The 114816-nt window shown below is 69.5% G+C and carries 97 protein-coding genes and 11 pseudogenes (1 of these 108 only partly in view); 54 read left to right on the forward strand and 54 right to left on the reverse strand.

The window, feature by feature from the left end:
• The 3 genes from ACIOKD_RS34890 to ACIOKD_RS34900 all read right to left on the reverse strand — a co-directional run.
• On the reverse strand, positions 1-1688 hold a 1688-nt coding region (locus tag ACIOKD_RS34890), incomplete at its 3' end, for a type I polyketide synthase (RefSeq protein ID WP_402091934.1).
• Between the two features lie 48 nt (positions 1689-1736).
• Positions 1737-16337: a type I polyketide synthase gene (locus tag ACIOKD_RS34895; protein ID WP_402091935.1), complete on the reverse strand. Its 14601-nt coding sequence runs from the start codon at positions 16335-16337 to the stop codon at positions 1737-1739.
• A complete protein-coding gene (locus ACIOKD_RS34900; RefSeq protein ID WP_402091937.1) occupies positions 16327-16899 on the reverse strand; it encodes a hypothetical protein in 573 nt (190 codons plus the stop codon). The genes ACIOKD_RS34895 and ACIOKD_RS34900 overlap by 11 nt, the downstream gene beginning before the upstream one ends.
• A gap of 506 nt (positions 16900-17405) precedes the next feature.
• Between ACIOKD_RS34900 and ACIOKD_RS34905 the strand changes: the two genes are divergently transcribed.
• Genes ACIOKD_RS34905 through ACIOKD_RS34920 form a run of 4 tightly spaced genes read left to right on the forward strand, consistent with a single transcriptional unit; the run spans position 17406 to position 22016 of the window.
• Positions 17406-18320, forward strand: coding sequence for a putative sugar O-methyltransferase (locus ACIOKD_RS34905; RefSeq protein WP_402091938.1), 915 nt, complete (start codon positions 17406-17408; stop codon positions 18318-18320).
• A complete protein-coding gene (locus tag ACIOKD_RS34910) occupies positions 18317-19321 on the forward strand; it encodes an NAD-dependent epimerase/dehydratase family protein (RefSeq protein WP_402091940.1) in 1005 nt (334 codons plus the stop codon). Before ACIOKD_RS34905 ends, ACIOKD_RS34910 begins: the two co-directional genes overlap by 4 nt.
• Positions 19318-20622: a lipopolysaccharide biosynthesis protein RfbH gene (gene rfbH, locus ACIOKD_RS34915; protein ID WP_402091941.1), complete on the forward strand. Its 1305-nt coding sequence runs from the start codon at positions 19318-19320 to the stop codon at positions 20620-20622. Before ACIOKD_RS34910 ends, rfbH begins: the two co-directional genes overlap by 4 nt.
• Positions 20619-22016, forward strand: coding sequence for an NDP-hexose 2,3-dehydratase family protein (locus ACIOKD_RS34920; RefSeq protein WP_402091943.1), 1398 nt, complete (start codon positions 20619-20621; stop codon positions 22014-22016). The genes rfbH and ACIOKD_RS34920 overlap by 4 nt, the downstream gene beginning before the upstream one ends.
• Before the next feature lie 119 nt (positions 22017-22135).
• Here the strand turns inward: ACIOKD_RS34920 and rfbB are convergent, their stop codons facing one another.
• From rfbB to ACIOKD_RS34935, 3 genes are read right to left on the reverse strand one after another with little or no spacing between them, the layout of a single operon-like run.
• Positions 22136-23113 (reverse strand): dTDP-glucose 4,6-dehydratase, encoded by a 978-nt coding sequence (gene rfbB, locus ACIOKD_RS34925; RefSeq protein ID WP_402091944.1) that lies wholly within the window; start codon positions 23111-23113, stop codon positions 22136-22138.
• Positions 23110-24018: a glucose-1-phosphate thymidylyltransferase RfbA gene (gene rfbA / locus ACIOKD_RS34930; RefSeq protein WP_402091946.1), complete on the reverse strand. Its 909-nt coding sequence runs from the start codon at positions 24016-24018 to the stop codon at positions 23110-23112. The genes rfbB and rfbA overlap by 4 nt, the downstream gene beginning before the upstream one ends.
• Positions 24019-24028: 10 nt before the next feature.
• Positions 24029-24889 (reverse strand): SAM-dependent methyltransferase, encoded by an 861-nt coding sequence (locus ACIOKD_RS34935; RefSeq protein WP_402091948.1) that lies wholly within the window; start codon positions 24887-24889, stop codon positions 24029-24031.
• A 267-nt stretch (positions 24890-25156) separates the two neighbouring features.
• On the opposite strand from ACIOKD_RS34935, the gene ACIOKD_RS34940 reads away from it, so the two are divergent.
• The 4 genes from ACIOKD_RS34940 to ACIOKD_RS34955 all read left to right on the forward strand — a co-directional run bounded on the left by ACIOKD_RS34940 (position 25157) and on the right by ACIOKD_RS34955 (position 29823).
• Positions 25157-25891, forward strand: coding sequence for a TetR/AcrR family transcriptional regulator (locus tag ACIOKD_RS34940; protein WP_402091949.1), 735 nt, complete (start codon positions 25157-25159; stop codon positions 25889-25891).
• Positions 25884-26810 carry an ATP-binding cassette domain-containing protein gene (locus ACIOKD_RS34945; protein ID WP_402091951.1) on the forward strand — a complete coding sequence of 309 codons (927 nt, stop codon included), beginning with the start codon at positions 25884-25886 and terminating at the stop codon, positions 26808-26810. The genes ACIOKD_RS34940 and ACIOKD_RS34945 overlap by 8 nt, the downstream gene beginning before the upstream one ends.
• Positions 26807-28405 (forward strand): ABC transporter permease, encoded by a 1599-nt coding sequence (locus ACIOKD_RS34950; protein ID WP_402091952.1) that lies wholly within the window; start codon positions 26807-26809, stop codon positions 28403-28405. Before ACIOKD_RS34945 ends, ACIOKD_RS34950 begins: the two co-directional genes overlap by 4 nt.
• 410 nt (positions 28406-28815) lie before the next feature.
• A complete protein-coding gene (locus tag ACIOKD_RS34955) occupies positions 28816-29823 on the forward strand; it encodes a Gfo/Idh/MocA family protein (RefSeq protein ID WP_402091954.1) in 1008 nt (335 codons plus the stop codon).
• Positions 29824-30011: 188 nt separating this feature from the next.
• Here ACIOKD_RS34955 and ACIOKD_RS34960 read toward each other — a convergent pair whose 3' ends face one another.
• From ACIOKD_RS34960 to ACIOKD_RS34970, 3 genes are all read right to left on the reverse strand, one after another.
• Positions 30012-30809, reverse strand: a complete 798-nt coding sequence (locus ACIOKD_RS34960) for a BTAD domain-containing putative transcriptional regulator (protein WP_402091956.1) — start codon at positions 30807-30809, stop codon at positions 30012-30014.
• The gene (locus tag ACIOKD_RS34965; protein ID WP_402091957.1) at positions 30806-31702 is read right to left on the reverse strand and encodes a thioesterase II family protein; all 897 of its coding nucleotides are present in this window, start codon (positions 31700-31702) and stop codon (positions 30806-30808) included. Before ACIOKD_RS34965 ends, ACIOKD_RS34960 begins: the two co-directional genes overlap by 4 nt.
• A gap of 520 nt (positions 31703-32222) precedes the next feature.
• A complete protein-coding gene (locus ACIOKD_RS34970; RefSeq protein ID WP_402091959.1) occupies positions 32223-32567 on the reverse strand; it encodes a hypothetical protein in 345 nt (114 codons plus the stop codon).
• 313 nt (positions 32568-32880) lie between these two features.
• On the opposite strand from ACIOKD_RS34970, the pseudogene ACIOKD_RS34975 reads away from it, so the two are divergent.
• Positions 32881-33209 (forward strand): annotated as a pseudogene (locus ACIOKD_RS34975) (ATP-binding protein); the annotation flags it as partial.
• A 45-nt stretch (positions 33210-33254) separates the two neighbouring features.
• On the opposite strand, the gene ACIOKD_RS34980 reads toward ACIOKD_RS34975, so the two are convergent.
• The 3 genes from ACIOKD_RS34980 to ACIOKD_RS34990 form a co-directional block, all read right to left on the reverse strand.
• A complete protein-coding gene (locus tag ACIOKD_RS34980) occupies positions 33255-34526 on the reverse strand; it encodes an MFS transporter (RefSeq protein ID WP_402091961.1) in 1272 nt (423 codons plus the stop codon).
• A 445-nt stretch (positions 34527-34971) separates the two neighbouring features.
• Positions 34972-35697, reverse strand: a complete 726-nt coding sequence (locus ACIOKD_RS34985; RefSeq protein ID WP_402091963.1) for a VOC family protein — start codon at positions 35695-35697, stop codon at positions 34972-34974.
• Between the two features lie 47 nt (positions 35698-35744).
• On the reverse strand, positions 35745-36347 hold the full coding sequence (locus ACIOKD_RS34990; protein WP_402091964.1) for a PadR family transcriptional regulator: 603 nt from the start codon (positions 36345-36347) through the stop codon (positions 35745-35747).
• Positions 36348-36466: 119 nt separating this feature from the next.
• Between ACIOKD_RS34990 and ACIOKD_RS34995 the strand changes: the two genes are divergently transcribed.
• The 6 genes and pseudogenes from ACIOKD_RS34995 to ACIOKD_RS35020 form a co-directional block, all read left to right on the forward strand.
• A complete protein-coding gene (locus tag ACIOKD_RS34995) occupies positions 36467-36940 on the forward strand; it encodes a sensor histidine kinase (RefSeq protein ID WP_402091966.1) in 474 nt (157 codons plus the stop codon).
• Positions 36937-37395, forward strand: a complete 459-nt coding sequence (locus ACIOKD_RS35000; RefSeq protein ID WP_402091967.1) for a response regulator transcription factor — start codon at positions 36937-36939, stop codon at positions 37393-37395. The genes ACIOKD_RS34995 and ACIOKD_RS35000 overlap by 4 nt, the downstream gene beginning before the upstream one ends.
• Positions 37396-37407: 12 nt before the next feature.
• Positions 37408-37596, forward strand: a complete 189-nt coding sequence (locus ACIOKD_RS35005) for a response regulator transcription factor (RefSeq protein ID WP_402092094.1) — start codon at positions 37408-37410, stop codon at positions 37594-37596.
• Between the two features lie 192 nt (positions 37597-37788).
• Positions 37789-38376 (forward strand): helix-turn-helix domain-containing protein, encoded by a 588-nt coding sequence (locus ACIOKD_RS35010; protein ID WP_402091968.1) that lies wholly within the window; start codon positions 37789-37791, stop codon positions 38374-38376.
• A 67-nt stretch (positions 38377-38443) separates the two neighbouring features.
• Positions 38444-38779, forward strand: a complete 336-nt coding sequence (locus ACIOKD_RS35015; RefSeq protein WP_402092095.1) for a transposase — start codon at positions 38444-38446, stop codon at positions 38777-38779.
• Between the two features lie 288 nt (positions 38780-39067).
• Positions 39068-39466: pseudogene (locus ACIOKD_RS35020) on the forward strand (TetR family transcriptional regulator); the annotation flags it as partial.
• A gap of 300 nt (positions 39467-39766) precedes the next feature.
• Here ACIOKD_RS35020 and ACIOKD_RS35025 read toward each other — a convergent pair.
• From ACIOKD_RS35025 to ACIOKD_RS35040, 4 genes are read right to left on the reverse strand one after another with little or no spacing between them, the layout of a single operon-like run.
• On the reverse strand, positions 39767-43135 hold the full coding sequence (locus ACIOKD_RS35025; protein WP_402091969.1) for an SAV_2336 N-terminal domain-related protein: 3369 nt from the start codon (positions 43133-43135) through the stop codon (positions 39767-39769).
• Between the two features lie 15 nt (positions 43136-43150).
• Complete coding sequence (locus tag ACIOKD_RS35030) at positions 43151-44101, reverse strand: AAA family ATPase (RefSeq protein ID WP_402091970.1); 951 nt, start codon at positions 44099-44101, stop codon at positions 43151-43153.
• Positions 44098-46245 (reverse strand): trypsin-like peptidase domain-containing protein, encoded by a 2148-nt coding sequence (locus tag ACIOKD_RS35035; protein ID WP_402091971.1) that lies wholly within the window; start codon positions 46243-46245, stop codon positions 44098-44100. The genes ACIOKD_RS35030 and ACIOKD_RS35035 overlap by 4 nt, the downstream gene beginning before the upstream one ends.
• Before the next feature lie 3 nt (positions 46246-46248).
• On the reverse strand, positions 46249-46665 hold the full coding sequence (locus tag ACIOKD_RS35040; RefSeq protein WP_402091973.1) for a CU044_2847 family protein: 417 nt from the start codon (positions 46663-46665) through the stop codon (positions 46249-46251).
• A gap of 713 nt (positions 46666-47378) precedes the next feature.
• On the opposite strand from ACIOKD_RS35040, the gene ACIOKD_RS35045 reads away from it, so the two are divergent.
• Together ACIOKD_RS35045 and ACIOKD_RS35050 are read left to right on the forward strand one after the other, a co-directional pair.
• Entirely contained in the window at positions 47379-47672 is a 294-nt protein-coding gene (locus ACIOKD_RS35045) for a DUF1778 domain-containing protein (protein WP_402091975.1), read from the forward strand.
• Positions 47669-48055 carry a fic family toxin-antitoxin system, toxin component gene (locus tag ACIOKD_RS35050; protein ID WP_402091977.1) on the forward strand — a complete coding sequence of 129 codons (387 nt, stop codon included), beginning with the start codon at positions 47669-47671 and terminating at the stop codon, positions 48053-48055. The genes ACIOKD_RS35045 and ACIOKD_RS35050 overlap by 4 nt, the downstream gene beginning before the upstream one ends.
• A 203-nt stretch (positions 48056-48258) precedes the next feature.
• On the opposite strand, the pseudogene ACIOKD_RS35055 reads toward ACIOKD_RS35050, so the two are convergent.
• Positions 48259-48828, reverse strand: a pseudogene (locus ACIOKD_RS35055) (GTP-binding protein); the annotation flags it as partial.
• A 29-nt stretch (positions 48829-48857) separates the two neighbouring features.
• Positions 48858-49628 (reverse strand): zinc ABC transporter ATP-binding protein AztA, encoded by a 771-nt coding sequence (aztA, locus tag ACIOKD_RS35060; RefSeq protein ID WP_402091979.1) that lies wholly within the window; start codon positions 49626-49628, stop codon positions 48858-48860.
• Between the two features lie 15 nt (positions 49629-49643).
• Here aztA and aztB point away from each other — a divergent pair, with 15 nt between their 5' ends.
• The 4 genes from aztB (at position 49644) to aztD (ending at position 54018) form a co-directional block, all read left to right on the forward strand.
• The gene (aztB, locus tag ACIOKD_RS35065) at positions 49644-50498 is read left to right on the forward strand and encodes a zinc ABC transporter permease AztB (protein WP_402091980.1); all 855 of its coding nucleotides are present in this window, start codon (positions 49644-49646) and stop codon (positions 50496-50498) included.
• Between the two features lie 21 nt (positions 50499-50519).
• On the forward strand, positions 50520-51755 hold the full coding sequence (locus tag ACIOKD_RS35070; protein ID WP_402091982.1) for a hypothetical protein: 1236 nt from the start codon (positions 50520-50522) through the stop codon (positions 51753-51755).
• Positions 51752-52729: a zinc ABC transporter substrate-binding protein AztC gene (aztC, locus tag ACIOKD_RS35075; protein ID WP_402091984.1), complete on the forward strand. Its 978-nt coding sequence runs from the start codon at positions 51752-51754 to the stop codon at positions 52727-52729. The genes ACIOKD_RS35070 and aztC overlap by 4 nt, the downstream gene beginning before the upstream one ends.
• Positions 52730-52818: 89 nt before the next feature.
• Complete coding sequence (aztD, locus tag ACIOKD_RS35080) at positions 52819-54018, forward strand: zinc metallochaperone AztD (protein ID WP_402091986.1); 1200 nt, start codon at positions 52819-52821, stop codon at positions 54016-54018.
• Positions 54019-54116: 98 nt separating this feature from the next.
• Here aztD and ACIOKD_RS35085 read toward each other — a convergent pair whose 3' ends face one another.
• From ACIOKD_RS35085 to ACIOKD_RS35110, 6 genes are read right to left on the reverse strand one after another with little or no spacing between them, the layout of a single operon-like run.
• A complete protein-coding gene (locus tag ACIOKD_RS35085) occupies positions 54117-54575 on the reverse strand; it encodes a metal ABC transporter permease (RefSeq protein WP_402091987.1) in 459 nt (152 codons plus the stop codon).
• Positions 54515-55003 carry a metal ABC transporter permease gene (locus ACIOKD_RS35090; RefSeq protein ID WP_402091989.1) on the reverse strand — a complete coding sequence of 163 codons (489 nt, stop codon included), beginning with the start codon at positions 55001-55003 and terminating at the stop codon, positions 54515-54517. Before ACIOKD_RS35090 ends, ACIOKD_RS35085 begins: the two co-directional genes overlap by 61 nt.
• Entirely contained in the window at positions 55000-55212 is a 213-nt protein-coding gene (locus ACIOKD_RS35095) for a hypothetical protein (protein WP_402091990.1), read from the reverse strand. Before ACIOKD_RS35095 ends, ACIOKD_RS35090 begins: the two co-directional genes overlap by 4 nt.
• A complete protein-coding gene (locus tag ACIOKD_RS35100) occupies positions 55209-55742 on the reverse strand; it encodes a metal ABC transporter ATP-binding protein (protein ID WP_402091992.1) in 534 nt (177 codons plus the stop codon). The genes ACIOKD_RS35095 and ACIOKD_RS35100 overlap by 4 nt, the downstream gene beginning before the upstream one ends.
• A complete protein-coding gene (locus ACIOKD_RS35105; protein WP_402091993.1) occupies positions 55735-56043 on the reverse strand; it encodes a hypothetical protein in 309 nt (102 codons plus the stop codon). The genes ACIOKD_RS35100 and ACIOKD_RS35105 overlap by 8 nt, the downstream gene beginning before the upstream one ends.
• Positions 56006-56365, reverse strand: a complete 360-nt coding sequence (locus tag ACIOKD_RS35110) for a hypothetical protein (protein ID WP_402091994.1) — start codon at positions 56363-56365, stop codon at positions 56006-56008. The genes ACIOKD_RS35105 and ACIOKD_RS35110 overlap by 38 nt, the downstream gene beginning before the upstream one ends.
• Positions 56366-56683: 318 nt before the next feature.
• On the opposite strand from ACIOKD_RS35110, the gene ACIOKD_RS35115 reads away from it, so the two are divergent.
• The 3 genes and pseudogenes from ACIOKD_RS35115 (at position 56684) to ACIOKD_RS35125 (ending at position 58923) form a co-directional block, all read left to right on the forward strand.
• Positions 56684-57763 (forward strand): Kelch repeat-containing protein, encoded by a 1080-nt coding sequence (locus ACIOKD_RS35115; protein WP_402091996.1) that lies wholly within the window; start codon positions 56684-56686, stop codon positions 57761-57763.
• A gap of 328 nt (positions 57764-58091) precedes the next feature.
• A pseudogene (locus tag ACIOKD_RS35120) lies at positions 58092-58397 on the forward strand (prolipoprotein diacylglyceryl transferase family protein); the annotation flags it as partial.
• A gap of 148 nt (positions 58398-58545) precedes the next feature.
• Positions 58546-58923, forward strand: coding sequence for a DUF6069 family protein (locus ACIOKD_RS35125; RefSeq protein WP_402091997.1), 378 nt, complete (start codon positions 58546-58548; stop codon positions 58921-58923).
• 597 nt (positions 58924-59520) lie between these two features.
• Here ACIOKD_RS35125 and ACIOKD_RS35130 read toward each other — a convergent pair.
• Positions 59521-59907 (reverse strand): annotated as a pseudogene (locus ACIOKD_RS35130) (MMPL family transporter); the annotation flags it as partial.
• Between ACIOKD_RS35130 and ACIOKD_RS35135 the strand changes: the two are divergent.
• Positions 59907-60300, forward strand: a pseudogene (locus tag ACIOKD_RS35135) (LuxR C-terminal-related transcriptional regulator); the annotation flags it as partial. The pseudogenes ACIOKD_RS35130 and ACIOKD_RS35135 sit on opposite strands and share 1 nt — an antisense overlap.
• 125 nt (positions 60301-60425) lie before the next feature.
• Here ACIOKD_RS35135 and ACIOKD_RS35140 read toward each other — a convergent pair.
• From ACIOKD_RS35140 to ACIOKD_RS35150, 3 genes are all read right to left on the reverse strand, one after another.
• Positions 60426-61073 (reverse strand): DUF4232 domain-containing protein, encoded by a 648-nt coding sequence (locus tag ACIOKD_RS35140; RefSeq protein WP_402091999.1) that lies wholly within the window; start codon positions 61071-61073, stop codon positions 60426-60428.
• A gap of 397 nt (positions 61074-61470) precedes the next feature.
• Positions 61471-61683: a hypothetical protein gene (locus ACIOKD_RS35145; RefSeq protein ID WP_402092001.1), complete on the reverse strand. Its 213-nt coding sequence runs from the start codon at positions 61681-61683 to the stop codon at positions 61471-61473.
• Between the two features lie 427 nt (positions 61684-62110).
• Complete coding sequence (locus ACIOKD_RS35150; protein WP_402092097.1) at positions 62111-62839, reverse strand: IclR family transcriptional regulator; 729 nt, start codon at positions 62837-62839, stop codon at positions 62111-62113.
• Between the two features lie 182 nt (positions 62840-63021).
• Here ACIOKD_RS35150 and mhpD point away from each other — a divergent pair, with 182 nt between their 5' ends.
• The 3 genes from mhpD to dmpG are packed head-to-tail and all read left to right on the forward strand — an operon-like array spanning position 63022 to position 65785.
• Complete coding sequence (mhpD, locus tag ACIOKD_RS35155; RefSeq protein WP_402092003.1) at positions 63022-63837, forward strand: 2-keto-4-pentenoate hydratase; 816 nt, start codon at positions 63022-63024, stop codon at positions 63835-63837.
• Positions 63834-64772, forward strand: a complete 939-nt coding sequence (locus ACIOKD_RS35160; protein WP_402092005.1) for an acetaldehyde dehydrogenase (acetylating) — start codon at positions 63834-63836, stop codon at positions 64770-64772. Before mhpD ends, ACIOKD_RS35160 begins: the two co-directional genes overlap by 4 nt.
• The gene (gene dmpG / locus ACIOKD_RS35165; RefSeq protein ID WP_402092006.1) at positions 64769-65785 is read left to right on the forward strand and encodes a 4-hydroxy-2-oxovalerate aldolase; all 1017 of its coding nucleotides are present in this window, start codon (positions 64769-64771) and stop codon (positions 65783-65785) included. The genes ACIOKD_RS35160 and dmpG overlap by 4 nt, the downstream gene beginning before the upstream one ends.
• 679 nt (positions 65786-66464) lie before the next feature.
• Here dmpG and ACIOKD_RS35170 read toward each other — a convergent pair.
• The 5 genes from ACIOKD_RS35170 to ACIOKD_RS35190 all read right to left on the reverse strand — a co-directional run bounded on the left by ACIOKD_RS35170 (position 66465) and on the right by ACIOKD_RS35190 (position 70478).
• Positions 66465-66860, reverse strand: a complete 396-nt coding sequence (locus ACIOKD_RS35170; protein WP_402092008.1) for a hypothetical protein — start codon at positions 66858-66860, stop codon at positions 66465-66467.
• A gap of 219 nt (positions 66861-67079) precedes the next feature.
• Positions 67080-68015, reverse strand: a complete 936-nt coding sequence (locus ACIOKD_RS35175) for a 2,3-dihydroxyphenylpropionate 1,2-dioxygenase (RefSeq protein WP_402092009.1) — start codon at positions 68013-68015, stop codon at positions 67080-67082.
• On the reverse strand, positions 68015-69007 hold the full coding sequence (locus ACIOKD_RS35180) for an alpha/beta fold hydrolase (RefSeq protein WP_402092011.1): 993 nt from the start codon (positions 69005-69007) through the stop codon (positions 68015-68017). Before ACIOKD_RS35180 ends, ACIOKD_RS35175 begins: the two co-directional genes overlap by 1 nt.
• Before the next feature lie 44 nt (positions 69008-69051).
• A complete protein-coding gene (locus ACIOKD_RS35185; RefSeq protein WP_402092012.1) occupies positions 69052-69612 on the reverse strand; it encodes a cupin domain-containing protein in 561 nt (186 codons plus the stop codon).
• 47 nt (positions 69613-69659) lie between these two features.
• A complete protein-coding gene (locus ACIOKD_RS35190) occupies positions 69660-70478 on the reverse strand; it encodes an SDR family oxidoreductase (RefSeq protein WP_402092013.1) in 819 nt (272 codons plus the stop codon).
• Between the two features lie 41 nt (positions 70479-70519).
• Here ACIOKD_RS35190 and ACIOKD_RS35195 point away from each other — a divergent pair.
• The 10 genes and pseudogenes from ACIOKD_RS35195 to ACIOKD_RS35240 form a co-directional block, all read left to right on the forward strand.
• Positions 70520-70660 (forward strand): annotated as a pseudogene (locus ACIOKD_RS35195) (helix-turn-helix domain-containing protein); the annotation flags it as partial.
• Between the two features lie 251 nt (positions 70661-70911).
• Complete coding sequence (locus ACIOKD_RS35200) at positions 70912-71328, forward strand: IclR family transcriptional regulator (RefSeq protein ID WP_402092014.1); 417 nt, start codon at positions 70912-70914, stop codon at positions 71326-71328.
• Between the two features lie 101 nt (positions 71329-71429).
• Positions 71430-73004, forward strand: a complete 1575-nt coding sequence (locus tag ACIOKD_RS35205; RefSeq protein WP_402092015.1) for a flavin-containing monooxygenase — start codon at positions 71430-71432, stop codon at positions 73002-73004.
• A gap of 20 nt (positions 73005-73024) precedes the next feature.
• The gene (locus tag ACIOKD_RS35210; RefSeq protein ID WP_402092016.1) at positions 73025-73489 is read left to right on the forward strand and encodes a cupin domain-containing protein; all 465 of its coding nucleotides are present in this window, start codon (positions 73025-73027) and stop codon (positions 73487-73489) included.
• A gap of 7 nt (positions 73490-73496) precedes the next feature.
• Complete coding sequence (locus tag ACIOKD_RS35215) at positions 73497-73883, forward strand: nuclear transport factor 2 family protein (protein ID WP_402092017.1); 387 nt, start codon at positions 73497-73499, stop codon at positions 73881-73883.
• Between the two features lie 546 nt (positions 73884-74429).
• Positions 74430-75272 (forward strand): MerR family transcriptional regulator, encoded by an 843-nt coding sequence (locus ACIOKD_RS35220; protein WP_402092018.1) that lies wholly within the window; start codon positions 74430-74432, stop codon positions 75270-75272.
• A 1375-nt stretch (positions 75273-76647) separates the two neighbouring features.
• Positions 76648-76926 carry a DUF6158 family protein gene (locus ACIOKD_RS35225; protein WP_402092019.1) on the forward strand — a complete coding sequence of 93 codons (279 nt, stop codon included), beginning with the start codon at positions 76648-76650 and terminating at the stop codon, positions 76924-76926.
• A 928-nt stretch (positions 76927-77854) separates the two neighbouring features.
• Positions 77855-78661: an alpha/beta hydrolase gene (locus ACIOKD_RS35230; RefSeq protein WP_402092020.1), complete on the forward strand. Its 807-nt coding sequence runs from the start codon at positions 77855-77857 to the stop codon at positions 78659-78661.
• A 257-nt stretch (positions 78662-78918) separates the two neighbouring features.
• A complete protein-coding gene (locus tag ACIOKD_RS35235) occupies positions 78919-79251 on the forward strand; it encodes a hypothetical protein (protein ID WP_402092021.1) in 333 nt (110 codons plus the stop codon).
• Between the two features lie 256 nt (positions 79252-79507).
• On the forward strand, positions 79508-79777 hold the full coding sequence (locus tag ACIOKD_RS35240; RefSeq protein ID WP_402092022.1) for a hypothetical protein: 270 nt from the start codon (positions 79508-79510) through the stop codon (positions 79775-79777).
• A gap of 246 nt (positions 79778-80023) precedes the next feature.
• On the opposite strand, the pseudogene ACIOKD_RS35245 reads toward ACIOKD_RS35240, so the two are convergent.
• Positions 80024-80296 (reverse strand): annotated as a pseudogene (locus ACIOKD_RS35245) (IS5/IS1182 family transposase); the annotation flags it as partial.
• Between the two features lie 154 nt (positions 80297-80450).
• Between ACIOKD_RS35245 and ACIOKD_RS35250 the strand changes: the two are divergent.
• Complete coding sequence (locus ACIOKD_RS35250) at positions 80451-81056, forward strand: lytic polysaccharide monooxygenase (RefSeq protein WP_402092098.1); 606 nt, start codon at positions 80451-80453, stop codon at positions 81054-81056.
• 454 nt (positions 81057-81510) lie between these two features.
• Here the strand turns inward: ACIOKD_RS35250 and ACIOKD_RS35255 are convergent, their stop codons facing one another.
• From ACIOKD_RS35255 to ACIOKD_RS35265, 3 genes are all read right to left on the reverse strand, one after another.
• Complete coding sequence (locus ACIOKD_RS35255) at positions 81511-81756, reverse strand: hypothetical protein (RefSeq protein WP_402092023.1); 246 nt, start codon at positions 81754-81756, stop codon at positions 81511-81513.
• Positions 81757-81839: 83 nt separating this feature from the next.
• Positions 81840-82181 (reverse strand): hypothetical protein, encoded by a 342-nt coding sequence (locus tag ACIOKD_RS35260; protein ID WP_402092025.1) that lies wholly within the window; start codon positions 82179-82181, stop codon positions 81840-81842.
• A gap of 77 nt (positions 82182-82258) precedes the next feature.
• Positions 82259-82645 carry a hypothetical protein gene (locus ACIOKD_RS35265; protein ID WP_402092027.1) on the reverse strand — a complete coding sequence of 129 codons (387 nt, stop codon included), beginning with the start codon at positions 82643-82645 and terminating at the stop codon, positions 82259-82261.
• A 401-nt stretch (positions 82646-83046) separates the two neighbouring features.
• Here ACIOKD_RS35265 and ACIOKD_RS35270 point away from each other — a divergent pair.
• Positions 83047-83319, forward strand: a pseudogene (locus tag ACIOKD_RS35270) (response regulator); the annotation flags it as partial.
• Positions 83320-83492: 173 nt separating this feature from the next.
• On the opposite strand, the gene ACIOKD_RS35275 reads toward ACIOKD_RS35270, so the two are convergent.
• Both ACIOKD_RS35275 and ACIOKD_RS35280 read right to left on the reverse strand, forming a co-directional pair.
• A complete protein-coding gene (locus ACIOKD_RS35275; protein WP_402092029.1) occupies positions 83493-86369 on the reverse strand; it encodes an ABC transporter substrate-binding protein in 2877 nt (958 codons plus the stop codon).
• 1158 nt (positions 86370-87527) lie between these two features.
• A complete protein-coding gene (locus ACIOKD_RS35280) occupies positions 87528-87770 on the reverse strand; it encodes a hypothetical protein (protein ID WP_402092030.1) in 243 nt (80 codons plus the stop codon).
• A 655-nt stretch (positions 87771-88425) separates the two neighbouring features.
• On the opposite strand from ACIOKD_RS35280, the gene ACIOKD_RS35285 reads away from it, so the two are divergent.
• The gene (locus ACIOKD_RS35285) at positions 88426-88857 is read left to right on the forward strand and encodes a hypothetical protein (protein WP_402092031.1); all 432 of its coding nucleotides are present in this window, start codon (positions 88426-88428) and stop codon (positions 88855-88857) included.
• Positions 88858-88920: 63 nt separating this feature from the next.
• Here the strand turns inward: ACIOKD_RS35285 and ACIOKD_RS35290 are convergent, their stop codons facing one another.
• The 3 genes from ACIOKD_RS35290 to ACIOKD_RS35300 form a co-directional block, all read right to left on the reverse strand.
• Positions 88921-89847, reverse strand: coding sequence for a Ku protein (locus ACIOKD_RS35290; protein ID WP_402092032.1), 927 nt, complete (start codon positions 89845-89847; stop codon positions 88921-88923).
• 109 nt (positions 89848-89956) lie between these two features.
• Positions 89957-90169, reverse strand: coding sequence for a hypothetical protein (locus tag ACIOKD_RS35295; RefSeq protein ID WP_402092033.1), 213 nt, complete (start codon positions 90167-90169; stop codon positions 89957-89959).
• 79 nt (positions 90170-90248) lie between these two features.
• Positions 90249-90620 (reverse strand): DUF6233 domain-containing protein, encoded by a 372-nt coding sequence (locus tag ACIOKD_RS35300; RefSeq protein WP_402092034.1) that lies wholly within the window; start codon positions 90618-90620, stop codon positions 90249-90251.
• 91 nt (positions 90621-90711) lie between these two features.
• Here ACIOKD_RS35300 and ACIOKD_RS35305 point away from each other — a divergent pair, with 91 nt between their 5' ends.
• Complete coding sequence (locus tag ACIOKD_RS35305; protein WP_402092035.1) at positions 90712-91719, forward strand: hypothetical protein; 1008 nt, start codon at positions 90712-90714, stop codon at positions 91717-91719.
• Positions 91720-91805: 86 nt separating this feature from the next.
• Here the strand turns inward: ACIOKD_RS35305 and ACIOKD_RS35310 are convergent, their stop codons facing one another.
• Both ACIOKD_RS35310 and ACIOKD_RS35315 read right to left on the reverse strand, forming a co-directional pair.
• Complete coding sequence (locus ACIOKD_RS35310) at positions 91806-92009, reverse strand: hypothetical protein (protein ID WP_402092036.1); 204 nt, start codon at positions 92007-92009, stop codon at positions 91806-91808.
• Between the two features lie 232 nt (positions 92010-92241).
• Positions 92242-92637 carry a peptidase inhibitor family I36 protein gene (locus tag ACIOKD_RS35315; RefSeq protein ID WP_402092037.1) on the reverse strand — a complete coding sequence of 132 codons (396 nt, stop codon included), beginning with the start codon at positions 92635-92637 and terminating at the stop codon, positions 92242-92244.
• Between the two features lie 258 nt (positions 92638-92895).
• On the opposite strand from ACIOKD_RS35315, the gene ACIOKD_RS35320 reads away from it, so the two are divergent.
• Complete coding sequence (locus tag ACIOKD_RS35320) at positions 92896-93339, forward strand: hypothetical protein (RefSeq protein WP_402092038.1); 444 nt, start codon at positions 92896-92898, stop codon at positions 93337-93339.
• Positions 93340-93352: 13 nt separating this feature from the next.
• Positions 93353-93886 carry an AAA family ATPase gene (locus ACIOKD_RS35325; protein ID WP_402092100.1) on the forward strand — a complete coding sequence of 178 codons (534 nt, stop codon included), beginning with the start codon at positions 93353-93355 and terminating at the stop codon, positions 93884-93886.
• Positions 93887-94060: 174 nt separating this feature from the next.
• Here ACIOKD_RS35325 and ACIOKD_RS35330 read toward each other — a convergent pair whose 3' ends face one another.
• Positions 94061-94294 carry a hypothetical protein gene (locus ACIOKD_RS35330; protein ID WP_402092039.1) on the reverse strand — a complete coding sequence of 78 codons (234 nt, stop codon included), beginning with the start codon at positions 94292-94294 and terminating at the stop codon, positions 94061-94063.
• A gap of 324 nt (positions 94295-94618) precedes the next feature.
• On the opposite strand from ACIOKD_RS35330, the gene ACIOKD_RS35335 reads away from it, so the two are divergent.
• From ACIOKD_RS35335 to ACIOKD_RS35350, 4 genes and pseudogenes are all read left to right on the forward strand, one after another.
• Positions 94619-96064, forward strand: a complete 1446-nt coding sequence (locus ACIOKD_RS35335; protein WP_402092101.1) for an NF041680 family putative transposase — start codon at positions 94619-94621, stop codon at positions 96062-96064.
• A 36-nt stretch (positions 96065-96100) separates the two neighbouring features.
• The gene (locus ACIOKD_RS35340) at positions 96101-96640 is read left to right on the forward strand and encodes a hypothetical protein (RefSeq protein WP_402092040.1); all 540 of its coding nucleotides are present in this window, start codon (positions 96101-96103) and stop codon (positions 96638-96640) included.
• A 410-nt stretch (positions 96641-97050) separates the two neighbouring features.
• Positions 97051-97214 (forward strand): annotated as a pseudogene (locus ACIOKD_RS35345) (transposase family protein); the annotation flags it as partial.
• A gap of 354 nt (positions 97215-97568) precedes the next feature.
• The gene (locus ACIOKD_RS35350; protein WP_402092041.1) at positions 97569-97997 is read left to right on the forward strand and encodes a peptidoglycan-binding protein; all 429 of its coding nucleotides are present in this window, start codon (positions 97569-97571) and stop codon (positions 97995-97997) included.
• Between the two features lie 571 nt (positions 97998-98568).
• Here ACIOKD_RS35350 and ACIOKD_RS35355 read toward each other — a convergent pair.
• The 8 genes and pseudogenes from ACIOKD_RS35355 to ACIOKD_RS35390 all read right to left on the reverse strand — a co-directional run bounded on the left by ACIOKD_RS35355 (position 98569) and on the right by ACIOKD_RS35390 (position 104286).
• Positions 98569-99045, reverse strand: a complete 477-nt coding sequence (locus ACIOKD_RS35355; protein WP_402092043.1) for a hypothetical protein — start codon at positions 99043-99045, stop codon at positions 98569-98571.
• Between the two features lie 25 nt (positions 99046-99070).
• On the reverse strand, positions 99071-99997 hold the full coding sequence (locus ACIOKD_RS35360; RefSeq protein ID WP_402092044.1) for a hypothetical protein: 927 nt from the start codon (positions 99995-99997) through the stop codon (positions 99071-99073).
• A gap of 737 nt (positions 99998-100734) precedes the next feature.
• On the reverse strand, positions 100735-101343 hold the full coding sequence (locus tag ACIOKD_RS35365) for a hypothetical protein (RefSeq protein WP_402092045.1): 609 nt from the start codon (positions 101341-101343) through the stop codon (positions 100735-100737).
• Entirely contained in the window at positions 101340-101894 is a 555-nt protein-coding gene (locus ACIOKD_RS35370) for an RNA polymerase sigma factor (RefSeq protein ID WP_402092047.1), read from the reverse strand. The genes ACIOKD_RS35365 and ACIOKD_RS35370 overlap by 4 nt, the downstream gene beginning before the upstream one ends.
• Before the next feature lie 547 nt (positions 101895-102441).
• A complete protein-coding gene (locus ACIOKD_RS35375) occupies positions 102442-102642 on the reverse strand; it encodes a hypothetical protein (protein ID WP_402092049.1) in 201 nt (66 codons plus the stop codon).
• 457 nt (positions 102643-103099) lie between these two features.
• Positions 103100-103588 carry a DDE-type integrase/transposase/recombinase gene (locus ACIOKD_RS35380; protein ID WP_402092102.1) on the reverse strand — a complete coding sequence of 163 codons (489 nt, stop codon included), beginning with the start codon at positions 103586-103588 and terminating at the stop codon, positions 103100-103102.
• 100 nt (positions 103589-103688) lie between these two features.
• Positions 103689-103913, reverse strand: a pseudogene (locus ACIOKD_RS35385) (IS3 family transposase); the annotation flags it as partial.
• Between the two features lie 73 nt (positions 103914-103986).
• Positions 103987-104286, reverse strand: a complete 300-nt coding sequence (locus tag ACIOKD_RS35390; protein WP_402092051.1) for a transposase — start codon at positions 104284-104286, stop codon at positions 103987-103989.
• A gap of 544 nt (positions 104287-104830) precedes the next feature.
• Here ACIOKD_RS35390 and ACIOKD_RS35395 point away from each other — a divergent pair.
• The 5 genes from ACIOKD_RS35395 (at position 104831) to ACIOKD_RS35415 (ending at position 112782) form a co-directional block, all read left to right on the forward strand.
• Positions 104831-105376 carry a hypothetical protein gene (locus ACIOKD_RS35395; protein WP_402092053.1) on the forward strand — a complete coding sequence of 182 codons (546 nt, stop codon included), beginning with the start codon at positions 104831-104833 and terminating at the stop codon, positions 105374-105376.
• Between the two features lie 230 nt (positions 105377-105606).
• Positions 105607-107118, forward strand: a complete 1512-nt coding sequence (locus tag ACIOKD_RS35400; RefSeq protein ID WP_402092054.1) for a Rieske 2Fe-2S domain-containing protein — start codon at positions 105607-105609, stop codon at positions 107116-107118.
• The gene (locus ACIOKD_RS35405; RefSeq protein WP_402092056.1) at positions 107105-108649 is read left to right on the forward strand and encodes a glutamine synthetase family protein; all 1545 of its coding nucleotides are present in this window, start codon (positions 107105-107107) and stop codon (positions 108647-108649) included. Before ACIOKD_RS35400 ends, ACIOKD_RS35405 begins: the two co-directional genes overlap by 14 nt.
• A 72-nt stretch (positions 108650-108721) precedes the next feature.
• Positions 108722-110173 carry an aldehyde dehydrogenase family protein gene (locus tag ACIOKD_RS35410; RefSeq protein ID WP_402092057.1) on the forward strand — a complete coding sequence of 484 codons (1452 nt, stop codon included), beginning with the start codon at positions 108722-108724 and terminating at the stop codon, positions 110171-110173.
• Positions 110170-112782, forward strand: a complete 2613-nt coding sequence (locus tag ACIOKD_RS35415; RefSeq protein WP_402092058.1) for an FAD-dependent oxidoreductase — start codon at positions 110170-110172, stop codon at positions 112780-112782. Before ACIOKD_RS35410 ends, ACIOKD_RS35415 begins: the two co-directional genes overlap by 4 nt.
• Positions 112783-112823: 41 nt before the next feature.
• Here the strand turns inward: ACIOKD_RS35415 and ACIOKD_RS35420 are convergent, their stop codons facing one another.
• Positions 112824-113588: a GntR family transcriptional regulator gene (locus ACIOKD_RS35420; RefSeq protein WP_402092060.1), complete on the reverse strand. Its 765-nt coding sequence runs from the start codon at positions 113586-113588 to the stop codon at positions 112824-112826.
• Between the two features lie 135 nt (positions 113589-113723).
• Between ACIOKD_RS35420 and ACIOKD_RS35425 the strand changes: the two genes are divergently transcribed.
• Positions 113724-114816, forward strand: the 5' portion of a protein-coding gene (locus tag ACIOKD_RS35425) for a primary-amine oxidase (protein ID WP_402092062.1). 851 nt of this gene lie beyond the right edge of the window; only the first 1093 of its 1944 coding nucleotides appear in the window; its start codon is at positions 113724-113726; its stop codon lies beyond the right edge, outside the window.

The raw sequence follows: 114816 nt of genomic DNA on the forward strand, positions 1-114816 counted from the left end.
ACGGCCGTGCCCTGCACCACGCCCGGATGCGGCTCACCCGCCGCCAAAGCCTCCAGACCGGCCAGCAACTCCGTACGGCCATCGCCGATCACCACGGCACGGTGCTCGAACACCGACCGCGTCGTGGCCAGCGACCACCCCACCACCACGGGATCGATCGCCGGAGCACCGGCCACTCGCGCCACCAGCGCCGCAGCCTGCCCCCGCAACGCCTCGTCACCACGCCCCGACACCACCCACGGCACCACCCCGGCCACACGACCACCCTCGTCGGCCTCGGGCGGTACCGGCTCGCCCGGCGCCTCCTCCAAAATCACATGCGCGTTCGTCCCACTGATCCCGAAGGCCGACACCCCCGCGCGACGTGGCCACTCCGCGTCCGGCTGGTGCCGCCAGCCGACGGGGTCGGTCAGCAGGCGTACGGCGCCCGAGTCCCAGTCGACGTGCGGGGTGGGCTCGTCGATGTGGAGGGACGCGGGCAGTACTCCGTGCCGCAGCGCCATCACCATCTTGATCACACCCGCCACACCCGCCGCCGCCTGGGTATGCCCGATGTTCGACTTCACCGACCCCAGCCACAGCGGCCGGCCCTCCGGCCGGTCCCGTCCGTACGTGGCCAGCAGCGCCCCCGCCTCGATCGGGTCACCCAGCGTCGTACCCGTGCCATGCGCCTCCACCACATCGACCTGATCAGGAGTCAACCGAGCGTTGGCCAGCGCCTGGCGGATCACTCTCTCCTGGGCGGGGCCGTTGGGCGCGGTCAGGCCGTTGCTCGCACCGTCCTGGTTGATCGCCGAGCCACGCACCACCCCCAGCACCCGATGACCGTTGCGCCGCGCCTCCGACAACCGCTCCAGCACCAGCAGGCCGACGCCCTCGGACCAGCCGGTGCCGTCCGCGCCCGCGGCGAAGGACTTGCAGCGGCCGTCCGGGGCCAACCCCCGCTGCCGGGAGAACTCGATGAAAGCACCGGCCGTGGCCATCACCGACACCCCGCCCGCCAGCGCCAGATCGCACTCGCTCTCCCGTAACGACCGGCAGGCCAGGTGCATCGCCGTCAGGGACGAGGAGCACGCGGTGTCGACCGTCACCGCCGGGCCCTCCAGCCCGAGCGTGTACGAGACCCGGCCCGACACCACGCTGCCGAGGTTTCCGGTGCCGACGTAACCCTCGACATCGCTGGTCAGATCCCCGATGAAGGAGAGATAGTCGTGCGAGCTCACCCCGGCGAACACACCGGTCTCGCTGCGCCGCAGGGCCTCACGGGGCAGCCCGGCCCGTTCGAACGCCTCCCACGCGCACTCCAGCAGCAGTCGCTGCTGCGGGTCCATCGCCACGGCCTCGCGCGGGCTGATGTCGAAGAACGCCGCGTCGAAGTCGACGGCGCCCTCGCAGAAACCGCCTTCGGTCACATACGTGGTCCCGGGGTGGTCGGGATCCGGGTCGTAGAGCACCTGGGCGTCCCAGCCCCGGTCGGTGGGGAAGTCCGAGACGGCGTCACCGCCCTCGGCCACCAGCCGCCACAGATCCTCGGGGGACCGTACGCCCCCCGGATAGCGGCAGGCCATGCCGATGATCGCGACGGGTTCCGGCTCCCGTGACTCGGCCTCGCGCAGGTGTCGGCGGGTCTGGCGCAGCTCGGCGGTGACCCACTTGAGGTGGTCGAGGAGTTGTTCCTCATTCGGCATGGAAGTCCACGCTCCTAGTCGCGACGCGGAGTATCGGGATCACCGGGCTCATGACTTTCCGAACTCGTCGGAGATGAGGTCGAAGATGTCCTCCGCCGTGGCCGCCTCCAGATCGCGGTGGGCGGCGGAATGCCCGACGTCGGCTGTCGTCCCGCCCCCGCTCCACTTGGCGAGCAGCAGTTCCAGCCGCTGGGTGATCCGGCGTCTGGCGGCGGCGTCGAGCGCGGTGGGTTCGACGGTCGCGTCCCACCGGTCGAGGCCGGAGAGCACCTGCCCTTCGGACGCCGTCCCCTCCTCGACGAGGTGTTCGCGGAGCAGGTCGGCCAGGGCGCTGGGCGAAGGGTGGTCGAACACGAGGGTCGGCGGGAGGCCGAGCCCGGTCGTGGCGTTGAGACGGTTGCGGAGTTCGACCGCGGTGAGAGAGTCGAAGCCCAGCTCCTTGAGCGGCTGGCCCGGCGGTACGGCGTCCGGGCCGGGATAGCCCAGCACCGCGGCCACGGTGGCCTGGACATGCCGGAGCAGGAGATGACGCTGCTGCTCCGCGGTGGCGGCGACGAGCTGCCGCAGCAGCGCGTGCCCGCCGGGCTCGTCCCCGTCTCCTTCGGCGGACTCCTGCTCGCCGGGCCCGGCCAGGTCGGAGAGGAGGGGGCTGGGGCGGCGCGTGGTAAGGGCGGCGGCGAACTTCCGCCAGTCGATGTCGGCCACGGCGACGGTCGTGTCGCCCTGGGTGAGTGCCTGCTGGAGGGACTTGAGGGCCAGGTCCGGGTCGAGCGGCGAGAGCCCCCGGCGGCCGAAGTAATTGACGGCCGTCCGGTCGGACGCCATGCCCGAGTCGCCCCAGGGACCCCAGGCCACACTGGTGGCGGGCAGCCCGATCGCTCTGCGGTGTTCGGCGAGCGCGTCGAGGTAGGCGTTCGCCGCGGCGTACGCGCCCTGGAGGCCGCTTCCCCAGGCAGCGGCGCCGGAGGAGAACAGTACGAAGTCGCTCAGCTCCAGATGCCGGGTCAGCTCGTGCAGATGCCGGGCGGCCTCGGCCTTGGGCCGCAGGATGTCGTCGATGTGCGGCAGGTCCAGCTCCGCGAAGGGGGCGTTCTCCGGGATGCCCGACGCGTGGAACACGGCGGTGAGCGGATGTTCGGTGGGGATCTCGGCCAGCAGCTCCCGCAACGCCTCGCGGTCGGATGCGTCGCAGGAGACGACGGTGACCTTCGTGCCCAGCGCCTCCAGCTCCGTCACGAGTTCGTCGGCGCCGGGCGCCTGTGGACCGCTGCGGCTGGCCAGGAGCAGATGCGGCGCGCCCCGCTCCGCCAGCCAGCGCGCGATCCGCCCGCCGATGCCGCCGGTGCCGCCCGTGATGAGCGCGGTGCCTGCGGGGCGCACGTCGCCGGTGCCGTTGACGTCGGCGCCGTTCGCCCTGGTGCCGTTGGCGCCGCTGCCGTTCGTACCGGTGGCCGGCGCGTCGGCGGTGGGTGCGGCGGTCGTGGACACGTCGACGATGGGTGCGCGGTGCAGTCGGCGGGCGAAGGCGCCCGTGGGCCGTACGGCGAGTTGGTCCTCGGGCTGGTCATGGGCGAGGAGGGCCGCCAACCGGTCGGACGCGGCGTCGTCGAGGGTACCGGGCAGGTCGATCAACCCGCCCCAGAGCTGCGGTTCCTCCAACGCGGCGACCCGGCCGAGTCCCCACACCTGTGCCTGTACGGGGCTGGGCAGGGGATCGCCGGGCGAGACGGCGACCGCGCCCTGGGTAAGGCACCACACGGGCGTCTCGATGTCCGCGTCCCTCAGTGCCTGGACGAGCGCTGTGGTGGCGGCCAGTCCGACCGGAACGCGGGAGGGGGCGGTATGGGGAGCCTCGTCGAGAGCCAGCAGGCTGACGATGCCCTCCGGGGGGATCTCCGCGTTCCACTCCTCCAGGAGCGCCGTCAGCCTCGCGCGGTCCGTATCCACGGCCGCCAGGACGCGGACCTCGGCGGTGGCGCCGTGGCCGCGCAGTGCCCCGGCCGCCACGGGCACCGCGGGGTGCTCCTCGTACCCGGCGGGTACGAGGAGCAGCCACGCCCCGGACAACGGCGTAGGGGCCGCCGGTTCGGGCACCGGCGTCCAGACGGCGCGGTACCTCCACGAGTCGAGCAGGGTCCGCTCCCGGTGCCGGCGGCGCCAGTCGGAGAGGATCGGCAGAGCGGGCAGCAGGCTGTTCATGGCGTCGCTGTCGGCGCCGAGGCGCAGCGTGCCGGCCAGCGCGTCGGCGTCCAGTTCCTCGATGGCGTGCCACAGGCGGGCCTCCTCGGGGTCCCGCGCCTCTCCGGTCCGGCCGGTTCCGGCGGCGGGCGGCTCCACCCAGTACCGCCGGCGCCGGAACGCGTACGTCGGTAGCGGGACCACGCGCGGGGCGGGCTCCGCGGGGAAGACGGTGGACCAGTCGATCCCGGCCCCCGCGGCGAAGGCCAGCGCCAGGGCCCGCAGCACCTGGGTGAGGCCCCCTCGGTCCCGCTGGAGGGTGGGCACCGCAGCCGCCGAGACACCGGCCTGTTCGAAGCACTCCTGCATGCCGACGGTCAGCACGGGATGGGCACTGGCCTCGACGAAGATCCGGTGCCCGTCGTCAAGCAACGCCTGGATGGTCTCGGCGAACCGTACGGGCTCGCGCAGATTGGTCACCCAGTAGTCGGTGTCCAGCTCGGAGGTGTCGAGGGGACCCGCGGTGACCGTCGAGTAGAACGCGACCTCCCCCTCGGTCGGCAGAACACCCGCCAGCGTCCCGGTCAGCTCGTCCTTGAGCCGGTCGATCTGTGCGCTGTGCGAGGCGTAGTCGACGTCGATCAGTCGGGCCCGGAGCCCTTCGGCCTCGGCGCGGGCCACCACGGCGGCGACCGCCTCGGGCGGGCCCGACACGACGGTGGAGGACGGCCCGTTGACCGCGGCGATCCCCACCTGCCCGTCGACCAGGGCCAACAGGTCGGCCGCCCGCTCCCGGTCCATCGCCAGGGAGGCCATGGCGCCACCGCCCGCGAGCTGCCGCAGCGCCTGGCTGCGCAGCGCGACGATCCTCGCGCCGTCCTCCAGCGACAGAGCGCCTGCGACGCACGCGGCGGCGATCTCACCCTGGCTGTGACCGACGACCGCGCTGGGTGCCACACCGTGGTCGGCCCAGACGGCGGCGAGGGAGACCATCGTGGCCCACAGCACGGGCTGCACCACATCGACCCGGTCGAGACCGGCCTCCGCCCCGTTGCCGCGGAGCACGTCGCCGAGCGACCAGTCCACGTACGGCGCGAGCGCCCACTCGCACTCGGCGATCCGCTCCGCGAACACCGTCGAGCACTCCAGCAGTTCGGCACCCATTCCGACCCACTGCGCCCCCTGCCCCGGGAAGACCAGCACCGGGCCCGCGCCCACCGCCACCGCCGCCTCGCCGCGGGTGACCACTGCGGAGTGCGGCTCACCGGCGGCCAGCGCCCGTATCCCCGCCATCAGCTCGTCGCTGTCCTCGCCGACCACCACGGCCCGGTGTTCGAACGCGGACCGGCTGGTGGCCAGGGACCATCCGACCTTCAGGGGGGAGAGCCCCGGGGCGGCGGCCACATGATCGGCCAGCGCCGCGGCCTGACCGGACAGCGCCTCGCCACTGCGCGCGGACAACGCCCACGGCGTCGCGCCCAGCGGTGGCTCGGTGCTCTCCCCGGCCAGGGATCCAGCGGGCTCCGGCTCGCTCGCGGAGGCCCCGGGTGCCTCGCTGCCGGACGCCTCGATCCCGTACGGCCCGGTCGTGGAGGCGTCGCCCGGATGCGGCGTCGCCTCGGCGGGCCGGGGAGCCTCCTCCAGGAGCAGATGCGCGTTGGTGCCGCTGATGCCGAACGCCGACACGCCCGCGCGGCGCGGTCGTTCCCCGCGCGGCCATGCGGTCCGCTCGGTGAGCAGGTGCACGGCGCCGGACCTCCAGTCGACGTTCGGGGTGGGCTCGTCGATGTGGAGGGAGGCGGGCAGCACCTCGTGCCGCATCGCCATCACCGTCTTGATGACACCGGCCACTCCGGCGGCGGCCTGGGTGTGCCCGATGTTGGACTTCACCGAGCCGAGCCACAAGGGATGGCCGTCGGGGCGCTCCTGTCCGTACGTGGCCAGCAGGGCCTGCGCCTCGATCGGGTCGCCCAGGGCCGTGCCGGTGCCGTGTGCCTCCACCACGTCCACTTCGGACGCCGACAACCGCGCGTTGGCCAGTGCCTGGCGGATCACCCGCTGCTGCGAGGGGCCGTTGGGCGCGGTGAGGCCGTTGCTCGCGCCGTCCTGGTTGGTGGCGGATCCGCGGATCACGGCCAGCACCTGGTGGCCGTTGCGCTCAGCGTCCGAGAGGCGTTCGAGGAGCAGCAGACCGGCACCCTCGCCCCAGACGAGGCCGTCGGCTCCCGCGGCGAACGCCTTGCAGCGCGCGTCGGCGGACATTCCGCGCTGGCGGGAGAACTCGACGAACGCGCCGGGCGTCGCCATGACCGTCACCCCGCCGGCCAGAGCCAGGGAGCACTCGCCCTGTCGCAGGGCCTGCCCCGCGAGATGGGTTGCCACGAGGGACGACGAACAGGCGGTGTCCACCGTCACGGCCGGGCCCTCCAGCCCGAAGGTGTACGCGACCCGGCCGGACACGACACTGCCGATGTTGCCGGTGGCGACATAGCCCTCCACGTCGCTGGGGGTGATGTTGGTGAGCGACAGATAGTCCTGCGAGGTGACACCGGTGAACACACCCGTGCTGCTGCCGCGCAGCACCTCACGGCTGATCCCGGCACTCTCGAACGTCTCCCAGGCCGTCTCCAGCAGCAGCCGCTGCTGCGGGTCCATGGCCAGCGCCTCGCGCGGACTGATACCGAAGAACTCCGCGTCGAACCCGGTGGCGTCATGGACGAAACCGCCCTCGCGCACATAGCTGGTGCCGGGGTGGTCGGGGTCCGGGTCGTAGAGGAGGTCCAGGTCCCAGTTGCGGTCGGTGGGCATCGCGGTGATGGCGTCCCGGCCGGCGTCGACCAGCTCCCACAGCGCCTGCGGATTCCGCGCGTCGCCGGGGAACCGGCAGGCCATGCCCACGATGGCGATCTGCTCGTCATGCGCGGCGACGGTCGCGGTCCGCTCGGCGGTGACCGCGGCCCCGCCCGTGAGCGTCTCGCGGAGGAGGACGGCGACCGCTTCGGGCGTCGGGTGGTCGAAGACGAGCGAGGGCGGCAGGTCCAGCCCGGTCGCCTCACCGAGCCGGTTGCGCAGCTCCACCGCTGTGAGGGAGTCGAATCCCAGCTCCTGGAACGGCTGCCCGGACGGTACGGCATCGGCGCCGGAGTGGCCGAGCACCGCTGCCGCCTGCGTCTGCACGAGACGCAGCACGGTGTGATGCCGCTGGGCAGGTGAAGCCTCGGCGAGCCGGCGCCGCAGCGCGCTCTCCGCACCGCCGCCCGTACGGTCCTGGTCCGTTCCCGTCGCGTCGTCGCGCCCGCCGGACACCGGCGAGGACTCGGCCGCTTGGTCACTGAGGAGCGGACTGGGTCGCTGGGTGGCGAAGGCGGCGGGGAACCTCTCCCAGTCGATGTCGGCGACGGTGAGCGTGGTCTCCCCGTGATCGAGGGTGTACTGCAGGGCGGCGATGGCCCGCTCGGGGGGCAGCGGGGTGAGGCCCAGATGGGCGAAGTAGGAGACGGCAGTGTCGTCGGCGGCCATGCCGATCTCGCCCCAGGGGCCCCAGGCGATGCTGGTGGCGGGGAGGCCGAGGGCGCGTCGGTGTTCGGCGAGTGCGTCGAGGTAGGTGTTCGCCGCCGCGTACGCGCCCTGCTGACCGCTGCCCCACGCGGCGGCACCCGAGGAGAACAGCACGAACGCGCTCAGCGGCAGATGCCGCGTCAGCTCGTGCAGATGGGTCGCGGCCAGCGCCTTGGGCGACAGCACCTCGCCCAGGTCGGAGATCTCGGTGGCGTCGATGGCGGCGATATCGGCGGTGCCTGCTGTGTGGAAGACGGCGGTGAGGGGGTGGGTGGTGGGGATGGTGTCGAGGAGGGTTTGGAGGGCGGTGCGGTCGGAGGTGTCGCAGGAGGTGATGGTGACGGTGGTGCCGAGGGCGCGGAGTTCTGCGGTGAGGGTGTCGGCGTTCGGTGCGTCGGGTCCTCTGCGGCTGGCGAGGAGGAGGTGCGGTGCGCCGTTGTGTGCCAGCCATCGGGCGAGGTGTGTTCCCAGGCCGCCGGTGCCGCCTGTGATCAGGGTGGTGCCTTGGGGGGTCCATTGGGTGTGGGGGGAGGTTGGTGCGGGGGCTTTGCGCAGGCGGCGGGCGTAGGTGCCGGAGAGGCGTAGGGCGGTCTGGTCTTCGGGGTGGTGTGGGGTGAGCAGTGCGGCGAGGTGTGTGGGGGTATGGGTGTCGATGGTGTCGGGCAGGTCGATGAGGCCGCCCCAGCGTTGTGGGTGTTCGAGTGCTGCGACGCGTCCGAGGCCCCATATGTGGGCTTGTTGGGGGTGGGGGAGGGGGTCGGTCGGGGAGACGGCGACCGCGCCCTGGGTCAGGCACCACAGTGGTGCTTCGACCTGGGTGTCGCCCAGGGCTTGGATCAGCGCGGTCGTGGCGGCCAGCCCAGCCGGCACGGCGGGATGGCCGGGGTGCGCCGCTTGCTCCAGGGCGAGCAGGCTGAGCACGCCCACCGGTGTCACGACCGCGGTCAACTCCGATATGAGCCGGACCAGGCCCTGGCGGTCGGCCTTGGCAGGGACGACGGCCCGGGTGACGGCAGAGGCCCCATGCGCGTCGAGCGCCCTGACGGCGGCGTCGACGACGGGATCCGAGTCACGCCCCGAGGGGACGAGCACCAGCCAGGTCCCGCTCAGGGCGGGAGCCGAGGTCTTGGAGAGACGCTTCCAGTCGATGCGATGGCGCCACGCGTCCACGGCGGCGCGCTCGCGACGCTGCCGCCGCCAGGCCGACAGCGTGGGCAACAACTCACTGAGCATGGGCTGCTGTTCGTCGGAAGAACCGAGAGTACGGGTGAGGGCCTCAAGGTCACCCTGCTCCACCGCGTCCCATAACGGGGAGTCGTCCAGCCCTTCGGAGGCGACCGACACCGCGTCCGGGCCGGCAGGCAGCCAGTAGTGCTCGCGTTGGAAGGCGTATGTCGGGAGTTGGACCGTGTGCGGTGCCGGGTCGGTGGGGAACCAGCCTGCCCAGTCGATGTCGGTTCCGTGGGTGTGCAACTGGGCGAGGGCACGGGTGAAGGCGTGGACTTCGGGCTGCCTGTGGGTGAGGGCCGAAAGCACCAGCGGTGCGGGACGCTCGTCAGTGGCCCTCTGTGTGTGGTGCAGGGTGTGGTGGTGCTGGAGGGTGTGTTGGGTGGCGGTGGTCAGGACGGGGTCGGGTCCCAGTTCCAGGAAGGTGCCGGTGTCGGGGGCGAGGTGGATGACCGCGGGAGCGAACAGGACCGGCCGGCGGATGTGGCGGGCCCAGTAGGCGGGGGTGGTGATCTCCTCGCCGGCGGGCAGGCCGGTCAGGTTGCTGATCAGCGGCAGCACCGGCCGGTGACAGTCCAGGTCCGTTATCGCCTCGGTGAACTCCTGCAGCATGGGTTCCATCAGCATGGAGTGGAAGGCGTGACTGACCGTCAGCGCCTTGGTCCGGCGGCCCCGCCCGGCCCACAGCGCACCGAGACGTGCCACGTCCTCCGTCGGCCCCGAAATCACCGTACTGGTCGGGGTGTTGACGGCGGCGACGCTCACCCGCCCCCCGCACCCGGCAAGATCCTCCTCAAGTTCCGCGGCGCTCGCCTCGATCGCGGTCATCGCCCCGCCCCGCGGCAGCGCGCCCATCAACGTGGCGCGCGCGGCGACGAGTCGGCAAGCGTCGCGCAGGTCGAAGACCCCGGCGACATACGCGGCGGCGATCTCCCCGACCGAGTGGCCCACCACCGCGTCGGGGCGTACTCCTGCCGATTCCAGCAGCCGTGCCAACGCCACCTGCAAGGCGAACAGTCCCGCCTGGGCGTAGGTGGTGTGGTCCAGCAGTCCTTCATGGCCCGGTACGCCGGTGAAGACGACCTGGCGCAGCGGATGCTCCAGCTCCCCGTCCAGATAGCCGCACACCTCGTCGAACGCGGCAGCAAAGACCGGGAAGCGCCCATACAGCCCCGCACCCATCCCCACCCGCTGACTGCCCTGACCACTGAACAGGAAAACCGTCCCACCCCCCTGCACCACCGCACCAGGCACGGTCACCACATCGGGGTGGGCGTCACCGGCCGCCAACGCCCGCACACCCGCGACCAGCCCCTCACGACGGTCACCCAGAACCACCGCCCGCCGCTCGAACACCGACCGCGCCGTGGCCAGCGACCACCCCACCCCGACAGGCGTCAGCCCCGAATCGGCATCCACCCACTCGGCCAACGCCCCAGCCTGACCACGCACCGCCTCGTCACTGCGCGCCGACACCACCCACGGCACGACATCTTGGGCGGGCTCGTTCTGCGGCTGTTCGGGCTCGCCGGCCCCGGCGGGCTCCCGCGGCGGCTGCTCCAGTATCACGTGGGCGTTGGTCCCGGAGATTCCGAAGGAGGAGACTCCCGCCCTGCGCGGGCGGTCGTCGTTCTCCGGCCACTCCACCGGTTCGGTCAGCAGGGACACCGCCCCCGACTCCCAGTCGACGTGCGGGGTGGGCTCGTCGACGTGGAGGGACGCGGGCAGTACTCCGTGCCGCATCGCCATCACCATCTTGATCACACCCGCCACACCCGCCGCCGCCTGGGTATGCCCGATGTTCGACTTCACCGAGCCCAGCCACAGCGGGCGGTCCGCGGGCCGATCCTGGCCGTACGCGGCCAGCAGCGCCCCCGCCTCGATCGGATCACCCAGCGTCGTCCCCGTACCATGCGCCTCCACCACATCGACGTCCGACGCCGACAGCCCGGCCCGCACCAGCGCCTGTCCGATCACACGCTCCTGTGACGGACCGTTCGGGGCGGTCAGACCGTTACTGGTGCCGTCCTGGTTGACGGCGGAGCCCCGGATGATGCCCAGCACGCGATGTCCGTTGCGCTCAGCGTCCGAGAGGCGTTCGAGGAGCAGCAGGCCGGCGCCCTCGCTCCAGCCGGTACCGTCGGCGGCGGAGGCGAAGGACTTGCACCGGCCGTCGGTCGCCAGTCCGCGCTGACGGGAGAATTCCACGAAGGTGGCGGGCGTCGCCATCACGGCCACCCCACCGGCCAGCGCCAGCGAACACTCGCCCTGGCGCAGCGCCTGGCCCGCCAGGTGCATGGCCACCAGCGCCGAGGAACAGGCGGTGTCCACGGTCACGGCCGGGCCTTCGAGCCCGAAGGTGTACGCGAGACGGCCCGACATGACGCTGGGGGTGCCGCCCGCGAGCAGATAGCCCTCCACGTCTGGCGCCGAGGAACTTCCGCCCGCGCCGTAGCCCTGGAAGGTGCCGCCGGTGAAAACACCGGTGCTGCTGCCGCTCAGCGCCGTGCGGTCGAGACCGGCGTTCTCGAACGTCTCCCAGGCTGTCTCCAGCAGCAGCCGCTGCTGCGGGTCCATGGCCAGCGCCTCACGCGGGCTGATGCCGAAGAATCCGGCGTCGAAGCCTGCGGCGTCGTAGAGGAAGCCACCTTCGCGTACGTAACTCGTGCCGTGGTGGTCAGGGTCCGGGTGGTAGAGCGCGTCCAGGTCCCAGTGCCGGTCGGTCGGTAGCTCCGCGATGGCGTCCCTACCCTGGGCGACCAGGTCCCACAGCTCCTCGGGGGACCGTACGCCGCCTGGGAAGCGGCAGGCCATGCCGACGATCGCGATGGGCTCGTCGTCGGCGGCGAGGGCCGGTGCGCGTGTGGTGGCGGTCGTACGGACACCGGCCAGTTCCGAGCGCAGATACGCGGCGAGCGCCTTGGGAGTGGGGTGGTCGAAGACGACTGCGGGCGGGAGGCTCCGACCGGTGAGTGTCGTGAGCCGGTTGCGCAGCTCGACGGCGGTGAGGGAGTCGAAGCCCAGTTCCTGGAATGGCCGGCCGGGCAGGATCGCCGAGTGCTCGGGGTGGCCCAGCACATTCGCGGCATGGCTCTGGATGTGGCGCAGCAAGGTGTGGAGCTGCTGCGCCGGAGTGCTGTCCGCCAGCTCCTGGTGCAGCGGGCTCGTGAGCGCCGCGGAAGGCTTTGAGCTGGTGTCGGTCGCGTCGTTCGCCGTACGGGCGAGTTCACTCAGCAGCGGACTGGGGCGCTGAGCGGTGAAGGGGACAGGGAACCGCTCCCAGTCCACGTCGGCGACCGTGAGGGTCGTGTCACCGTCACTGAGCGCCCTGTGCAGACACACGGTGGCCGGCGCCGTGGCTAGCGGGGACAGGCCGCGCTTCCTGAGGTACGCGAGGGTGCTGTCGTCGGCGGCCATGCCGATCTCGCCCCAGGGGCCCCAGGCGATGCTGGTGGCGGGGAGGCCGAGGGCGCGTCGGTGTTCGGCGAGTGCGTCGAGGTAGGTGTTCGCCGCCGCGTACGCGCCCTGCTGACCGCTGCCCCAGGTGGCGGCGTTCGAGGAGAACAGCACGAAGGCGCTCAGTGGCAGATGCCGCGTCAGCTCGTGCAGGTGGGTCGCGCCCTGCGTTTTGGAACGGAGCTGACGGTCGAGGCTCTCCGCGTCGAGTCCGGCGACCGGGCCGGTCTCGGCGGTGCCTGCTGTGTGGAAGACGGCGGTGAGGGGGTGGGTGGTGGGGATGGTGTCGAGGAGGGTTTGGAGGGCGGTGCGGTCGGAGGTGTCGCAGGAGGTGATGGTGACGGTGGTGCCGAGGGCGCGGAGTTCTGCGGTGAGGGTGTCGGCGTTCGGTGCGTCGGGTCCTCTGCGGCTGGCGAGGAGGAGGTGTGGTGCGCCGTTGTGTGCCAGCCATCGGGCGAGGTGTGTTCCCAGGCCGCCGGTGCCGCCTGTGATCAGGGTGGTGCCTTGGGGGGTCCATTGGGTGTGGGGGGAGGTTGGTGCGGGGGCTTTGCGCAGGCGGCGGGCGTAGGTGCCGGAGAGGCGTAGGGCGGTCTGGTCTTCGGGGTGGTGTGGGGTGAGCAGTGCGGCGAGGTGTGCGGGGGTATGGGTGTCGATGGTGTCGGGCAGGTCGATGAGGCCGCCCCAGCGTTGTGGGTGTTCGAGTGCTGCGACGCGTCCGAGGCCCCATATGTGGGCTTGTTGGGGGTGGGGGAGGGGGTCGGTCGGGGAGACGGCGACCGCGCCCTGGGTCAGGCACCACAGTGGTGCTTCGACCTGGGTGTCGCCCAGGGCCTGGATCAGCGCGGTCGTGGCGGCCAGCCCAGCCGGCACGGCCGGGCACGAGGGGAGTGTCCGTTCGTCCAGAGCGAGCAGGCTCACGACTCCGGCGTGCGGCGCCGTTCCGTCGTCGCCATGGTCGGCGCAGAGTTCCCCGAGGGCGGAACGGTCGGCCTCGATGGCGTCCACGGAGCGGACCCGGGCTTCGGCGCCGTGCTCGCGCAAAGCTTGGAGGACCGTCAGGACAGCAGGATCCTCCTCCTGCCCTTCGGGTACGAGGACGAGCCATGGCCCGGTCAGCGTCGGCGTCCCGGTCGCGGACAGTGGGGTCCACGCGATCCGGTAGCGCCACGATTCCAGCGCCGCGTCCTCCCGGCGCCGACGCCGCCAGGCCGACAGGATCGGCAGCGCGGGACGGAGCGTGTCGAACTCGGCTCCGTCGTCGCCCAGCCGCAGGGTGGCGGCCAGAGCCTCGGCGTCGCCCTCCTCGATGGCCCGCCACAGCCGGGTTTCGTCGGCGTCGCGCTCTCCGCCGCCCGCACCTGAGCGGTCGGGCGCGGCCGGCCAGAAACGCTCGTGCTGGAACGCGTACGTGGGCAGCGCCACGATGCGCGGACGGCGGGCCTCACAGTCGATGAGGGGCGCCCAGTTCACATCGGCGCCGGAGAGATGGACCCTGGCCAGCGCTTGGAGCAGACCGGTCACCTCGGGCCGCTTACGGCTCAGCGCCGCCACGGTCGGCGGCTCGATCCCGTCGTCCCGGGTATCGGCGATGTGGTGGTGCTGAAGGGTGTGTTGGGTGGCGGTGGTCAGGACGGGGTCGGGTCCCAGTTCCAGGAAGGTGCCCGTGTCGGGGGCGAGGTGGGCGATCGCGGGAGCGAAGAGAACGGGCTGACGGATGTGGCGTGCCCAGTAGGCGGGGGTGGCGATCTCCTCACCGGCGGGCAGGCCGGTCAGGTTGCTGATCAGCGGCAGCACCGGCCGGTGACAGTCCAGGTCCGCGACCGCCGCGGTGAAATCCTCCAGCATCGGCTCCATCAGCACGGAATGGAAGGCATGACTGACCGTCAGCTCCTTCGTCCTGCGCCCCCGCCCGGCCCACAGCGCACCGATCCGCGCCACCTCCCGCGCCGGACCGGAAATCACCGTACTGCTCGGGGTGTTGACGGCGGCGACACTCACCCGCCCCCCGCACCCGGCAAGATCTTCCTCAAGCTCCGCGGCGCTCGCCTCGATCGCGGTCATCGCCCCGCCCCGCGGCAGTGCGCCCATCAACGTGGCACGCGCCGAAACCAGACGACAGGCATCCCGCAGACCGAACACCCCCGCCACATGCGCCGCAGCGACCTCCCCCACCGAATGCCCCACCACCGCATCGGGCCGCACCCCCGCCGACTCCAGCAGCCGCACCAGCGCCACCTGCAACGCGAACAGCCCCGCCTGCGCATAAGTGGTGTGGTCCAACAACCCCTCCCGGCCCGGCACCCCGGCGAAGACCACCTCCCGCAGCGGATACTCCAACTCCCCGTCGAGATACCCGCACACCTCGTCGAACGCGGAAGCAAACACCGGGAAACGCCCGTACAGACCCGCCCCCATCCCCACCCGCTGACTGCCCTGACCACTGAACAGGAAAACCGTCCCACCCCCCTGCACCACCGCACCAGGCACGGTCACCACATCCGGGTGCGGACGGCCCTCCGCCAGTTCGCCCAGACCGGTCAGCAACCCGGCCCGGTCCTCACCCGTCACCACCGCGCGATGCTCGAACACCGGCCGCGCCGACACCAGTGACCACGCCACATCGCGTATGTCCACGCTCTGCCCGGAGTCGGACTCGGACCCGGGCTCGGACCCGGGCTCCGCCCTCGCCGACAGATGCTCGCCGAGCCGCCGAGCCTGGTCACGCAGCGCCTTCGCCGTACGTCCGTACAGCACCCAGGGCACCGCCGTGCCCGCGCCGACCGGACCCGAGTCCTCCTCCGGCGCTCCACCGGTGGCCTCGGAGGGTTCCGGCTGCGATCGTTCCGGTGCCTCCTCCAGGATGGTGTGCGCGTTGGTGCCGGAGATGCCGAACGACGACACCCCCGCCCGGCGCGGGTGTTCCGCGCGCGGCCAAGCGGTGTTCTCCCGCAGCAGTTCGACGGCGCCTGTGCTCCAGTCCACCTCGTGGCTCGGCTCGGTGATGTGCAGCGAGGCGGGCAGCAGCCCGTGCCGCATCGCCATCACCATCTTGATGACACCGGCCGCTCCGGCGGCCATCTGCGTATGACCGATGTTCGACTTGACCGAGCCGAGCAGCAGCGGCCGTCCGTCGGGCCGGTCCTGGCCGTACGCCATCAGCAGCGCCTGCGCCTCGATCGGGTCGCCCAGCGACGTACCGGTGCCGTGCGCCTCGACCGCGTCGACCTCGGACGCCGACAGCCGCGCGTCGGCCAGCGCGTCGGCGATCACCCGCCGCTGCGCCGGGCCGTTCGGGGCCGTCAGCCCGTTGCTGGTGCCGTCCTGGTTGATCGCGGAGCCGCGGATGACGGCGAGCACCCGGTGGCCGTTGCGCTCGGCGTCGGAGAGGCGCTCCAGCAACAGGATGCCGACTCCTTCGGACATCGTCATGCCGTCGGCGTCCGCAGAGAACGCCTTGGACCTGCCGTCCGGCGCGAGTACGCCGAGGTCGGCGAAGCCGACGAACGGCGCCGACGACGACATCACCGCGACACCGCCGGCCAGGGCCATGGAGCACTCGGACCGGCGCAGGGACTGGCACGCCAGGTGCATGGCGACCGAGGCGGAGGAACAGGCGGTGTCCACCGTCACCGCGGCCCCCTCCAGGCCGAGGAGGTACGCCACGCGACCGGACACGACGCTCGCCGTGTTGCCGATGGTGAAGTATCCCGCGGAGCCGTCGGGCACCTGGGAGGGGTCGGAGTAGTAGTCGAGGTGGTCACAGCCGATGAAGGTGCCGGTGCGGCTGCCGCGGAGCGCGTGCGGGTCGATACCCGCGTGCTCGATGGCCTCCCAGGACACCTCCAGCGCCAACCGCTGTTGCGGCGCCATGCCGAGGGCCTCGCGGGGCGCGATGCCGAAGAACGCGGCGTCGAACGCCGTGACATCGTCGACGAAGCCGCCCTGGCTGGTGTACGTCGTGCCGGGTTGCCCGGGGGCGCCCTGCCGGAGCGAGTCCAGGTCCCAGTTGCGGTCGGTGGGGAAGCCGCCGACTCCGTCGCGGCCCCGGGCCACGAAGTCCCACAGCTCCTCCGGCGATGTCACCCCGCCGGGGAAACGGCAGGCCATCCCCACGATCGCGACGGGCTCCCGGCCGGCCGCCTCGACATCCCGCAGCCGCCGCTGTGTGGAACGCAGATCCGCGGTGGCCCGTTTGAGGTAGTCGAGGAGTTTCTTTTCGTCACTCGCCATGGCCGGCCTTGCTGCGTCGGCACAGGTAGGTGAGCTGGAAGGTGAATCCATTGCTGAAGGTCAGCGTCTGGACGTCCCGGTATCGGTCGCCGTCCAACGGGGTGATCTCGTCGTCCACCGTCGCCCGGTTGCCCTTGGCCGTGCCGTCGGCGCTGGGCGCCTCGATCAGCAGATAGGAGCCCGAGAACTTCAGCGCACCGTCCTGCGGGGTGGGTGACTCGGCGGTCCCCGAGCTTCCCCAGTCGTCATGGAACTGCATGACGTACTTCCCGTCCGCCGGGTTCCAGCCGAAGATCTGACGGCTGTGCAGGTTGTCGGCGGGGATCGTGGTCAGGGAGTCGTAGTAATGGCCGCTCAGCGCGCGCTTGGTGCTCGTGAGGACGACCTTCTCCTCCTGCTGGCCCGGCGGGGTGTAGACACATGTGAAGGAGCCCAGCAGGAAGTCCAGATCGCGCATCCGGGGTGGCGGGGGAAAGGGCTTGTCCGGGCGTGCCGCCGTGCCCTTGCCGCCGCCTGCGCTGTCCCGGGCGGTGGGCTCCGTGTGTCCGACCGGTGCGATCACCGCCAGAATCAACGCGGCGCTGATGAGAACCAGGGGAGCGTTCCGGATCCATGTCCGCCATGGCGCGTGCGGCTGAGTCCGGCCTGCTTGCCCATGGCGCGATTCCAGAATGTTCACTCTCGACTCCACAGATCGCCGCTGACGGTGCGTCCGCCACTGTCGGGGCGGCCTCTAAAGAGCGCCTAAGGCAGTGCCGTGACTCCGCTGGTGATCTCGGGTGGTCAGGTGATGGCGATCCCGCTGTGGTGCGGGGGGTTGGAAAGCGGGGTGCCCGGCGGGCCGATGGGGCGGTGTCGTACCAGTTGGCGAGACGGCTGGGTTGCAGGTCATGGGGGTCAGGACGTGCTGCACATGGGTGCGGGCCGGGCCCCGGTGGCGGGTTCCGCCCATCGGAGGACTCCGCAGCCGGCGCCGTGTCGTCGAGCGTTAGGCCAGCTTTAGAGGCGTCGCCGACGCTGCACCGGCCGGGATGTGAGACCCATCAAGAGTGTGATCGGGAGAGTGGGATGACACAGAGTTTTCAGGCGAGCAGGCAGTGGGAGCGCATCAGCGAGCTCTGGGTCACCGAAGAGGCTTCCGTGGATCTGACGGACTTCAAGTCGGACCGGGTCAACTACAAGATCTCACTCTGGGACCCCCGGACGAACGGCATCAGGTATCTGAAGGCCCTGGTGTACGAGCTGGCCACACGGCTGGAGCCGGAGGACTGGGAAAGGATCCAGAAGGTCCCGAACCGCGAGGTGGGAAATCCCGTCACGGTGCGTGTCGACGGCAAGAGCGTGTGTATGGACTATCTGCAGGCGTCGCTGGAGATCGGCTTCATCGAGAAGGAGGTCGAACTGCGGGGCGCCAGGGTCATGGAGATCGGCGCCGGATACGCGCGTACCTGCCATGCGATGCTGTCCAACTACGACCTCGACGAATACTGCATCGTCGACCTGAAGAACACCATGATGCTCAGTCGGCGCTATCTTCGAGAGGTCCTGGACGACGAGCAGTTCGCCAAGGTGCGTTTCGTTGAGGTCGGAGACATCGGGGCCGAGTTGGAGTCATCCCGTTTCGATCTGTGCATCAATGTGCATTCCTTCACGGAGATGACCCCCGCCACCGTCGACGCGTATCTCGCGCTGATCGATGAGAAATGCTCCGCCTTCTTCGTGAAGAATCCCGTCGGCAAGTACATCGACAAGAGCATGGACGGCTATCTGGAAGGCGACGAAGCCGTGCAGATGGCGCTGGAGAACGGCCCTCTGAGGAAAGTGCTGGACATCCACGACAGTGAGGCCGTGGAGGCGGCGGTGCCGGAGTTCATCTCCGCCTACCGGCCCGCCGACGGTTGGACCTGTGCCGCGGACGGGCGGGGAGTTCCGTGGAGTTACTTCTGGCAGGCCCTCTACCGGAAGAGCGGCAGCCATTCGTGACCGGCGGAGACCTCACCGGCCTCCCGGTCCTCGTGCTCGGCGGCTCCGGATTTTTGGGGCGGCACATCTGCGCGGCGTTCACCGCCGCGGGCGCCCGGGTCGTGCGTGTCCGCCGCACCGCGCACGAGGAAGCGGACAGTGGGTGCCGCACCGTGGCCCTGGACCTCATCGAGGCGCCCACTCGGCAACTCGCCCAGCTCTGCGCCCGTACGCAGGCCCGTGTGCTGGTGAACGCGGCGGGCGCCGTATGGGAGGGCACCGAGCAGCGGATGACCCAGCTCAACACCGATCTGGTGGGCCGGCTCACGGAGGCTGTCGCCGCCCTGCCCGAGCGGCCCAGGCTCATCCAGCTCGGCAGCGCCTACGAGTACGGCCCGGCCGCTCCCGGCGTGGTGATCGACGAGACCTGGCCGCCCGCGCCCGCGACCGTCTACGGCCGCACCAAGCTGGACGGTTCGCAGACCGTCGTACGAGCCGCCGACGCGAGCCGCGTGGAGGCCGTGGTGCTGCGGGTCTCCGTGGCCTGCGGCCCCGGGGCGCCCCCCACCAGCCTGCCCGGGATCGTCGCGGCCCATCTGGCGGCGGGACGCGGTGAACTGCGGCTCTCGCCGCTGCGCGCCCATCGGGATCTGGTCGACGTCCGGGATGTCGCCGAGGCGGTGCTCGCGGCGGCCAGGGCACCGGCTGCCGTCCTCGGTGGCGTCGTCAACGTCGGCAGCGGCGAGGCCGTGCCCGTACACCGGGTGGTCGAACTGATGATCTCGCTGAGCGGGCGCCGGCTCAGCGTCGTGGAGGAGCCGACGGGCCGGGAGAAGCGGGGGGACGCGCAGTGGCAGTGCCTCGACATCTCGCGGGCCAGGCGGCTGCTCGGCTGGGCACCCCGCCGCACTTTGGAGGACTCGCTGGGCGATCTGCTCGCCGCAGTGGGCGTCCCGGCCGTCCGCCTCGCCGGACGGCAGTCGGAAGAAGCCCCGGAGGGCCGAGAGAAGGACGGCAGATGAGCGAGCGGACCGCACACATACTCGACGAGGTGCGCAAGCACCACCAGGACAGCCAGGACGGGCGGGGCTTCGTCCCCGGAGTCACCGAGATCTGGCCGTCCGGCGCCGTACTCGACGAAGAGGACCGGGTGGCGCTGGTCGAGGCCGCCCTGGAGATGAGGATCGCGGCGGGCCGGACCTCCCGCAAGTTCGAATCGGACTTCGCGCGCTGGATGAAGCGGCGCAAGGCGCATCTGACCAACTCCGGGTCCTCGGCCAACCTCCTCGCCGTCGCGTCACTCACCTCGCATCTGCTCGGCGACCGCCGCCTCCGCCCCGGCGACGAGGTGATCACGGTGGCGGCAGGCTTCCCCACCACCGTCAACCCCATCCTTCAGAACGGACTCGTCCCGGTCTTCGTCGACGTCGAACTGCGGACGTACAACACGACCGTTGAACGGGTGGAGCGGGCCATCGGGCCGCGCACCCGGGCGATCATCATGGCGCACACGCTGGGCAACCCCTTCGAGGCGGCGGAGGTGGCGCGGCTCGCCGAGGAGCACGACCTCGTGCTGATCGAGGACACCTGCGACGCGGTGGGCTCCACCTACGACGGACAGCTCGCCGGGACCTTCGGCGAGCTGGCGACCGTCAGCTTCTACCCCGCCCACCACCTCACCACGGGGGAAGGCGGCTGTGTGCTCACCTCGAACCTCGCGCTGGCCCGGATCGTGGAGTCCCTCCGGGACTGGGGGCGCGACTGCTGGTGCGAACCGGGGGAGAGCGACACCTGCCGCAAGCGCTTCGGCTACCAGATGGGCACGCTCCCGGCCGGGTACGACCACAAGTACATCTTCTCCCACGTCGGCTACAACCTGAAGTCGACCGACCTCCAGGCGGCGCTCGGGCTGAGCCAGCTCGGCAGGCTGGACATGTTCTGCTCCACTCGGCGGCACAACTGGCGGCGGCTGCGCGAGGGGCTGGACGGCGTGCCCTGGCTGGTGCTGCCCGAGGCGACCCCCCGCAGCGATCCGAGCTGGTTCGGATTCGTGCTGACCGTCGACCCGAAGGCCCCGTTCAGCAGGGCGGAACTGGTCGGCTTCCTGGAGAACCGGAAGATCGGCACCCGGCGGCTGTTCGCGGGGAACCTGACCCGCCACCCCGCCTACCTGGACCGCCCGCACCGCGTCGTCGGCGATCTGGCCAACAGCGACCTCATCACCGACCAGACGTTCTGGATCGGCGTCTACCCGGGACTCACGGACGACATGATCGACTATGTGATCTCCTCCGTCACCGACTTCGTAGAGGCCCGGCGGTGACCAGTACCGCGGCCGTGCGGGCGCTGACCCGGCAGCGGGAGGAGACACGTCTGCCCGGGCGGCTCGCCCGGTCGGCGGCGACGTCCCGTGGGCGTACGGCCCGTACCGACGAGATCCTGGAGTGGGTCGAGCGGCGCCGCCGGGAGATCCCGTTCTCCGTGGACCGCATCCCCTTCGGAGAGCTGGACGGCTGGTCCTTCGAGAAGCACACCGGCAATCTCGTCCACCGCACCGGCCGGTTCTTCACCGTGGAGGGGCTGCGGGCCTCCGTGGGCGACCCGCCGGACGCCGCGTGGCGCCAGCCGATCCTGTGCCAGCCGGAGATCGGCATCCTCGGCATCCTCGGCAAGGAGTTCGACGGCGTCCTGCACTTCCTGATGCAGGCCAAGATGGAGCCCGGGAACCCGAATCTGCTCCAGCTCTCCCCGACCGTGCAGGCCACCCGCAGCAACTACACCAAGGTGCACCGGGGCGCGGCCGTACGCTATGTCGACTACTTCACGGACCCCGGGCGGGGCCGAGTGCTGTCGGACGTGCTCCAGTCCGAGCACGGCTCGTGGTTCTACCGCAAACGCAACCGGAACATGATCGTCGAAGTGAGCGAGGCCGTACCGGAGCACGAGGACTTCCGGTGGCTGACCCTCGGCCAGATCGCTGAGCTGCTCCACCGGGACCTCGCCGTCAACATGGACGCGCGCTCGGTCCTGGCGGGCCTGGCCGGCCGGTACCCGTCCCGGGCGCGGCACTCCGACACGGAGCTGCTGTCGTGGATCGCCGCCGAACGCGCGGCCTTCCCCGTACGTGCAGAACGCGTCCCCCTCGCCCAAGTACCCGGCTGGACACGGGGCGTCTCCCGCGTCGAGGAGGAGCACGGACGCTACTTCACGGTCGTCGCGGTATCGGTGCGGGCGGGCAGCCGCGAGGTCGGCCAGTGGACACAGCCCCTCATCGAGCCGTGCGGCGAGGGGGTCGTCGCCTTTGTGACCCGCGAGATCGAGGGTGTGCCGCACGTACTGGTCAGCGCCCGCGCGGAGGGCGGCTTCCGGGACGTCGAGCTGGGCCCCACCGTCCAGTGCACCCCCGGCAACCACGGACGTCTCCCCGCCGCCGGACGGCCGCCCTTCCTGGACCTGGTGTCGGACCCCGACCCGTCCCGCGTGCGCTACTCGGCGTTGCACTCGGAGGAGGGCGGCCGGTTCCTCAACGCGGTCAGCCGCTATCTGGTGCTGGAGGCCGATGAGAGCCAGGCGCCGCTGCTGCCGCCGCCGGGGTTCCGCTGGGTGGCCCTCGGCCAGCTCGCGGAACTGGCCCGGCACAGCCACTACGTCAACGTGCAGGCGCGCTCCCTGCTGAGCTGCCTCCACGCCATGTTCCTGCGCGGCGGCGCCCGCTGAGGGACGAGGGGGACGAGGGGAGCGTCCGGACGCGGACTGCCAGGACCGTCAGGACCTCGACGGACAGGACAGGGCGCCTGGCCTCTCACACCAGGTCAGGCGCCCTGTGACCGCTCGGCTCAGGCGCTCAACCGGCGCTGGAGCGGCTCCCACCAGGAGCGGTTGTGCCGGTACCAGTCGACGGTCTCGGTGAGCCCGGTCTCGAAGGAGCGCCGGGGCCGGTAGCCCAGCTCGGTGCGCGCCTTGTCGTCACAGATCGAGTAGCGCCTGTCGTGGCCCTTGCGGTCGGGCACGTGCCGCACCCGGCCCCAGTCCTCACCGCAGGCTGCCAGCAGGCGTTCGGTGAGCGTGCGGTTGCTCAGCTCGGTGCCACCGCTGATGTTGTAGATCTCACCGGCCCGCCCGAGACCGCGCACCAGCTCCACGCCACGGCAGTGGTCCTCGACGTGCAGCCAGTCGCGCACGTGCAGACCGTCGCCGTACAGAGGCACGTCCCCGCCGTCCAGCAGCCGGGTGATGAACAGCGGGACGACCTTCTCGGGGAACTGGCGGGGACCGTAGTTGTTGCAGCAGCGGGTGACCCGTACGTCCATGCCGTAGGTGCGGTGGTAGGAGAGTGCGACCAGGTCGGACGCCGCCTTGGACGCCGCGTAGGGCGAGTTGGGGGACAGGGGGTCGTCCTCGGTGTTGGAACCGACCTCGGTGGAGCCGTAGACCTCGTCGGTGGACACATGGACGAAGCGCTCGACACCGTGCCGGAGCGCCGCGTCGAGCAGGGTCTGGGTGCCGGTCACATTGGTGTGGACGAACGTGTCGGCGGAGGCGATCGAGCGGTCCACATGGGACTCCGCGGCGAAGTGCACCACCTGGTCGGCCCCGGCCATCAGCGTGCCCACCACGGCGGTGTCGCAGATGTCCCCCTGGACGAACGTCAGCCGAGGGTCGGTGAGGTCGAGGTTGTCGAGCGTACCCGCGTAGGTGAGCTTGTCCAGCACCGTGACGCGGGCGATCCTGTCGGGCCCGGCAGGCTCCGCGAGCAGCATCCGCACGTAGGCCGAACCGATGAACCCGGCGGCGCCGGTGACGAGGAGATTCATACGCCCTCCAGGAATTCGGCGGGCGGCATGCCCAGCCCGTAGGAGCGGGCGCGGTCCATGACGTACTGGCCGTAGGGTGAGTTGCCCATGTCGGATCCCAGTTCGTAACAGTCCTCGGATCCGATCAGGCCCATGTACATGGCGATCTCCTCGACGCAGCCGAGGCGGGTGCCCTGACGGTGCTGTACGTCCCGCACGAAGCGTCCCGCGTCCAGCAGCGTCTCGTGGGTGCCGGTGTCCAGCCAGGTGATGCCCCGGCCCAGCCACACGAGGTCGGCGGCGCCGTCCTCCAGATAGGCGCGCAGGACATCGGTGATCTCCAGCTCGCCCCGGGCCGAGGGTTCCAGGCCCTTGGCGATGTCCACGACACCGCCGTCGAAGAAGTACAGCCCGGGGATCGCCAGGTTGGAGCGGGGCTTGACCGGCTTCTCCTCGATGGAGACGAGCCTGCCCCGTCTGTCGATCTCGGCGACGCCGAACTGCTGAGGGTCGGCGACCTCATGGCCGAAGAGCACGCACCCGCGCAGCTTCTCCGCGCTGCGGCGCAGCAGGGAAGGCAGGTTCGCGCCGTGAAAGAGGTTGTCGCCCAGGATCAGCGCGCAGTCCTCGCCGCCGATGTGGCCGGCGCCGACGCGGAAGGCGTCGGCGATACCCCGCGGTTCCGCCTGCGCGGCGTAGTCGATGGCCAGCCCCAGCCCGCTGCCGTCCCCGAAGAGCTTGCGGAACACCGGGAGATCGTCGGGGCGGGTGATGATGAGGATGTCCCGGATCCCCGCGAGCATGAGGATGGAGAGCGGGTAGTAGATCATGGGCTTGTCGTAGACCGGCACCAGTTGCTTGGAAGCCGCCGAGGTCAGCGGCTGGAGTCGGGTGCCGTTTCCGCCCGCGAGGATGATGCCCTTCATGGCCTGTCACCTAGCGCGCGCTGGATGCGGCTTCGGCGGCGGACGGTTTGTGCGCGACCGCCACCAGACAGCCGACCTGCGGGGCGCCGCCGAGGGCCGACACCTGGGGATGCGCCGGCTTGAGCGTGTCGAGCACCTCTTCCACGCTGATCCCGTGCTCCCGCTCGAAGTCTCGGCGGCAGCGCAGAATGCCGTCGATCACGCGGGTGAAGGTGAACTTGGTGTGGTCGGTGACGTCGGTCAGTTCGTCGAGCGCCAGCCCGGCACCCGCGATCAGGTCCGGGTACTCCTCCAGCCGTGCCATCGAGGCGACGTCGCCGGACAAATCCCTCTCCTGGGAGCCGCCGTCCGGCGGGAACGTGTCGGTGAGGACGAGGCGTCCGCCGGGCTTGAGGACACGGGCCATCTCCCGCAGCGCGGTGGGACGCTCCATGTGCACGATCGACTCGAAGGCCAGCACCGCGTCGAAGGACTCCGCCTCGAACGGCGTGTCCATCGCATCCGCGTACCGGAACTCCACCCGCTCCGCCATCCCCGCCTCCCGCGCCAACTCCCGCGCCTGCTCCACCTGCTGGGGGCTGATCGTGATCCCCACCACCCGCGCCCCCGTCAAGGACGCCAACCGCAACGCCGGACTCCCGATCCCGCACCCCGCGTCCAACACCACATCACCCGCCCCCACCCCCAACCGCGACACCAACAGATCCGTGAACCGATCCGTCGCCTCCTGCGGCGAACTCCCGTCCCCCGGCCCCTCCCAATAGCCGAAGTGCAGGTTGTCGCCCCAGGCCATTCGCAGGAGCGGGCCCAGCGCGCTGTAGTAGTCCGTCACCTGGTCGCTCGTCGGGGGCGGAGCTGAGGGGGTCGTCATGGCGGTCCTCCTGAACGCTGGGTGGTCCGGCACGGTCTGCCTGGGAGAACCCACTCAGTGATCGCCGAAGGGGCGGCAACGCCCGCCTAAAGTCCGAGGTCGCGCGTGGGTCCCGGCAACTGCCCCGAGGCTTTGACGAGTTCTTGACATCAGGCTCTCTTGAGAGCGTGCTATATATGTGCATCATTGGCTGTACGCGTGTACAGCCAGTGATACGCAGGAATGGGAGCACGGCATGAGTACGGCTCAGCAGAAAAGGCACCGTGGGTGAGAATCAATCGAGCCGACGGTCCGGCCCCGGAGGACCTGACGGCGCGTGCCCGGATCCGGGACGCGGCGCTGCAGCACTTCGCCGAATCAGGCTTCGCGAAGACGACGATCCGGGAGATCGCCCGTACGGCCCAGGTGTCGCCCGGACTGGTGCGCCACCACTTCGGGTCCAAGGAAGAACTGCGCAGCGCCTGCGACATGTACGTCCTGGAAGCGCTGCACCGGGTCAACGACAAGGCTCTGCGGGGGCGGGGCGACGCCGAGCCGCCCATCTCCGACCGGCACGCCCTCAACCCGTACCAGCGCTATCTGGTGAGCGCCCTGATGGACGACTCCTCCGTCGCGGCGCCGATGTTCGACGAGATGGTGAAGATGCTCGACGGATGGCTCGCCCACGCGGATGCCGAACGCCCCGATCCGCCGACCGTCGACCGGACCACCCGTGCCGCCCTGATGGTGGCGCAGTCGCTGGGCATCGCCACATTCCATAAGCACATCTCTCGCTTCATGGGCGTCGATCTTCTCTCCGAAGAGGGAGATCGGAAGGCCGCCCTGGCGATGCTCGACATCTACTCCCACAGCCTTGTCAGCGCGGAGTACGCGGCTTCGACCCGGAAGAGCCTTGCCCAGGAACCGGACGGTTCCCCGACCCGCTCAGACTCCCCCTCGGCCAGGGGAACGACCACGAAAGAAGGCACTCACATGACCACAGAGGAGCAGAGCCGTGACTGACGCGATCTCAGTGACAGGACTGGTGAAGAAGTTCGGCCCCACCCGAGCACTGGACGGGCTCGATCTCCACGTGCTCACCGGTGAGGTGCACGGCTTCCTCGGGCCGAACGGAGCGGGGAAGTCCACCACCATCAGGGTTCTGTTGGGGCTCATGCGCGCCGACGCGGGCGATGTGCGGTTACTGGGCGGCAACCCCTGGACCGACGCCACCGAGCTGCACCGGCGGATCGTCTATGTGCCCGGTGATGTGAACCTCTGGCCCAGTCTGTCGGGCGGAGAGGTGATCGATCTGCTCGGCCGGATGCGCGGCGGGCTCGACAAGCAGCGTAAGGCCGACCTGCTGGAGCGCTTCCAACTCGACCCGAAGAAGAAGGCCCGCACCTACTCCAAGGGCAACCGGCAGAAGGTGGCCCTGGTCGCCGCCCTCGCGTCCGACGCGGAGCTGCTGCTTCTCGACGAGCCCACCTCCGGACTCGACCCGCTGATGGAGGAGATCTTCCGCCAGTGTATTACCGAGGAGCGTGACAAGGGCCGCACGGTGCTGCTGTCCAGCCACATCCTCTCCGAGGTCGAGGCGCTGTGCGACCGTGTGAGCATCATCCGCTCAGGCCGCCGCGTGGAGGTCGGCACGCTGGCCGACATGCGCCACCTCACCCGTACCTCCATCGACGCCACGCTCCGGCAGAAGCCCACCGGCCTCGACGGGCTGCCCGGCGTGCACGATCTGCGCGTCGACGGTACGCGCGTGCGCTGCGAGGTCGACACCGACCAACTGGACGAGACGCTCCGCCGCCTGACCGGCGTGGGCGTGCGCAACCTCGTCAGCCAGCCTCCGACGCTGGAGGATCTGTTCCTGCGCCACTACGAGGCCGCCGGGCACAATCACGGCAAGGGCGCGAACGTGGGAGCGGCCCGGTGAACACTCTCGTGGGGACCGGCAAGCTGGTCCGACTCATCCTGCGGCGCGACCGGTGGGTCCTGCCGCTGTGGATCCTGTGGCTGATCCTCATCCCGGTCAGCCTCGCCTCCGCCTATCAGGAGCAGTTCCCCACCGCCGCCGACCGAGCGGAGTACGCGCGCACGGCCGGCACCAATCCGACGTTCCTGGCGCTCTACGGCCCGCTGCACGACACGAGCGTCGGCGGCATCGTCGCTCAGCGCATCGGTGCCATCCCGCTGTTCATCGCGCTCATCAGCGTGCTCATCGTCATCCGGCACACCAGGACGGAGGAGCAGGCGGGGCGGCGGGAGTTGCTGAGCGCCGCGGTGTGCGGACGCCACGCCGGACTGGCCGCGGCCCTGGCCGTGACCATGGTCGCGAACCTGGTCGTCGGCCTCTTCGTGGGACTCGGTCTGCGTGCCGAACTGCCCGCCTCCGGTTCCTTGGCCGTCGGGCTCGGTTTTGCCGCCGTGGGATGCGTGTTCGCCGCGGTCGGAGGTCTGGCCGCCCAGTTCACCGAGAACGCGGGCAGCGCGCGGGGCATCGCGATCGGGGGTATCGGAGCCTTCTTCCTGATCCGGCTCGCCGCCGACACCGGCGGCGAGGACAGCGGGCTGACCTGGCTCAACTGGCTGTCACCGCTGGGCTGGGTGACCGAGATGCGGGCCTTCGCCGACGAGCGGTGGTGGATCGCGCTGCTGTTCGCGGTCTGCACGGTGCTGGTCACGCTCGTCGCCGTGCTGGTCTCCTCGCGCCGGGACATCGGCGGCGGGCTGCTGGCGGCCCGGCTCGGTCCGCCCGACGCCCCGTCCTGGCTGGGTAGTCCGCTCGGCCTCGCCTGGCGCCTCCACCGGACGCTGCTGGCGGGTTGGCTCGTCACGTTCGCCGTGCTCGGCGCAGTCTTCGGCGGTATCGCCGAAGGCATCGGCGATCTCATGAAGGACAACGAGAACCTCAAGGACGTGTTCGCGCGGATGGGCGGCCAGCAGGGGCTCATCGACTCCTACATCGCCTCGATGATGAGCCTGGTCGGTCTGGTCGCCGCGGCCTACGGCATCCAGGCGGCCCTGAAGCTGCGGAGCGAGGAGGAGGCGACACGCGCGGAGTATCTGCTGACGACCACCGGCCGGACCCCCTGGGTCCTGAGCCATCTCGTGTTCGCCCTCCTGGGGCCGACCGCCGGGCTCGCCGTCGCCGGAGTGTCAGCCGGACTGGTGCACGGCGCGAACAGCGGCGACATCGGCGGCCAGACGCCGCCCATCCTCGGCGCCGCCATGGTGCAGTTGCCCGCGGTGTGGGTGCTGTCGGGGCTCGCCCTGGCGCTGTTCGCACTGCTGCCCCGGATGACGGCTGCCGCCTGGGGCGCACTGGGGCTGTGCGGCATCCTGGGGCAGTTCGGCCGGGCGCTGGAGTTCGACCAGAAGCTCCTGGACATCTCCCCGTTCACCCACGTCCCCCAAGTCCCCGGCAACGACCTGACCTTGGGACCGATCCTCGCGCTGCTCGCCATCGCGGCGGCGTTCATCGCCACCGGCCTGGTCAGGACTCGGCATCGCGACATCAGCGCGGCGTGAGATACGCCGACGAGACGAGACGAGACGAGACGAGACGGGACGAGACGTGGCATGAAGTGACATGACATGACATGACGCGTGCGGTCGGCCGGGACGACCGCTGTGCAGACTTGGCAGCCGTTCACCCCGGACGACTGCCAGGGGGCGGCTGGGTCCGTGCCTTTGAGTGTTCCCCCGTTCACCTCAGGCGCGGCCCGGCCCGGCCCCCCTCCCGGAAGAGGAGAGCCCGCGGTTCACCTTTCCATCGTCACGCGTGCAGCGAGGTCCCGGCCAGGGGACGGCAACCCCTTCGCATGAGGTCCCGACGGCGGCGAGGGCATCGGCGCCGACAGCCTGACTCTGGCCATACTTCAGCAGCCGCCGGAAGGCTGAGGACGTCGCGAGGTCCACGGAACGGAGGGCGGAGTGCTGTGACCGGTGCTGAGGTGTGGGGACGGCCCGTACGGATCGGGGTGCTCGGCTGTGCGGACATCGCCTGGCGGCGCACCCTGCCCGCGATGCTCGGTGAGAAGGGCGTCGATCTCGTCGCCGTCGCCAGCAGACAGGCGGCGAAGGCGGAGCGGTTCGCCGAGCGGTTCGGCTGCGCCGCCGTCGAGGGATACGAGGCGTTGCTGAAGCGGGATGACATCGACGCCGTCTACGTCCCGCTGCCCGCGAGGATGCACGCCGAGTGGGTCGGACGGGCTCTGGAAGCGGGCAAGCACGTGTTCGCCGAGAAGCCGTTGACCACGGAGGTACGCGCGACACGGGAGCTGGTGGCGCTCGCGCGGGCCAGTGATCTCGTCCTGCTCGAAAACTTCATGTTCTTGTACCACGCGCAGCACAGGGCCGTGGACGAGCTCGTGGCCGATGGCGCGATCGGCGACCTACGCGGCTTCTCCAGCGCTTTCACCATCCCGCCCAGACCTGCGGACGCAGTCCGCGACTCCCCGGACAGCGGCGACGCGCTCTTCGAGGTCGGCGTCTATCCGATCCGCGCGGCCGTGCGTTTCCTCGGTCCCCGCCTCGAACTCGTGGGCGCGGCGCTGCGGTTGGACCGGCGGACCGGCGCCGTGCTCTCCGGCGCGGCGCAGCTCGTCCGCCCGGACGACGGGGGCACCGCGCAGCTCACCTTTGGGATGGAGCACTGCTACCGGACGTCCTACGAGCTGACGGGCTCCTGCGGCCGGCTGTCGCTGGACCGGGTGTTCACCCCGCCCGATGCGTACCAGCCGGTGCTCCGTCTGGAGCGGCAGGCCCACCGTGAAGAGCGGACGCTGGCAGCCGATGCCCAGTTCCCCAACGTCGTACGGGCCTTCGCCCACGCCGTACGCACCGGCGACCGCCTCGAAGAACTCGCCACGTCCTCCGTCCACAACGCCGCACTGGTGGAGCAGATCCGCGACCGGGCCCACCGGGTACACGTCGAGGCGCTGTGACCGATCACCAGGGAGCGTGTTCCCCGGCCCGTACCGATCCGACATCACCCGCGGGTCGAACGTAAACGTCATGTTCGGCGCGGTGGGTCCGCACGTCCGCCTGGGCGCCCACCTGGCCCGTGGGGGACGCCGGCCCGGACACACCGGAGTACCGCACACCGAGCGGCGAGTGATGCGCGGCACTCCGGTCAGCGCCCGGACGGGACCGACGGCGTGGCCGTCAAGCGCGTGTCTCCGGCGAGTATGGCTCGCTGCAGAGCCTGGAGGGGGCGTCCGGGCTCCAGACCCATTTCGCTGTTAAGTGTCTGTCGCACCAATTGATAGACCTTCAGTGCGTCCGCCTGCCGCTCGGAGCGGTACAGCGCCAGCATGAGCTGGCGGTAGAACGCTTCGCGCATCGGGTTCTCGGCGATGAGGGCGTACAGCATCCCCACGGCCTCCCGGTGACGCCCGAGCTGGAGCTGACACTCGGCCAGCATCTCCTGGCACTCCAGACGGATCTCGGTCAGCCAGGTCGAGAACCCGTCGATGATCGGCCCGTTGGCCCCCGGTCCGCTGCCGCCGTGTCCGAGCGCCGGACCGCGCCACAGCGCGAGCGCGTTCTCAAAGCGGGGCACGGCCATATCGTGCTGCTTCGCCCTGAGGAACGACCGCCCCGCGTCGACCAGTTGCGGAAACAGATGGGCGTCGATCTCGTCATCGCCCTTGTGCAGCACATACCCCGGCGCGCGCGTCTCGACGCGGCTGTCGGCGGTGCCCGGAGCCTTGAGAAACTTGCGCAGTTGGGAGATGTAGACATGGAGTCCCGCAGTGGCGCGCCGAGGGAGATCCTCTCCCCAGACCTCCAACATCAGCTGCTCCAGGGAGACCACTTGGTCGGCACGAATGAGGAGGACGGAGAGGACTACTTCCACTTTACGTGCGTTGATGCTGGAGTACTTGTTCCCATCGAGGATACGGGGCGGACCCAGAATCTCGTATCTCACCGAGCGGTCCCCCTGACCGGTTCGTGCTCGCCCGTGATCTGCGCAAGAGCCTCGGAGACGACGTCCGTCACGCCCTGCCGGTGCGTGTCCAGGTAGAAGTGTCCGCCGGGGAAGACCTTGAGGTCGAAGGGTCCGTCGGTGTGCTGCCGCCAGGCGGCGACGTCGTCCAGCGGGGATTGAGCGTCCCGGTCGCCTGTCAGGGCGGTGATCGGGCACTTGACTGGTGACGAAGGACTCCATCGGTACTCTTCGACCGCCTGATAGTCGTTGCGTACGACCGGGATGATCTCCGCGAGCAGTTCCTCGTCCTCAAGGAAACGAGGGTCGGTACCACCGATCCGGCGCAGTTCGTCGACCAGCTCGGCGTCGCCGAGAAGATGGATGGTGCCGCCCTGGAGGCGGGACGGCGCGCGGCGCCCTGATACGAAGAGCCGGTGCGGTTGGTTCTCCACGCGCTCCTGTAGCCGCCGTGCGACTTCGAAGGCGAGAACGGCCCCCATGCTGTGTCCGAAGAGGGCGAGTGGGCGGTCGTCGTACGGAGTGAGTGACGCGGTGATCCGGTCTGCCAGCTCGGGAATGCTGTCCATGAGCTGTTCCTTGCGCCGGTCCTGTCTTCCGGGGTACTGCACCGCCAGCACCTCCGCCGCCGGCATGAGCGTGGGAGATTGTGCCAGAGCGTGGTAGTAGGTGGCTGCACCGCCCGCGTGGGGGAAACAGACCAGGCGAACTCTGGGGTCCGGATGGGGCCGGAAGCGTCGAAGCCATAGGTCTGAAAGATCAGCTAAATGGGAGGCAGGCAAGATCGTTCCCTTCTCCGGAAATACGGCAAGGGAACCGCCACTGTGGATCATCGTCGACCGACCGTGGCGGCCACCGAAGAGATCGTCCATCATGCAAGGTCGAAGTTAAGGGAGCAACTATGCCTAAGGAGCGACTAGGGCGGAATGAGACATTCCAACTCTCATGTATCTGGATTCTGGAGGATCAAATAGTGTAAAGAAAGCAAGGTGCGGGTATTCGATGCGGCTCATTGCTGCTTAGTCCTGCGAAGCGCGGAGCCCGGCCGGGCGGCTGAATAGGTGTCGGTGTCCGAACCGCCCTTTTCCCATCTCCCGTGAGCCCCGCGGCAAGGTGTCGCGGTTCCGCGTGTGTGATGTGGGTGCAGGTGTCGGGCAAGTGGGATGTGGCTGAATTCATTCGGATGGATCGGAGGGCGGGCGAGTTGACGCGTCATCAGAGTGGTCCAGGCGGTGCCGAGCGTCGCCCCAGGCGATAAGCGGGGGTGGGATCGCAGGCCGCCTGGAGCTGGGGGAAGTGCGGGCCGGCCGGGCGGACCTCCAGCAGGATGCGGCACAAGCATTGGGCGTGTGCACGGGCGGCATCGCCGCCGGGTGCGCAGAGCCCGCCGGCCGTTCAGGTGTGCCTTGAGCGTCGCCGCAGAGCCTCGGGCCGCATGACGACGCCCTTGCCATCGACCTGCATCACGAGCGCGGTCGCGACGGTCGACGCGAGAGGAATTGTGCACCGGTAGAAGTCATCGACGTCCACCGCTGCGGCGACGACCAGCACTTGGGCCTGCCGTTTGTCCGGAACTCTCCCGCAGTTGCGGCCAATTGCCTCCTTGGCCTGGTCGTAGAAGCCGCGAACGGCTTCGAGGACGGCGAGCTGAGGCAGGCCGTGGGAGTGCAGGTGGGCGGGCAGTGAGAGTTCAGTGTCGCCGGGTGCACGCTGCTCTGGCCCTTGCCCCGCCAAGCGCACCGCGTGATGGTGACCGTGCCGAACACGCAGGCCGGCAGGCGGGAATGTCCCATCTCGTGGTGCGGGCGTACGTGTCCGTCCGCACCACGGACCACCTGGTCTTTCGTCTGCAGCAGTTGTTCCCGCTCCCGCATCTCCCGCAGATCGAGATGCGCTTGGAACGGCAGCCGCAACAGTTCACGGCCCTGAAGCCCGACAAGGTCCTCGTGTTCGTGAGGGGACAGCGCGGCCGACTCCCGGCCCGGCCAACGCGCCTTTCAGGCAGTCGAAGGCCCTTGTCGCGGCAGTGCATGGATCGATGGCATCGAAGGCGTCGTCGGTGCCCACCATCCAGGTCGCCGGCCGCGTGGCCAACGACCTCGTGCACCTGCTCGCCGAGCTGCTGGTCAACGCCACGTCGTTCTCCCCGCCGCGGACCAGGTCAAGGTCACCGGTCACGCGCTGCCCGACGGCCGCGTACTGATCGAGATCCACGACACCGACACCGACACCGACACCGGCATCGGCCTCTCGCCCGAGGACCTCGCGGCGATCAACGAGCGGCTCGTTCTGCCGCCCACCGTGGACGTCTCGGTCTCGCGCCGCATGGGTCTGTTCGTGGTCGGCCGGCTGTCGCGGAGGCACGGCGTCCGCATGTCCATAGCGCGCCGAGGCCGGACGCAGAAGGAGGGCTGAGCCGACCAGCAGTCAGTCTCCCTTCTGCGTCGGTGCGGGCAGGCCGTCCGCGGTCTTCGTGAAGTCCAGATCGGCATGCCGGACGGCGTGGGAGGCGGTGGAGACCGTGGCGCCGAGCATGCTGATGCAACCGAAGAGGAGGAAGGTGGGGCCGGCGCCCCAGGCTTCCACCAGGAGGCCGAAGAGCGGGAACATCACCGGGGCGATGCCGACCGCGCTGAGTGCCTGGACGGAGGCGATCCGGCCCTGGAAGGCGAGGGCGGTGTTGGCCTGCATCAGGGCCAGGGACAGACCGCTGCAGAGGCCGGAGACCAGACCGGATACGAGCGCCACGGCGACCGCGAGGGCGAGGTTCGGCATGACGCCGATCAGGCCGATGCCGGCGGAGGCGACGAGCAGGGTGATGTTGTGCCAGTGGCCGGCCCTGGGGAAGCGGCCGCGCACGACGAGCAGGAGCGAGGTCGTGCAGACGCCGGCGCTGAGGGCGGCGTTCACCCAGGCACCGCCGGAGGGGCCCCAGCCGCGTTCCTCGGCGAGCATGATGACGCCGATCGCCATCGGCGGGATACAGCCGATCATGGAGAGCAGTCCGGAGAGGACGAGCGGGCCGACGACGGGCTCGTGGCGCAGGTAGACGATGCCGTCGACCAGATCGCGGCGGGCGGTGGAGTCCGCGGCGGGCTGTTCCTCGGGCGGCAGCGGGGCGAGCCGGACCGCGACCAGGAGGAACAGCGAGAGGGTGAAGAGGACGCCGGTCACGGCGAACGCGGCGGCGGGGCCGCCGAGCCCCATCGAGAACCCGGCAAGTGGCGGACCGGCGATGTGCCCGGATCGCTGCACCAGATTGCGCAGGCTCTGCACCCGCATCAGCTGGTCGCGGCCGGTGAGCCGGGGCGGCATGGCTCCGATCGCCGGCATGAACAGGGCGTCCACGACGCCGAAGACGAGGGCCAGCGCGACGAGCAACCAGAGGCCGGGAGTGCTGAACGCGAGCGCTGCGGCGGCCGCGAGGATCACCACAGCGCGGACCGCGTCGGAGGAGATGACCACCCTGCGCGGGCCGAACCGGTCGGCGATCACTCCGCCGCCGAGCATGAGGATCGCCCGGGGTATCGCGCCGACCGCCATCACCAGGCCGACCTGGGCCGGTCCGGCCACCTTCTGCGCGGCCCAGCCGAGCGCCACGAAGTAGGCGGCGTCGCCCACCACGGAGAAGGTGTAGGCCATCAGCCAGCGCAGGACGTTGCCGTCCCGGTTCACCGGGGTGGAGAGGGTAATGGCCACAGTGGGAACGGGCGGTGCCGCGTCGTGGATGGGTTCATCTGCTCGCGAGGTCACAAACACGCATGATTTCCCACAACGCCGGCCCCGTACAACGGAATTGGCGGGGCCGGCCCCGGGCGAAGGGTGATCTCCGGACTTGACCACAACGGGAGCCGCACCAGTCCAAGATCCGCTACGCAGCGACCTCTGTGACAGCGTCACTGCTGTCGAGCGGTATCGGTGGCGGGTGTGGCTGTCATGGGGCGATACACCCCGCTCCGCTTCGCTGTCATGGGGACGGCACTTCTGATCCTTCGGTGGCCGCGTGGCCGCGTGGCCGCGTGGCCGCGTAGCCGGGTGGCTCTGGTGAGGCTGGTGCCGTTGCCGATGCGCCCAGGACGAGGACCGCAGAAGTGATCTTCGAACGCCTCGCCGGATATGCGAACCGAAGGCCTGACTCAGGACACTAGGGCGCGAGTCCGACGACGGCCTCCAGGTCGTCGAGGCCGACCAAGTGCGCGGTGAGTTCGCTGCGCTCGGCTTCGGTGAGGGGGACGGCGCGGGCGCGGGTGAGGGCGTCGACCGCGGCGGCGGTGTCGTCGGCGCGGATGGCGAGTTCGGCGCGGTAGGCCAACGCCTCGACCAGTTCGGCGGCCGATGCGCCATCCTGCTCCCGGGCCAGCGTGGCGTCCAGAATTTTCGCCGCCTGCTGATTGTCGCCCTTGGAGTCGCCGAGCACGACGGCGTTCTCCAGCGCTTTGGCCAGCTTGCCGACCGCGGGCGCACCGGTGCCGCCGGTACCCGGGGACGGGAAGATCCGGATCCAGTTCCCACCGGGGTCGATGACCGTGAACCCGGACTGGTGGTCGGCGTTCTTGCGTTTCCGCGGGCGGGTCATCCGCGGGATTCCGGAGACCAGGAGCTTGCCGTGGACCGCGCGCATGCCCGCGGCGAACGCCTCGAAGAGCTGCTGGGTGTCGGGCACGATGACCACACAACTGCCGTAGGAGTCCTCGGGCCTGAAGCCCGGCATGCCGAAGAACTGCAGCTGGAGGTCTTCTCGCTGCAGGCCCACGCACGGGTTCGGGCGGAGCTGGTAGTAGGTCCGGGTGAAGCCGAGCATGGTGTAGAACTCGACGATCTCGTCGATGGATCCGCACGGAAGCAGCGGGACGGTTATCTCGTGGGCCATGACATTGCTCCGTCTAGAAGGGAAGGTTTCGCCGGTGCTCGCGGCTGCTACTCGGTCGGCTGCGCGGGACGGCGGGTGAGGGAACCGGGCTCGCCGGCCATGCTGAATGCGCCCTCTTCCAGGCGGTGGATCAGCCGCCGGGTCCACTGGGCGCCGGTATCGGCGGTCGCCAGCCACAGTGAGATGACCTCGCCCACCGGGCCCCAGGCGTCCAGCTCCGTGTCCGCGGGCAGGTATGCGGTGATGCTGGTGCGCCAGTCGCGCATCGCGTCGGCTCGGGTGCGCAGGATTCGCAGGGCCTGCTCCCGGGGCAGGTCCTCGATCAGGCCCACCGCGGCACACAGGACGTCCAGCCTCGGCTCGCGGTCGGCCAAGGCCCGGCGCAGAAGGCTGAGGTAATCCTGCTCACCCTTTTCCGTCAGCTCGTGTTCTATTCTCGGCGGGCCCCCGGCGACCGAGGGATCCGCGTCGGACGTCCCCGCCAGCAGGCCCTGTCCGGCCATGCTCTTGAGCGCGTGATACACCGAACCCGATGTGGCGGTGGACCACTCGTGTGCGCCCCAGGACTCCAGATCCGCGCGGATCTGGTAGCCGTGTGCGCGACCGCGCCTGCGCAGCGCTCCCAGGACCAGAAGCCGTAGCGGCTTCATCGAACCCCTTCCGCCTGGGTAGCCAAATTTGGCTACTGCGGGAGCGTACTCCGCCTCGGGCGTACTAGCCACATTTGGTTACCCCGGGTCGTGCGCCGCCGCCGACCGTGCACGAGCACGTGAGCGCCCCCCATACCCGGGGATGCTCGGCCTCTTGCACGTGGTCCGACGACATCCCCGACGGTGAGGCGCTCCGGCCGATCCCGGCGCTGAGCGGTCTGGAAGGACTTGTCGCCTCTTTCGGGAGCATCGGCCTCGACGTCCGGTCCTCCATCGCAGTCCCCGCCGTTTTCGTGGAGCCCAGTGTTGGCGTGACGGTCTACCGGGTCGTTCAGGAAGCACTGACGAATGCCTACCGGCACGGAGAGGGGACGGCCACGGTGGATGTGCGCGAGCACGACGGCAGGATCTGCGCCACCGTGGAAAATCGCGTCGGACATGCGCCGCACGGCTCCGACCCGGGCAGCGGACTCGGACTCGTGGGGATGCGCGAACGCGTCGAGTCCTCCGGTGGGCGGCTGACGATCGACAGTGACGGCGGGCGGTTCCGGGTCCGTGCGGAGTTCAGCCCCGCGGGAGTTGTCGTCCGATGACGCAGATTCTGATCGTCGACCACCAGGACGACATCAGGGCCGGCATCCGGGCGATGCTTCTGCTCGACCCGGGTCTCGTTGTCGCGGGTGATCTCTCCGATGGGCTCCAGGCCGTTCCCTTCCTGCGGACCCATCCCGTCGACCTGGTCCTGATGGACATCCGGATGCCCGGCATCGACGGCGTCGAAGCCACCCGCCGGATCCGCAAGGAGCACCCGCCCGAAGAGTTGCGGGTGATCGTGCTGACCACCTTCGACCACGACGACATCGTTCTCGCCGCCCTTCGTGCGGGCGCCAACGGTTTCCTCAGCAAGACCGTCAGCCCCGCTGAACTCGTCGCCGGAATCACCGAGGTCCTCGCCGGTGGCGGTGCGCTGTCCGCCGCCGCGACGGCCGCGCTCATCGGTCACATGACCGACAGTCCGCCCCCGGTGATCGACCAGGAACTGCTGTGACGCTTCAGCGCTCTGACACCCAGGGAACGGGACGTGATCGTTCTCATTGCGGGGGGTCTCGGCAACAACGAGATCGCCGCCCAGTTGTACGTCTCGCCGTTCACCGTGAAGACGCACGCCGTGCGGGCCATGACGAAGGTCGGCGCACGTGACCGGGCGCAACTCGTTTCCTTCACCTTCCGGGCCGGCCTCTACCCCTGAGCCCGCCGAGCGCGACGAGAAACGGTGGCCACAGCCGGTGACGAAACACCCAGGGAACACCGTGCTCCGTGTGCCTTGGCGTCTCTGGTCGGGCGGGTGGGCGGGGTGCCGGGCGTGGATGCCGTGGTGGGGGAACTGGACGAGGCAGTGCGCGAGCGTCTGACAGGGGTGATCCTCTCGACAAAAGCACAGGTGAGAGAAGTTCTCCGGGCGCGGATCGTGCCGGCCGCCGCCGAGAGCTTGAGTAACGGTGCCATCGCAGGGGAGTTGGCGGTCACCGTGAACACGGTCCGCACGTGGCGTGGCCGGTTCCCACTCCAGGGACCGGACGGACTCAAGGACGCCTACCGCCCGGGACGTCCCAAGATTTACGGCCCCGATGTGCAGGTGGCGATCGTGGCGGCGGCCACCAGCGCACCCCCGCACCCGGCGGCGACCGGGTCGCACCGCACGATCGCCGCCCAGGTCGCCGACACCGATTTCGCCGCCATCTCTGCCTCCCAAGTCGGTCGTAGCCTGGCGGACTTGAACCTTGAGCCGCACCGGGTTCGCGGCCGGCTCACCCGCCGCGACACCCCCGACTTCTGGGACCGCGTCGCGGACGTGTGCGACCTCTACCGACACCCACCCGAGGGCGTCATGGTCCCGTCCATCGACGATCCATCGACGAGAAGACCGCGACCGCCGCCCGCTCCCGGCAGCACCCCGGCCGCCCCGCCCGGCCCGGTGAGTCCGCCCGCGAGGAGTTCGAGTACCGCCGCCACGGCACCGCGTCCCTGATCGCTGCCCTGGACGTGCTCACCGGCGAGGTCCTCACCGGGGTAATCGCCCGAAACGACGCGGTGACCTGCACTGCCTTCCTCGACCAACTTGCCGCGATCATCGCCCCGGCCAGGAAACTCACATGGTTCTGGACAATGGGTCCTCCCACACCGCCGAGCACACCAAGAAGTGGCTGGCAACCCACCCCCGATGGACCGTGCACCGGACCCCGCCGCACGCCTCCTGGATGAACCGAATCGAGCTGTACTTCTCTGCCATGACCCGCCGCGTCCTCCGCCACGGCGACTTCTCCAGCCGCGACGACCTCATCGACAAACTGGACGTCTACGTCATCGGCCGCAACGAAACCGCGAAGCCATACAAGTGGACCTACGACGGAAGCCCGCTCAAAACCATGTGAACAGTCCTCACACCCCTCCAAGGACTTGCGCGGAGCGGCACAGCCTCATCCAGCTTCAGCAGCCCCGTGAGAGACGTTCACATACGGGTTCCCAATCGGTCGCAGCGGCGCCCGCCAGGTGGAGTCATTCCTCGGATCTGGTCCACTTCGTGTGGTCGCGCACGCAGGGTGACTATCGATCTTCGTGTGATGTCGGTTGAGTTCGCCCGAAAATCGCCCGGCTGGGCGGCGGTGTGGTCCACAGTCCATCATTTCGGGCTGCCCCTCTCACGTTGATGAATGGCCTGGCAGCCGGTCGGGACGGTCTGCGCTCTGCAACGGGAGAGAGGCGGGTTCTCGGCGGCGTTCTTCGCGGCCTCCCCGGAAGTACGTCGGAACACGGGCAGTCCCGGTAACGAACGAGCAGGACTTCACGACCCTGGTACGCAGGGTCCAGGCGTCGGGGGCGCTGCGGGCCGACTTCCACCCTTCCGGCCTCGCCGTGGTCCTGTTGGCACACCGCGGTCTGGTGACCGCCCTACCGGATGTCGGTGCGGCGTCCCGGCGCCTGGTGGCCGGCTCATCTGCTCCAGTCGTTCCGCACCGACCCGGCCAAGGAACCGCTGTCCCCCACCGGCTTTGCTGACACTGCGCAGCCTCCCGACTGCAACTGACAGCCCCCAGGGGCAGCGGCCCCCCAGAGCCTGACCTGAAAAGGTACCTTCCGCAGGGCACGTCCAGTCCGACAACTCCACGTTCGCGACAGGCCCTGGTGCCAGGCACCCCTCGCCTCGTCGTGACGCCCGGCACGCCCGGTCGCCGCACCGGCCGAAGACCCGAGTACGTCCTGTACGAGGGGCCTTCGGCCGGCAGCCGAGAGCACGCTCCCCTGTTCTCGGCCTCGCTCGAAGGGGAAGGGCCTCATGACGCCGCTCCTTCACGGGCAAACGTGGCCTTCCACGGCATGGGGCATCCTGCTCCAACTGATGACGGGCGGCTCCCCGGGGATCAGCGTGTTCCATCCCCGACGACCAGCTCCGCCAGCTCCAGGAACGCCCGCGTCGTCGCGGCCCGCAGCCGGCCCAACTCCCGGAACCCGGGCGACCGCAGCGAGGGGTCGTAGGGGATGCCGACCACCTGCCCGGCCCCGATATCGAGGCGCCGGGCGAAGCCGGCGGGCGAGTAGGGGCCGCCCCTCGATCCCTCGATGTCGGTGACCACCACGATCGCGTTGTCCGTGAGCTCCTCATGCCCGGCGCGGCGCAGTACCCCGAGCATGTTCACCGCGGCTTCGGGAGACCACTCGGCGGTGCCGCAGCACAGCACGAGCCGGTCGGCGAACGCCAGGACGAAGTCGTCGGACCGTTCCAGCCGAAGCGGCGACCAGTCGGTCAGCACGAAGGAGTAGTACGGCGCCGTCAGTCTCAGTGTCCGCGCGTACTCCTGCGGGTGCGTGGGGTTCGCACTGAAGTGCCCCGAGCGGTGCGCGATCACCTCAAGACCCGAGTCCAGGCGAGTGGTGTGGGCGCGAATGTCCTCGTACGGCGGATCGGGCGGCAGGGCCGCCAGGTCGCGCAGCGTGGACCGCCTGCGGGCGGGGGAGAGGAAGGAGTGGAGCGCACCGTCCGACGCCGCCCCGTCCAGAGCCAGTACGGGTTCGCCGCGGACGGCGGCGAGCACCGAGCCGAGGATCACCGTGGTCGTGGCCCTCCCGCTGTAGTGGTAGGCCCCGACGAGGGTGAGGCGGCGGCCGTGGCGCAGGGGTGTGCGGACCTGCTTGAGGCGGGCCTGGCCCTCGCGGCGGGCGGCGCCGAAGCGCGCCAGGCGCAGCGGAGCGTCGTCCAGCGGCGGCTGACCGGCGACCGATGGCGGTGAGAGCGGTACACGCGGTGTGGTGCGGTCCGAGGACATGATCGGGCCCACCGGATCGGTGGCGCCGCGCGAGGTCCGGGACAGCGCGATGTACCGCGCGAGGAGTTCCGCGACCTCGCCCGCCGAGGGGCGCTGCGCCGGGTCGGGGTCGAGACACCGCAGCACGAGCAGCCGCAACGGCTCCCAGGTGTCGCCCTGCCACAGGTGCATGCCCTCCGGCAGGCCCGGTATCTCCCAGCCCGCCTTGGTGCTGATGAGCTGGAGCAGCTCGCCCAGGGACCGCACGTTGTCCTCGGTCGTGGGGACCGCCCCCTTTCCCAGGTATCGCCCGTCGACGACGCAGTCCGACAGGTCGCCGAGGACCACCGAGCGGCGCAGCACGAAGACGCTGTCGGCTGTGAAGTCCGCGAGCACCAGGTTGTTGACGTGGCAGACGGCCAGTGCGCTGGCCAGATGCCAGCCGACGAGCAGTCCGGCGAGCTTGTCGAAGGGGGCGGTGCTCTCCTGGATGGCGCGGTTGATGATGTCGGCGAGGCGCGGCGGTTGCGCGTCGGGGGAGTCGGCGTCGGCGATCAGCGCCATGGCGAGCCAGGGCGGATCGTTCTCAAGGCCCTTCCCGGTCAGGACGGGTGCGTACTGCCCGCGCAGCCGGGTGAGCACCTGGGCCTCCACGTCGAGCAACTGGGCGGTGGCGACGGGCAGATCCGGGCGTGGGGTGCGTACGCCCGCCTCCAGGCCCTGCCGGTCGATACCCCGGTACACCACCGTCCGCCGCCCCCGGCGCCGTCCCACCAGTTCGTACGGTCCCAGCCGCGGCGGATCGTCGTCCTTCAACGGCCCCCAGTCGTCCGCCCCGGCGGCGGGCCGCCCCAGCTCCCCCGGCTCAGCAGGTCCGCGGGTCGCCTCCTCGACCGACACACCGAAGCGGGTCAGCAGCCGTCGCTCGACACTCGTGAACGGGCGATGGGAGCCGGGGAGGTGGGCGTTTCCGTCCGGGTGGGCGAGCCAGGCGGGGAAGTCCGGGGAATTGCCCGCAAGTTGTTCCAGGCGGCGCCCGATGCTGCTGCCCGTTCTGAGGAGTTCGGCCTGCGGGACCGCATCGAGGAGTACCGACTTGGACTCGTCGGAGAAGTCGAAGATGAGGTGTTTTGCGGGCAGTGGGCCCGGCACGGGTGCCGGACGCGGCCGGATGAGACCTCCGAGGAACACCTCCGCGAGATGGGAGGTACGGGCCGGCCACGGCACCGCCGACTGCACGAGCCGCATCACCGGCACCGACAGCGGGGAGACGGCCGCGAGATGGGCCGCCAGACGGTACGCCTCCGGGGTGGCCGCGTCCCGGAAGTGCTGGGCGGTGTGCAGATCGTGGGAGGCGGCCAGGGCGGCGTACTGGCTCGGGCGGGCCAGCAGTGGCAGTTCCACAGTGGTTCCGGGGGACGCGAGCAGGTGCGCCCACTCCCGCAGCGCGGCGGCGGTGGGCTCCAGGACCGGCACCCGTACGCCCTTGAAGTCGGCGAGGTCGAGGGGCAGCACCCGGTCGGTGATCTCCCAGGACCCGTTGGCGCCGCCGACCCGACGGGTGGTGGCCTGCCAGCGCTCGGCGCGGATGCCGGACGCCTCCCACATCTCGGGCGGCAGGGTGTGCAGGAGCGCGACGGGACCCCGCTCAGCCCACACCGCGAGCAGTTCGTGCATCGTGCCGCGCCGCCAGGCGGCCCCCATCCCGTCGCTGACGATCAGGACGAGGGTGCGACCCGAGGGATCGTTGACCGTGCTCAGAGGCAGTTGGGCGCTGTCGTGCTGGAACGGCCGAGCGTGCAGGCGCGGTTCGTCGGCGGTGCGGGTGTCGAGGCCGAGGACGCGGGTGGTGGCGAAGGCCCCGAGGCGCTCGAACAGGGTGCGCAGTTCGGCGCCGAGCCGGTGCCACAGCAGCATCGACAGGCCGTCGTCGACAAGGAGGACCAGGTGCAGCCAGCGCTCCTGGACCGGCCGCTGCACCACGTCCGGCAGCCGGGTCTCGGCGAGCTCGGTGGCCGTGCGCTCCTCGTCGAGCTCCATGCGGTGCCGGCTGAGCTGACGACGGCGCAACGGACGCAGCGCGCGGCCGAGTTCGAGCTCGTCGTCGAGGGCCTTGCCTTCGGGGACCCGGACAGGCAGTGCCCTGCGCGGTTCCTGGGCTGGTCCTCGCAACTGTACGTCCGGTACCGGTGCCTGGCGCGCCGCCGCGTACAGGGAGGGAGCCGTGAGGTCGGGCAGATCCGGGTCGTCCGGCTCCGGTGCCGGCTGCCGTGGGAGCTGCCTGCCGGGTTCGGGAGCGGCGGGTGGCGACGGGGGTTCCTGGGCCGTGCGCAGGCCACGGTTCAGCGGGGCGGCTTCGGAGACGGGCAGCCGGCGTGCGAGCCACAGCACGTCGAGGACCTGGTCGGCGTCCAGGTCCTGGCCGGACGGGCCGAGGGCCCGCAGCGCCTCGGCGAGCCGCTCACCGCCGCCCGGCACGTCCCTCACCGCCGCTCGCCACGGTCACATCGCCCCGGTGAGCTGGTGCAGTACGGCGTCCAGGAGGCCCTCGGCATCCAGGTCGACGCCGCCGAGGCGCAGGAAGACGGCGTTGAGCAGTTGATCGGTGGCGAGTTCGCCGGGGGCGCGGCGACGCAGGAACGAGTCGAGCAGGTCGTCCGCCTCCCGCAACGCGTCCTCGCCGAGGTGGGCGGCGACGATCGCGCGCAGCCGCTCCTCGTCGGGCACGGGCAGGCCGAGGCGGATGCAGCGGCGCAGGAACGCGGGCGGGAAGTCCCGTTCGCCGTTGCTGGTGATGACGACGACGGGGAACTCGTCACACTGCACCCGCCCCTGGTGCACGCGCACGGTGCCCCGGTGGTCGGCGGTCTGCACGTCCACGTCGGCGATGTCCTCGGGGAGCCGGGTGAGTTCGGGGATGGTGAAGACGCCTTCTTCGAAGACGGTGAGCAGATCGTTCGGCAGGTCGACGTCGCCCTTGTCCATCTCGTCGACGAGCAGTGCGCGCGGCACGGCGGAGGGGACCAGCGCGGTGCCGAGCGGGCCGAGCCTGACGAACGTGCCGATGGACGGCTCCCGTTCACCCCGGTCGCGACTGAGGGTCGTCTCACGCAGGCGGCCGATCGCGTCGTACTGATAGAGCGCCTCGCGCACGGTGGAGCGGCTGTTGACGGGCCAGCGCAGCAGCTCGCCCAGGTTGAGTTCGTGTGCGACGGCGCGGGCCAGTGACGACTTCCCGGTGCCGGCGGGACCGGTGACGAGCAGCGGGCGGCGCAGATGCAGCGCGGCGTTGACCACATCGGCGTGCTGCGGCTCGATCAGGTACGGCAGTTCGGGCCGCATGGCCGTGCTGGGTGTGAAGCGGCGCCACGGCGGGGCCGAGGGCAGGGTGACGGCCCGGGGTACGCCGTCACCGCGAAACAGACGCCAGTCGGCGTCGGGAGCGGTCGTCATGGGCTCTCCTGTGGTTCGATCAGGTGCAGTCGGGGCACCGTGCGATCGGCGTCCGCCCAGGCGAGGACCGGGCGGCCGGGGAACTCCTGCGGGCGGGCCATGGTGTTGGCGCGGTAGGAGCGCACGCCGTCGGGCAGTTCCCGGGTGGAGACCTCCGCCATGTGCTTCACCACGTGCGAGTCCTCGTCGCGTCCGCGGTCCCACACCACTACGGGTACGCCCACCGCGAGGCAGATCTGCACGATGCCCTCCCGCAGACCCGGGGGTACGTCGACGGAGACCCGCACCGCGTCGAGCTTGCCCATCAACTCGTAGTAGATCTGGTTCGGATCCTTGGACGCGTCCGAGAAGACGAGAGTCGCTCCGGAGTCGAGGCGGTTCCATCGGCGCCGCCAGTCGGGGAGGAAACGCTCGTGCCGGAGCAGGAGCTCCGGGCAGTGCACGACCAGCGGGAACTCCACCCCCAGCACTCCGGGGACGATCTCGTCGGGTGCGCCGCCCGCCCATTCATCGACGGGCAGGTTGAGGCTGGTGCGGTCCACCAGAACCTCCACAAGCGGGCGCTGACCCTCCACGGCCAGCGGCCCGAGGGACTCCAGGACGCGCAGCAGCTCACGCGCCGCCTCCGGCGCGGAGTAGGAGACGGCGGCCGTCACGGACACCTGCCGCGGCCCGGCGCCCTCGTCGCACCAGATCCGCAGCCGGTGGCGCCCCGGTTCGGCCCGCCGCACCTCCACCAGGACCCGTACGCGGGCCGAACGCGTCCGTAGCTCACGCGCCCAGTCCTGGGCGTCCGAGCGGCGCTCGGCGAGCGCCGAGCGGGGAATCCCGAGCCGGACGGACACCCCGTCGGACCACATCCGCAGCCCGGCGCGCTGCGGGCCGGCGCACAGCACACCGACGTACTCCATGACTCGCAGCAGCGCGGGCACTCTGGGCTCGCCGTCCTCGGAGTGGCCGTCGCCCGGCAGTGCCTCAAGGCGGTCGAGCAGCGTGTCCAGACTCCCGCCGGGGAGCGCCGCAGCCAGCGGCAGCGCCGCGCGCATCGCCTCCCCGAACCGCCCGAGCACGGACTTGTCGACGCCGCGCAGGAGCTGGTGCAGGCGGGTGTACTCCGTGGGGGAGAGCAGCCGTGGCCCGTGCGCGAGGCGGCCGGCGGCCAGCACATGGCCGGTCGCCGTCGCGTCCCGGCGCCGCAGGATCTGGGTGAAGGCCGCCAGGGCGCGCGGATGCGTGAGGAGGAAGTCCGCGAACTCTTCGACGGTGGGCGGTGTCACCTCGCCGCCGTCCTCGACGTCGCACGCACGGGCGAGCTGGCGGGCGACGTCGCCGCGCCCGGACGGTGTCGGGAACGCGGTGTCGAGCGCCTCGATGAGCAGCACGAAGGCCGGCTCATCGGACTCGGCGTACGACAACTCCTCGCTGTCCAGGGCTCCCACCGACCGCAGCTCGGCCTCGACGTGCTGCCACGGAATACCCCAGCTGCGCCGGACCAGGTGCTGGGGGCTGTACGGCAGGAACGCTCCGGTGGCGGGGTCGCGGGGCGGCATGAAGTGTGCGACGACGAGACCGACCACGGCCCTGTGCTTCAGGGACCACACGGGGCTGCCGCTGTAGCCGGGGCCGACGGCCATGCCGGTGGTGTCCCCGTCGAGGTAGCCGATCTGCCCCTCGGCGAACTTGACCGTCAGATCCGCGAAGGTGTTGCCACTGCCGCTGCCGTGCCAGGCGCGTACTTCCTGCCCCGCCTCCATCAAGGTCCGGTGCGACGGCGGGTGCACGCCGTCACCCGGCGCGTCGACCCGCAGTACGGCGAGATCGCCCAGCCACTCGTCCTCGTCCACGCCCACCGGGCCGTCGGCCATGCTGCGCGGCGGGATCCAGTGCGCCACCCGTGCGGGGTACCTCTTGCGGCCGCGCGGTCCGCCGAGTTCGACGGGGACCTCGTCGGGACCCGGCGGCCTGGCGTCGAACAACTCCCTGCCCAGAGCGTCGTTGACGACATGGGCGCAGGTCAATACGGTGTCGGCGGCGAGGATGAAGCCCGCGCCCGCCACCGTGCCGTCCTGCGCTCGGCGTACGGACGCCACGCACGCGCCCATGGCGCTGCCGCCGGTGTTCCCCAGCGCGCTGAACCACCCCATGGATCACTCCGCACCCGGTGTCGCGGCGGGGTCGGCCGCCGCTGTGGGCTTCCAGGCGGCGGTGACGGTGAGGTGGGCCTGGCCGCTGCCGCCGACGATTCCGAACTTGAGGTCCTGGCCGACTTGGACCCCGAAGGTCACGCTCACCTCGTCGGGCGGGTGCGGTGTCGACTGCACAGAGTTGTGGACCTCCTCCAGCAGCGGGCCGAGCGGTCGGAGCGCGCCGCGTAGGGCGCCGGCCGCGAAGCTGACGGCCGTTCTGCCTCCGGCGGCCACGGGGACGGCCTTCCCCATTCCCTCGGGCCGGTCCACGTCAGGCGCCGGCACCGCCCCGCCCGGGGACGTCCCGGCCCGGGCGGGGGTGAGCAGAAACCTGACCGGAGTACCGTCCTCGAACTCTGAATTCGTGGTGGTGGACACGGGTACATTGTGGCGGAGTCTGGCCCATGACAGGAGCATGTGTACCGAACTCGGGGACCACAGGGGCGTGTTGAGCACCGAAACAGGACACGGCCCGGTCGTACCGGCTCAGGTCCGCGCCAGTGGGCCACGCACACCGACGTGTGCGCCGGACGGCTGTCAGGTGCCTGGAACTGCTGCCGCAGGAGCGGATGCAACGGTTCCAGGAAAATGGTGGCGACCGTGCAGTCGAAGCGTCCCCCGGCCGGCGGCACTGCACTCCGGTCGGCAATGGCGCGAACCCGCCTGGGTACGAGGGCGGGAGAGCGCGGGCCGAAGCCGAGGTGCTGCTGATCACAGCGGACAACAGCTCCTGGCAGGCTTGTGCGGCGCCGAGGAAGACGTCCCGGCGTGGGCATCGCCGTCCCGATGCCGACCCGCGACGCACCCCGGGTCCGGCGTCGCGCCGCGGTGCCAGAAGCGGTTCCGGTCGATCGCCTGGTAGACGTCGAGCAGGGTGATCGCCGCCAAGTCCCGCGAGCATTGAGCCCGCCCCTGCCCCCGCCGTGAAGCGCGAGGCCGGCCTTACTCAGGGCGGCCGGCAGGTGGCGTCGACGGTGGCGCGGCTCCACAGTTTGGCCCGCTTCTTCTCCGGCCCGCTGCGCTGTATCGGGATCGGTGGCTGCGGCCGTGTGTGCTGGCTTCCGGATGGGGCCAGTAGTACCATCGGTATCATGACGAGTTCCAAAGCTCTCAACCTGAGGTTTCCCGACCCGGGCCAGCGAGAAGCGATCGAGGCGGCGGCCCGGCAGGAAGGCGTGAGCATGCAGGAGTACATTCTGCGGGCCGCCGTCGACCGGGCCACTGCGGTCGAGAAGACGTTCCTGGCAGCGTTCCAGGCCTCCCGGGCCCGCAGCGGCGAGGCTTTCCGCAACCTCACCGAACTCGATCCGAGTGCGGAGCAGCGGGCTGCGGAGCAGGCCGCGCGCGCCGAGGTGGAGGCGCCCTCGCAGGGGCACGCCGCGTGAGCCGACCCGAACCGCAGCATCCCCTGGATGTGTCCTTTCTGCTGCACGCCGCGGAACTTCTCGACGGGGACCCGCAGGTGGACGATCTCGGGCCGCTGTACGCAGCCATCGGGCGGGTCAACGCCCGGGCCCTGGAGCACGATGTCTACGGTTCGCTGAACCTGAAGGCGGCAGCGCTCCTGCACACCCTGGCCCGGCTGCCCTGCCTGGAGCACTCCAACGCGGCGTTCGCCTGGCATGCGACCGAGGCCTACCTGATGCTTCACGAGCGACGCCTGGACTACCCCATGAAGGCCGCGGCCGAGCTCGTACGCGACGCCTCCTCCGGCGCGCGGGGCGTCGCCGGCATCGCACGCCAACTGCGCGACTGGACCGCCAGCTGAACCATGCTCGAACTGCTCATGGGGAGTGAGCAGGTGGGCCAGCACCGGCAGGGTTACACCATGCCAGTCGACCGCGGCTTGAAGGTCGCGCAGCAGGTGGTAGGACCAGGCGGGATGCCGCGGCCGGCCGAAGTTGGTCGCCATGATCGTGAAGACGCCTGATGCATCATCCGCCGCCTCGTGCCGGAAGCCGTCACGCGACAGGGATTGAGCCGGGTGAGCACGCCGCGCAGCCGGTCCGCGTCAACTCTCTCGACCAGGTCCAGCTTGTTGAGTACGAGCGCGTCGGCGAACTCGACCTGGTCGATCAGCAGATCGCTGACGGTGCGCTCGTCGTCCTTGTAGAGGGCGAGTCCGCGTTCGGTGAGGTCGTCACCGCCCGCCAGTTCGGCCAGGAAGTTGGCCGCGTCGACCACGGTGACCATGGTGTCGAGGCGCGCCACCTCGTCCAGGGTGGCTCCGTCGTCGCGGGCGAAGGCGAAGGTGGCGGCCACCGGCATCGGCTCGGAGATGCCGCTGGACTCGATGAGCAGGTAGTCGAAGCGGCTTTCCCGGGCGAGCCGGTCGACCTCCTGAAGCAGATCGTCCCTGAGGGTGCAGCAGATGCAGCCATTGGTCATCTCCACCAGCCGCTCCTCGGTCCGCGAGAGAGCGGCCTCGCCCCCACGCACCAACGCGGCGTCGATGTTGATCTCGCTCACATCGTTGACGATCACCGCCACACGCAGTCCGTCGCGGTTGGTCAGGACATGGTTGAGCAGGGTCGCCCTTCCCGGCGCCTACATGAAAACGGTGTTCATTGCTAGCGGGTGGGTGACGACTCCATGGCCTGGAGGGGCTGCCAAATCCGGGCCAGCGCCGATGTGGTGAGGACCTGGTCGGGAGGTCCTTGGCCGACGAGGTGGCCGTCCTGGAGCAGGAGGCAGGCGTCCGCCGCGCGTGCGGCCTCCAAGTCGTGGGTGGCCTGGATGACCGTCACGCCTTCGGCGACGAGTGCTGTCAGCAGTTCCGCGATCCGCGACCTGGCCTCCGGATCCAGACCGGTGGTGGGTTCGTCGAGCAGCAGCAGGTCCGATTCCTGTGCCAACCCTTGCGCGATGAGGGCGCGTTGACGTTGGCCGCCCGACAGTTCTCCCAGTTGGCGTGAGGCGAGGCTGCCGATGCCGAGCCGGTCGAGCGCGGTCTCGACGGTCGCGTGGTCTTGGCGGGTCAGTCGACGCCATGGTCCGCGCTCGCCCCAGCGCCCCATTTCCACGGTCTGCCGGACGGTGAGCGGCAGGGTGTCGCCGACTGCTCCGCGTTGCGGCACGAACGCGGGGGGTCGGCTTCCGTCGTGATGCAGTTCGCCGGATGTCGGGTGGATCACACCGGCGATAACGCCGAGCAGGGTCGACTTGCCGCTGCCGTTCGGCCCGACGAGCACTGTTGTCGCCAACCTCGGTATGTGGGCGCTGAGTTGGTGGAGTACGGGACGTCCTGGATAGCCCGCGCACAGGCCGGTGAAGCGGATGTGGGGGGTCCGTTCCAGGGGCGGAGCGGGCGAATGGTCCGGTTCTTTGAACATGATTTTCATTGTAATGTCATCGGCATGGAATGGTTGACGGCCCCGTTCGAGGTGACCTTCGTGCAGCGAGCCCTGTGGGGCGGAATCCTCGTGTCCGCTATCTGCGCGCTGGCCGGCACCTGGGTGGTCCTGAGGGGAATGGCCTTCCTTGGGGACGCCATGTCCCACGGCCTGCTGCCGGGGGTCGCGCTGGCCGCGCTGCTCGGCGGGAACCTGATGGTGGGCGCGGTGGCCAGCGCCGCCGTCATGACGGCGGGCGTCTCCGTGCTCGGGCGTGTACGCAGGCTGTCGCAGGACACCGGCATCGGGCTGCTCTTCGTCGGCATGCTCTCGCTCGGCGTGATCATCGTGTCGCGCTCGCAGTCCTTCGCCGTGGACCTGACCGGCTTCCTGTTTGGCGACGTTCTCGCCGTCCGCGAGCAGGACCTGTTGCTGCTGGCAGTGGCGCTGTTGGTGGCGCTGGTGGTGTCGGCCCTCGGGCATCGCGCCTTCGTGGCCCTGGCATTCGACGAGCGCAAGGCGAAGACTCTGGGGCTGCGGCCACGCCTGGCCCACGCCGTCCTGCTGGGCCTGCTCGGTCTGGCGATCGTCGCCTCGTTCCACATCGTCGGAACGCTGCTGGTCCTCGGCCTGCTCATCGCTCCTCCGGCGGCGGCCCTGCCGTGGGCGCGCAGCATCCACGGGGTCATGGCGTTCGCCGCGCTCCTCGGGGCTGCCGCCACGTTCGGTGGCCTGCTGCTGTCCTGGCACTTGGGCACCGCCGCCGGCGCGACCGTCTCGGCCCTCGCCGTAAGCCTGTTCTTCCTCTCCCACGTGCTGTCCGGTCTGCGTCACCGCCGTGCGCACCCCGCACCCGTTCCCGCTCTCGAAGTCAACTGAAAGAAGCTTGAGGCGATTGCCATGACCGTCCGCAGAAACGTCACTCCATGGGCTTCGGCCGCACTGGTACTCACCGCGCTGCTCGCCACGAGCTGCACCGGACAGAAGGACAGTGCCTCCCGACCTGCGACGGGTTCCGCCTCCGCCACCCCACACGGGTACGTCGAGGGAGCGAAGGAGGCCGCTGAACAGCAGTCCCGTCTGCTCCTCAACGACCCCGCCGACGGAGACAGCCGCGTCCTCGACCTCCTTACCGGCAAAACGCACAGGACCGCCCGGGTGGAAGGCGCCGACCGGCTGGACACGGACGGCAGGTTCGGTTACCTCCACACCTCCGAGGGCACGCACGTGCTCGACAGCGGCGCCTGGATGGTGGACCACGGCGACCACGTCCACTACTACAGCGCGGAGATACGCGACGTCGGTGAACTTCCCGCGGGCGGCCGGTCGCAGGCGCGCAGCGACATCGTCGTGACCACGGTGACCGATGAGGACGGGAAGGGCGTCCTGTACGACCGCAGCAAACTGGGGAAGGGCGAGATCGCGTCTTCCCGGACGCTGACGGGCACCTACACCGGCGCTGTCGTGCCGTACGAGGAGCACCTGCTGGCCTTTGCGGACGAGGGTGCGACGACGAAGCTCGTCGTGCTCGACCGCAAGGGCGAAAGCGTCGCCTCACCGGCCGCCGAGTGTGAAGAGCCCCGGGGTGACGCCGTCACCCGGCGCGGGGTGGTGCTGGGCTGCGCAGACGGCGCCCTGCTCGTCAGCCACAAGAACGGAGCCTTCACCGCCGAGGCCATTCCCTACCCCGAGGACGCCCCGCGGAACGAACGGGCCACCGCCTTCCGGCAGCGCCCCGGCAGCGACACCCTCACCGCACCGGCCGGAGACGACGCCGTATGGGTCCTGGACGTCACTGACCGGACGTGGACCCGGGTGGAGACCGGTCCTGTCATCGCGGCGAACACCGCTGGGGAAGGTTCCCCGTTGCTCGTCCTGGAGACGGACGGCTCGCTGCACGGTTACGACATCGCCACCGGGAAGCAGGTCGCACGGACCAAGACGCTCCTGACCGGAGAAGAGCCGACCGGCGCCGACGGCAGCGCTCCGGTGGTCGCGGTCGACCGCGGTCGCGCCTACGTCAACGACCCCAAGGGTAACAGGGTGTTCGAGATCGACTACAACGACGACCTGCGCATCGCGCGCACCTTCGACCTGGACATCGAGCCGGTCCTCATGGCGGAGACCGGCCGATGAGCCGGACCACGGCGAAACAGCGCGTACGGGTGGGCGCGGCACGGCTGCGCAGCCTGATCGTGGGCCTGCTCGCACTCGTCACAGTCGCCGCAGCCTCCGCCTGCACCACCGGTGGGGACCGGCCGAGCATCGTCGTCACGACCAACATCCTCGGCGACATCACCCGGGAGATCGTCGGTGACGAAGCCGACGTCACTGTCCTGATGAAGCCCAACGCCGACCCCCACTCCTTCGGCTTGTCGGCGCGGCAGGCCGCCCAGCTGGAGCGCGCCGACCTCGTGGTCCACAACGGCCTGGGACTGGAGGAGAACGTTCTGCGGCACGTGGACGCCGCCCGCACGTCAGGCGTCGCCACCTTCGCGGTCGGCGAGGCAGCCGAACCTCTCACCTTCCACACGGCCGACGGCGGCGGCCCCGCGGACGGAGAAGGACAGCCTGACCCGCACTTCTGGACCGATCCCGACCGGGTCCGCAAGGTCAGTGGCCTCATAGCCGACCAGGTGGTCGAGCACGTCGACGGGGTGGACGACCGTGCGATACGCACCCACGCCGACCGCTACGACAAGCGACTCGGCGAGCTGACCGCCTGGATGGAGAAGTCCTTCGACCGCATCCCCGAGGACAAGCGCGCTCTGGTGACCAACCACCATGTCTTCGGCTACCTCGCGGACCGCTTCGGTTTCCGGGTGATCGGGGCGGTCGTCCCCAGCGGCACCACGCTGGCCTCACCCAGTTCCTCCGATCTGCACTCGCTCACCGAGGTGATGGAGAAGGCCGGTGTACGCACCGTGTTCGCCGACTCCTCCCAGCCCACGAAGCTCGCCGAGGTCCTGCGCACGGAACTGAACGACCGGGTTCAAGTCGTGGAGCTCTACTCGGAGTCCCTGACCGCGAAGGGCGAGGGCGCCGACACCTACCTGCGGATGATGCGCGCCAACACCACCGCCATGACCGACGGCCTGACCACCGGCTGACTCCCCCTTACTGCCACGCACACCGGCCGACGGGCCGGAGCTGTCACACACCACTGCCGCCACCGAGCGGCCCGGAAAGGAACACACAGATGAACAAGTCGATACGCAACAGAGCTCTCACGGGTACGGCACTGGCCCTGGCGGTGTCCACGGTCCTGACTGCTTGCGGTGGAGACGACTCCTCCTCCGATGCCAAGACCGAGGGCACCGCGAGCACGACGCCCGCCGCCGCGGTCAAGGACCCGTTGGTCGCCTCCTTCGACGGCGGCCTGTACATCCTGGACGGCGAAAGCCTCGAACTGACCAAGACCCTCCAACTCCCTGGCTTCAACCGCGTCAACCCCGCCGGTGACGAGGACCATGTCGTCGTCTCCACCGATACCGGTTTCCGCGTCCTGAACGCCGCCGGGCAGGCCCTCACCGACATCGAGTACAAGGGTTCGAAGCCCGGACACGTCGTCCGTCACGCGGGCAAGACGGTGCTCTTCACCGACGGCACCGGAGAGGTCAACGTCTTCGACCCCGCCGACCTGAGCGGCGGGAAGAAGCCGGAGGGACGCACCTATGCCTCCGCCGAGGCACACCACGGTGTCGCCATCGAACTCGCGAACGGTGAACTCCTCAGCACACTGGGCACCGAGGAGAAGCGGACCGGCTCGCTGGTGCTGGACAAGAACAACAAGGAAATCGCACGCTACGAGAAGTGCCCCGGCGTGCACGGCGAGGCGGCCGCGAAGAACGAGGCCATCGCGGTCGGCTGCGAGGACGGCATCCTCATTTACAAGGACGGCAAGTTCACCAAGATCGACGCGCCTGACGACTACGGCCGCATCGGCAACCAGGCCGGCAGTGACGTCTCCCCGGTCCTCCTGGGCGACTACAAGACCGATGCGGAGGCCGAGTTGGAGAGGCCCACCCGCGTCTCCCTCATCGACACCGAGAAGAAGAAGCTGCGCCTGGTCGACCTGGGCACCAGCTACTCCTTCCGCTCGCTGGGCCGCGGCCCGCAGGGCGAGGCGCTCGTCCTGGGCACCGACGGCGCCATTCACGTCATCGACCAGAACAGCGGCAAGGTCGAAAAGAAGATCCCGGCCGTGGGCAAGTGGCAGGAGCCGCTGGACTGGCAGCAGCCCCGGCCCACCCTGTTCGTGCGCGAAGGGACCGCCTACGTCTCCGACCCCAGCGAGAAGGCGTTGCACGCCATCGACCTGAAGACCGGCAAGAAGGTCACTTCGGTGACCCTGCCGAAGAGCACGAACGAACTGTCGGGTGTCGTCGCCGGACACTGACCGGATCCGGTGACCCACCGCTCCCGCTGTCCTCGCGGCCTGTCGGTCGCAAGGACAGCGGGAGCAGTCGTGTACCGCCGGCGCGGCCGAAAGGGGGCTCAGTGGCCGGCCGCGACCAGGGACGTGGCGTCCGGGGGCCGGACCAGCTTCGCCAGCAGCCCGTGGCGCGGTGCCAGACACCAGTTCAGGACGAACAGACCGGTCAGCACCCTGACCACCGAGCCGCCCGCGGCCAGGTCGTACGTGTACGAGACGCAGAGCCCGGCGATGCTCCCCGGACACCCCACGGTCGAGGCCAGCACGGTCATGGCCCACAGCCGCTCGGTGCGCATGCGGGCCGTGGCCGCGGGCGTGATGAGCAGGGCCAGGACGAGAATGTTGCCGACCGCTTCGAGGGACATCACGATCGTCGTGGTGACCAGGATGTACAGGGTGAGGTCGAGGCGGAACACCGGCAGGCCCGCGCACCTGGCGGTCTCGCGGTCGAGGCTGACGGTCACGAGTTCCTTGCCGATCGCCAGGACGACCAGCACCGGCACGGCGCCGATGACGGCCACGGTCCCACGTCCCCGGCGCTGACCGCCAGTACCTGCCCGAACAGGAAGGACGACAGATCCGTGGTCCAGCTGTCTCGGGTGGAGACCAGCACGATGCCGAGCCCGAAGGCGAAGGCGAAGGCGAAGAAGACACCGATGACGGTGTCCTCCTTCAACCGCCGGTTCTGCGAGACGAAGGCGATCAGCACGGACGTGGTGACACCGGCCGCGGCTCCGCCGAGCAGCAGGTTGCCCTGGAAGGCGTAGGCAGGGGCCACACCCGGAAACGCCGAGTGGGCCACGGCGTCCCCGATGAACGCCATGCCGCGCAGCACGACATAGACCCCGACGACACCGCACACCGCCCCGATGATCGACGCAACGGCGAATGCCCGCTGCATGAAAGGCAGTTGCCAGGGATCCGCGAGGAAACCGATGAGGGCGTTCATGGTGCGGTCACCGTGCCGATCGCGCGATCCAGGCCGAAGGCCCGCAGCATCTGTTCCGGATCGGACAGGAGTTCTGGCCCGCCCTCGGCGACCACGGTGTGGTTGAGCAGCACCACCCGGCCGCAGGTCCGGGCGGCTGCCGCCAGGTCGTGCGTGGTCATCAGCAGCCCATTGCCTTCCGCGGCCAGCCGGCCGAACAACTCGTTCAACAGCTCCTGCGTGGGGACGTCGACCCCCGTGAACAGCTCGTCCAGGAGCAGGACACGTGGGCCAGCGCCCGGGCCACGAGGACCCGTTGCCGCCGGCCGCCGGAGAGCTCGCCGACCGGTCGGCGCCGCAGATCGGTGAGCCCGGTCAGTTCCAGCGCCTGGTCCACGGCGGCCCGGTCCGCGGCGCCCGGCCGACGCAGCCAGCCGATCCGTCGGGTCCGGCCGGTCAGGACCGCTCCCGCGATGTCGATGGGGAAGTCCCAGGCGAACTCGTGCCGCTGCGGTACGTAGCCGACACCCTGCCCGGACCGGCGCCCGGTTCGGCCCTCCACAGTGACCTCCCCGGCGGCCAGCGGCACGAGTCCGAGGGCAGCGCGCAACAGCGTCGTCTTCCCTGCCCCGTTGGGGCCGATGAGGCCGACCAGTTCCCCGGCGCAGACCGACAGATCGGCCCGCTCCAGGACAGTGCGTCCGCCGAGGGACACCGTCGCGCCGACGACTCGTAGCAGCGGGTCCGTGCCGTCAGCCACGTGCGGTCCTTCTGCGGCGGGCGGCCAGGAAGGACACGACGCCTGCCGCGGTGAGCGCGGCAGCCGTCGTGCCGGCCATCATGGCGCCGCCGGCGCCGGTGGAAGCCATCGACCCGTCGGAGCCGTCCGACGTCGAACCGTCCGTGGAGCCGGAGCCCGGGCCGGAACCCGAGCCGGACGCGTCCGAGGAATCCGCAAAATCCGAGGAGCCGGTGGAACTCTTGTCCGAGTCGTCGCCCGGTGCCACCGTCGACGGATCGGTGTCACCGACCACGAAGGTCACCGTCTCCGTGTCGCTCACGGCCTTCCCGTCGGGGAGTTTCCCGCTCATCCGGCTCCGGCGCGAAGATGTTCCCCGCCTCCCAGCCGTTGAACTGCCGGCTGTCCAGGGTGGTGGTGCCCAGCGCGGTGGCCAGGGGATCGAGGGTGTACTGCAATGTGGACGGCACCGCGTGCAGCACGACCGCGGACGGTTCCCGCACGACGGTCATACCGCTGCTGCGATCGTCGATCTGCAACTGGAGTGCTCCGTCGACTAGTCGGGGAGTGAGGTCGAGTTCGCCTTCGTCGAGGACGACGGCACCGCCGGCGGCGAGGTGTCCACGAGCAAGGGAAAGCTTCAACCTCAGACCCGTACGGCCAACACGGGCAGTAGTGCGAGGTGTTGAAGCCGGACGCCGAAAGTCGGCCCTGCGCGAGCCACCTGGCCGGCGATACCGGTGAGGTATCGAGGAAACCAAAGAGGTCTTGGACAGGCACCGTCACCGGACGGTCAAATCAAAGCACCACATGCCCCGCCGATGCCGGCAGGCAAACGGGACAGGGGAGCCCGTTGTCCCGCACCCGGATGCGTCCGCCCCTCGGCCGACGGCGGACAACCGGCGCGACACACGAGAGCGGACGCCGTACCCGGTACTTCCGCACAGGAAAGGCGAGTATTCATGGAGTTCAACAGGCAGCGGCGCAATGTCGTCAAAGCCGTGGTGTCCAGCGGGCTGGCGGCAGCGGGCGTGTCCGCCCTGTCCCGGCAGTCCTCGGCGCAGGCGACGGAGCACCCGACGCTGCCCACGCCCCGAGGGCTGTGGCGCGCACGGTCCCCGCTGCCGGTCAAGCGGGCCGAGGTCGGGGTGGCCGCGGTCGGCGGACGGTTGTACGTCGTGGGCGGCACCGTGCAGAGGGGCGATGAAGCCCCCGTATATGCGACGACCGAGGTACACAGTTACGACCCCCGGCAGGACGAGTGGTCAAGCCATGCCCCACTGCCCAAGCCGCTCACGCACGTCGGAGTGGCCGCGCTGGGCGGCCGACTGTACGCCTTCGGCGGGTTCACCAGCCCTGTCCACATGAATCCGCAGCGGGACGTGTACGTCTACGACCCGCGCCACGACGTATGGGACCGTCTCCCGGACATGCCGGTGGCACTCGGGTCAATCGCGGTGGCGTCCGTCGACGGACGCCTTCACCTGCTCGGCGGGCGGGACTCCCACCGGGTCGTCACCCCGGAGGGGTCGCCCTTCTCGCTGGGGTACGGCACCGTTCGCACCCATCACGTCTTCGACCCCCGGCGCAACACCTACGTCACCGCCGACCCCCTGCCGACCGAGGGACGGGACCACGCCGGCGTGGCAGTCCTCGGTGACCGCGTCCATCTCGTGGGCGGCCGGGTCGAGGACATCGACGACAACCTCACCCGCCACGACGTGTACGACGTCCGCCGTCGTCGCTGGGTCAGGGCGGCGCCGCTGCCCGTCGCCCGGTCCGCCGGTGCGGCGGTCGCCCTCGGCGGACGCCTCGTCTACGCGGGTGGCGAGTGCAGGCCGGGAAGCAGCACCGAAACGTTCGACGACGTCACCGTCTACGACCCGCGGACCGAGCGGTGGAGTGCCGTCACGAAACTGCCGGGCAGCCGCCACGGGTTCGGCGCGGCGCAGATCGGCGGCCGCGCGTACTTCGTCGCCGGTTCGCCCGACTGCGGAGGAGGGGCCAGCGCCGACACACATGAACTGACCATGCCGAGCTGACAGCGAGACCCCCGCCCGACCCCTGCCAGGTTGACGCTCCTCACCCCGGCCCCGTCACACCCCAAGTGGAGCCACTATGAGTGAGCCTTTTCCAACCGCACGACAGGAGGTTGGAAAAGGCATCAGTGTCTGTCAGAGGGCGTCGCCGTCCTGGCCGTCCGCCGCTCCGCGTACCGCCGGACAATGCCCTGTGATGCCTTCAGTCCATGCGGATGATTCCCCGGCCGAGTGCGGAGGTGACAGCGGCGGTCCGGTCGCTGACGTATAGCTCGGCGTAGATGTGCAGCAGGGCCCTGGAGATCGATTCCGCGCACCGGCCCGTGGCCACCGCGGACCTGCCACGTATCACCCGGCGTTCCTGTACGAGTCGTTGTGGTGTCTTGGCGTGGTCGCTCTGGTGGTGTTCGCGGATCGGCGTCGGCGTCTCGACCGGGGGCGGGCGTTCGCGCTGTATGCCGCCGCGTACACCGTCGGGCGCTTGTGGATCGAGTACCTGCGGGTGGACGGGGCCCACCACTTCCTCGGCCTGCGCCTGAACGACTGGACGGTGCTGCTGGTGTTCACCGTCGCCGTCGCCCACCTCCTGGCTACGGCACGGCGCACGGCCGACAGGTGTGCCGGTGTCGACGTCGGCCGTGCCTCTCGACGAGTGGCTGCAACCGGCAGCCCGAGAACTGACCACATTCCCACCATGTTCCCTCTCATGATCTGGAGTTGCCATGTCCCCTGTCTCTGATACCTCTGATGTCTCTGCGACGCTTCCCGTACGTCGGGGTCCGCTCGTGGTGGCGCAGGGTGTGTTCGCCGCCTTCCTGCTGTCCTCCGCGGTGAACGCGTTGATCGCTGTGCTGGCGCACACGCTGGGTGCGCCGGAGGGCTTCGACCCGTTGGAGCCCTCGTCGTACGTCTTTCCGACCGCGCTGGGAGTGCTGGCGGGAGCCGCCGGGTGGGCCCTCGTCCGCAGGTTCTCCCACGATCCCGAACGGCTGCTCCGCCGGCTCGTCCCCTCGGTCGTCGTGGTGTCCTGCGTTCCGGACTTCTTCCTGTTCGGCGAGGGCGGGGCGGCCGGTGTAGTGGCGTTGCTCCTGATGCACATCGCGGTCGCGGTGATCGCGGTGCCGGTGTACCGCAGGGTTCTGCCGCTGAGCCCGGCGCGATGAGCACGTGCCGGACCCGCCGGGCACCTGTCCGCAGGATGTCGTCCGTGGCAACATCCGCTTCCCCGAAGAATGAGCTTCTTCAGTGTTGCTGCTCCAGAGTGAGGATGGCGTTGGCGATTGACGTCATGCGGTGGGGACTGCATCGGGATGCCGGTACCCAGGACGGCACGGGAGTCTCCCGGTGCCCGCGCCCGCCGACACCAGAGCCCGCCAGCCGCACTTCGCCGCCTGGCGGGACAGTTCCGACCGGGATCTACGCAACCGCCGCCCGGCTCAAGAGCATGGACTTACCACGACAGCCGGGCCCGCCCGCGGCCACGTCGTCGCCCGGGCGAACAAGCCGCAACTGGGGTCAGATGCTGTCCTGACGGCCCGTTGGCGGTATGACGCCGTTGGGGCGTTCGAACAGGACGACCAGGGCGTGCGGCAGGTCGATTGCGGCAGGATAGGGATCCAACACGGCTCCTGTGCCGCTGAGTTGAGACGTCGAACGTCTCCCTCAACGGCACAGGGGCCCTGTCCGTTGCGCACCCCGACCCCACACCGCCCCGTCACCCGATCGGTGACCACTCTGGCAACGCTCACTGTTGCCCACAAGACCTGGTAGTCCATGGAGAGGCCGAAGAGGATCGCGAGCATGATCAGGGGCAGTTCGGCCTCGACCGGTCCGGCCTTGCCCAGGCCCAGGAGTTCCGAGCCCCATCCCCACTGGAATACGGCCACGACGACCCCGAAGGACGCGGCCGAGGCGAGCAGGTTCATCACGGCGGCGGTCAACGGCACCAGGACGCTGCGGAACGCGATCATGAGCAGCAGACAGCCGAGTCCGACGATCACCGCGAGGAACAGTGACAGTTTGCCGGTCACTATGTCGGCCAGGTCGGCGGATGCCGCCGTCGGGCCGCCCACGTGGACGGTCAGACCGGTCCCGCGTTCCGCGGCCGGAATGACGTCCTCGCGGAGGTGGGTGACCAGGGTGCCGGTCGCAGTACGTCGAGCAGCTCTACGCGAGAGAGTTGATGTCGGACCGCGCTGGGGCCGTGGGCTATCTCCTGAAGGACCGGGTCATGGCCGTCGACCAGTTCGTCGACCACGTCCGGCAGGTCGCCTCAGGCAGTACGATCATGGACCCCGACGTGGCCGCCGCCCTGCTGACCCACCTCTCGGCCGATCCTCACCTGCTGGCGCTGACCCCACGTGAGCACGAGGTCCTCTCACTGATGGCCCCGCTCCAATACCGCGATCGCCGCCCGGATGTTCGTCACCGAAAAAACCATCAGCAAACACAGCTACAACATCTTCACCAAACTCGGGCTCGAACCGTCCGAGGACGACAACCGCCGGATCCTGGCCGTCCTCGCGTACTTGGAAGGCTGACCCACCGCGGCCCACCAGCACCCAAGGCCGCGGCCCCCGACACAAACAGGTCGAGGGCCGTAGCCGTACATCTCACACAGCCGTACGTCTCACGCAGCTGTACACCTTCGCTTGAGGCGTACCGGTCAGCTCGCCCCGCCCTGGCCCGCGCTGCCTATCGGGCCGACCTCGACGGCGGAGCCGGAGCCGTCGGTGACGGGCAGACTGGCGGCGCCCGGCCATGCGAGGGTGACCGACTTCGTCTCGTCCGGCGGCGTCACCACCAGCCCGGTGATCTTGACGCCGGAGCCACCCGAGTCGTTGACCGGGTAGTTGATGCCGAACGACACCGACTCACCGTCCTTGAGAGTCGTCGGGCCGGTGTCCTGACCACTGCGCTTGGCGGACAGGTCCCCCTCGCTGGTCTTCAGATCGACGCCCGCGTATCCGGACAGGGAACAGTCCCGGCCGCCGCCGTTCTTGAACGTGACCGCGACCGACCTCTCGGGGTCGCCGTCGATGGTGCTGTCCGTCGCGGTGACCTCCAGTTCGTCGGTACGGCACTTGCCCACCCCGGCGTTCGCGCCGGAGCCACTCCCGGTGGAACCCTCCCCCGCGGAGTCCTTCTCGCCACCCTGCTCCGAACCGCCCGAGCCCGAACCGCCGCCCGAGGAAGACGCGGAGGCCGCGGACGACTCATCGGGCTGCACCGCGACGCCATCGCCGTTGCAGGCCGTCAGCGCGAGACCCGCGGCAACGGCCAGGGCGGCGAAGGTGAGCTTGCGAACGCGCATTGTTTCTTCCTCAGTCTCGGTGGGGGGTGCCGGCTGCTCGGCCCGAGTCGTCGGTCCGAGTCGTACCGAGCCGGCATTTCTGATCACCAAGAGCCCACCGACCCGGCGAACCGTTCCACCCGACCCACCCCCGCGACACCCCTGTTACATACGCAACCCGGCGCACCAGGCCCATCACAGGGAGAACCGGCCTCTTCCCGTACCCCACGGTTTCGCGCTCACCGGCCACTGGGACAGACCCGTAACCCAGCGGATCTTGACCACGACCGCCGACACCGACGAACACGGTGTCGCTCCCACTCGCGCCGGCGCGGCGCCCGGCCAGGGCCGAATCGAGGGCGAGGAGGTCGTCCTCGGCGCGGCGTCGGCCGGCCAGTTGCGCGGCTTCGCGACAACGTCACATTGTGCCGATCAAAGGTCGACGTCCGGCCCGATCACCAACCCCGTCGGCCTCGGCTCCTTCTCCGAGACGATGCTCCGCATCCGTCTGCACAGCCGGCCGGTGTGCCAACGACTCCACCGACAACGGCCACAAGGACGCGCTCACCTCATCCGCGCCGCCCCGCAGAGCGAACTCCCGCTGATGCCCATAGGAGGCATACGCCGCCATCCCCGCAACCACGCATCAAGATCAGACGGACCACTCCCCGCCACCCGGCGCGGCGCCCTGCTCGGGGCAGAATCGGCACCCGAGATGTTCATCGCACCCCCGCACCCCACACCGCAGGACGGAACCGCCCCTCCACCACGAGCCACCCAACAAGAGCACCGGCGTCCCGGCGACCACCGGCAATCGCATCGTGTTCACGGACTTCGGCGTAACGGAGGGGACCGTGTCTTGCACCGCGAAGGCACTGCTCGGCAGGGCTCCGGGCGAGCCCGTGCGCCTGCTGATGAACAGTGCGGAGGGCCTGAGCATGCGATCGGTCGGCACGACGGCGGACTCGATTCGCGCGGGCTGCACCGGCCAAGTGCTCGCCCTCCGGCCCGCCTCATGGCCCGCCCGGTTCTTGGAAGGCAGAGAACCCCGAGCCCTCTCACCCGGTCCCGCCGGAGCGCAGTACCCGTGACAGGCCGAGGGCCGCCGTCCGTACAGCAGGTGCCAGCTGGGCCGGGCGGAAGCGAGCCAGCGGCACGGCGACGGACAGCGCGGCCACCGCCGTCGGCCCGTCGAACACCGGTGAGGCGATGCAGCTGACCCCGAGGGCCGCCTCCTGCTCCTCGTAGGCGAGCCCGGACACCTGGATCTGCTCGATCGCGGTGCGCAGCCGTGCCGGATCGGTGACCGAGTGAGGGGTCAGCCGAGGCAGTGGCCCGCCCAGCACCTCCTCGGTCAGACCGGATCCGGAGAACGCCAGCAGCGCCTTCCCGACTCCCGTGCACGTCAACGGCAGCCGGCCACCGATCCGGGAGGGCAGTGCCAGCGTCTGATGACCGTGGATCCGCTCCACGTAGACCACATCCCGGCCCTCCCGCACCCCGAGGTGCACCGTCTCGTGCGTGGCCTCGAAGAGGTCCTGGAGAAAGGGCAGCGCCGTCTCCCGCAGGTCGTGCCGACGTGGCACCAGCGATCCCAGCTCGAAGAGCTTGCCGCCGAGCCGGTAGGTGTCCGCGTCGCGGTCGAGCAGCCCCAGGCGCACCAGGTCGGCGCACAGCCGGAACGCGGTCGCCTTGGCCAGTCCCGTACGGGCGGTGATTTCCGTCAGACGGAACGCCCCGCCGTCGGGCCGGTAGCAATCCAGGATCGTCGCGGCCTTGTCGAGCATGTTCCCGTGGGTGCTGTTCCGTGTCATGGAACACATTTTGCCGGGTCTCCGCCCGTACTCCTATACCTGTCCTGTACCGGCACGCTTGCCGTTGCCGCCTGTCACCGACGCGTCTCCCCGTCCCGGAGGTACCCCCGCATGTCCCATCCGCACCGCCGCCCCACCTCGCCCGGCAGTCCCGCATGAGCGCTCACGAGTCCGTTTCCGCCGACGCCGCGACGAAGGTGGCCGCCGTCCTCGCCGAGGCCGCTCGCACGGGAGTGCCGTGTCCGCCGGTGCGCCCTCTCCTTCCCGAGCAGGACGTCGAGGCCGCCTACGCGGTGCAGCGGCTGTACGTCGACCGTGCTGCCGCCGAGGGCCGGCGGCTGGTCGGCCGCAAGATCGGCCTGACCTCACCCGCAGTCCAGAAGCAGCTCGGAGTCGACCAGCCGGACTTCGGGGCGCTCTTCGCCGACATGGCGGTACCGGAAGGGCAGCCGATCGCACCCGGCCGGCTGCTCCAGCCGAAGGTCGAGGCCGAGGTCGCCCTGGTGCTGGCCACGGACCTGCCGCACCGGGATGCCACCGTCGCGGACCTGCTGCGGGCCACGGCCTTCGCGCTGCCCGCGCTGGAGATCGTCGACAGCCGTATCGCCGACTGGGACATCACCATCGTGGACACCGTCGCCGACAACGCCTCCTGCGGTCTGTACGTCCTCGGCGGCACCCCCGTCCCCCTGGACCGCGTCGATCTACGCGCTGTGACGATGACTCTGACCAGGAACGCCGAGAGCGTCTCGCAGGGCACCGGCGCCGACTGCCTGGGCAGCCCGCTCACCGCGGCCCTCTGGCTGGCGTCCACCCTCGCCGGACTCGGTGACCCGCTGCGCGCCGGTGACATCGTCCTGACCGGCGCACTCGGTCCGATGGCGGTCGCCGCCGAGGGTGACAAGTTCACCGCGCACATCGAAGGGCTCGGCACGGTCACGACCAGCTTCGCGGAAGGAGCGGCAGCATGACCATGAAGGTAGCCGTCATCGGATCGGGCAACATCGGTACCGACCTGATGATCAAAATACTGCGGCTCTCGAAGTCACTGGAGATCACCGCGATGGCGGGCATCGACCCGGACTCGGACGGTCTGGCCCGCGCCCGCCGCCTGAAGGTCGCCACCACCCACGAGGGCGTCGACGGCCTGGTAAAGCTGGACGAGTTCACGGACGTGTCGATGGTCTTCGACGCCACCTCCGCCGGCGCCCACCGCCGCCACGACGAGGTGCTGCGCGCCCTCGGCCGCACGGTCGTCGACCTCACCCCGGCCGCGCTCGGCCCCTACGTCGTCCCGCCGGTCAACGGGGACGCCCACCTGGACGCGCGCAACGTCAACATGGTCACCTGCGGCGGACAGGCCACCATCCCGGTCGTGGCCGCTGTCACCGCCGTGACCCCCGTCCACTACGGCGAGATCGTCGCCTCCATCTCGTCCCGCTCGGCCGGTCCGGGCACCCGCGCGAACATCGACGAGTTCACCGAGACCACCTCCTCGGCCATCGCGAAGGTCGGCGGCGCGGCCCGCGGCAAGGCGATCATCGTCCTCAACCCCGCCGAACCCCCGCTGATCATGCGGGACACCGTGCACTGCCTGGTCGGCGACTGCGACGACGCGGCCGTGACCACCTCCGTGGAAGCGATGATCGCCCGCGTGCAGACCTACGTGCCCGGCTACCGCCTCAAGCAGAAGGTGCAGTTCGAGCGGGTCGCGCCCGACGACCCGCTGCGCGCCCTCGCCCCCGGCAGGGCCGGCGCCGTCAAGGTGTCCGTCTTCCTCGAAGTGGAGGGCGCCGCTCACTATCTGCCCGCCTATGCCGGCAACCTCGACATCATGACCTCGGCCGCCCTGCGCACCGCCGAGCGCATGGCCGCACACCGCGCCACGGAGGTGGCATCCCGATGACCCCCCTCTACGTCCAGGACGTGACCCTGCGGGACGGCATGCACGCCGTCCGCCACCGGTACACCGTCGAGCAGGCCCGCACCATCGCCGGCACGCTCGATGCCGCAGGGGTGGCCGCGATCGAGATCGCCCACGGCGACGGCCTGTCCGGCTCCAGCATCACCTACGGCGTCGGCGCCCACACCGACTGGGAGTGGATCGAAGCTGTCGTGGGCGCCGTCACGCGGGCGATTCCCACCACACTGCTGCTGCCCGGCATCGGCACCCTGCACGACCTGAAGCAGGCCCACTCCCTCGGCATCCGCTCGGTGCGCGTCGCCACGCACTGCACCGAGGCCGACATCTCCGCCCAGCACATCGCCGCAGCCCGCGGGATGGGCATGGACGTGGCCGGGTTCCTGATGATGTCCCACATGGCCGAGCCCGCCGAACTCGCCCAGCAGGCCAAACTGATGGAGTCCTATGGCGCCCACGCGGTGTACGTCACCGACTCCGGGGGCCGGCTCACCATGGACGGCGTCCGTGACCGCGTCCGCGCCTACCGCCATATCCTCGACCCGGCCACCGGTATCGGCATCCACGCCCACCACAACCTAGGCCTGGGCGTGGCCAACTCGGTAGTCGCCGTCGAGAACGGCGTCACCCGCGTCGACGCCTCCCTCGCAGGCCAGGGCGCCGGCGCGGGCAACTGCCCCCTGGAGGCGTTCGTCGCGGTCGCCGACCTGATGGGCTGGGACCACGGCTGCGACCTGTTCCCGCTCATGGACGCCGCCGACGACGTCGTACGCCCTCTCCAGGACCGCGAGGTCCGGGTCGACCGCGAGACCCTCACCCTCGGATACGCCGGCGTGTACTCCAGCTTTCTGCGCCACGCCGAGGCGGCGTCCCGTCGCTACGGCGTCGACACCCGGGCCATCCTCGTGGAGGTCGGTCGGCGGGGCATGGTCGGGGGGCAGGAGGACATGATCACCGACATCGCCCTGGACCTGGCAGCGGACCGTACCACCGCCTGATTTCCGAGCACACCGGTGCGTTCTCAGCCTTCCGGGGGGCGGGCCAAACTGCATGTGTGCCCGCATCGCATGTGACTCACATGTGACCGGGAGTGGGAAGCGGCGACCATCCGGACCAGGAGTGAGGGCCGGGCGGTCGCCGTGGGCTCGGTCGCAGCAGTTGACGGCCCCGGTACCGTCGCTGGAAACACCGCTCGGCGCCCCACTGGTCATGCCTCCCATGCCGGTCATCTCCAGCTGGTTCCGGCCCACCCGTGAAGATCGCCGACAGGCCGCCGCGTACTACCGTGCCCGTGAGTTCCCCGAGTTCCCCAGGACGTCGTGGAGACCATCGCCCGCGCCGGCCTCATGGGTCCCAAGGTTCCGGCACGGTGGGCTGTGCGATGACGCCGGAGCACATCGCAGCCGCGAATGTCACGTCGGCACTGACCCTTGAGGTGCACGTCCTGGCCTCGGAACGGTACGGCGGGTTCGCCGACGCATGCGTGGCCAGTGTCTTTGCCGTCGACGACGAGCTGCCTGCACATCGCGGACGGGGTCCTCCTCACCGGCCGGCCTGCGAAGTCGTCCAGGTCACCCCGATCGACAACCAGCTATGGAGGTGGGGGTCGGCAGTCATGACCACGACTGCCAACCCCCTACAGGTCCCGCAGCGATCGGTGACGCTGTTGGACCGTTTCTACGGGAGGTTGACACCCGCGGTGTACGTACCGGCGCTGTCGGCGGTGACCTGCACCTGATAACCGCTGACCGGTCCCACGTAGGAGAGCGTCTTGTCGGACCCACCGGTCGGCGCGGTAGCGACAGTCTCCTGGCCGCCCGGGACGAGTCGTACCAGCTTCAGGCCGTAGTCGGTACCGTCCGGACCGTCGAGGCACACGTCGATCGTGCCTGTCTGCAGGGATATGAGGTATCGCCAGGGCAGTGACGTTTCGCCGGCCGCCGCTGGGCGGGTCTGGACGTACTCGTATCCGGAGCAGTCGGACGTCGATGCGGCAGCCGGCTGTGTGAGAGCAACCGGTCCGGCCAGGATTCCTGCGGTCATGGCCATGGCCATGATGGGGCGCTTCTTCATTTCGTGCCTCCATACTCTGAGATCATTTTCGGATTCCGCGCATACGTGGTGCCGTCGATGTGGCTGAGCGTGAGGGCGCGCCGAACGTCGGCGGGGAGGAAGCCTGCGCTTCGCTTTCGCGACGGTGGCGTTCCTCGCGCCTGCTCCCAACGGGCCCGTACCGCGAACGAGTCACTCCATGAATGGAAACGTGACCGGAAACGTGACTGGAAACCGGGATCAGTCCACGGGGAACGTCGTGCCGATCCCCATACCTGTGATCCACTCCGGCACCGGCTCGTAGCTGGTCCACTGCAGCGGTTGTCCCACCGCCACCTGCCCGATCAGCCAGCACCGCACTTCGTGCCCACCTCTGCCCGCCTGTTCCTCCAGTCCGTCGTCGTCCAGCGCGGCGACGGACTGCGCGTCGGCTGCGGAGAGGCGGTCGAGGAACCATGTGTCCCAGGTCTTGTTGACCCGTGCGTCCGGATTTCCTCCCAAGGCGCGTACGCGTGGCTCGCGAGCCACGGCGAAGGCCCGGACATCGGCCCGGCCATGGATCAGAGCCGTACGGCGCTCGCCCACCACTTCGACGTCGCGGGGGTCGTTGGTGGGCAGCCAATGGGACAACCCACCGCTGGCCGCGACCAGCACCCTGCCGGGATATTCCGCGTCTCGCAGTGCCGCCCCCAAAGCGTGGCCCAGGGCCACACAACGGTCCAGCGACGGCAGGGGAGGACCGGCGGTGTTGACGACCAGCGGCACCAGCGGCACGGCGACAGCACCTGTGATCATCTCGTAGGTCTGCACAATGCCGTGGTCGACGGTGAGGGAGTACGACAGGGACAGATCGAAGCCGGCCCCGGTGAGGCTCGTGTGGGCGGACCAGGCGAGGTCGCGCGCGACGGGGAGTGGCCCGGGGGTACCGCCGTAGTCTCCGAAACCGGTGACTTCCTCGACACCCAGCATGAACGGGGGCATCACGTCGTAGAAGTTGGCGTGGAAGTGATCGGGGCCGATGACGACGACGGCGTCGGGTGCGAGACGGTCGACCGCGAGGCGCACCCGCTCCGCGTCGGTGAGGAACCGCGCACCGGGGCCATCGGCGCGGTTCGGGGGCAGCAGACTCGCGAACGGGCTGTGGGACATTCCCACGAAGCCGATGACCTCGGCCATCAGGATTGCTTCCTTCCCAGACCTTCGGGGCTTTCGGAGCTTTCGGGGCTCTTCGGGCTTCCGCGGCGGAGCCAGTCGCGGTGGGCGGTGAGGAATTGCTCCGGCTTCTCCCACTGCGGCCAGTGGCCCGCGTCGTCAATGACGTGCAGGTGGGCATCGGGCAGCCAGTCCAGAAGCATGTGCGCCTCGTCCAGGCCCCCGGTCGGGTCATGGCTGGTCCAGAGCAGCAGCGTGGGCGCGGTCACCCGGGACACCCACGCGGAATCCCAGGCGAACCGGCGCCGCACCTCAGGATCCTGGAGGACCAAGGTATTGGCGACGGCGTCGATGTACCCGGGCCGTGAGTAGATCTGTCGGCGCAGATTGACCAGTTCGTCGGTGACCATCTCCTTGTGGTGAAAGAGGAACTCCACCCTGCGACGGACCGTGGAGTCGCTCGGATCGCGTACAGCCGCCAAGGTGCTGTCCCGCAACCGGGCCATCACTTCGGGTTTGTTGGCGATGTTCCCGGGAGTGTTCAGCACCAGCCGTGCTATCCGCTCGGGATGGTGTGCAGCGAACCACGCCGCCACCCATCCGCCCAGCGACTCCCCGGACAGGTGAGCCCTTTCGATTTCGAGGACGTCCAGGAGAGAGACCAGATGCTCGGTGAGCACGTCGATGGTGTACGGCAGGTCCGGCAGGTCCGACCAGCCGTGGCCCACCATGTCATAGGCGGTGACGTGGAAGTCCTGGGCCAGCCCCGCGATGTCACGGGCGTATGCCTCCAGGTGGCCTCCGGTGCCGTGCAGCAGCACCAACTCGGGGCCGGCGCCCGCCTGGAGAACGCGGGTGCGCACCGACCGGCCGGACAGCCGGACGTCGACGTGTCGCACAGTGTGGTCCAGGGCAGCCAGTTCAGCCCACACGCTGATGTGTTCGGGGATGGCGGATCCGGTGACAGGTGCGGTCGCCGGAGGCTCTGTCCGGCCTGCGGTGTCGATGCCTTCCATGGCGTTCAGGGCTCCTCACGGGGGTCGGATCGGGGCATGCGCGGTCAACGCCGCTGCTCGAAGCGGGCACGGGCCTCGGCGAGAGTGACGAGTCCCGCGCTCTCCCTGCGGGCCAGGCCGAACAGGGCGAGCAGCCGGGAGTTCTCGATCGTGAGGAACTCGACCGGGTGCTCGGCGGAATCGTTGAAGTGGCGGTGCCACGCCCACGGAGGGGTGTAGATGAAGGAGCCGGAGCGCCAGGTGATGGAGTCGGCTTCCGCGTCCGTTCCCCCGTGCGCGGAGTCGCGGTGGCTCCCCGCCGAGCTGTCGGCCCGCTCGATCTCGCTGTGTCCTTCGCCTGCGATCACGAAGTGCACGGTCTCGTGGTAGTGCCGTTGCATGTCCGAGCTTTCGTTGGGCGGGATGACCTGGCGGAAGAGCTCGAAGGTGGAGGTGGGCAGCTTGCCCGCGACCCGCAGCTCTGTGGGGTTGGGCACGGTCCCGGGCGGAATGGTCTCCAGGTCCTCGTCATGCACCACCAGCGGTCGCGCACCGCCAGGGCGTACGACAGGAGTGAGGGCGGCCAGGAAGTCACCCAACACGAAACCGGGGCCTGAAGTGCTCATCGGGTGTCGTCCTCTCATGGTGCCAAGTCTGGGCTGATGCGGGGAATCTATCCGGGGACCTCGGTACGGCCGCCATCCACGGTGAGGACCGTCCCGTTGACGTAACCGGCTTCCGTAGAGGCCAGGAACGCGACCGCCGCGCCGATCTCGGCGGGGTGCGCGGCCCGTTGGGCAGGGATGTCGGCCTGGTCCTGCCGCATGACGGTGGTCAGGTCGAGGCCGGCCGCGTCGGCACGGCTCTGCAGCACCTCCAGGCGGCGGGGGGTGAGGGTGGCGCCGGGAGCGACACAGTTGACAGTGACGCCCCTGTGCGCGTACTCCCGGGAAGCCAGTTTGACCGCGGCCGTGACCGCCGGCCGCAGCACGCTGGAGGAGGCGAGCTGCGGCTGGGGCTGGCGCACCGCCGTCGAGGTGAGTACCACCACTCGCCCGAAGCCACGCCGGGCCATCGCGGGGAGAGCGGCCCGCATCAGTGCCAGAGGAGCCAGGAGCAGCAGGTCGACATCGTGCTTCCACTGCGGCTCGGCGATTTCGAGAACGCTTCCCGGCGCCGGACCGCCCGAGGAGACGACAAGGATGTCGAGTGTGCCGTGCCGACGCTGGACCTCGGCGACGGCCTCGGCCGCGGTGCCGGAGTCCGCCAGGTCGCACACGAGGTGGTCGACGTCGTCACCCAGGGCAGCGGCGGTGTGGGCGAGCGTTTCGGCGGTGCGGCCGAGGAGCACGACACGGTGTCCGGCGGCGCGCAGTGCGGCCGCGGCAGCCGCACCGATGCCTCCGGCTCCGCCGCCCACCAGTGCGGTGCGGGGAACGTGTGCCTCGGCGGCAGCAGGGGAAGTGTCCGCAGGGGACTGGCTGGGGTTCATGGTTCGTCCTACATTCGTGCCATGAACAAGGCAGGCCAAGCATGAGTCCCGCTGCGCGGGACGCCCCCTTCGGTGCGGTGGACACGGCGAGCGGTGCTCTGGAGCGGGCCGCGGCACTGCTCGACGCTTTCGACAGCACCCATCGAGAGCTGGGGCTGGCGGAACTGGTGCGCCGCTCGGGACTGCCCCGCTCGACGGTTCACCGCACCGCCGCACGCATGATCGAACTCGGCTGGCTGGACAAGCCGAACGAGCGCTACCGGGTCGGCAACCGTCTGTTCGAGCTGTCGGGACTGGTGCCGGTACGGCATGAACTGCGCGAGGCGGTTCTGCCGTTCCTCCACGATCTGTTCACGGCGGTTCGCACCACTGTGCAGTTGGGCACGCTGGACGGCAGCCAGGTGCTGGTGGTGGAGAAGATCAGAGGCTGCCGATGCTCTCCGGAGTGGGCGGCACCATCCCGGCGCACTGTTCCGGCCTGGGGCGAGCGATCCTGGCCTGGTCGGACGTCTCGGCGTTCGACGCCGTCGTGTCAGAAGGGCTGCGACAGCGTACTCCGCGCACGATCACCAGCCCGGATGCGCTGCGACGGGAACTGGACGCCATTCCCGGGCGAGGGCTGGCGTTCGACGAAGAGGAGGGCAATCCGGGAGTCAACTGCATCGCCGCACCGATCTTCGACGGCCGGGGGAATGTGGTGGCAGCGCTGTCCGTCACCGGCCACACTGCGACTGTGCGCCCGCACCACATGGGCCCCGCGGTGCGGATGGCCGCGGCAGCGGCAAGCCGTGCGTACTCCAGCCGGCGCTGGGAGGTGTCCCGTCGGCTCGGCGGACTCCGGTCCCAGTGAGTGGGACGGCGCTCTTGGAACGCCGACCGTCCGGGTCCCACGATGGGCTCCGCGCTGGACGACGGCGTCCAGATGTTGCGCGGGATCAGGGAGGACCACCCATGCGCGTCGCCATCATCGGGGCCGGTGTAGCAGGTCTGACCACTGCGAAGGTACTTCTGGCAGCGGGGCACGAGATCGAGGTGTTCGACAGGACACACGACGTCGGCGGTGTGTGGAGCCGCTCGCGTCGTTATCCCGGCGTCACCACGCAGAGCCCCAAGACCCAGTACGAGTTCTCCGACTTTCCCATGCCGAAGGACTACCCGGAGTGGCCCACAGGTGCGCAGGTACAGCAGTATGTGCAGTCCTACGCCGCTGAGTTCGGGCTCGTTCCGCACCTTCGGCTGGGAACCTCCGTCGTGTCGGTGGCGCCGTCGGGACCCGGATGGACGGTAACCACCTGTCCGGCCGGCGAAGCGGCCGAAAAGGTGCCGGGCACAACGGCCTACTACGACCGCGTGGTGGTGGCGAACGGGGTGTTCTGTGAACCGTCGATCCCCGTCTTCCCGGGACGCGAGGACTTCGAGGCTGCCGGCGGACAGGTGACCGCGGGCTCGGACTTCCACGACGAGGAAGACGCTCGCGACCGCCACGCTCTGGTCGTGGGCTACGGGAAGTCGGCGTGTGACGTCACCGTGCCCATCAGCCGCGTGGCCCGTTCCACTGATGTCATCGCCCGCCAACTGCTGTGGAAGATTCCCCGCCGGATCGCCGGTCTCCTCAACTTCAAGATGCTGATGCTGACCCGGATGGGAGAAGCACTGTTCCGCTATCGCCGGCTGCGAGGCGTCGAGAAGTTCCTGCACGGCCCGGGCGACAGACTGCGACGGGGACTGCTGAACGCCCTGGGGAGGGTTGCGGTGCGCCAGCACCGTCTCGCCCGGCACGGTCTGGTTCCCCGGGGAAGTATGGAGGAGATCGTCAAGGGCGCGATCGGCCTGGTCACCGAGGGCTTCTTCGAAGCGGTCGCCGACGGTGCGATCCGAGTGCGGCGGGACACGACCATCGCCTGGCTGGGGGCAGCCGACGGACGACCGGTAGCCGGCTTGAGTGACGGCACCGTCCTCCCAGCCGACCTGATCGTCTGCGCGACAGGCTTCACCCAGGGCGTCCCCTTCCTCGACGAGGCGGTGCTGGAGCGGATCTTCGACGAGCGCGGCACCTTCATGCTGTACCGGCAGATTCAGCCGATCGACGTGCCCGGCCTCTACTTCAATGGCTACAACTCGTCGTTCTTCAGCCCTCTCAACGCCGAACTGGCAGCACTGTGGATCGCCGCCGATCTCGCGGGCGCTCTGGACCTCCCCATGACATCGGCCAGACGCGCCGACGTCATCGCGCAGATCGCCTTCATGGACGAGGCGACCGACATGCACCACTGCCGGGGTACCAAGATCATTCCTTTCTCGATGCATCACGCCGATGAGGTACTGGCCGACCTGGGCCTTCAGATCGGCCGGTTCACCCGGGCCGTGCACTGGCTGAATCCGGTGAACCCCGCCGCATACCGAGGAGTCACGCCGGAACTGCTGAAGCGACTCTCCGCACACACAGCCCCGTTGCGGGCCGCAGAATCGCCCACGACGGCCAGTCACGAAGACGGGACGCCGACTCACATCCAGGCACCCCGTTGAGAACGCGAAGAGGAGTCTCCATGGACACGAACACCCCGTTCGAGCGGAAACACCACGCGGTCCGCTCCGGTGAGGGAACCGACGTCGGCGCGATCGGGCTGGGCATCTTCACCCGGTTGACCGGGGCTGACACCAAGGGGGCCTACTCGCTGTTCGAGTACGTGGTCCCTCCCCTTCTCGGAGGACCGCCGACGCACATCCACAGCCGTGAGGACGAACTGTTCATCTGCGCCCAGGGACGGGTCGCGATCGAGCTGGACGGCGAGGAGTACGTTCTCGACCAGGGCGACTCGCTGCTCATGCCGCGGGGCGTGCCGCACATGTTCCACAATCCCTTCACTGAGGAGGCCCGCATCGTCGCCGTGGTCTCGCCGCCGGGTCTGGAGAAGTACTACCAGGAGCTCAGCGAGCTCCCTCCCGGCCCCAGGGACATGCGCCTGGTCGCCCAGGTGATGGAACGCCACGGCCTGTCACTGAGGAAATGAGCGGCTGATGACCACCGAGATCCACGACGCGGCCTCGGACCGGGTGCGCATGGTGCACGCCATGTGCGCCGCCGTCGACGCGGGCGAGGCGGAGTCGTTCGGCTCCTGGTTCGCCGAGGACGCGACCTACACGTTCGCCAACAACGAGACACTGGTCGGCCGGGACGCCGTCGTGGCGGCGACCGTCGAGGTCGCGGACGCCCTTCCATGGGTACGGCACGTCGTCGACCAAGTAGCGGAGGTGGAAGACCAGTTGTTCTGTCGATTCACGATCAGGACCGCTGCCCCCGACGGTACGGACCTTGCCCTGCCGTGTGTGACCGTGATCTGGATGGAAGGGGACCTGGTCCGCGACTACCGGGTCCACATGGACGTCGCACCCGCCTTTCCCTGAGCGCGATGGCCCGACCGGTGACCTTCAGGCGTTGCTGGAGGTCACCGGTAGGGCCCGGAACCACACGGGAACGGAACTCGCGAACCGTGCGGCGTAAATCGCCACACCGACGAATCCTGCCGGTCATCTCCCGCAAGGGCTCCCCGAACATCAAGGGCCTGGGCACGCTCCGCGTTCGCCTTGCCCTCGGATCGGTCATCTTGTCGCTGTCCTTCTCCGGTCGCCACCCGTCATGTCGGCCAGGCGCCGGTCGCGGCCCAGGGCGGCGATAGATGATCCCGTCGTTCAGGACAGTCCACTTGAAGGCCCGAAATCCAGGACAGTCCCCGGAGCAACAGACCCCGCACCGATGTCAGAGCACGAGATCGAGCAGGCCTACCGCGACCGCTTCGCCCGTGTCGGCCGGGCAGAGTGTCGGCGGCCAGTTGGAGATCCGTCTCGGCGGCAGCCAGGGCCTGGCTCCGGTGGAACCTGGATGGTGCTGTTGCACCTGACGTAGCGGCATGTGGTGTGGTCGAGGCACCACAGCACGAAAGGCTCTGTCTGATGTACCCCTCCAGCACGCCTCCCCGCCGGGTCAAGATCGGTGATGCGGCCGCGTTCGCCGGGACCACCCCACGTGCCATCCGCCACTACCACGAGATCGGCCTGCTGCCGGAGCCGGAGCGAGGCGGAGACGGTCGACGCCGCTACGGCTACGACGACATGATCCGCCTGCTGTGGATCCGCAGGATGGCAAAGGTCGGCATCAGCCTGGACGATATGCGGGCCGCCTTCGGCGAAGCCCGGAACATCGAGGAGATCCTGAGCAGCCTGGAGGAAACCTTGGCGGCGCGGGAGGCCGAGATCAGACGTCAGCGCGCGGCTGTCCAGCGCCTGCAGGTGGTGGGCAGCCCGCTGGGGCTGCTCGCCGAACTGGTCACGGACCGGCTGAGCCACCTGCCCCCGGGCGCGCTGCGCCCCTCCGACCTGGATGCCCTGCTGGTCACGGAACGGATCTTCAGCCCACTTGGCGCCGCCATCCAAGCCAGCGTGTTCATCGTGCTGGCCACCCACCCCGACCTGAGGGCCGAAAACGACCGCCTCGACGCGGCCGAGGCCGCCCTCGACGACGGCGTCGATCCCCACGACCCACGCGTCGAAGAACTCGCCGTACAGCGATGCGCCCAACAAATGGCCCTGGATCAGGCCATCGAGGCAGCTGGGCTTGATGCGGCCGAGGAGAAGCTCTTGGAGATCTACGACGCCGACCTCAAAGGGGAGGAGGACACAGAGATGAGCGTTGTCGTAGCGATCACCAAAATGCCCTACGACTTCTCTCCCGCCCGGATGCGCTGTATAGAACTCACGGCACAACTTCTCGCCGACGCCCAGTCCGCAGACGACTGATCGCCTGTGCCTGGCACCGATGTGGCCCGACAGTCGGTCGCGTCCATCCGCATACGACTGGTCGCATCAGACGTCGAGCCCGGGCCGTAACCAAGAGCGACATCGCAGCTGGCCGTACGTGGGGATTCCGAACTGGCCGCTGACAGCAGAAAAAGAAATCCAGCGCCACATCGACTTCAGCACTCAGACCTCCACAACCAGCCGCGCACGCTTCCGCGCCCTCGGCATGGTTCTCGCGGTCTCCCGGCGGCAGCGGCCCCTGCCACGCGGTGCCTACACGATAAGGCGGGATGAGGCACGGCAGGTACTGGAGGCTGCCAAGACGCGAGCCCGTGTTCTGCACGCGAGAGAGTCGGTGCCAGCACCCCTGGTCGGAAATGGTCGGAATGGGACCGGACAGCCGGCCTGCACGTGGGTGTCGTCGGATGCGGCTCGGTCGGCATGCTCGTCGTCGAAGCCCTGACCCGCACCGGCATCCAGAACCTGAGCAGCCTTGGTCGAGGGGCTGGCATGCCGGAGGCTGGTGTCGGGTGAGGTCTGGGGTGCACAGGTCGGGCAGGGCTTTGAGTAGACGGTCGCCGGGGTGGCCGGACAGGTTGCTGATGGCGTCCGGCAGCGACAGGGGCGCGGGGTGGACGCGATTGGTGTCGTGTCGACGACCTGCAGGCGGGGACCCGACTCCTCGCCGCCGACGCCACAGAACGTGAACGGACCGTGCGCGAGATCAGCCGAGGTTACGGTGACCGTCTGCGCAGACTCGCGGAAGCCGACGACGTCAGTGACGAGGCCCTGCGGGGCTTTGCTGACCTCGTTACTGCGACTTTCGCCGTCCGCGGCAGACAGTTGGTGTACGCGGATCGCCCTTTGCGCAGGTCCCATGCTTGTAGGGGTGTGGTCGGGGTGCTGACATCCCTCTCAGCGCACCCCACGCCCGCCCACCTGGAAGAAGAAGGGGAAAGGCAGGAGACGAAGCGGGGCCGGGTGCGAGGTGCGCGGCCGGGGGATAGGGGCGCTGGCCGGTTGTTCGCGCGCGCTGGTCGGGCCGCGCGCGAGTGGGCCCTGGCCGGGTCTGGCCCCGGCAGGAGCGGCGGCCGGGCGGGGGTCGGTGGCCGGGGGCCGCGGGCCGCGGACGGTCCGCCAAGCGAGCGCTGACGGCCCTTCGCGGATGATCATTCCGGACACGGTGCGCGACAACTTCGGCGGGCCGCTGCGGGGCAGTGGGGCCGGCGGGCCGCCCGGGTCTGCGTCCAGTGCCCGCGCGCCCAGGCCGCCAGGCGCCTGCGGATGTCCGGCCGGGCTGGTCTGGAAGGCGGGAGTCCGGTGATCTCCCGATGCCGTTCGGTGGGAGTGCGTGTAGGGCGGGTACCCGGGGGCTATGAACGAACACGACGAGCGGGACCTGACCACGACCGGAGTCGACGCCGCCCGGCTGGACGACCAGCAGCTCATGAAGGAGCTGCAGACCATCCACCGTACGCGTCACGACACGCTGCTCTACCCGTCGAACGACGCGCTGCGGGCGCACAGCGAGCGCATGGCGCAGCTGGAGGGTGAGTACCTGCGGCGCAACCCGGACCGCCCGGTCGCCGCGGGCCGCACCCGTGAGGGGGCGCGGGAACGCGTGAGCGGGGAGTCGGCGACTCCCCGCTCCTAGGCGAACGCGGCCGGTCAGCGGCGCGCCGGGGCACGCGCCTGGCGCGTAAGCGCGACCAGAAGTAGGACCAGAAGTACGACCGGAGACGCGACCGGAGGTGCGACCAGGAGCGCGACGAGAGACGCGACCGCCACTGGTCGCGGCAGTACCACCGGGGGCGGGCGTGGGAAGTCCTCCCCGGTGAGCGCCATGCGATGCCCTCTCGGGACAGGTCCCGGCAACGCCAGGAGCACCGAGCCGACAGACGCCTCCCTGTGGCTTCTGCCCGCCGAACGAGTCGGGCCGGGGGCGCTCCCGGTGGAGTCGCCCACCAGGACGCGGTCGAGCCGAAAGGCAGACGGACCCTCGGGCCGGGCACTGTTGTGGCACCGGAAGGGGCGCCGTAGGGAAGCAGTCGGCGTCCGGGAAGCCGTCCGGCGACATGGATCTCTTCGTGCACGTGTATTGACGCTGATCAACGGGCGGGCAGACCGTAGCCATTCGTACAGTCCGCCCCGAAAGCTGGGGGCTTGTATGAAGATTAAAGTTTCGCCATTCTCGTGATCGGCTACTAGGTTGCGGGTTGCGGGTTGCGGGTTGCGGGTTGCGGCGGTGACGGTGTGTGAGGTTGGCTGGTCGGCAGAGGTTGGCGGGTGGGCCGACCCAGACGCCAGGCCCTGAACGCATGTGCGCGCGTCCCGGCCTACGGCACCCAATTGCGGACCGCGAAGAGGCATCAGTCCGGGGCAGATCCTGATGGTGCGCCGAGGCTGGCCATGCCTGGCCGTTGCTGTTTCGACCGGGTTGCGGAAACGCGTCAGCCTGTGGGCGTGCCGAAAGGAACAGCGCGCGCAGATTGACGCAATGCTGCGGCAGCCGCGCCCCGAGGGCCCCTCGGTCGGTCGAGGCGATCCGAGCCGGATTCAAGGCTCTGATGGCCCGGTTGATCGTGCCTGACAGCATCCGCACCAGGCAGACAACGCTCGGCAACCGACCCGCACTGCTTGTCGAGCCGGACAACGGGCCGAACGCCGGGACGATCCTGTACTTTCACGGCGGCGGCTGGGTATACGGCTCCCCCGAGAGCGTCCTGTCGCTGACGGGACGCCTCGTTGCCAAGACCGGCCTCGGGGCATACTCGGTGGACTACCGGCTTGCCCCCGAGCACCCGTTCCCGGCCGCGATCGAAGACACACTGAGCGCCTACCGCGCCCTCCTCGACAGGGGTCGGGACCCTTCGACCATCGCGTTCGCCGGTGACTCGGCCGGCGGCGGCCTCACCATCACGACCTGCCTGGCCGCCCGCGACGCGGGCCTGCCGCTGCCCGCCGCCGTCGTGACGTTCTCCCCGGGCCTCGACGCCACCCGCACGGGCGAGAGCATGGACACCAAGGAAGGCATCGACCCGATTCTCACCCGCAAGTCCGTGGAACACACCGGAGCGATGTACCTCGCCGGGCAGGACCCGCGCCAGCCCATGCTCAGCCCAGCCGTCCTCGCCGACCTGACCGGCTTCCCTCCGATGCTCATCCAGGTGGGTACCAACGAGATCATGCTGGACGACTCCACGCGCCTGGCCGCGCGTGCAAGGGCCGCCGGAGTGGACGTCATCCTGGACATCACCGCCGACGTGCCGCACGTGTTCCAGTCGTTCGCCGGTGTTCTCGACGAGGCCGACCAGGCACTGGACCGCGCAGCCCTGTTCCTTACGCAGCACGTCCACATCTCCGACGCAGAGGCCGCGTCAGCCGGGTGAATCTCGGAGCCGTCTGGCCATACAGCAGGCTGGTCGGCTCCGAGCTTCGCAGTGCAAAGACGGCAACACGAGTCGACCGTCCGCAGAAGCGGAACGGGCCGTGGTGGCGGACAAAAACCTCCGTGCCAGGCCAGTTCTTACGGGAGTGGGAAAGGGTGTGCAGTGACGGCGCCGCGGGTGGGCCGGTCCGCACGCGGTGCGGCGGAAGGGGTCATACGCCCGCAGTCGCGGCTCGCTTCGTGCCCCGGGGCGCCGCGGTGACCCTTGCGGTGGACGGCACCTTGTTCCACCGCTACGGAAAGAAGGTCCACGGTGCCAAGTACCAGCACGACGGCTCTGCCAAAGGACGCGACGGCATCGGGCGCGGCAACTGCTTCGTGATCATCGGGATGGTGGTGACCGTGCTGTTCCTGGCCCGTCAAGTCTGCCTGCCCGTCCTGTTCCGCCTGCACATCCAAAAGACCAGCATCTCCAAGACCAAGCATCTCCAAGACCAAGCATTGCCAAGACCAGCATTACTAAGACCGAGCAGGCCAGGACCATGGCCGACCTCTTCGTCCAAGCCCTGCCCGACCGCGTCGTCCACATAGTGGGCGACGCCTGGTACCCGGGGGCCGGCCTGGCGTGACCTGCCCGCTCGGGTCACCTTCACCACCCGCCTGGCCGCCAACGCGGTCCTGTACGGACCCTGGCCGCCACGCACCGGCAAACGCGGACACCCCGCCTGGAGGGCGAACGCCTGGGCACCGCTGCCGAGATGGCCGTCGACGTGACCTGGACCCGTGCTCGCGTGACGCGCTACAGCGTGACCGAGGACGTGGACCTCGCAGAGGTCGCCTGTCTGTGGTGGGCAGCCTGCACCGCACCCCAGTCCGCGTGGTCCCGGTCCGCGACCTGGACGAGACCCGCCCCTACCCTCTCGCTCTGGCCGGCACCGACCTCACCACCAGCGGCGAACATCTTGTGGCCCGGTACGCCTCACGCTGGTCCAAAGAGCAGTCGATAAAGGACGGGAAGAACCTCCTGGGGGCGGGCGATACCCAGAACCGTCTGCTCGCCGCCGTCGAACGCACCACACCCCTGGGACTGGCGAATCTGACCATTCTGGTCCTGTAGTACGACCACGCCGGCCACCCCGCCGCTGACCTCAACTCCCGCCGCCAGGAGGCCCCCTGGTACCGCCACAAGCGCCACGTCTCCATCGAAGACGTGATCATCGCATTCCGGCGCACCCGGATAAGCAGCAACGCCACGGTCCAGGGCACATCCGCCCTATGTGGCGAGAACACCCCCCACCAGCGAAGCAATCGCTGCGTAACGGCGAAACCTCAGTGAAGAGCGTTTTACCCTGTTGTTCTATCCCTAGATGTGGCTTTGATGTTCTGGTGTCGGGTCGCTCTGGGAGATGGTGTTCTCGCCAGTGAGATGGTGGGCCGTGAGGTCGGTCATCGCGAGGTGAATTATGGCTTCGGAGCGGTGTGGGTGGGTTTCGTAGTCGCGGGCAAGGCGGCGGCGGAGCATGAGCCAGCCGTAGGTTCGCTCCACAGCCCGCCGTTTCGGAAGTGAAGGCTCCCTGGTCCCGGGATTGCGTTGGACAATCGCAAGGTTGATGCCGAGGACCGCTGGGTGCTCAACTCCGGTTGTTTCATTGACATTTAGCTCAGGATACGTACCGTTGGGAGCGCTCCCATGACAGTCTTGGAACTGGAAGGAGTTCCCCCACATGCGCAAACAGATCCCGTTAACGGGGCGTTCGCGGTCCCTCCGCCGACCTCTCGAAGCGCTCGTCATGCTGTTCGCCGTAGTTGTCGGCGCACTGACCTGGTCGGCCCCCGCCCAGGCTCACGGCACCATCGTCGACCCCGCCTCCCGCGCATACCAATGCTGGAAGACGTGGGGCAGCAACCACACGAACCCGGCCATGCAGACCGAAGACCCCATGTGCTGGCAGGCCTTCCAGGCCAACCCTGACACCATGTGGAACTGGATGAGCGCGCTCCGTGACGGCCTGGGTGGCCAGTTCGAGGCGCAGACCCCGGACGGGACGCTCTGCAGCAACAACCTGTCGAGGAACGCCAGCCTGAACAAGCCCGGGCAGTGGAAGACCACCACCGTCGGCAACAACTTCTCGGTCCACCTGTACGACCAGGCGTCCCATGGTGCCGACTACTTCAAGGTCTACGTGAGCAAGCAGGGCTTCAACCCGCAGACCCAGACCCTGGGCTGGGGCAACCTCGACTTCATCACGCAGACCGGCCGCTTCGCCCCGGCGCAGGACATCACGTTCCCCATCCAGACCTCCGGCTACACCGGACACCACATCCTGTTCGTGATCTGGCAGGCCTCGCACCTCGACCAGGCCTACATGTGGTGCAGCGACGTGAACTTCGGCTGAGCCGGGGAGCGCCGCACACGGCACCGGCCTTGGCCGGACGCCGGTAGCCGGTAGCCCAGAGCGGTTTCTCGTATCTGGTGGCGATTCCGCACAAGTTCTTGAGCCCGTTCAAGCAGTGCTCGATCGTGTTGTGCCGCCGGTAGGTCTCCCGGTCGAATCCTGGCGGTCGGCCGCCGCGGCAACGGCGCCTCAGTCGGTGTCATTGCTGGTCGGTCTTCTCCGGGATGGTGTGCGCCATACTCGTTTCCGCAGGTAGGCCCGGAAGCCTCGGAAACTGTAGGCCTTGTCTGCGATGGCCTGGTCGAGCCTGCAGCGCGGCCGGCCCGCGCCGATTCGGGGAAGACGGATCCGTTCCAGAAGAGAGCGGGCGCAGACACCGTCGTGGCGTGGGTCGGGCGTCAGCAAGATCACGAGCGGACGGCCCTTGCCGTCGCAGGTGAGATGAACTGGGTGGTCAGGCCTCCGCAGGATCGGCCGAGGGCGTGACCGTCCGGTTCGTCCATGGACTCCCGGGGTCCGCCGGGGCGAGTAGGCCGGCGACGGTACGCCCGGCTGCGCGGGGCAGGGTGGTGGTGCGGCCGGTGTACTGCAGGCGCCCGGCGGTGTCGTATCTGCCGAGCAGCAGCGAGCGCGGTGCCGTGGCCGGGCCGGTGATGGCGCCGACGATGGCCTCGGTCGTCTCGCGCACCTTGTACTTCAACCACCCTTTGGCCGTCGGCTGTACGGGCTGTCGTGCCTCTTGAAGACGACGCCCTCCAGGCCGACCGCGGTCCACGAGGTGAGCTATTCGTGGACGGTGTCGGGGTCGGTGGTCGACGGACACAGTGCCCACGGCGCCGACAGCCGGTGTTCGTGGAACAGTTCATCGAGCGCGGCCCTGCGCCGCTGGTACGGCCACGCCGTGGTGTCGGTGCCCGCGAGGCGCAGGACGTCGAAGGCGACGAAGTGGGCCGGCTGCTGCGCGGTGGCCTGGACGGCTGTGGGGCCACGGCGGTGCAGCCGGTTCTGCAGCTGCTCGAACGCGAGCCGCCCGTCGGCACTCCACACGATGATTTCGCCGTCCAGGGCGGTGGCGTCCGGCAGCTGTACGGCGCCTGCCACCACTTCGGGGAACGCGGCCGCCATCTGGGTGCCGCGGCGTGAGCAGCGCGACCTGGCCGCCGTCGACGGACAGGCCGGCCCGAAACCCGTCCCACTTCGGCTCAGCGGCCGACCGTGGTGGCAGGGTTAGGGCTGCGCACTGTGTCGGTGAGCATCGGTTCCGGCAGCGTCCATGTCATGTCGGATGTGTTCCACCCTGTCGGGCGGCAGCGTGCGGGGTCAGTCGGGTGGATGTCCGCGGCAGTGACAGCCGTCCGGGCGGGTGCGTTCTTCCGGCACGCCGCGGCGGCATGGGCCGGGCGGCTGAGTAGGGGGATACCGAGCGCGGTGTCCAGGCGCGGTGGCTGCACGCGCGGCAGTGCTCGATGCTCTCCTGGATCTCCTTCTTGGCCCAGGTCCCGAATATTCTCCGCCAGCACGGTCATGGACTCTTCGGAGCCCATGAAGGTCAGCACGTTCTGGTCCTCATCCACAGCGATGAGGACCATACGGTCTTCTCGTACTTCTCCTCCGGCCGCTGGCGCCACCCCGCCAGCTGGCACCGCGCCCGCCCCGACCTCACCCTCGCTGACATCCCCCTCCTCGACACGCGCGGCCTGTCATCCTGACGACCGATCTCTAGGCGGAAGTCGCAGCCGACGGCCGGGACCGGCTCGCAGGGCACCGCCCAAGGGGCCACCCCGACGAACTGCCGGTAGATGAAGTGCCGGTGGATGAAGTGCCAGGTCTCGTACGCCGGCCGACGGCGGGCGAAGCGGGCCGGGCGGGTCGGTGTTCGTGCCGATGGTGGGGTTTGCATCATGCTGCCAGTCAAGGCAGTCCGGTGTTGCCGCCACGTCCGTGGTTTTCGATATGTCGACGACATGCGCCGGCTCGTAGCATCGAGCGCATGCGTGTCTTGGTCGTCGAGGACGAACCGTATCTGGCGGAAGCCATCCGCGACGGTCTACGCCTGGAACCGATCGCGGCTGACATCGCAGGTGACGGCGACACCGCTCTGGAGCTCCTGAGCGTCAACGCCTACGACATCCCCGGACCGTCCGGCGACGAGTTCGCCGAACACATCGTCGCCCCCGGCTGCGGCATGCCCATCCTCATGCTCACCGCGGCCGACCGTCTCGACGGCAAGGCCACCGGGTTCGAACTCGGCGCCGACGACTACGAGCACACCAAGCAGATCGAGCGCACCGGCAGGTAGCGAAATGGGGATGGAGATGTCGCACGGAGTCGAGATCACTGTGATCGTGCCGGCCTTCGCCGGAATGACTTTCTTGGCTCTGTCGCTGATTTTGGGGCAGCGGCCTCAACGCGGAGACACCGGCGTCGAGCTCGCGATCACTTCCCTGGTGACAGGTCGACCTTTTTGCAGTGGAGGTCGTCGGTGACGCCTGCCGGACGCTGACACAGCCGCCTCGCCTTTCCGGCGTCCGGAATTTCCGTCAGCCGGATGCTGTGGCCCGTGCGCCCGCCGAAGGGCTCGGCGGTCGTGAAATCGATGTTGCCCGTGGCCTGGTTCGCGATTTTCAACTGCCAGAGGTTCGCTGCGGTGGCGGCCCTGGTCTGAGGTTTCTCGCCGGAGGCATCGGATCCCGTCCCCCCGTTGCTCGCGGCCTCGAAGAGCGCCTTGGTGGCGTCGTGCGAGAGCGGCGTCTGGCCGCTGGCGAAGCTGTCCGGTGTGGCGTCGATCTTCAGATACTTCTTGGCGGCAGCGTAGAACTGCGTACTGTCCTTGGACTCGTCCAGAGCAGTCAGTCCGACGGTGTACAGGGTGACGTTCGACGCCAGTCCGTGCCCGTGCTCCATGTTCCCGCCCTTGGAGAGGTCATCACCGGTGAGGATGGCCATATCCCGTTCCGAACAGTTCGACGTGCTGTTGAGCAACTCCGCCAGCCGCCACAAGTCCTCGACCCTGCCGGCGAAGTAGATGACCGACGGCCCGCCTTTGACACAGATCTCGTCGACGGAGTCCGCCATCCTCAAGACATCACGCTTCGGCAGGTCGTACTTGAGCAACCCGCCCTGTCCCGCCAGCTGGAAATCTTTCTTCTTCAGCATCTCCAACCCGTACTTGGCCTGTTCCTTGGTGTATTTGTCGTTGGTGTCGCGGACGAGCACCACGGCCTCCTTCCTGGTGTCGACCAGTTGGTCTGCGATCCGGCCCAGTTGCTCGGCCTGCCATTTGTCGGTGGCCGCGAGGCTGAACCAGTTCATGTACCGCTCCGGCAGATACGTCGCCGAGTTCGTTCCGGAAACTACGGGTAGTCCCGCGTCCCGTAGCTTCGCGACCACCGCGTCGCTGGAGTCGAGGTCACGGCCGAGACCGACGACTCCCACCACGGTCCGGTCCGTGTCGGCGTAATCTGCGATGTGACCGGCCATGTCCAGTTGGTCCTGCAGGTCCACACCGCCGTTGGCGGCCAGCACGCGCAGCTTCACGGGCGTACCCACGCTGTTGATGACTCGTTGGGCGAGGTACACACCCTTCAGTTCTTCGACGCCCTTGACTGGGGACGTTCCCTTGTCGTCCGGACTCAGAGGTCCCGCGTACACGATGGTGACGTAGTGGTCACGGTGGTTCTTCAGCACCTCGGCGTTCGCGGCGCCGATGTCCTTCTCCAGTTGCTTCAGGCCCGGAGTGTCCTTGTTCTTCGGGCCCTGTCCGCTGAAGCGGAAACCGTTTGTCGCGATGCCGATGCACTCGATCTCACCGGCACCCTTCTCCTTCCGGGTGGTGTACTGATTGACGCTGAGCAGGCCGTTGGAGCAGTGGTCGCCGTACCTGTCGTCGTACCACGTCGTACCGGTGGCCCCCAGCAGCGCCATCAACGCGGTCAGTGAATACACGGACCACAGCGCACGGGCGACCGGGAGCCGGGGGCGGGCCTTCATGCACCGCCACTCGTGTTCCCGCAGTTCTGACAGGTCACGTGCGGGCAGCGGGATCTTCAGCACCCAGGGCAGAGTCTGCTCCTGACTCGGTGACTGGCCGGACCGCAGGTTTCCCGCCCACTCGACATACCAGCGGCTGAGCCGACGGCGCAGCCGCTGCGAGTCTTCGCGGTCGGAGCCGGTATGACGGACGATGCTGTGTTCGAGCCGGGGCACGTCGGCGGCGTCGACACTGGCCACGATCAGCAGCGGGTCGATTTCGCTTCGCCTGCTGCGGACGTCGCTGACGGCCTTGATGAGTTCGATGCCGCCGTTCTCGTTGCCGATTCCCTGCAGGAAGAGCATGGGGGGCCGGTTCCTCTTGAAGCCGCGCAGGTCCCAGCTCCAGCGGCGGTGGTTGTCGCGCAGATCCTCCAGCAGGGCCAGTACATACAGTCGGAGCGGAAACTCCCCGCTCCCTCGCAGCTCCTCGGCCACATCGAAGGCACGGGCCGCGATGGTTCGCCAGGAACGAACCGGATGCAGGAGGCGCACGTCGGTCGGTTGCTGGCGCATGCCCGCCCGGAGGAAGGTCGTCGTCAGGAACCAGCGGCTCTCCCTGCGCAGCCACAGAAGGAGCGGGGCGCGGCCGGGCACCTGGTTGAGCATGGCCAGCAGCACGACCACCAGCGCGACGCTCGCGGGGATGAAAACGTACCACTCGGCACGGCTGAGGAGCGCGGTCAGACCACCGAGCAGGCCGGTGAGAACGATCTGCTGCATGGCCGGCGACAGCAGTTGATACCGCCCGCCGGAAGACCTCCTCGGGCGCCAGTGCTGTTTGGCCAGCAGCCGCAGCAGCTGCTGCTGCGCTCCTGCCCTGGCCACTGGGCCGGGGCGCCAATTCAAAGTGTCCGAGGGGTCGTCGGCGGGTTCCGGAGACCAGTGCGCCCGCATCTCCGGAGCCTCCACCGCGTCGTGGATGGCACGCACCAGGTTCAGCCTGGGAAAGGAGTACCGACGGTAGCTCGCCGACCGCTCACCCCATCCGCGGGGATCGCCGAGGTGACGGACCAAGTGGACGGCGCGCTCCGTCGGACTCCCGCCGCCGTCCGGGCGCGCGGGACCGCTGCCGACCGCCGATGCGTCGAGGGCCACGGCGTAACGGGTGCCGTGGTGCCGCTGCCCTTCGCGCAGTTCGTCGACGAGAGCTGTCACACGGTTGTCGGCGGCGGCGTCCTCGGCGTGCAGCACGACGACCGGCATCGGCGGATCCCCGGTCTGGAAACTCTGGATCAGTGTCTCCAGCTGCTGCTGGACATCGATGCCGGCGAGGGTGGACATCCCGTCGTGATGACCCTCGCAGCTCGACGGGCGTTTCTGATCGCCTCTGGGCATGGCATCCCCCTGTTCGCTCTCAGTACACGGCGATGCCAGGAAGCTAGCGACGGCCGGTGCAGCAATTCGCGGCTTTGGCGGACAACGCCTCTGATGAGTGAATGCTTCTGCCCTCGGGTTGCGGCGTCTTCCGGATCAGCTCCAGTTCGAGGTCGGATCCGGAGAAAGCCTGCTTGGCCTTGGCCAATGCTGTGGGTTCCTCACATGGTGTACACATACCGGCGCCGTAGTTGACGGGTTGGTGTGCGGGTCTGCCACAAATCCAGTGACTGGGACGAGAGTTGAGCTGGTCGGTCGCCAGGGTGGTGGCGTGAGTGCTGTCGTCAAGGTTGGCGAATGACTGGCCGGCGAAGGCGGCCTTGCGGAAGATGCGCCATCAGCCTTCCTGCAGGTTGAGCCAGCACGCGCCGACGGGGACGAAGGCGTGGTGGATGCGGGGATGGTCCTTGAGTCAGGTCCGGGTGGACACGCTGTTGTGACTGGACAGGTTGTCGGTGACGATCCAGATCTCACCGGTCGGGTTGGCGTCCTCGATCTGTTACAGGAACTGCTGGTGGAAGACACTGTTGCGGGAGGACGCCGTCATCGTGAGGGCCTGGCCGTCGGCGGGTCGCAGGCCGCCGTAGACCAGGTCTTCTCCGGTCCGCGGCTGTAGTCGAGTTCCGCCTTGATCCGGCGCCCGTCCGGTGACCAGGCGGGCGCAGGCGGGAAGGTGCGGGGGATCACCGGCCCCAGCTCGTCGGCGCAGATCACTGCCGCACCGACGGGCGGGTGGGTGCAGAGGCCGATGATCCTCGTCCTTCTGGGACGAAGTCCGGGTCCCTGGACCGCATCCAGGACCGGGTACGGCGCCGGCGCACACCCTCGGCGAGCAGGATGCGGCGCGCCGAGCCTCCGCCAACTTGAAGTCGCAGGCCAAAGGGCTGGTGTGACCGGCTCTCGGGGGGTTCCCGCGTCGGTCGCGGCGCTCCTTGTCCGTTACGCACCGGTCGCCGCGGTGATGGGCGACTTCTGTCGAGAGTTTCAGCAGGCGAGCCGAGCAGCTCCCTATCCGCTGGCAACGATGTGTCGGATGAGGCGAAGTGCGTGATCAGCGGCAGCCGGTCACAGGCAGGTGGCGAACCGGCCGCCGGGTAGCTTCCGCAGCCAAACGCGGTCGACAAGTCTGACCAGCTTTCCGCGCAGCGGTTCCAGCTTGGACCGGATGTTGACGTCCACTCCCAGCATCTTGCCGGCCTGCCGAGCCATGACCGGTCCGGCGGGCTGCCACACGACGGCGAGAATGCGCTGGTAGTCCGGCGGAAGCACGTTCTCCTCCACATCGGAGGTGCGGTGTGGGATCAGCATGACCGCCACCCACCTGCGCGGGCACCGGCGAGGCCGAGACGCGCTCATCAGTGATCTGTTCGCTCGCCCGCTCGCCCGCTAAAGGACCCGTTCGGCGACAGCAAGTTCGTCTCGCTCAGCGCACCTCCGCCAGCTGCTTGGCCAGCTGTTCTTCGAGTTCATCCAGTTCCGCGCGTCGCGCGGTGATCCGTTCCAGCAGCTCGGGATCCATGCACCGGATCGTAAATGGCAGCCTGAACCCAGCGAGTAGAAACCAGCGAACCGTCCGGCTCTGTCAGACGATCTACTCCGCGGACAGCCGCCCACGACCAGCGTGAGCACTTCGAGAGTCGGTCACGCCAGACCGCTGACCTGCTTCTTCAGGTTGGCGGAGGCTCACTGCTCGCCGAAGTGCCGTACGAGGGCCTGGCGGCTGCGGCGCGAGGCCGCCGACGGTGGCCGGTGATGCGGCCGTGCGCCCGTTGCGACAGGTGTCACGGCGTGACGCCTGTCCGTCACGCTGATGTTGCGGGTGTCCCGGACCGAGCTGGCTCTCGGGTCGGCAGGCCGCTTACCTACATTCCGGCCGCTGCCGTGTGCAAGCCCCGCGCGTGGTGTCGGGGCCAGTGTTCCGGTTTCCGCCCGAGGGCTGTGCGGGGTGGCTACGGTGCCCTCTATGCCGTCCGAGCTGACTTCGGATCAGGTCATGCGCGTGGTTGCCGCGCTGGAAGCGGCATGGGCCGATGACCGCGGCGCGTTGGCCGCTCTGGTGCGCGGTGGGCACGGTGAGCAGCCGCTGGCGGTACTGGTTGCCCAGTACGGGGCGAGCAGGGCAGAGCGCGCGCTGCTGTTCGTCACCGGCATCGCAGGCATTGAAGGAGCTGACCGGCAAGAGGCGCTGGCGCAGTTGCGGAAGGACCCTCTCAAGCGCATGACCACGGTGGCGCTGGGCATGAGGTGCGGCTGGGCTCGCAGTGCGGGCGACGACGTCCGGGCGACCGGCGACCTCGCCCGCCATGTCCTCCGGGCGCTCTGTCCTTCACCACGGACGGCGACGACCCGCAGCAGGTACAAGCACTGTTTGCCCACCTGCGATCAGACGCCTTGAGTCGTTCGTGACTCGACGGCCGGGCAAGTCTTCGCTGTTACGGACCGGTTGTGGCCCGGTACGTCATGCACTGCGTTTCGGCTTCGCCGCCGTCTTCTTGGCGGTCTTCCTCGCGGTGGTCTTGTTGGCGGCCGGCTTCTTCGTCGTCTTCTTGGCTGTTGTCTTCTTCTTCGCGTGCAGTTCGTGGACGTCGGCGTTGCCCTCGCCGCGGGAGGTCCGGGCCTTTTTCACGGAGGCTTCCAGGGCGGCCATCAGGTCGACGACCTTCCCGGCAGGCGCTTCGGGTGCCGGTGCTTCGGGGGGTGCGTGGCCTTCGCGTTTGGCTTTGATGACGTCGGCGAGGGCGTCGGTGTAGTGGTCCTCGAACTCGCTGCCTTCGAGATTGTCGCGGGTCATGTGGTCGATGAGGGCCTGTGCGCCCTCGATCTCATCGTCCGATACCTCTACCGCGTCGGGGACCAGTTCTTTGGGGGAGCGGATTTCGTCGGGCCAGCGCATGGCGTGCAGCACGATCGCGTCGTCGCGGACGCGCAGCATGCCGAGGCGTTCGCGGCCGCTCCACGCGTATTTGGCGATCGCGACCTTGGCGCTGCGTTCGAGCGCCATCCGCAGCAGCTTGTACGGTTTGGCGGCGACGGGGCCGTCGGCCTGGAGGTAGTAGCCGTCGCCGACCTGCAGGGGGTCGATCGAGGCGGCGGGGACGAACGCGGCGATCTCGATGGCCTTCGCGGTGGGCAGCGGCATCTCGCGCAGTTCCTCATCGGATATCGCGATGAGGGTGTCCTTGCTGATCTCGTATGCCTTGCCGATCTCGCCCTGGGGGACCTCGCGGTCCTCGATCTCGCAGATCTTGCGGACACGGACGCGGCTCATGTCGTCGAGGTGGTACTGGTGGAAGCGGATCGCGTGCTTCTCGGTCGCGGACACCACGTGGATCGGCACGGTCACCAGACCGAACGAGATGGCACCTGACCAGACAGTTCGGGGCACGACAAACCTCCTGTACGGCCCCGAGGCCTTCAGCATACGAGGAGCCGGCCGGACCGGCACGCGCACCGCGACTGCAGCCTCGCGCCGGTCACCGAACCGGTCCTGCTTCTCAGCGAGCCTGCGTACGGGTACTGGTGAAACGGACGGCCGGTCCCCAGCCTTCTTGTACGGGGGAGAGGCACCACTGGCACAGGGGCAGTCCGCCGCTGCCGTACTTGTGCGTGGGCCGCTGGCAGCCGGAACACGGTCCGACGTAGCTGCTGGAGGCGGTGAAGGTCGACGGGTCGGGTTCGCTGATCGGTGGCGGGGGAGTGCTGGTCATCGCGGGGGTGTCCTGTCCGGGGGCAAGTGGGTGGACACCGCGGTGCAGCGTGGCAGGCCGTGACAGTGCGGGAAGCCGGTCAGCGCGTCGCGGTGGCAAGGGCCGGGCGGCTGTATAAGGGGATGTCGAGCGCGGTGTCCGGGGTGCAGTGACCGCATGCGCGCAGTCCCGCGTCGAGGAGCCGGCGGGCTTCGTCACGGCTGATGGGCTTGTGTCGTTTGCCGATGGCGTAGCAGTGCCCGGCGTGGACTTCGACGGGCGGGTGGCCGGCACCCATGCCCAGCTCGATCACCCACTCCGGTCCCGGGAGCCGGGTCTGCCGGCCGTGTTCCTGCTCGGCTTCCCGTTCCCGGACAGCAGCGATCTTTGCGTCGATGCGCTGAAGCCACATGGCGTGCCAGGTCCTTAAAGTGAGCAGTCGTGCCAGGTCAGGCGGTAGGTCGTCGAACATACTCCCGTTCCTGGTTACGTGGCGGAGTGGCCCGCCACTCGCGTGTTCGAATACTAGTTCGATACTCTACGGGTGGAGGAGGTGGGGTGCCATGGCGGCAGCGGAAGACCAGATGTGGGTGTCGAGTGTGATGCATGTGCGCTGCCCGGACCGGCTGCCGGAAGAGACGTTCCGGCAGGTTCTGGAGCAGTGCGCGGAGCTCTCCCCGACCGTCCAGGCACTCCGGCCGACAGCTGCCCTTGTCGAGCTGAAGGGCGCCCTGCGCTACCACGGCACGGACGCCGGGCAGCTGGGTGAGGTGCTGCGGGTGCGGACGCTCTCGCGGCTGGGTGTCGACGTCCGCGTCGGGATCGGCCCCACCATCACGGTCGCGGCGACCGCCTCCGGCCAGATCGACGGCCCTGGCGGTGTTCTCGCCGTGGACCGGGACCAGGTCTTTGACTGGCTTGGGCCGCTGCCGGTGGAGGCCCTGCATGGTGTGGGGCCGAAGCAGGCGGCGGCGCTGCGCGAGTACGGCGTGCACTGCGTGGGCCTGCTCGCCACCATCCCTCCGGCCACCGTGCAGCGCCTGCTGGGCGGTAAGGCCGGCCGGATCGCCGTCGACAGGGCCTGCGGTATCGACCCCCGTCCCGTCGCTCCGCGCGCTCTACCCGCGTCCACGAGCGTGCGCCACACCTTTGCCCAGCACACCCTGCAGGGCGCCGTGGTCCGCGGCGCCCTGCTCGACCTGGTCGTTCAGCTCGGCCTCCAGCTGCGCGATCGCGGCCAGGTGGCGCGTGGCCTGACGCTGTCCCTGCGGTTCGCCGGCGGCACTGCGTGGGAGAAGACGCGCCGTCTGCCGGAGGCGTCCGCGCACGAGGACGACCTGCGCACGATGGCCTACCGGCTGATCGATGCCGCGGGCCTGCAGCGCGGCCGGCTGACCGGACTTGTCCTCAAGGGCGAGTACCTGGCCGACGCCGACCAGGTCGCGGAGCAGATCAGCCTCGACCAGGCGCGAGAGGACCGGCTGGTCGCGGAGGCGGTCAGCGACCGCATCCGCAGGAAGTTCGGGCCCGGCGCGATCGGCCCGGCCGCCGCCCTCCGCCGAGCCTCTTGACCACCCCCACCCACCGACCACATCGCCCTGATCTGTCCTGGAGACGACTGGTGCTGCTCAACCCGCCCGGCATGCTGAATCCCGCGTCACTGCCGGTCGCGGTGGGCGTCGATCCAGTGCTTGAAGCTGGTGCGCTGGTAGCCGTCGCGGGACTCGGCTGCGATGGGCAGGATGTGGACGGCGTCGGTCAGCGGCAGGGGCTCCGCTCGCGCCTCGTGTGCGGCGGCGGGGGCAGCGGCGAGCGGGAAAGCGAGGAGTACGGCAGCAGTGAGTGCGATCTTCGAGAACATGTGAGCTCTAGCTAGCGGTGGCCGGGCGTGGCCCGCCCGGAGTTGGGCCTCTCCTCACGCAAGCGGGGGCAATGGTCGTACCGCACGCGACCGTAACCGGGCTGCGGGAGCGGCGCGGCTGTGCCGTGCGGGCGCTCGGCGGGCCCCGCGTCATGCGCGTGTCCGGTCCCGTGGGGCCTCCGGGAGGCCCCTGGACATGTGGCTGCTGCCCTTTGCGGTCCTGCCGGATTCCCTACTGCGGCTTGAAGGAACGGATCTGGTAGCTGCCCTGCAGGTTGCCGCCGGCGTCGGTGGGGGTGGACCCGACGCGTGAGTTGTAGTTGGTTTGCGTGTAGTACTGCACGCGGTGCCCTGTCCTGTTCCAGACTGAGCGGACGTTCTGTCCCCTCTGGATGAAGGAACAGTCGTCGGCGGTGTTCGCCTTACTGGCCTGCGACCACTGACAGCGGGTTCCCCCGCCATTCCAGTCGCTGTAGATGCAGAAGTATCCGGGGGTGCAGTTGTAGGCCGCCAGGCTGCTGATCACTGCGGGGGCCTCGGCCGGGGCGGGGGCGGCGGCAGCGGGTACCGCCCCGAAAGCCGTGACCAAGGCGGCCGCGGTGACGGCGAGCGAGTGGATCCGACGCATGGCGGGGTCTCCTTCTCTTCGTCGGCGGTGTGGAACAGCCACACCGCCGTGGACTGATTGAGCGACTCAGCCGGCAGCTCAGTCACCAGACAGACCAACGAGACATCCCCGACCAGGAAACGGGAGAGAACCGGCCGTGACTCCGGCGAACCGCAGCCCCTGATCCGACTTCGATGGCAGACGGTGATCAGGGCGGCAAGACCAGCCCTACAGCAAGCCGAGCCGCGACCGTGTCAAAGATTCGGCACGCACGGCAACATGCTCGTGCACAGCGTGCTCTACCAGCAGTGGCTGCCCATGAGCGACCGCAACCGGGCGGTGGCGTCCCGGCATGTACGGAGCATGAGAACACCGCGCATCGTGCAGCGCCTGCGCCAGCGTCGTACACGGCGGCGGGAGTATTCGAGGCGGATCGAGGCGGTGATGAACTGCCAGGAAGTCCTGCGCTACACCGAGCCGAACGTTGCGCACGACTGGACAAGGATGACGCTGTACCGGGCCACGGACGCCTCCGACACCCTGGACATGGCTTCCCTGCTGAGTGCCGCGTACTGCCAGCAGCACACCGACGTCTCCCTGGACACCCTCGCTTCCTACCTCCAGACCCGCCACAGTCGCGGCTTGCCCGTCCCCGGACGGATCAGACGCGGCCCCGAGGGGGCTTACCGAGAACGGGTCACACCGCAGTATGGCCGTCGATAACGTGTCCGCCGTGATGGTGGGTACCGAAGAATCCCGACTGGTCGTGGTCCGTGGCAACAGCGCCTCAGGGAAGTCGTCCGTCGCGGCCGGCCTGCGCGAGCGGTTCGGCCGCGGCCTGGCCCTGGTCGGCCAGGACAACCTCCGCCGCATCGTGCTCCGCGAGCGCGACCGTCCCGGCGCCGCGAACATCGGCCTGATCGACCTGACCGCCCGCTACGCCCTGGACGCCGGATTCCACGTCGTCCTCGAAGGCATCCTCTACGCCGACCACTACGGCGACATGCTCGCCCAGCTGCGCACCGACCACCGCGGCCCGACCCACGGCTACTACCTGGACGTGCCGTTCGGCGAAACCCTTGCCCGGCACGCCACCAAACCGATTGCCGACGACGTCGACGAGAGGCAACTGCGCGACTGGTACCGGGAACGCGATCTGCTGCCCGGCGGCATCGAGACCGTGATCGGCGGCGACAGCGCCCTGCACGAGACCGTCGACCGCATCATGAACGTCACCGGCCTGGCCCACCTGCCCGCCGTGGACCGCTGAGCCGGGCACCGTTGCGACCGATGGTGCGTCTGCAAGGCGTCACAGGCGCGTCTCCCCGACGACCTGGTGCAGACGCAAGCCGCCTGGATCTCCTGGAACGGCTGGGTTACCGAGTACGCCGTACAACCCTTCAGTCCCTCTGCGAGTCAGAACCACGGCATGTCAGCTTGTTCTTTATCTTCCGTCCGCGTCGTAGGGCGGGGACGGAAGGTTCCAGACGGCATCTGACCGGCTGACGATCTTTCGGAGTTCGCGGGCGCTTCGTGGTGATACGGCCTGCATCACGGTGCCGAGGAGGGCTCGGGCTTCGAGAGGGTTGCCGCAGCAGTACCAGTGCACGTTGCCCCACTCGTAGTCGTGCCACAGATCATGCTCGGGCTGGTGGACGTAGTTCTTCCACAGGCTCACAGCTGCGCTGACGTCGCCTGGCTGCAGATGGTTTCGGGTGCGCTCGAGTTCGATGATCTCGGACAGCGCACGCGAAGACAGGCCGTCGATGACCGGCCGTGCAGCCGTTGTCCGGTGGCTGCCGGCGGCGCCGTCACGGATCCGTCCTGGCCGCCTACGCGGCATGGACCTTTCGGTTCGTCGTCATGCGGTACATGGTGCCACGGTCTCGAATGGCATCTCGAACGGATTCGCTCACCCGGGTATTCGCCGGACGTGGGGGCGGCCCTCGTCTGATCATGTGCTCCGACCAAGGTGCACGTGACCACGACGAAGGCCGTGAGGGTGAGTCTGCTGCCTGATGCTGCCCGGAGGGAGGCGTTCGCGGAAGCGTCACGCTTCCGGGGCGAGTTCTACGAGTGTCTGACCGCCCGGCGTGACGAGTTGTTCGAGCTCGTGGACGCGGTGCTGTGCGCGGACGGTGCGGTGAGGTCCCCGGTGGACCTGACTCTGCTGCCCGAGCACCGTCGGGGGCACGGAGCGATGTACGGCGGCTTGAACCACGGCCGCATCGACGTCGGGCGGCTGCGGGCCGTGCTGGCCGGACTGCCACTGCCGCGTTTCGACGGCGGGCGCCTGGTCCTGGCGGTCGATGTGTCGCCGTGGCTCCGCTCGGATGCGCCGTGTTCGGCGGACCGTCTGTTCTGCCACGTCTACGGCCGTGCGAAGACGGCGTCGCAGTTCATTCCGGGCTGGCCGTACTCCTTCGTCGCCGTGCTGGAGCCGGGCGCCACGTCCTGGACCGCGATCCTCGACGCGGTCCGGCTCGGGCCTACGGACGACGCGACGGCGGTCACCGCAGCCCAACTGCGAGGAGTTGTCGAGCGGCTCATCGCCGCCGGCCAGTGGCAGGTCGGGGACCCGCACATCGTGATCGTCAGCGATGCCGGCTACGACGTCACCCGCCTGGCCTGGGTCCTGCGCGACCTGCCCGTCGAACTGGTCGGCCGGGTCCGCTCCGACCGCGTCATGCGGCTGCCCAAGCCGCCTCGCGTCCACGACCCGAAGGGCGGGCGGCCGCCCAAGCACGGCCCGGAATTCCGCTTCGCCAAGCCGGAGACCTGGCCGGAGCCAGCGATCACCACGATCACGGACACCAGCAACTACGGGAAGGCTGAAACCCAGGCGTGGGACCGGGTCCACCCACGACTCACCCACCGCTCCTCATGGCTCGACCACGAGGGCGAACTGCCTTTAATGGAGGGCACTTTGATACGGCTGAAGGTTGAGCACCTGTCGAAGGACCGGGATGCTCCACCAGTGTGGTTGTGGTCCTCCAAGACCGGCGCTACCCCGAACGACGTGGACCGTTTCTGGCAGGCATTCCTCCGCCGCTTCGACCTCGAGCACACCTTCCGCTTCGCGAAGCAGACCCTCGGCTGGACCACCCCGAAACTCCGTACTCCCGAAGCCGCGGACCGCTGGACCTGGATCCTGATCGTCGCCCACACCCAGCTTCGACTGGCCCGGCCACTCGCCGCGGACCTTCGCAGGCCCTGGGAGAAGCCCACCACCCTCGACCGGCTCACTCCGGCACGGGTCCGCCGGGGGTTCAGGAACATCCGCGCTCACCTCGCCTGCCCGGCCCGTGTTCCCAAACTCCGAGGCGTCGGCCCCGGACGGCCTCCCGGCGCCAAGAACAAGCACCGGGCACCCCTCTACGACGTCGGCAAGACCGTCAAACGCCCCGAGACCCTCAAGGCCATCGGCAAGCCCGGAAGATCTTGGTAGATAAAGAACAAGGTCAGAGCCTGATTGACTGCGCCTATGACCGATGACGAGCTCCTCGACCAGATACGCGCCGAGGCTGCCCCTGGTGATCAGCCTGCACCGGGCTCCGCGGAGGCTGTCGCCGAGGTCGAAGCGGCGGTGGGGCATCCCATGCCGGCCCTGCTCAAGCGGATCTATCTCGAGGTCGCTGACGGCGGGTTCGGCCGGTGGGGCGAGGCATTGTCGCTGACGGATACGACCTACCAGTTCAGCGATAGTCCGCGGCTGGTCGAGGCCTATCTCACTGGGTGGCGTGACAAGCCCGGTCACCCTGCTTCGGTCGTTCCGCTGCTGGAGTGGGGTTGTGCCATCTGGTCCTTCGTCGACTTCAGCACTTCCGACGGCCGGATGTGGGCGTGGGATCCCAACCAGCGCTGCCTCGAACACGCTCTCTTTCCTGAGGGGGTCACTCTGGCCGAACGCCTGGCTGGATGGCTCGACGGACGTGACGAAGCGTTCCCTGAACCACCAGCTGTCTCTGACTGTCCGGCGTGTTCGGTGTCGTCGGCGGACTCCGGGCTGCAGCGCTTGAACTGAATCGCAGATCCGCCGTCCAGCAGCTTCAGATTCTCGACCGCGAACCGTACCTTCGGAAAACTGCAGGGGCGCCACCGCCACAAGGGGGGCAATGACCGCGGGGTGCGAGCGCTTTGGATCTCCATAAGCCTTTCGACGTTCCCGCGGACCGGCCCTCATTCGCTGAAACTCCGCCCCTTGATCTGGTCGATGAGGCCTGCCCGTCTGACACTTCCTGAGGGGTGGGGCGATTGATCTCTCTACAGAGGCGCAAGTAAGGGCTGGAATATGCACACGTGCAGGAGCAAGCAATCCTGAGGGATCTGTGCGAGTTGGCAGGCAGCGAAGCGCTGCTAAAGGGTGCTGCACAAGGCCGTGAGCTGGCCATCTCTGCTGTATGTCTGGGGTGTTGAAGGCTGGGCGGGTGTGGGGGCCGGCTGTGGTCGCTTCCGCTGGCCGAGTGGGTGCTGGTGTGGTCGCGGTGTACTACCGCACGAACCTGACTATGCGGCAGCTCGGCCCGCTGTCCGGCGTCTCGTCCTCCACCCTGTGCCGGGTGATCCAGAGGCTGGGACCGCTGCTCGCGATCGAGCCGGTTTCCGGCCCGGCCGGGACATGGACCGGTTGTGGTTCACGGACGGCACCCTGGTCCGGTCCTCGATCGCCCGCTTTGCCGCTGCTTGCTCGGTGCCTCTCTTCTTCGGCTCACGAAGCCGCTTCCAAGGCGGTTCCCGCGCCGGGGAAGCGTCAAGCATCGAAGTTTCACCGAGTGCGGCGGCGTCCCCTCGAACTGGTGCACGACTGATCAAGTTCCGTGCACGCACGACAAAGCTGCGAGGCCGCGATGATCCTAATGTTTCTCAGCAGGTTCAGGGGACGAGTTCCTGACATCCGAGACCCTAGGAGCATTTTCATGATCATCCGTTCGACTTCACGGGCCCCTCGCATCATGGCGATCGGTGCCCTCACAGCCGGCCTCCTCGGCGGGGCCATGGCTGTCGCCCCCTCCGCGGCGGCGGCATACGCCGGGCAATGCAACAGCAATCAGGTCACCGCAACCGGGGTCACCTCCGGGTACTCCATCACCCGGCCGGCATATCAAACCGGCATCAGCAGAACCGCCAACTGCTGGATGGACTACGGCAGTGCGGGATCCGGCGTCAGCTGGCTCCAGTTCACTCTTAACTCTTGCTACGGATTCAACCTCGCGACCGACGGTGACTTCGGGCCGGCCACGCGGGATGCCCTCGCGACCGCTCAGGGACGGGAGAACATCTCTGCCGACGGTCGGTACGGCACTGAGAGCCGCCAATACCTGAAGTTCCCGCGGTACCGCAACATCAACGGCGACCGCAGCGGCTGCGAGTCGATCAACTGACCCACCACCACTGAGAGGGCGACGCCCGGGCAGTGCCGCCCAGCAGCCTCCGTAGGTTGCTCTCCTGGCCGTTGCGCTGCCCAGTCCGGACCAGAATTTAAGCGTGCGGACAGCCTTCGCGCGCCTGCGAGGACGTGGGCTCGGGTAACGCTCGGAGGGGGGTTTGTTGGTGTATTGAGTGCTTGCTGGCCCGGGGTGTTGTGGGTTCGTTGAGAAGCCGGGTGGGTGGTTGGGGCGGGGTGTGTGGGGTGTTTGATGCTGCGCAGGGGGCTGGGCGGGGTGGCGGTTCTTGTGCAGGGTGATTGGCGCGCCTAGCGGCACTGGTGTTGGTCGGGCTTGTAAGTGCCGGATACTGTTGGTGATCTTGGATACGACCAGCAATCTGGGTGCTACCCACGCGCTACGGCCTGCGGGGTGTGGTGATGCCGGGTGTGGTGATGGGCCCGCCGCTCCCATGGGTCCTACCTGGACCGACCAGCCGAGTCAGGGCCTCGCCCTGCACAGGACGAAGACGGTCACAGCAGGGGGATCGTGCCGGGCCCCCGTCCCCGGCACGATCGACATCGGCAGGTCAGCAGCCGTCGGTCCAGGAGTGCGAGGAGATGTTGTCGTTGACCGACTCGTTCTTCCCCGACCACCACCACAGGCCGTTGTTGAAGATGTAGTCCCCTCCCGAAAGGTCCTGCCACGCGTCACCGTGGCCGAGGCAGGCGTACACCCCGCTCTGGTCCTGGTTGTAGTAAAGGTCGACATCGTCGTAACCGCCCGCGAACCCGCGGTTCTCCAGCGACGAGGCGAGGTTGCGCATCGGCTGGCAGTTGCCCGTCACACCGTCGTCGCCGTAGTCCCAGTCACGCTTGTTCCCCGACCAGGAACAGTGGGCGCCCCGCTGGTAGGGGTCCGCCCACGCGTGCAGCCTGCCGTCCTCCGCAGCGGCGGCCGCGCGCGGTGCGGCGGCCGGTCCGTCCGCGGCCTGCACGGCGGCGACCGGGCCGGCTGTCGCGAAGAGCATCGCGGCACCGGTGGCAAGCAGAGTCAGTCGCTTCATTTCCTCATACCTCTCAGATGGGGAGTCAGCAGGTCTTGACGATGTCCCGGGCGCGGTTCAGCGCCCCGGACTCCAGCGTCTTCCTGTTGATGAACTCGGTGGAATGGTCGGCTTCGACCCTCGCCCGTTCAGCGAGAGCGAGCGTGCGGGCCGTCTTCGCGAGACCCGAGGGACCTGCGCACTGGGCCTCCGCCCTCGCGGTCGCAATCTCGGTGGCGCGGGACTCACCCGCCCGACGCACGAACCGCTGACGTGCCTCCAGCGGGGAGCTGTACGAGTGGCCCTTGGCCCGCATGCAGGTCGACCACCGTGAGACGGCCGCCGTGAAGCGCTCGTCCCGTGCGACCGCGGGCGGTACGGACCGCTCCAGAGCGTCCGTCACCTTCCACGCGCTGTACCACTTGCGCAGGTCCGAGTAGAGGGACCGTTGCGCCTCGGACTCACACCCCTGATCGCTGTGCCGGACTGTGCCCATGCCGGGAACCCGCGCTTCCAGCCCCGTCGGCGCGGGGCCGTTCAGCGCGTCCACGGCAGCGTCCCTGCGCTCCGCGGAGAGGCTCCGGAAGTAGAGCTGGTTCGGGTTCTTGGCGGCGAGGGTGTCCCGTTTCCGCTGGATGTCGCTGCCGTAGCCGTGCTCGGCGGCCCAGCCCTCGTCGTCGACGACGTACGGGAAGAGGCGGTCGACCCCGTCCGGTAGGTCCCCGACGACGTGGAAGGAGAATCCCCGCTCCTCCATGCAGTTCCGCGTCAGGAGCGCCTCGGCCTGTGCCAGGGTCTGCCGCTCCGCGGGCGTAAGCGCGCGGGCGGCGACGGTCGACTCGGAGACGGTGGTCCTGGGAGCCGGGGATGGTGGTGCGGCCGTGCAGGCCGACAGCGCCGGAGCCGCCAAACAGAGCAGCACTGCGGCCACGGCCTTGCCCCGCCCTGGACAGGACCCGGTGCGTCCGGCCATGTTCATCCCTCTTCCCCCGAAACACTGCGACACCTCGAACGGTAGGAGGACCGGCTCGTCGGGGGTCCTGACATCCGTCAGGACCGTGGGCCCGGGCCGCCGTAGTAGTGCCGCTGTCAGGACCGCTGATCAGTGCTGCTGCGATGACAGAGGGGCGGCAGCTCGTCGGTTGTCCGGGCAGAAAAGCATGGTTCTGAAGCACTTCAGTGCCGGAGCCACGGAGGGTCACTGACCCGCGATCACGAACGGTCGTGGGTAACGTCTTCCTTGCGGGCCTGTGGTTTCACCGGGTCGATGGTGTTCGGATCGAAAACTTAGTGGCGGACGGTAAGTTGGTGGTCGTGCGGGCCCGGGCGACGACGGAGCGGGCCGGATGTTCCGGCTGCGCAGTGAGGTCCGCGCGGGTGCACGGCCGGTATGTACGCCGCCTTGCCGACGCTCGGGCGGGCACCGGCGGGTGGTGATCGAGTTACAGGTCCGTCGGTCCCTTTGCGATGAGAGCGCGCGCCCGCAGGTGACTTTCGCCGAGCAGGTCAGCGGACTGGCCTTCCGCTATGGCCGGCGCAGTGCCGGTCCGGAGGTGGTGTCGCAGAAGCTGGCACTGATACCGGCCGGCCGGCCGGGCGGGGGCCCGGCTGGTGGACACGCTCGCGGTCGCGGCGAGCCGTTCAACGCTGCTGCGCCTGATACGGGCCCTTGAGGGCCCGTACAGTCGGCGATACCGTACGGGCCCTCGGTCACTCCTTCGATTCCGGGGACTCCTCGAAAGGCCGTCCCCCGTCCCAAGGCACCTCAGCGCAGGGTTCCACCGCCCCCTTCACCGCGTACACGCTTGCGGCAGGGCTGGTCCGACCCGCCGGTTCCGGCTCCTCGAAGACCAGGGAGTCACCCGGACGCAGTGTGTACTTGTGCTTGGGTATCACGGAGGGGTCACCCGACGAGGTCAGGCTCCAACGTGGCTGGTACATCTCACCGCGAGGCCGCGCGCAGACGTAGCCGCTCCTGGGATTGTCCACGCTCACGTTGATGCCTTCGGCCCGGAGCCTCTCGGTCAGTTCCTCCTTCTCGTCCCGACTCAGAAGGATCTCCTCCATGCTGACCGTGACACTGCCGTCCTCGTGCCGCTCGACGGCATACGCCTGCGCCCCACCCGTCGACGCCGGCAGCGCCACCGCGCCCCCCGCCGCGACGACACACGCCGCAAGGGCGACGAGCGCCCGGCGAGTGGTGATCGTGCGGCGGCTCGCCGGCTCCGCAACCGGCGAGTACTCGGTCCTGAGAGCGAGTTCCCGCTGGAGTTCGTTCAGCAGACGGTCCTCGAAGGTCATCGTCGTCCTGGCGCTCATGCCTCTCCCCTTGCGTACGTGAGTGCTGCTTGCTGCCCGTTGGCTTCGGCCGCCGCTGAGCGCAGAGACCTGCGTGCCCGGTGCAGCCGCACCCGGGCGGTGACCTTGCGTATGCCCAGTGCCACGGCGGCCTCGGTGACGCTCAGTTGATCGACGGCGACGAGTTCGATCACCGCGCGCTCGCCGTCAGGGAGCCTGTCCAGGGCGGCCAGCGCGCGACGCCCGGCCTCCTCGGCGTCGAGCTTCTCCTCCAGCCGGCCGATGTCGTCGCCTTCCAGCAGTCGGCGGCCGGCGATACGGCCCCCGAGCACGTTCTGACGCGCGCTCCTTCGGGCTTCCGTGGCCACCACGTTGCGTGCGATGCCGTACAGCCAGGCCGTCTCGCTCCCGAGGTCGGGGCGGTAGGCACGGGCGGAGTCGATCACCGCGAGGAACGTCTCGGCGGTGAGATCGGCGACGGTGTGCGGATCGGTGACCCGCCTGGCCATGAAGCGGGTGACGGTGTCGACATGGCGGCGATAGAAGACCTCGAAGGCGGCCGGATCGTACATCTCTCCCGGTGGGCCGCTCCGGCTTCTGCTGTCGGATGCCAAGGTGTGAACCTCCCGTTGTCCGTCCTGCTGTCACTTCTACTTGGAACAGGGAGCCGAATGCGTTACAGGACGACCCCGGCGGGCCCTGCCCGAAAAGTGAAGAGCTGCGTACGACGACGACCTGCGCACCACGGCCTACCGGTTGATCGACGCCGCTGGTCTCCACCGCGGCCGACTGACCGGACTGGCCCCCTGTGCGGCGACGGCCTCACCGATGGTTGAGGGCTGCGCCTTCGCTTCCGGGATCGCTCGAAGAGCTTCCGCCGGGCCTTCGAGCCCTTCTACGAGGTCTGGCAGATCGCCGCCGCGACCGATGCCACCGCGCGCCATCTGCGGCACCAACCTCGGTCTGTCATGACGGTTTGCCGGCGTGATCGGGCGGACCGTGTCGCTTTCTGCGGCTGATGGCGGGCAGGCCAGGCGCCCGAGTGTCGTCTCGGGTGATCGCCGGGCTCCACTGCTCCGGTCCGGACCGGTTCCCTCGTAGTAGCGGGCAGGTTGACGGTCAGCCGGGGTTCGGCAGGAGTACAAGACGTTTGGGGGCGGTGGTGACCTGGCCCGTCCAGGGCCAGTGGCGGGCGAGGCACAGGGTGCGGCGCCGGCCGGTGGTGAGGAGTTGCCGGGTCAGGGAGAACAGGCGGAACCACTCCTCGATCGCCCACCGGGCGCCGGCGACCCGCACCAGTTCGTCCACTCCGACATCCAACGGTGCGTATCCGTGGGAGCAGGCGATTCCGTCCGGCTGGCTCACACTGCGCCGTGCCGGCGCACCCGGCGGCCGGGCAAAGACGCGATCAAGGTGGACTGCCACACGTTCACCACCAATGACCAGCCCATGGCGATCCACCCTCGCCCTGCCCGACAGCAAGAAGCTCTGCCGGGCCGCAGGTACACGTAGTCAGCGGCCGCCCGCAACGGGACGGCGCCCTCCTCCGCGATGGAGAGGGCCGCTCTGGCCCGGTTCCACTTCCTGCCGCAGCGCCCGGTGCTGCTCTCTGGTCTGCGGCGGCGACTTCGTGAGCGAGCTGAGCAACGAGTTCTTCGAAGGGAACATGGTGGGCGCCGCGGCCCCGGGAGGCCGGCTGGTCACCAGCGGGCACGGCTCCTGACTCCTGGGTCACCTGGACCGCCGAAGTTTCCCCGTGATCTTGGACACGTGATCGTTATGCCGCGGGGGTGTGCTGGTGCAGCTGTCGGGTCTCGGCTGGCCTGAGGTAGCCGAAGACCTTGTGTTTGCGCAGGCGGCGGCGGTTATGGAAGGTCTCGATGAAGGCGAAGACCTCGGCCCGGGCGGTCGCACGGTCGGGCCAGAGGCGGGTGCCGATTTCTTCTTTGAGCAGGGCCCAGAAACTCTCCGCGGCGGCGTTGCCGAAACATGATCCGGTTCGTCCGCAACTCTGGCGGAGGCGCAACTCACCCATTGCGTGCCGGAGTTCGGCCGATGTGTATTCGCTGCCGCGATCCGAATGGGCGATACATCCGGGCTGCAGAGCGCCCCGGCCGTGGGCCATCTTCAGCGCGTCCACGACCAGGGAGGCTCGGTGATGGCCGGCCATCGCGTAGCCGACGGCCTCCCCGGTGGCCAGGTCCAGCCAGCAGGCGAGACAGAGCCAGCACTCGGCCGTCGGCAGGAACGTGATGTCGCTGACCAGCTTGGGTTCCGGGAATGTCGGCGTGGAAGTCGCGGCCGATCAGGTCCGGAGCCGGCCGGGGCTTCTTGTCCGGTCTAGTCAGCGAGCGCCGCTTGCGGCGATGAGCATCCTGGATGCCGCGCTCGCGTATGAGGCGGGCGATGCGCTCGCGGTTCACACGGCGACCCGGTCTGCGCAGTTCGGCGTGGATGCGCGGGACTCCGTAGGCCTTGCGGGACGCGACATGGATGACGGTGATCTCGTGGGCGAGGGCGTCGTCGGCAGCCTTCCGGGCGGCTCGCGTCTCCGCCGCCGAGCGCCAGGCGTAGAAAGAGGAGCGGGCCACGTTCAGCAGCCGGCGCAGGAAAGCAACATCGTGGTTGGTCTTCTCCGCCTCGATGAACGCGTATATGCCCCGTTCATCGATCGCTCTCCTTCGCGAAGAAGACCGCGGCTTTTCGCAGTACCTCGATCGTCTTGGCCTGCTCGGTGTTCTGCTTCCGGAGCCGCTTGAGCTCGTCGCGTTCGGCCGTGGTCAGCTCACCGGGCTGGCCCTCACCCCGGTCTGCCTTGGCCCGCCGGTACCAGCCGCGCAGGGACTCCGAGCTGATGCCGAGTTCCCGGGCGACCGCGGTGACCGTCTTTCCTGAGGAGTCGACGAGCGCGATCGCGTCCCGTTTGAACTCCTTGGGGTACCGCTTCGTGTACTTGTTTCCCACCTGGTGCTACTTCCTCTGGAACCTCAGGTCCCAGTCTCCAGGTGTCCACGACCAAGGGGAAAGTTCAATGGACAAGTTGCTCCCAGTGCCCAACGCTCGGCTCCCAGTGCCCAGTGCCCAGTGCCCAGTGCCCAGTGCCCAGTGCTCAGTGCTCAGTGCCCAGTGCTCAGTGCCCAGTGCCCAGTGCCCAGTGGCCAGTGGCCGGCGCGGTGTGGGCGGAGAGGTCGTGGGCAACTTCTCGGGCCGGGGGCGGTTTGCCGAGGAGAGTGACGTCACCGCGACGGTGGGAGCTGTTACGGGCGGGAAACAGGAGCCGGTCGGGCACGAAACATGTATCGCTCAGGTTTGTCCGTGTCTGCGAGGACGTCGTCCTGCGCGAGTGACATAAGGAGGATCGTGAGCACGTCACCCCACTCGTTCCCTCCCCTGTGCGACACAGGGCGTTCCCGTGAGCGTGGTGCCGGTGCCGGTACCGTCGCTCGTGGCCCCTGTCGTCGGCTGTCGTCCGTCAGGGCCCACGCGGGGGTGGACCAGTCCGCCCGGTGTGAGCCCCATGCATGAGGTGCTGTGGGTGGCGGGGCTGGTGGGCGGGGTGCTGTGTCTCGCCGGTCATCTGCCGTCCCCCGCGCGGCAGTGGCTGCCGCACGCGGTCGCGCTGGCCTGTATGGCGGCGATGACTCCCGCAGTGGGAGGCCAGAAGCTGTTGGTGGCGGGCGCCGCCGCACTTGTCGGTGCCTCTCTGTGGGAGATGCGCGCGGGGTGTGCGTTCCGCCGAGCTGCCGAGTCGGTGAACCTGGCCGCGATGGGGCTGCTGGCGGCGGCCGCGGCGGTTGTAGGACGAAGTCACCACGGCGAGGAAGGTCTCTCCGGCCTCATACCGACGCAAACCGGCTCGGTCGGACTCGCGCCGTGGCCGGTGCTGTTCTCCGTCGCGTGCTGGGGCGTGGCCCGGGCGGGTGTGATGCTCGTCCGGCAGGCGTGGCCGCCCCGGATCGCCGCACTCTCTCCGGGCAGGCGTGCGCTGCTGCTGGGGGAGGTGGGCGGTGTGCTCATGATCACCGCCATGGCCGTCATGCTCGGGTTGCCTTGACGCCGGTGTCGAGGCGGCGGTGACGCTCGCGCCCAGGTCACCCAGGTCACCCAGGTCGCCGAGGTCGGCGGAGTTGCCCAAGCTGCTTGCAGCGCAACGGAGTTGAGGAAGGGGTGGCGCGGTCGGAAAAGGCCGCGCCGTTGTTCTCCGTGATGTGGCCCTGTCGCTCTGGATCTCAATGTGTAAGTATTGGATCCAATCAATACGCAATCGGATGCACGAGGTGAGCGATGCTGAGACGCGAGGACAACGAGCGCGTTACGCGCACTGGTCCGGGCACGCCCCTCGGACAACTCATGCGCGCCTACTGGCAGCCGGTCGCCCTCGTCTCGGAGATGCCGGACGAGCGGCCGGTCAAGGCCATCCGGGTCATGAGCGAGGACCTGGTGCTCTTCCGGCGGGACGACAACGGTCCCGGACCGGACGGCGGCGAGACGGTGCGCCCGGCCGACGACGAGCCACTGCGCTCCGACGGTGACGAGACGGTGCGCCCGGCCGACGACGAGGCACTGCGCTCCGACGGTGTCGAGACAGTACGCCCGGTCGGCGACGGCGACGCAGAACGGCCGAAGGACGCCGGCGGGACCGGCTCGTGGGGGCTGGTCGGGCGGTACTGCGCCCACCGGGGCGTCGACCTCTCCTACGGGCGCAGGGAGAGCGGCGGACTGCGGTGCCTCTATCACGGGTGGCTGTACGGGCCGGACGGCCGGTGTCTGGAGCAGCCCGCGGAACCCGAGCACAGCAACTTCGCGGCCAAGGTGCGCATCCCGAGCTACCCCTGCGTGGAGCGCAACGGCCTCGTCTTCGCCTATCTCGGCACCGGCGACCCGCCCCCCTTCCCGGCGTACGACTGTTTCCGCGCTCCCGAGGAGTACACCTTCGCCTTCAAGGGCTGGTGGGAGTGCAACTGGCTGCAGGGCGTGGAGGGCGGGATCGACCCGAGCCATGTCTCCTTCCTGCACCGCTTCGTCGGCGAGGACCCGCGCGAGGTGTACGGGCAGCAGTTCAGCGAGGAGGTGGAGGGCACCGGGAAGAAGCTCTCGGAACTGGTCGGCGCGAGCTCCCGTCCGGACATCGACGTGGAGAGCGCCGAGCACGGCCTGCGGGTCTTCGCGCTGCGTGAACTCGCCGAGGACGTCCGGCATGTGCGGATCACCAACCTGGTGTTCCCCAACGCCTTCGTGGTGCCCTTCGGCAACGGCAAGGTCTTCTGCCAGTGGCACGTCCCGATCGACGACGAGAACCACTACTGGTTCATGATCTTCTACGACTTCGAGGAGGTCACCGACAAGGACACGCTGCTGGCCCAGCGCCTCGCGGAGGTCTCGCTCCCCGACTACCGGCCGCTGCGCAACCGCACGAACGACTGGGGCTTCGATGCCAAGGAGCAGCGGGAACTGACGTACACCGGCATGGGACTGGACATCAACGTCCACGACCAGTGGGCGGTGGAGAGCATGGGGGCCGTCCAGGACCGGACCGTCGAGCGGCTCGGCGTCTCCGACCGTGCCGTGACCGCCAACCGCAGACTCCTGCTCAAGGCGATCACCTCGTTCGAGAACGGCAATCCGGTGCCTGGTCTGCCGCTCGACGAGCGGGAGGCCGAGGAGCTGACCGGGCCTGCGGCCATCGACACCATCACGCCCGCGGACGGCTGGGAAGAGGCCTGGCGGCGACGGGAGTCGGAGCGGCGCGCGCGGTCCCCGTGGGCGGGGCAGGAGGTGCCCGGTGCGCAGCGCTGACGAGCGGCCGCGGGCGCAGGGTGGTGACGGGCCCGGTGCCCGCCCGCTGACCTCCGCCGGGGCCGGCGGGTTCGTCGAGCGGCACGGCCTGTGGGACGAGCGGCAGCATGTGGCCGCCGGACACGTCCGCCGGGTGATCGACGAACTCGGCCTGGACAAGGTGCGGTTCTCCTTCGCCGACCAGCACGGGGTGCTGCGGGGCAAGACGCTGACCCGGGAGGCGGTGCCCGGCGCACTGCGCTCGGGAGTCACCGCGCCGTCCTCCCTGCTGCTGAAGGACACCTCCGGCCGGACCGTCTTCCCCGTCTTCTCCGGCGGTGAGGGTTTGGCCTCCGGGCGCTTCGCCGGGGCCGGCGACATCGTTCTGGTGCCGGACATGACGACGTTCCGGGTACTGCCGTGGGCCGAGCGGACCGGCTGGATCCTGTGCGACCTCTACCATCCCGACGGCACTGCGGCGGCGTTCTGTTCGCGCGGACTGCTGCGCGAGAGGCTGGCCGCGCTGGCGGACACGGGGTACGACCTCACAGTCGGTGTGGAGCTGGAGTTCCACGTGTACCGGCCCGTACGCCGTCCCTCCGCGGACGGGTCCGTGGCCGGCTCCGCTCCGGTGGGTGTGGGGCGGCCGGGCGCACCGGGCCCGGCGCCGGAGGTGGAGCCGCTGAGCAGTGGCTCGCAACTGCTGCACGAGGAGGGTCTGGACCGGCTCGACGACCTGGTGGACCTGCTGTACCGGGGGCTGACGGGACTCGACCTGCCGTTGCGTTCCCTGGAGCTGGAGTTCGGGCCCAGCCAGCTGGAGCTGACCCTGGACGCGCGGGGGGCGGCGCAGGCCGCGGACGACGCGTTGTCGGCTCGTGCGGCGGTGCGGCAGATCTGCCGCAGGAACGGCTACCACGCGACGTTCATGTCGCGTCCCGCCGTGGCGCAGACCGCGTCGAGCGGCTGGCATCTGCACCAGTCACTGCGGTCCCGGGCGACCGGTGAGGCCGTCTTCGACCCGGCGCCGGGGGAGACGCTGTCCCCGGTGGGCCGGCACTACCTCGCCGGACTGCTGGAACACGCGCCCGCCGCCACCGTCTTCACCACGCCCACCGTCAACGGCTACAAGCGGTATCTGCCGATGTCCCTGGCTCCCGACCGGGTGGTGTGGGGCATCGACAACAAGGGCGCCATGGTGCGGGTCGTCGGTGCCCAGGGCGGGGGAGGCGCCCGACTGGAGAACAGATCCGGCGAGCCGGCGGCGAACCCGTATCTCTACATCGTCTCGCAGGTGGTGAGCGGGATGGACGGGATGGCCCGGCGGCTCGATCCCGGCCCGCCGACCACCGATCCGTACGACGCCGGGGCGCGCGGTCTGCCCGGCTCGCTCGGTCAGGCGCTGGACGCGCTCGACGCGGACCCGGTCTTCGCCGAGGCGCTTGGCCAGGACGTCGTCTCCTGGCTCACCACGATCAAACGCGCGGAGTTCGCGCGCTACCTGGCGCATGTCTCGGACTGGGAGCAGCGCGAGTACTTCGACCTCGTCTGAACCGCGCCCCGGCTCTCCCCTCCGCACCGCACTCCGGCCCCTCGCGGCCGGCCGACCCTCACGGAAGACGCCATGACCACGTTCAAGGCCCAACCCGCGCCGCTGGAACCTTTCCTTGTCGACGGACGGTGGATCGCTCCCGGCGACCGCCGTACGTTCCCCGTCATCGATCCCGCCTCGGAGACCGTCCTGAGCCGGGTCGCACAGGCCACGCCGCAGGATGTCGACGACGCCGTGGCCGCGGCCACCAGGGCGCACGAGGACGGCCGCTGGCGCGGCCTGCCGGCCGCCGAGCGGAGCCGGATACTGCACCGGATCGCCGAGCTGATCGAGGAGCACGCCGAGGAGCTGGCGGTACTGGAGACCCGGGACAACGGCAAACCCGTCGAACGCTCGCGCGCCGACACCGCGATGAGCGCCAGGACGTTCCGTCACTTCGCGGGCGCCCCCGCCCGGCTCACCGGCACGGTCGTGCCGCTGGATGCGGGACACCACGTCTACACGGTGCCCGAGCCCGTCGGGGTGGCCGCGTTGATCCTGCCGTGGAATTTCCCGATCATGACCGGCTGCTTCAAACTGGCCCCCGCGCTCGCCGCGGGCTGCACCGTCGTGGTCAAGCCCGCCGAACAGACTCCGCTGACCATGCTCCGCGTCGCCGCCCTGTGCGAGGAGGCGGGCCTGCCGGCGGGAGTGCTGAACGTCCTCACCGGCGACGGCGAGGTGGGCGCCGCGCTCACCGCGCACCCAGGGGTCGCCAAGGTGTCCTTCACCGGATCCACGGAGGTCGGCCGGCTCGTGATGGGCGCCGCCGCCCCCACCGTCAAGCGCCTCACTCTGGAACTCGGCGGCAAGAGCCCCAACATCGTCTTCGCCGACGCCGACCTGGACGCCGCCGTCATCACCGCCATGCGGGCCGCCTTCGGCCACTCCGGGCAGATGTGCACGGCCGGCAGCAGGCTGCTCGTCCAGCGCTCCGTCCTCGCGGAGATGGAGGAGCGCCTGGCCGACGCGGTGCGCAAGGTCCCTGTCGGCAACGGTCTGGACGGCGGAATCACCGTCGGCCCCCTGGTCTCGGAGGAGCAGCGGACCCAGGTCCTGTCGTACGTCGAGGCCGGTGTCGCCGAGGGCGCGACGCTGGTGACCGGCGGCCAAGTGCCGGACCGGCCCGGCTACTTCGTCGAACCGGCGCTGTTCACGAACGTCACCAACAGCATGCGGATCGCCCGGGAGGAGATCTTCGGCCCCGTGGTGGGAGTGATCCCCTTCGAGGACGACGACGAAGCCGTCGCCATCGGCAACGACACCACCTACGGACTCGCCGCCGGCGTGTGGACCAGGGACCTCTCCCGCGCACACCGCATGGCCGCGCGGCTGCGCGCCGGAACGGTGTGGATCAACACCTACAACATCTTCGACCCGGCGCTGCCCTTCGGGGGAGTCGGCGACTCGGGCCTGGGCCGGGACCTGGGCGACGACGCCCTGTACTCCTACTGCGAACGCAAGGCGGTGGTCGTCGCACTATGAGTACCGACACGACAGCGGTCTCCGTACCCCCGCCGCCTCCCCGGAGTCCGACATCCGACGTCACGGCACTCGACGTCACGGCACTCGACGTCGCGGCCCTGCGCGCCGCCACCCCCGGCATGCGCCACGCCCACCACATGAACGCCGCCGGGGCCGCGCTGCCCAGCGCGGCGACCCTCGACACCGTCACGGACCACCTGCGCCTGGAGTCGCTGCTCGGCGGCTACGAGGCGGCCGAGGCGCTGGCCGACCGTACGGAGCGGGTGTACGGCTCGGCCGCCCGGCTGCTCGGCGCCGCCCCGCAGGACATCGCCCTGGTGGACAGCGCCTCCACGGCGTGGCAGCGGGCGATGGGAGCCCTGCGGCTCCAGCCGGGCGACCGGGTCCTGGCCTCGTCCTCCACCTATGTCAGCTCCGCCCTGCACCTGCTGGAGATGCGGGACTCGCACGGCATCGTGCTGGAGGTGCTGCCGGCCGACGCGAGCGGTCAGGTGGATCTCGGCGCGCTGGAGACCGCCCTGCGTGAGCCCGCGGCGCTGGTGACGATCGCTCACGTCCCCACCTCCTCAGGGCTGGTGGAGCCGGTCGCCGAAGCGGGCGCGCTGGCCGCCCGCGCGGGAGTGCCGCTGCTGCTGGACGCGACGCAGTCGCTCGGCCAACTCCCGGTCGACATCGGGGAGATGCGCTGCGGCATCGTCGTCGCCACCGGCCGCAAGTTCCTGCGCGGACCGCGCGGCACGGGCCTGCTGTACGTCGGCCCGGGGCTGCGGGAGAGAGCGCGGCCCGCAGCCCCGGACGTACGCGGTGCCCAGTGGTCGTCGGCCTACCAGTACGAGGTGGTGCCCGGGGCGCGACGCTACGAGACGTGGGAGTCCTCCCACGCCCTGCGGCTGGGCCTGGGCACGGCCCTGGACGAGGCACTCGACCTCGGTGTCGCACGGATCCGCGACCACGTGACGGGACTGGCCGAACGGCTGAGGGCCGGGCTGTCGGACGTACCGGGGATCCGGCGGACCGATCCGTCGGCGGCGGCCTCGGGCATCGTGACGTTCCTGCGCGAGGACGAGGACCCCCGCCGGACCGTACGGGACCTGCGGGCCACCGGTTTCAGGCTGACGACCGTGCCCGCCTCGCACGGCCAGTGGGACCTGGGCAGGCGCGGTCTGGAACGGGTCGTCCGGGCCTCACCGCACGTCTACAACAACGAGGACGACGTGGACGCGCTCATCGCCGCGCTGACGGCACGGGAACGGCGCCGCCGGGGAGCGCGGGAGGCGACCGCCGAAACCCTGTCGCGTGCGACATCCGGGTTCCCGTCAGATGTGGCTCCGGAATCCGCGACGCGTACGTCCGCCGGTCCCGAGCCCGCTTCCGCGACGGGTACCGCCGCGGGGCCTGGGACCGGGAGCGGCGTGGCCACTGTCCCCGAGCCCGCTTCCGCCGGTCTGCGGACCGCCTTCTCGCGGCCGGCAGGGGCCGCGGGAGACCGGGCCGACGTGATCGTCGTCGGCGCCGGTGTCCACGGTTCGTCCGCCGCCTGGCAGTTGGCGGCCCGTGGAGCGAGCGTGATCCATCTCGACCGGTTCCCCGCAGGCCACACCGAGGGCTCCTCGCACGGCCGGACGCGGATGATCCGGCGGGCCTATCCCGCCGAGGTCTGGGACGGCCTGGTCGACGCCGCCTACAGCGCTTGGGACGCACTCGAACTCGCCGCCGGGCAGCGGCTGGTGACGACCACGGGCGGCCTGTACGCCAGGGCGGCCGGCGCCCCCGCCACACTGCGCGGCCCCGGCTGCGAGAACGTCGACCACGCCCGTGCCGCGGAGCTCTTCCCCGGACTGCGCCTGTGCGAAGGCTTCTCCGCGGTCCACGATCCGGCCGCCGGTGTCATCGACGCCCGGACTTCGCTCACCGCGCTGGCGGCGCTCGGCCGTGCGCACGGCGTGGACCGGCGGGACGGCTGCGCCGTGCTCGGCTGGCACCGGGACGGTGAGGGCGTACGCGTCGACACCGGGCAGGGCGTCCTGCGCGCGGACCTGCTGGTCGTGTGCGCGGGCCCCTGGACCGGCGAACTGCTGCCCGCCTTCGCCCGGCCGCTGAGCGTGGTGCGGATCGTGAACCTGCACCTCGGCTCCTCGCGGCGGCATCTGCTGGAACCGCCGCTGCTGGGCGCGTTCTCCGTCGACGTGCCGGACGTCGGTCTGCTGTACGGCATCCCGGCCTTCGGCGGAGCCGGCGTCAAGATCGGCCTCGACCACGGGCCGGAGGAGGACCCGTCGGTGCCCGCCGGGCCGGTCACCGGGGCCGAGCGGGACCGGCTCCTCGGTCTGGCCTCGCGGTTCCTTCCGGCGGCCGACGGGCCGGTGGAGGAGACGATCGCCTGCCGCTACACCATGGCCCCGAACAACCGCTTCGCCGTCGGCCGGCTGCCGGGCGAGGACAGGGTGTTGGTGGCGGCGGCCTGTTCCGGCCACGGCTTCAAGTTCGGGCCCGCGGTGGGCGCCGCGCTCGCGGATCTGGCGGAGGGCAAGGAACGGCCGGACCTGGACTTCCTGTCCCCGGCCGCGATGGGCATCACCGAGCGGCCCGGACCGGGAGCCGCGACATGACCGCCGCCCCCGGTAGTCCCGGCGCCCGCCCGGACTGCCGGTCAGCCGTGGAAGACGGTGGCCGATCGCTGTTCGTACCAGCGGGCCAACTGCTCGCCCGCGCTGATCACATGGGCCTTCATCTCACTGCGCGCCCGCTCCGCGTCCTCGGCGGCGAGAGCCTCGACGATCCGTTCGTGTTCGCGGATGTTGTCCTCGCGATGGCGCGGGTTGTCCTGCAGTACGAGGGCGGAGACGTTGCGCGGGAACGCCTCGTTGACGTCCTTGATGGCGCGCGCGAGACGTCTGTTGCCGGCGACGGTGTGGATCAGGGTGTGGAAGCAGTCGTTCGCGGAGGTGGAGGGGGAGGAGTTCGGGGAGGGCACAGCCTTCGCGGAGGTGGCGGGCGAGGAACCCTCGCTCGGCGCCGGACCACCACTGACGGCGCGCACCGTCTCGTTGGCCTCGCGCAGTTCCCGCAGCACCTCGGGGGTGACCGCGCGGACCGCCCGGACACAGGCGAGCCCTTCGAGTTCGGCGCGGACCTCGTACGCCTCGCGGACCTCCCAGGGGGCGGGGACTCGGACCACGGCGCCACGGTTGGGCAGCACCTCGATGAGGCCGCCCGCCTGGAGTTGACGCAGCGCCTCCCGCACCGGGGTGCGGCTCACGCCGAGCGTCTCCGCGAGTTCGACCTGGCGCAGCTGAGCCCCGATGGGGATCTCGCCGGAGAGGATCCGCGCGCGGATCGCGGCCGCGGTGTCGTCGACGAGCGCCTTGCCCTTTCCTGCGGGCGAGTCCGCGTCGGGGAGCGGGGCGGTGTCCATGAGGTCTCCGTCTGGTCGGGAAGGGCGAAGGCAACGGCTCGGGCCGGCGGTGACCGCCCCTCACAGCTTTATGTATCCATTCTAAAGGTCGCAGGATCCAAGGCCTGTGGCCCGTGCAGATGAGCGGAGCACACCATGCACAACCCACCCGGAAGTGTCAGTACCCGTGTCCATGCCCGGCGTGCGCGCGCCCATCCTCTCGACCCGCTGTCTCCCGCGGAGATCGACGCGGCCGTCGCCGTGGCGAGGGCCGACAGCCGGCTGGGGGAGCGGACCAGGTTCTGGGGCGCCGTGCTGGACGAACACTTCGCCCGTGAGGTGATGACCGGCCGGCATGCCGCGGGGGAGGTGCGGGTGGGCCTGGTGGCGATGGACCACGACCTGCCCGGCGCCTGGGAGATCGACGTGCAACTCGGTGCCGAGCCGCGCTGCCTGGAGTGGCGGCCGGTGGACATCCGCCGGCCCGGCATCACCTCGACGGAGGCGCGCGCGGCGGCCCAGGCGTGCCGGGCGAGCCCGCTGTTCCGCGAGGTGCTGGCCCGGCGGGGCATCCACGACGCGTCGCTGACGGTGATCGACGCGGAGTCCATCGGCGGCTTCGTGCCGGAGAGGTACAAGGACCGCAGGATCACCTGGGGTTCGGTCTGGCACCGGGTCCAGGAGGACGACAACGCCTATGTGCGCCCCGTGCAGGGCGTCATCCCGATCATCGACATGGCGACCATGGAGGTGCTGGAGGTCGAGGACCACGGCGTCGTCCCGGTCTCCGAGGAGCCGGGGCCGCTGGCGGCAGGCGGGTTCGGTCCGGACCGCGAAGGGCTGAAGCCGCTGGAGGTGGTGCAGCCCGAGGGGCCGAGCTTCACCGTCGACGGGCACAAGGTCAGCTGGCAGGGCTGGGAGTTCCGCGTCGGCTTCACCCACCGCGAGGGATTGGTCCTGTACGACCTCGGCTTCCTGGGGCGCTCGGTGCTCAAGCGGGCCGCCTGCAACGAGATGTACGTCCCCTACCTGGACCCGAGCTCCACGCAGTTCCGCAAGAACTTCTTCGACTGGGGCGAGTACGGCGCCGGTCCGCTGACCAACTCGCTGGCGCTGGGCTGCGACTGCCTGGGCGTCATCCACTACTTCGACGCGGCCTACCTCGCCGGTGACGGCGCCGCCCAGGAGGTCGCCCAGGCCGTCTGCATGCACGAGGAGGACGACGGCATCCTCTGGAAGCACAACGACC

The sequence above is a fragment of the Streptomyces sp. NPDC087844 genome (assembly GCF_044742785.1).
GTDB lineage: Bacteria > Actinomycetota > Actinomycetes > Streptomycetales > Streptomycetaceae > Streptomyces.

Bases quoted from the DNA above. Each gene is read 5' to 3' on its own strand.
- aztC (WP_402091984.1), top strand. From the start codon at position 51,752: ATGAGCCGGACCACGGCGAAACAGCGCGTACGGGTGGGCGCGGCACGG.
- ACIOKD_RS35415 (WP_402092058.1), top strand. From the start codon at position 110,170: ATGAGTACCGACACGACAGCGGTCTCCGTACCCCCGCCGCCTCCCCGG.
- ACIOKD_RS35320 (WP_402092038.1), top strand. From the start codon at position 92,896: ATGCTCGTGCACAGCGTGCTCTACCAGCAGTGGCTGCCCATGAGCGAC.
- ACIOKD_RS34965 (WP_402091957.1), bottom strand. From the start codon at position 31,702: ATGATGGACGATCTCTTCGGTGGCCGCCACGGTCGGTCGACGATGATC.
- ACIOKD_RS35115 (WP_402091996.1), top strand. From the start codon at position 56,684: ATGGAGTTCAACAGGCAGCGGCGCAATGTCGTCAAAGCCGTGGTGTCC.
- ACIOKD_RS35285 (WP_402092031.1), top strand. From the start codon at position 88,426: ATGCCGTCCGAGCTGACTTCGGATCAGGTCATGCGCGTGGTTGCCGCG.
- ACIOKD_RS35370 (WP_402092047.1), bottom strand. From the start codon at position 101,894: ATGTACGATCCGGCCGCCTTCGAGGTCTTCTATCGCCGCCATGTCGAC.
- ACIOKD_RS35035 (WP_402091971.1), bottom strand. From the start codon at position 46,245: ATGGGGTGGTTCAGCGCGCTGGGGAACACCGGCGGCAGCGCCATGGGC.
- ACIOKD_RS35180 (WP_402092011.1), bottom strand. From the start codon at position 69,007: ATGGAAGGCATCGACACCGCAGGCCGGACAGAGCCTCCGGCGACCGCA.
- ACIOKD_RS34895 (WP_402091935.1), bottom strand. From the start codon at position 16,337: ATGGCGAGTGACGAAAAGAAACTCCTCGACTACCTCAAACGGGCCACC.
- ACIOKD_RS35420 (WP_402092060.1), bottom strand. From the start codon at position 113,588: ATGGACACCGCCCCGCTCCCCGACGCGGACTCGCCCGCAGGAAAGGGC.
- ACIOKD_RS35150 (WP_402092097.1), bottom strand. From the start codon at position 62,839: ATGCTCGACAAGGCCGCGACGATCCTGGATTGCTACCGGCCCGACGGC.
- ACIOKD_RS35340 (WP_402092040.1), top strand. From the start codon at position 96,101: ATGACCGATGACGAGCTCCTCGACCAGATACGCGCCGAGGCTGCCCCT.
- aztB (WP_402091980.1), top strand. From the start codon at position 49,644: ATGGAATGGTTGACGGCCCCGTTCGAGGTGACCTTCGTGCAGCGAGCC.
- ACIOKD_RS35170 (WP_402092008.1), bottom strand. From the start codon at position 66,860: ATGAAGAAGCGCCCCATCATGGCCATGGCCATGACCGCAGGAATCCTG.
- ACIOKD_RS35300 (WP_402092034.1), bottom strand. From the start codon at position 90,620: ATGTTCGACGACCTACCGCCTGACCTGGCACGACTGCTCACTTTAAGG.
- ACIOKD_RS35310 (WP_402092036.1), bottom strand. From the start codon at position 92,009: ATGTTCTCGAAGATCGCACTCACTGCTGCCGTACTCCTCGCTTTCCCG.
- ACIOKD_RS35355 (WP_402092043.1), bottom strand. From the start codon at position 99,045: ATGAAGCGACTGACTCTGCTTGCCACCGGTGCCGCGATGCTCTTCGCG.
- ACIOKD_RS35210 (WP_402092016.1), top strand. From the start codon at position 73,025: ATGGACACGAACACCCCGTTCGAGCGGAAACACCACGCGGTCCGCTCC.
- ACIOKD_RS35315 (WP_402092037.1), bottom strand. From the start codon at position 92,637: ATGCGTCGGATCCACTCGCTCGCCGTCACCGCGGCCGCCTTGGTCACG.
- ACIOKD_RS35305 (WP_402092035.1), top strand. From the start codon at position 90,712: ATGGCGGCAGCGGAAGACCAGATGTGGGTGTCGAGTGTGATGCATGTG.
- ACIOKD_RS35205 (WP_402092015.1), top strand. From the start codon at position 71,430: ATGCGCGTCGCCATCATCGGGGCCGGTGTAGCAGGTCTGACCACTGCG.
- ACIOKD_RS35250 (WP_402092098.1), top strand. From the start codon at position 80,451: ATGCTGTTCGCCGTAGTTGTCGGCGCACTGACCTGGTCGGCCCCCGCC.
- ACIOKD_RS35215 (WP_402092017.1), top strand. From the start codon at position 73,497: ATGACCACCGAGATCCACGACGCGGCCTCGGACCGGGTGCGCATGGTG.
- ACIOKD_RS35260 (WP_402092025.1), bottom strand. From the start codon at position 82,181: ATGGCGGCCGCGTTCCCCGAAGTGGTGGCAGGCGCCGTACAGCTGCCG.
- ACIOKD_RS35200 (WP_402092014.1), top strand. From the start codon at position 70,912: ATGCTCTCCGGAGTGGGCGGCACCATCCCGGCGCACTGTTCCGGCCTG.
- ACIOKD_RS35295 (WP_402092033.1), bottom strand. From the start codon at position 90,169: ATGACCAGCACTCCCCCGCCACCGATCAGCGAACCCGACCCGTCGACC.
- ACIOKD_RS35140 (WP_402091999.1), bottom strand. From the start codon at position 61,073: ATGCGCGTTCGCAAGCTCACCTTCGCCGCCCTGGCCGTTGCCGCGGGT.
- ACIOKD_RS35275 (WP_402092029.1), bottom strand. From the start codon at position 86,369: ATGTCCACCCTCGCCGGCATCGATGTCCAGCAGCAGCTGGAGACACTG.
- ACIOKD_RS35360 (WP_402092044.1), bottom strand. From the start codon at position 99,997: ATGGCCGGACGCACCGGGTCCTGTCCAGGGCGGGGCAAGGCCGTGGCC.
- ACIOKD_RS35070 (WP_402091982.1), top strand. From the start codon at position 50,520: ATGACCGTCCGCAGAAACGTCACTCCATGGGCTTCGGCCGCACTGGTA.
- ACIOKD_RS34935 (WP_402091948.1), bottom strand. From the start codon at position 24,889: ATGACGACCCCCTCAGCTCCGCCCCCGACGAGCGACCAGGTGACGGAC.
- ACIOKD_RS35030 (WP_402091970.1), bottom strand. From the start codon at position 44,101: ATGACGACCGCTCCCGACGCCGACTGGCGTCTGTTTCGCGGTGACGGC.
- ACIOKD_RS35160 (WP_402092005.1), top strand. From the start codon at position 63,834: ATGACCATGAAGGTAGCCGTCATCGGATCGGGCAACATCGGTACCGAC.
- ACIOKD_RS34990 (WP_402091964.1), bottom strand. From the start codon at position 36,347: ATGAAGCCGCTACGGCTTCTGGTCCTGGGAGCGCTGCGCAGGCGCGGT.
- rfbA (WP_402091946.1), bottom strand. From the start codon at position 24,018: ATGAAGGGCATCATCCTCGCGGGCGGAAACGGCACCCGACTCCAGCCG.
- dmpG (WP_402092006.1), top strand. From the start codon at position 64,769: ATGACCCCCCTCTACGTCCAGGACGTGACCCTGCGGGACGGCATGCAC.
- ACIOKD_RS35000 (WP_402091967.1), top strand. From the start codon at position 36,937: ATGACGCAGATTCTGATCGTCGACCACCAGGACGACATCAGGGCCGGC.
- ACIOKD_RS35325 (WP_402092100.1), top strand. From the start codon at position 93,353: ATGGTGGGTACCGAAGAATCCCGACTGGTCGTGGTCCGTGGCAACAGC.
- ACIOKD_RS35400 (WP_402092054.1), top strand. From the start codon at position 105,607: ATGCTGAGACGCGAGGACAACGAGCGCGTTACGCGCACTGGTCCGGGC.
- ACIOKD_RS35045 (WP_402091975.1), top strand. From the start codon at position 47,379: ATGACGAGTTCCAAAGCTCTCAACCTGAGGTTTCCCGACCCGGGCCAG.
- ACIOKD_RS35350 (WP_402092041.1), top strand. From the start codon at position 97,569: ATGGCGATCGGTGCCCTCACAGCCGGCCTCCTCGGCGGGGCCATGGCT.
- ACIOKD_RS35265 (WP_402092027.1), bottom strand. From the start codon at position 82,645: ATGGTCCTCATCGCTGTGGATGAGGACCAGAACGTGCTGACCTTCATG.
- ACIOKD_RS35175 (WP_402092009.1), bottom strand. From the start codon at position 68,015: ATGGCCGAGGTCATCGGCTTCGTGGGAATGTCCCACAGCCCGTTCGCG.
- ACIOKD_RS35365 (WP_402092045.1), bottom strand. From the start codon at position 101,343: ATGAGCGCCAGGACGACGATGACCTTCGAGGACCGTCTGCTGAACGAA.
- ACIOKD_RS35190 (WP_402092013.1), bottom strand. From the start codon at position 70,478: ATGAACCCCAGCCAGTCCCCTGCGGACACTTCCCCTGCTGCCGCCGAG.
- ACIOKD_RS35220 (WP_402092018.1), top strand. From the start codon at position 74,430: ATGTACCCCTCCAGCACGCCTCCCCGCCGGGTCAAGATCGGTGATGCG.
- ACIOKD_RS35185 (WP_402092012.1), bottom strand. From the start codon at position 69,612: ATGAGCACTTCAGGCCCCGGTTTCGTGTTGGGTGACTTCCTGGCCGCC.
- ACIOKD_RS35145 (WP_402092001.1), bottom strand. From the start codon at position 61,683: ATGGCGGCGTATGCCTCCTATGGGCATCAGCGGGAGTTCGCTCTGCGG.
- ACIOKD_RS35280 (WP_402092030.1), bottom strand. From the start codon at position 87,770: ATGCTGATCCCACACCGCACCTCCGATGTGGAGGAGAACGTGCTTCCG.
- rfbB (WP_402091944.1), bottom strand. From the start codon at position 23,113: ATGAATCTCCTCGTCACCGGCGCCGCCGGGTTCATCGGTTCGGCCTAC.
- ACIOKD_RS35090 (WP_402091989.1), bottom strand. From the start codon at position 55,003: ATGAACGCCCTCATCGGTTTCCTCGCGGATCCCTGGCAACTGCCTTTC.
- ACIOKD_RS35410 (WP_402092057.1), top strand. From the start codon at position 108,722: ATGACCACGTTCAAGGCCCAACCCGCGCCGCTGGAACCTTTCCTTGTC.
- ACIOKD_RS34905 (WP_402091938.1), top strand. From the start codon at position 17,406: ATGACACAGAGTTTTCAGGCGAGCAGGCAGTGGGAGCGCATCAGCGAG.
- ACIOKD_RS35225 (WP_402092019.1), top strand. From the start codon at position 76,648: ATGAACGAACACGACGAGCGGGACCTGACCACGACCGGAGTCGACGCC.
- mhpD (WP_402092003.1), top strand. From the start codon at position 63,022: ATGAGCGCTCACGAGTCCGTTTCCGCCGACGCCGCGACGAAGGTGGCC.
- ACIOKD_RS34985 (WP_402091963.1), bottom strand. From the start codon at position 35,697: ATGGCCCACGAGATAACCGTCCCGCTGCTTCCGTGCGGATCCATCGAC.
- aztA (WP_402091979.1), bottom strand. From the start codon at position 49,628: ATGAAAATCATGTTCAAAGAACCGGACCATTCGCCCGCTCCGCCCCTG.
- aztD (WP_402091986.1), top strand. From the start codon at position 52,819: ATGAACAAGTCGATACGCAACAGAGCTCTCACGGGTACGGCACTGGCC.
- rfbH (WP_402091941.1), top strand. From the start codon at position 19,318: ATGAGCGAGCGGACCGCACACATACTCGACGAGGTGCGCAAGCACCAC.